The 115,343-nt window shown below is 48.4% G+C and carries 93 protein-coding genes and 2 pseudogenes (1 of these 95 only partly in view); 58 read left to right on the forward strand and 37 right to left on the reverse strand.

Annotation, left to right across the window (positions count from 1 at the left end):
- The first annotated feature begins 86 nt into the window (after positions 1 to 86).
- The 14 genes from D6M16_RS17015 to D6M16_RS17085 all read left to right on the forward strand — a co-directional run bounded on the left by D6M16_RS17015 (position 87) and on the right by D6M16_RS17085 (position 13,582).
- The gene (locus tag D6M16_RS17015; protein ID WP_162941088.1) at positions 87 to 482 is read left to right on the forward strand and encodes a rhodanese-like domain-containing protein; all 396 of its coding nucleotides are present in this window, start codon (positions 87 to 89) and stop codon (positions 480 to 482) included.
- Positions 483 to 502: 20 nt separating this feature from the next.
- Positions 503 to 1,150, forward strand: coding sequence for a ferric reductase-like transmembrane domain-containing protein (locus tag D6M16_RS17020; protein ID WP_162941089.1), 648 nt, complete (start codon positions 503 to 505; stop codon positions 1,148 to 1,150).
- The gene (locus D6M16_RS22325; RefSeq protein ID WP_162941090.1) at positions 1,147 to 2,001 is read left to right on the forward strand and encodes a TolB family protein; all 855 of its coding nucleotides are present in this window, start codon (positions 1,147 to 1,149) and stop codon (positions 1,999 to 2,001) included. The genes D6M16_RS17020 and D6M16_RS22325 overlap by 4 nt, the downstream gene beginning before the upstream one ends.
- A complete protein-coding gene (locus D6M16_RS17035) occupies positions 1,998 to 3,080 on the forward strand; it encodes a flagellar hook assembly protein FlgD (protein ID WP_120513000.1) in 1,083 nt (360 codons plus the stop codon). The genes D6M16_RS22325 and D6M16_RS17035 overlap by 4 nt, the downstream gene beginning before the upstream one ends.
- 230 nt (positions 3,081 to 3,310) lie before the next feature.
- On the forward strand, positions 3,311 to 5,725 hold the full coding sequence (locus tag D6M16_RS17040) for a FlgD immunoglobulin-like domain containing protein (protein ID WP_162941091.1): 2,415 nt from the start codon (positions 3,311 to 3,313) through the stop codon (positions 5,723 to 5,725).
- Between the two features lie 37 nt (positions 5,726 to 5,762).
- The gene (locus tag D6M16_RS17045) at positions 5,763 to 6,176 is read left to right on the forward strand and encodes a hypothetical protein (protein WP_046221415.1); all 414 of its coding nucleotides are present in this window, start codon (positions 5,763 to 5,765) and stop codon (positions 6,174 to 6,176) included.
- Positions 6,173 to 9,679 carry an RHS repeat-associated core domain-containing protein gene (locus tag D6M16_RS17050; protein ID WP_120513002.1) on the forward strand — a complete coding sequence of 1,169 codons (3,507 nt, stop codon included), beginning with the start codon at positions 6,173 to 6,175 and terminating at the stop codon, positions 9,677 to 9,679. Before D6M16_RS17045 ends, D6M16_RS17050 begins: the two co-directional genes overlap by 4 nt.
- Positions 9,657 to 10,301 (forward strand): hypothetical protein, encoded by a 645-nt coding sequence (locus D6M16_RS17055; RefSeq protein ID WP_120513003.1) that lies wholly within the window; start codon positions 9,657 to 9,659, stop codon positions 10,299 to 10,301. Before D6M16_RS17050 ends, D6M16_RS17055 begins: the two co-directional genes overlap by 23 nt.
- 83 nt (positions 10,302 to 10,384) lie before the next feature.
- Positions 10,385 to 11,116: an RHS repeat-associated core domain-containing protein gene (locus D6M16_RS22620; protein WP_120513004.1), complete on the forward strand. Its 732-nt coding sequence runs from the start codon at positions 10,385 to 10,387 to the stop codon at positions 11,114 to 11,116.
- Between the two features lie 40 nt (positions 11,117 to 11,156).
- Entirely contained in the window at positions 11,157 to 11,447 is a 291-nt protein-coding gene (locus tag D6M16_RS17065; protein ID WP_205576924.1) for a hypothetical protein, read from the forward strand.
- A gap of 5 nt (positions 11,448 to 11,452) precedes the next feature.
- The gene (locus tag D6M16_RS17070; protein WP_120513005.1) at positions 11,453 to 11,743 is read left to right on the forward strand and encodes a hypothetical protein; all 291 of its coding nucleotides are present in this window, start codon (positions 11,453 to 11,455) and stop codon (positions 11,741 to 11,743) included.
- A gap of 129 nt (positions 11,744 to 11,872) precedes the next feature.
- Positions 11,873 to 12,178 (forward strand): hypothetical protein, encoded by a 306-nt coding sequence (locus tag D6M16_RS17075; RefSeq protein WP_162941092.1) that lies wholly within the window; start codon positions 11,873 to 11,875, stop codon positions 12,176 to 12,178.
- A gap of 69 nt (positions 12,179 to 12,247) precedes the next feature.
- A complete protein-coding gene (locus D6M16_RS17080) occupies positions 12,248 to 12,526 on the forward strand; it encodes a hypothetical protein (RefSeq protein WP_120513007.1) in 279 nt (92 codons plus the stop codon).
- Positions 12,527 to 12,577: 51 nt separating this feature from the next.
- Entirely contained in the window at positions 12,578 to 13,582 is a 1,005-nt protein-coding gene (locus tag D6M16_RS17085) for an RHS repeat domain-containing protein (protein ID WP_120513008.1), read from the forward strand.
- A gap of 62 nt (positions 13,583 to 13,644) precedes the next feature.
- On the opposite strand, the gene D6M16_RS17090 is transcribed toward D6M16_RS17085, so the two are convergent.
- Both D6M16_RS17090 and malK read right to left on the reverse strand, forming a co-directional pair.
- Positions 13,645 to 13,830 carry a hypothetical protein gene (locus tag D6M16_RS17090; protein ID WP_046221409.1) on the reverse strand — a complete coding sequence of 62 codons (186 nt, stop codon included), beginning with the start codon at positions 13,828 to 13,830 and terminating at the stop codon, positions 13,645 to 13,647.
- Positions 13,831 to 14,092: 262 nt separating this feature from the next.
- Entirely contained in the window at positions 14,093 to 15,202 is a 1,110-nt protein-coding gene (gene malK, locus D6M16_RS17095; RefSeq protein ID WP_120513009.1) for a maltose/maltodextrin ABC transporter ATP-binding protein MalK, read from the reverse strand.
- A gap of 601 nt (positions 15,203 to 15,803) precedes the next feature.
- Here malK and malE point away from each other — a divergent pair.
- The 9 genes and pseudogenes from malE (at position 15,804) to D6M16_RS17140 (ending at position 37,580) form a co-directional block, all read left to right on the forward strand.
- On the forward strand, positions 15,804 to 16,985 hold the full coding sequence (malE, locus tag D6M16_RS17100; protein ID WP_120513010.1) for a maltose/maltodextrin ABC transporter substrate-binding protein MalE: 1,182 nt from the start codon (positions 15,804 to 15,806) through the stop codon (positions 16,983 to 16,985).
- Positions 16,986 to 17,133: 148 nt separating this feature from the next.
- Positions 17,134 to 18,633: pseudogene (gene malF / locus D6M16_RS17105) on the forward strand (maltose ABC transporter permease MalF); the annotation flags it as partial.
- A gap of 11 nt (positions 18,634 to 18,644) precedes the next feature.
- The gene (gene malG, locus D6M16_RS17110; protein ID WP_120513012.1) at positions 18,645 to 19,535 is read left to right on the forward strand and encodes a maltose ABC transporter permease MalG; all 891 of its coding nucleotides are present in this window, start codon (positions 18,645 to 18,647) and stop codon (positions 19,533 to 19,535) included.
- Between the two features lie 457 nt (positions 19,536 to 19,992).
- Entirely contained in the window at positions 19,993 to 31,242 is an 11,250-nt protein-coding gene (locus D6M16_RS17115; protein WP_120513013.1) for a T1SS-143 repeat domain-containing protein, read from the forward strand.
- A gap of 2 nt (positions 31,243 to 31,244) precedes the next feature.
- On the forward strand, positions 31,245 to 33,398 hold the full coding sequence (locus D6M16_RS17120; protein ID WP_120513014.1) for a type I secretion system permease/ATPase: 2,154 nt from the start codon (positions 31,245 to 31,247) through the stop codon (positions 33,396 to 33,398).
- Positions 33,391 to 34,710: an HlyD family type I secretion periplasmic adaptor subunit gene (locus tag D6M16_RS17125; RefSeq protein ID WP_120513015.1), complete on the forward strand. Its 1,320-nt coding sequence runs from the start codon at positions 33,391 to 33,393 to the stop codon at positions 34,708 to 34,710. Before D6M16_RS17120 ends, D6M16_RS17125 begins: the two co-directional genes overlap by 8 nt.
- 23 nt (positions 34,711 to 34,733) lie before the next feature.
- On the forward strand, positions 34,734 to 36,068 hold the full coding sequence (locus tag D6M16_RS17130; protein WP_120513016.1) for a TolC family outer membrane protein: 1,335 nt from the start codon (positions 34,734 to 34,736) through the stop codon (positions 36,066 to 36,068).
- Positions 36,065 to 36,655: an OmpA family protein gene (locus D6M16_RS17135; protein ID WP_120513017.1), complete on the forward strand. Its 591-nt coding sequence runs from the start codon at positions 36,065 to 36,067 to the stop codon at positions 36,653 to 36,655. Before D6M16_RS17130 ends, D6M16_RS17135 begins: the two co-directional genes overlap by 4 nt.
- Before the next feature lie 16 nt (positions 36,656 to 36,671).
- Positions 36,672 to 37,580 carry a PstS family phosphate ABC transporter substrate-binding protein gene (locus D6M16_RS17140; protein WP_120513018.1) on the forward strand — a complete coding sequence of 303 codons (909 nt, stop codon included), beginning with the start codon at positions 36,672 to 36,674 and terminating at the stop codon, positions 37,578 to 37,580.
- 81 nt (positions 37,581 to 37,661) lie between these two features.
- Here the strand turns inward: D6M16_RS17140 and D6M16_RS17145 are convergent, their stop codons facing one another.
- The 3 genes from D6M16_RS17145 to D6M16_RS17155 form a co-directional block, all read right to left on the reverse strand.
- Positions 37,662 to 38,861: a GGDEF domain-containing protein gene (locus D6M16_RS17145; protein WP_240435646.1), complete on the reverse strand. Its 1,200-nt coding sequence runs from the start codon at positions 38,859 to 38,861 to the stop codon at positions 37,662 to 37,664.
- A gap of 188 nt (positions 38,862 to 39,049) precedes the next feature.
- Complete coding sequence (locus D6M16_RS17150) at positions 39,050 to 39,595, reverse strand: DUF1415 domain-containing protein (protein WP_120513020.1); 546 nt, start codon at positions 39,593 to 39,595, stop codon at positions 39,050 to 39,052.
- Between the two features lie 81 nt (positions 39,596 to 39,676).
- Positions 39,677 to 41,686: an exoribonuclease II gene (locus D6M16_RS17155; protein WP_120513021.1), complete on the reverse strand. Its 2,010-nt coding sequence runs from the start codon at positions 41,684 to 41,686 to the stop codon at positions 39,677 to 39,679.
- A gap of 412 nt (positions 41,687 to 42,098) precedes the next feature.
- Between D6M16_RS17155 and D6M16_RS17160 the strand changes: the two genes are divergently transcribed.
- Both D6M16_RS17160 and D6M16_RS17165 read left to right on the forward strand, forming a co-directional pair.
- Positions 42,099 to 43,835: a sensor domain-containing diguanylate cyclase gene (locus D6M16_RS17160; protein WP_120513022.1), complete on the forward strand. Its 1,737-nt coding sequence runs from the start codon at positions 42,099 to 42,101 to the stop codon at positions 43,833 to 43,835.
- A gap of 166 nt (positions 43,836 to 44,001) precedes the next feature.
- Positions 44,002 to 45,882 (forward strand): DEAD/DEAH box helicase, encoded by a 1,881-nt coding sequence (locus tag D6M16_RS17165; RefSeq protein WP_120513023.1) that lies wholly within the window; start codon positions 44,002 to 44,004, stop codon positions 45,880 to 45,882.
- A 100-nt stretch (positions 45,883 to 45,982) separates the two neighbouring features.
- Here the strand turns inward: D6M16_RS17165 and D6M16_RS17170 are convergent, their stop codons facing one another.
- Positions 45,983 to 46,939 carry a LysR family transcriptional regulator gene (locus D6M16_RS17170; RefSeq protein WP_120513238.1) on the reverse strand — a complete coding sequence of 319 codons (957 nt, stop codon included), beginning with the start codon at positions 46,937 to 46,939 and terminating at the stop codon, positions 45,983 to 45,985.
- Between the two features lie 396 nt (positions 46,940 to 47,335).
- Between D6M16_RS17170 and fabG the strand changes: the two genes are divergently transcribed.
- The 3 genes from fabG to D6M16_RS17185 all read left to right on the forward strand — a co-directional run bounded on the left by fabG (position 47,336) and on the right by D6M16_RS17185 (position 49,623).
- Entirely contained in the window at positions 47,336 to 48,070 is a 735-nt protein-coding gene (gene fabG / locus D6M16_RS17175) for a 3-oxoacyl-ACP reductase FabG (RefSeq protein WP_120513024.1), read from the forward strand.
- 222 nt (positions 48,071 to 48,292) lie between these two features.
- A complete protein-coding gene (locus tag D6M16_RS22330) occupies positions 48,293 to 48,532 on the forward strand; it encodes a hypothetical protein (protein WP_162941093.1) in 240 nt (79 codons plus the stop codon).
- Between the two features lie 155 nt (positions 48,533 to 48,687).
- Positions 48,688 to 49,623 (forward strand): DUF4382 domain-containing protein, encoded by a 936-nt coding sequence (locus D6M16_RS17185; protein ID WP_120513026.1) that lies wholly within the window; start codon positions 48,688 to 48,690, stop codon positions 49,621 to 49,623.
- A 40-nt stretch (positions 49,624 to 49,663) separates the two neighbouring features.
- On the opposite strand, the gene D6M16_RS17190 is transcribed toward D6M16_RS17185, so the two are convergent.
- A complete protein-coding gene (locus D6M16_RS17190; RefSeq protein ID WP_120513027.1) occupies positions 49,664 to 49,996 on the reverse strand; it encodes a DUF3392 domain-containing protein in 333 nt (110 codons plus the stop codon).
- A gap of 202 nt (positions 49,997 to 50,198) precedes the next feature.
- Here D6M16_RS17190 and arfB point away from each other — a divergent pair, with 202 nt between their 5' ends.
- The gene (arfB, locus tag D6M16_RS17195; protein WP_120513028.1) at positions 50,199 to 50,612 is read left to right on the forward strand and encodes an alternative ribosome rescue aminoacyl-tRNA hydrolase ArfB; all 414 of its coding nucleotides are present in this window, start codon (positions 50,199 to 50,201) and stop codon (positions 50,610 to 50,612) included.
- 116 nt (positions 50,613 to 50,728) lie between these two features.
- A complete protein-coding gene (locus D6M16_RS17200; RefSeq protein ID WP_120513029.1) occupies positions 50,729 to 51,613 on the forward strand; it encodes an aspartoacylase in 885 nt (294 codons plus the stop codon).
- On the opposite strand, the gene D6M16_RS17205 is transcribed toward D6M16_RS17200, so the two are convergent.
- The gene (locus D6M16_RS17205) at positions 51,597 to 51,926 is read right to left on the reverse strand and encodes a DOPA 4,5-dioxygenase family protein (protein WP_120513030.1); all 330 of its coding nucleotides are present in this window, start codon (positions 51,924 to 51,926) and stop codon (positions 51,597 to 51,599) included. The genes D6M16_RS17200 and D6M16_RS17205 overlap by 17 nt on opposite strands.
- 226 nt (positions 51,927 to 52,152) lie before the next feature.
- Between D6M16_RS17205 and D6M16_RS17210 the strand changes: the two genes are divergently transcribed.
- Positions 52,153 to 52,695, forward strand: a complete 543-nt coding sequence (locus tag D6M16_RS17210) for a cysteine hydrolase family protein (RefSeq protein ID WP_120513031.1) — start codon at positions 52,153 to 52,155, stop codon at positions 52,693 to 52,695.
- Between the two features lie 61 nt (positions 52,696 to 52,756).
- On the opposite strand, the gene malT is transcribed toward D6M16_RS17210, so the two are convergent.
- On the reverse strand, positions 52,757 to 55,474 hold the full coding sequence (malT, locus tag D6M16_RS17215) for an HTH-type transcriptional regulator MalT (protein ID WP_120513032.1): 2,718 nt from the start codon (positions 55,472 to 55,474) through the stop codon (positions 52,757 to 52,759).
- A 388-nt stretch (positions 55,475 to 55,862) separates the two neighbouring features.
- On the opposite strand from malT, the gene D6M16_RS17220 reads away from it, so the two are divergent.
- From D6M16_RS17220 to glgB, 3 genes and pseudogenes are all read left to right on the forward strand, one after another.
- Positions 55,863 to 58,322 (forward strand): glycogen/starch/alpha-glucan phosphorylase, encoded by a 2,460-nt coding sequence (locus D6M16_RS17220; protein ID WP_120513033.1) that lies wholly within the window; start codon positions 55,863 to 55,865, stop codon positions 58,320 to 58,322.
- 103 nt (positions 58,323 to 58,425) lie between these two features.
- A complete protein-coding gene (gene malQ / locus D6M16_RS17225) occupies positions 58,426 to 60,609 on the forward strand; it encodes a 4-alpha-glucanotransferase (RefSeq protein WP_120513034.1) in 2,184 nt (727 codons plus the stop codon).
- A 51-nt stretch (positions 60,610 to 60,660) separates the two neighbouring features.
- Positions 60,661 to 62,529 (forward strand): annotated as a pseudogene (gene glgB, locus D6M16_RS17230) (1,4-alpha-glucan branching protein GlgB); the annotation flags it as partial.
- A 35-nt stretch (positions 62,530 to 62,564) separates the two neighbouring features.
- On the opposite strand, the gene D6M16_RS17235 reads toward glgB, so the two are convergent.
- Entirely contained in the window at positions 62,565 to 63,083 is a 519-nt protein-coding gene (locus tag D6M16_RS17235) for an RNA methyltransferase (RefSeq protein WP_120513035.1), read from the reverse strand.
- 121 nt (positions 63,084 to 63,204) lie between these two features.
- Between D6M16_RS17235 and D6M16_RS17240 the strand changes: the two genes are divergently transcribed.
- From D6M16_RS17240 to D6M16_RS17280, 8 genes are all read left to right on the forward strand, one after another.
- Complete coding sequence (locus D6M16_RS17240) at positions 63,205 to 63,714, forward strand: hypothetical protein (RefSeq protein ID WP_120513036.1); 510 nt, start codon at positions 63,205 to 63,207, stop codon at positions 63,712 to 63,714.
- A 500-nt stretch (positions 63,715 to 64,214) separates the two neighbouring features.
- Positions 64,215 to 64,769: a hypothetical protein gene (locus tag D6M16_RS17245; RefSeq protein WP_120513037.1), complete on the forward strand. Its 555-nt coding sequence runs from the start codon at positions 64,215 to 64,217 to the stop codon at positions 64,767 to 64,769.
- 169 nt (positions 64,770 to 64,938) lie between these two features.
- Positions 64,939 to 65,799, forward strand: a complete 861-nt coding sequence (locus D6M16_RS17255; RefSeq protein ID WP_120513038.1) for a hypothetical protein — start codon at positions 64,939 to 64,941, stop codon at positions 65,797 to 65,799.
- A 133-nt stretch (positions 65,800 to 65,932) separates the two neighbouring features.
- On the forward strand, positions 65,933 to 66,388 hold the full coding sequence (locus D6M16_RS17260; RefSeq protein WP_120513039.1) for a hypothetical protein: 456 nt from the start codon (positions 65,933 to 65,935) through the stop codon (positions 66,386 to 66,388).
- 209 nt (positions 66,389 to 66,597) lie between these two features.
- Positions 66,598 to 67,077: a GNAT family N-acetyltransferase gene (locus D6M16_RS17265; RefSeq protein ID WP_162941095.1), complete on the forward strand. Its 480-nt coding sequence runs from the start codon at positions 66,598 to 66,600 to the stop codon at positions 67,075 to 67,077.
- 243 nt (positions 67,078 to 67,320) lie between these two features.
- A complete protein-coding gene (locus D6M16_RS17270; RefSeq protein ID WP_046221374.1) occupies positions 67,321 to 67,578 on the forward strand; it encodes a type II toxin-antitoxin system Phd/YefM family antitoxin in 258 nt (85 codons plus the stop codon).
- Positions 67,566 to 67,865: a type II toxin-antitoxin system RelE/ParE family toxin gene (locus D6M16_RS17275; protein WP_120513041.1), complete on the forward strand. Its 300-nt coding sequence runs from the start codon at positions 67,566 to 67,568 to the stop codon at positions 67,863 to 67,865. Before D6M16_RS17270 ends, D6M16_RS17275 begins: the two co-directional genes overlap by 13 nt.
- Before the next feature lie 211 nt (positions 67,866 to 68,076).
- Entirely contained in the window at positions 68,077 to 68,628 is a 552-nt protein-coding gene (locus tag D6M16_RS17280) for an AAA family ATPase (protein ID WP_120513042.1), read from the forward strand.
- 888 nt (positions 68,629 to 69,516) lie between these two features.
- Here D6M16_RS17280 and D6M16_RS17285 read toward each other — a convergent pair.
- Entirely contained in the window at positions 69,517 to 69,885 is a 369-nt protein-coding gene (locus D6M16_RS17285; RefSeq protein ID WP_120513043.1) for a hypothetical protein, read from the reverse strand.
- A 289-nt stretch (positions 69,886 to 70,174) separates the two neighbouring features.
- Here D6M16_RS17285 and D6M16_RS17290 point away from each other — a divergent pair, with 289 nt between their 5' ends.
- On the forward strand, positions 70,175 to 71,395 hold the full coding sequence (locus tag D6M16_RS17290; RefSeq protein ID WP_120513044.1) for an autotransporter outer membrane beta-barrel domain-containing protein: 1,221 nt from the start codon (positions 70,175 to 70,177) through the stop codon (positions 71,393 to 71,395).
- 95 nt (positions 71,396 to 71,490) lie between these two features.
- Here the strand turns inward: D6M16_RS17290 and D6M16_RS17295 are convergent, their stop codons facing one another.
- On the reverse strand, positions 71,491 to 72,390 hold the full coding sequence (locus D6M16_RS17295) for a LysR family transcriptional regulator (RefSeq protein WP_120513045.1): 900 nt from the start codon (positions 72,388 to 72,390) through the stop codon (positions 71,491 to 71,493).
- Between the two features lie 108 nt (positions 72,391 to 72,498).
- Between D6M16_RS17295 and D6M16_RS17300 the strand changes: the two genes are divergently transcribed.
- Both D6M16_RS17300 and D6M16_RS17305 read left to right on the forward strand, forming a co-directional pair.
- Positions 72,499 to 73,356, forward strand: a complete 858-nt coding sequence (locus tag D6M16_RS17300) for a TauD/TfdA dioxygenase family protein (RefSeq protein WP_120513046.1) — start codon at positions 72,499 to 72,501, stop codon at positions 73,354 to 73,356.
- An 88-nt stretch (positions 73,357 to 73,444) separates the two neighbouring features.
- The gene (locus D6M16_RS17305) at positions 73,445 to 74,254 is read left to right on the forward strand and encodes a TSUP family transporter (protein WP_120513047.1); all 810 of its coding nucleotides are present in this window, start codon (positions 73,445 to 73,447) and stop codon (positions 74,252 to 74,254) included.
- A gap of 121 nt (positions 74,255 to 74,375) precedes the next feature.
- Here the strand turns inward: D6M16_RS17305 and dbpA are convergent, their stop codons facing one another.
- Together dbpA and D6M16_RS17315 are read right to left on the reverse strand one after the other, a co-directional pair.
- The gene (dbpA, locus tag D6M16_RS17310; protein WP_120513240.1) at positions 74,376 to 75,752 is read right to left on the reverse strand and encodes an ATP-dependent RNA helicase DbpA; all 1,377 of its coding nucleotides are present in this window, start codon (positions 75,750 to 75,752) and stop codon (positions 74,376 to 74,378) included.
- Positions 75,753 to 76,019: 267 nt separating this feature from the next.
- Positions 76,020 to 77,063, reverse strand: a complete 1,044-nt coding sequence (locus tag D6M16_RS17315) for a hypothetical protein (protein ID WP_120513048.1) — start codon at positions 77,061 to 77,063, stop codon at positions 76,020 to 76,022.
- Between the two features lie 325 nt (positions 77,064 to 77,388).
- Between D6M16_RS17315 and D6M16_RS17320 the strand changes: the two genes are divergently transcribed.
- The gene (locus tag D6M16_RS17320; RefSeq protein ID WP_120513049.1) at positions 77,389 to 77,664 is read left to right on the forward strand and encodes a hypothetical protein; all 276 of its coding nucleotides are present in this window, start codon (positions 77,389 to 77,391) and stop codon (positions 77,662 to 77,664) included.
- A gap of 63 nt (positions 77,665 to 77,727) precedes the next feature.
- Here the strand turns inward: D6M16_RS17320 and D6M16_RS17325 are convergent, their stop codons facing one another.
- The 6 genes from D6M16_RS17325 to D6M16_RS17350 form a co-directional block, all read right to left on the reverse strand.
- On the reverse strand, positions 77,728 to 78,666 hold the full coding sequence (locus tag D6M16_RS17325) for a hydroxymethylglutaryl-CoA lyase (protein ID WP_120513050.1): 939 nt from the start codon (positions 78,664 to 78,666) through the stop codon (positions 77,728 to 77,730).
- 3 nt (positions 78,667 to 78,669) lie between these two features.
- On the reverse strand, positions 78,670 to 80,880 hold the full coding sequence (locus D6M16_RS17330) for an ATP-binding protein (RefSeq protein WP_276131411.1): 2,211 nt from the start codon (positions 80,878 to 80,880) through the stop codon (positions 78,670 to 78,672).
- Complete coding sequence (locus tag D6M16_RS17335) at positions 80,873 to 81,799, reverse strand: enoyl-CoA hydratase-related protein (RefSeq protein ID WP_120513052.1); 927 nt, start codon at positions 81,797 to 81,799, stop codon at positions 80,873 to 80,875. Before D6M16_RS17335 ends, D6M16_RS17330 begins: the two co-directional genes overlap by 8 nt.
- A 25-nt stretch (positions 81,800 to 81,824) precedes the next feature.
- Positions 81,825 to 83,432, reverse strand: coding sequence for a carboxyl transferase domain-containing protein (locus D6M16_RS17340; protein WP_120513053.1), 1,608 nt, complete (start codon positions 83,430 to 83,432; stop codon positions 81,825 to 81,827).
- 51 nt (positions 83,433 to 83,483) lie between these two features.
- Complete coding sequence (locus D6M16_RS17345; RefSeq protein ID WP_120513054.1) at positions 83,484 to 84,653, reverse strand: isovaleryl-CoA dehydrogenase; 1,170 nt, start codon at positions 84,651 to 84,653, stop codon at positions 83,484 to 83,486.
- A gap of 95 nt (positions 84,654 to 84,748) precedes the next feature.
- Entirely contained in the window at positions 84,749 to 85,129 is a 381-nt protein-coding gene (locus D6M16_RS17350) for a MerR family transcriptional regulator (protein ID WP_120513241.1), read from the reverse strand.
- A gap of 212 nt (positions 85,130 to 85,341) precedes the next feature.
- Between D6M16_RS17350 and D6M16_RS17355 the strand changes: the two genes are divergently transcribed.
- From D6M16_RS17355 to D6M16_RS17385, 7 genes are all read left to right on the forward strand, one after another.
- Positions 85,342 to 86,622 (forward strand): thiolase family protein, encoded by a 1,281-nt coding sequence (locus D6M16_RS17355; RefSeq protein ID WP_120513055.1) that lies wholly within the window; start codon positions 85,342 to 85,344, stop codon positions 86,620 to 86,622.
- A 58-nt stretch (positions 86,623 to 86,680) separates the two neighbouring features.
- On the forward strand, positions 86,681 to 88,177 hold the full coding sequence (locus tag D6M16_RS17360) for a CoA-acylating methylmalonate-semialdehyde dehydrogenase (RefSeq protein ID WP_120513056.1): 1,497 nt from the start codon (positions 86,681 to 86,683) through the stop codon (positions 88,175 to 88,177).
- Between the two features lie 24 nt (positions 88,178 to 88,201).
- Entirely contained in the window at positions 88,202 to 89,356 is a 1,155-nt protein-coding gene (locus tag D6M16_RS17365; protein ID WP_120513057.1) for an acyl-CoA dehydrogenase family protein, read from the forward strand.
- A gap of 100 nt (positions 89,357 to 89,456) precedes the next feature.
- Entirely contained in the window at positions 89,457 to 90,251 is a 795-nt protein-coding gene (locus tag D6M16_RS17370) for an enoyl-CoA hydratase (RefSeq protein ID WP_420812263.1), read from the forward strand.
- A 79-nt stretch (positions 90,252 to 90,330) separates the two neighbouring features.
- Positions 90,331 to 91,482, forward strand: coding sequence for an enoyl-CoA hydratase/isomerase family protein (locus D6M16_RS17375; protein WP_120513242.1), 1,152 nt, complete (start codon positions 90,331 to 90,333; stop codon positions 91,480 to 91,482).
- A 54-nt stretch (positions 91,483 to 91,536) separates the two neighbouring features.
- Positions 91,537 to 92,451, forward strand: coding sequence for a 3-hydroxyisobutyrate dehydrogenase (mmsB, locus tag D6M16_RS17380; protein ID WP_120513059.1), 915 nt, complete (start codon positions 91,537 to 91,539; stop codon positions 92,449 to 92,451).
- A gap of 17 nt (positions 92,452 to 92,468) precedes the next feature.
- Positions 92,469 to 93,227 (forward strand): SDR family oxidoreductase, encoded by a 759-nt coding sequence (locus D6M16_RS17385; RefSeq protein ID WP_120513060.1) that lies wholly within the window; start codon positions 92,469 to 92,471, stop codon positions 93,225 to 93,227.
- Between the two features lie 285 nt (positions 93,228 to 93,512).
- Here D6M16_RS17385 and D6M16_RS17395 read toward each other — a convergent pair whose 3' ends face one another.
- The 7 genes from D6M16_RS17395 to D6M16_RS17425 all read right to left on the reverse strand — a co-directional run bounded on the left by D6M16_RS17395 (position 93,513) and on the right by D6M16_RS17425 (position 100,209).
- Positions 93,513 to 94,436, reverse strand: coding sequence for a LysR family transcriptional regulator (locus D6M16_RS17395; RefSeq protein ID WP_120513061.1), 924 nt, complete (start codon positions 94,434 to 94,436; stop codon positions 93,513 to 93,515).
- A gap of 229 nt (positions 94,437 to 94,665) precedes the next feature.
- On the reverse strand, positions 94,666 to 95,259 hold the full coding sequence (locus tag D6M16_RS17400) for a hypothetical protein (protein WP_120513062.1): 594 nt from the start codon (positions 95,257 to 95,259) through the stop codon (positions 94,666 to 94,668).
- Entirely contained in the window at positions 95,256 to 95,840 is a 585-nt protein-coding gene (locus D6M16_RS17405) for a hypothetical protein (protein WP_162941096.1), read from the reverse strand. Before D6M16_RS17405 ends, D6M16_RS17400 begins: the two co-directional genes overlap by 4 nt.
- The gene (locus D6M16_RS17410; RefSeq protein WP_205576926.1) at positions 95,837 to 96,304 is read right to left on the reverse strand and encodes a hypothetical protein; all 468 of its coding nucleotides are present in this window, start codon (positions 96,302 to 96,304) and stop codon (positions 95,837 to 95,839) included. Before D6M16_RS17410 ends, D6M16_RS17405 begins: the two co-directional genes overlap by 4 nt.
- Before the next feature lie 122 nt (positions 96,305 to 96,426).
- Positions 96,427 to 96,894 (reverse strand): hypothetical protein, encoded by a 468-nt coding sequence (locus D6M16_RS17415; RefSeq protein ID WP_205576927.1) that lies wholly within the window; start codon positions 96,892 to 96,894, stop codon positions 96,427 to 96,429.
- A gap of 122 nt (positions 96,895 to 97,016) precedes the next feature.
- The gene (locus D6M16_RS17420) at positions 97,017 to 97,607 is read right to left on the reverse strand and encodes a hypothetical protein (RefSeq protein WP_120513066.1); all 591 of its coding nucleotides are present in this window, start codon (positions 97,605 to 97,607) and stop codon (positions 97,017 to 97,019) included.
- The gene (locus tag D6M16_RS17425) at positions 97,600 to 100,209 is read right to left on the reverse strand and encodes a phospholipase effector Tle1 domain-containing protein (protein WP_120513067.1); all 2,610 of its coding nucleotides are present in this window, start codon (positions 100,207 to 100,209) and stop codon (positions 97,600 to 97,602) included. Before D6M16_RS17425 ends, D6M16_RS17420 begins: the two co-directional genes overlap by 8 nt.
- Before the next feature lie 362 nt (positions 100,210 to 100,571).
- On the opposite strand from D6M16_RS17425, the gene D6M16_RS17430 reads away from it, so the two are divergent.
- A complete protein-coding gene (locus D6M16_RS17430) occupies positions 100,572 to 101,228 on the forward strand; it encodes a glutathione S-transferase family protein (protein WP_120513068.1) in 657 nt (218 codons plus the stop codon).
- A gap of 155 nt (positions 101,229 to 101,383) precedes the next feature.
- Entirely contained in the window at positions 101,384 to 102,577 is a 1,194-nt protein-coding gene (locus D6M16_RS17435) for a DEAD/DEAH box helicase (protein WP_120513069.1), read from the forward strand.
- A 69-nt stretch (positions 102,578 to 102,646) separates the two neighbouring features.
- Here the strand turns inward: D6M16_RS17435 and D6M16_RS17440 are convergent, their stop codons facing one another.
- Positions 102,647 to 103,516, reverse strand: coding sequence for a lipase secretion chaperone (locus D6M16_RS17440; protein WP_120513070.1), 870 nt, complete (start codon positions 103,514 to 103,516; stop codon positions 102,647 to 102,649).
- A gap of 3 nt (positions 103,517 to 103,519) precedes the next feature.
- Positions 103,520 to 104,428, reverse strand: coding sequence for a lipase family alpha/beta hydrolase (locus D6M16_RS17445; RefSeq protein WP_420812264.1), 909 nt, complete (start codon positions 104,426 to 104,428; stop codon positions 103,520 to 103,522).
- Positions 104,429 to 104,708: 280 nt separating this feature from the next.
- Here D6M16_RS17445 and D6M16_RS17450 point away from each other — a divergent pair, with 280 nt between their 5' ends.
- Positions 104,709 to 106,052, forward strand: a complete 1,344-nt coding sequence (locus tag D6M16_RS17450; RefSeq protein ID WP_120513072.1) for a D-serine ammonia-lyase — start codon at positions 104,709 to 104,711, stop codon at positions 106,050 to 106,052.
- Here the strand turns inward: D6M16_RS17450 and D6M16_RS17455 are convergent.
- From D6M16_RS17455 to D6M16_RS17490, 8 genes are all read right to left on the reverse strand, one after another.
- On the reverse strand, positions 106,049 to 106,630 hold the full coding sequence (locus D6M16_RS17455; protein WP_120513073.1) for a hypothetical protein: 582 nt from the start codon (positions 106,628 to 106,630) through the stop codon (positions 106,049 to 106,051). The two genes, D6M16_RS17450 and D6M16_RS17455, sit on opposite strands and share 4 nt — an antisense overlap.
- Positions 106,631 to 106,660: 30 nt before the next feature.
- Positions 106,661 to 107,230, reverse strand: coding sequence for a hypothetical protein (locus tag D6M16_RS17460; RefSeq protein ID WP_120513074.1), 570 nt, complete (start codon positions 107,228 to 107,230; stop codon positions 106,661 to 106,663).
- A 75-nt stretch (positions 107,231 to 107,305) separates the two neighbouring features.
- Positions 107,306 to 107,932 (reverse strand): hypothetical protein, encoded by a 627-nt coding sequence (locus D6M16_RS17465; RefSeq protein ID WP_120513075.1) that lies wholly within the window; start codon positions 107,930 to 107,932, stop codon positions 107,306 to 107,308.
- Between the two features lie 222 nt (positions 107,933 to 108,154).
- Positions 108,155 to 108,553: a hypothetical protein gene (locus tag D6M16_RS17470; RefSeq protein ID WP_120513076.1), complete on the reverse strand. Its 399-nt coding sequence runs from the start codon at positions 108,551 to 108,553 to the stop codon at positions 108,155 to 108,157.
- Between the two features lie 163 nt (positions 108,554 to 108,716).
- On the reverse strand, positions 108,717 to 109,502 hold the full coding sequence (locus D6M16_RS17475) for a helix-turn-helix domain-containing protein (RefSeq protein ID WP_120513077.1): 786 nt from the start codon (positions 109,500 to 109,502) through the stop codon (positions 108,717 to 108,719).
- Positions 109,503 to 109,931: 429 nt separating this feature from the next.
- Positions 109,932 to 111,143, reverse strand: coding sequence for a type II toxin-antitoxin system HipA family toxin (locus D6M16_RS17480; RefSeq protein WP_120513078.1), 1,212 nt, complete (start codon positions 111,141 to 111,143; stop codon positions 109,932 to 109,934).
- 2 nt (positions 111,144 to 111,145) lie between these two features.
- Positions 111,146 to 111,400 carry a helix-turn-helix domain-containing protein gene (locus D6M16_RS17485; RefSeq protein WP_120513079.1) on the reverse strand — a complete coding sequence of 85 codons (255 nt, stop codon included), beginning with the start codon at positions 111,398 to 111,400 and terminating at the stop codon, positions 111,146 to 111,148.
- 164 nt (positions 111,401 to 111,564) lie between these two features.
- Entirely contained in the window at positions 111,565 to 112,080 is a 516-nt protein-coding gene (locus tag D6M16_RS17490; protein ID WP_120513080.1) for an NUDIX hydrolase, read from the reverse strand.
- A 227-nt stretch (positions 112,081 to 112,307) separates the two neighbouring features.
- On the opposite strand from D6M16_RS17490, the gene galE reads away from it, so the two are divergent.
- Together galE and D6M16_RS17500 are read left to right on the forward strand one after the other, a co-directional pair.
- Complete coding sequence (gene galE / locus D6M16_RS17495; RefSeq protein WP_120513081.1) at positions 112,308 to 113,327, forward strand: UDP-glucose 4-epimerase GalE; 1,020 nt, start codon at positions 112,308 to 112,310, stop codon at positions 113,325 to 113,327.
- Between the two features lie 193 nt (positions 113,328 to 113,520).
- On the forward strand, positions 113,521 to 115,343 hold the 5' portion of the coding sequence (locus D6M16_RS17500; RefSeq protein ID WP_120513082.1) for a PhoX family protein. It continues 52 nt past the right edge of the window; the window shows 1,823 of its 1,875 coding nt (coding positions 1–1,823); the start codon lies at positions 113,521 to 113,523; the stop codon falls past the right edge of the window.

Genomic DNA, 115,343 nt, shown 5'->3' on the forward strand with positions numbered 1-115,343 from the left:
CAGGCCGAACTTTCTTGCTTGTAATCAGCAGAGTTGCATATCTTTTTCTATGTTCTTCAATAATGATTTTGTGCAAAGGATTGGCAATGCGGTTTTTTGTATGTTTATTCGGGCTACTGACTTTTCAGTCGCAGGCAAACTGGTTCAGCGCTGAATATGCGCATGGTGTGACTCAGGAAAAGGTTGAGGTGCTGGCAAAAGCACAACGTGAAGGGGCTGTACTGTTCATTGATACCCGAGAACCGGATGAATATGCAGAATCGCACATTCCAGGCGCCATAAATATTCCACTGCGAGAAATCAATGAGCTTAATGTTTCAGATATGGAAGGTTATGGCTATGTTGTCCCATATTGTTTGAAAGACTTCCGCGGTTTTGAAACAGCAAAAGCACTGCAGAATAAAGGGCTCAAGAATGTTGTTTTAATGGAACCGGCGGGTTTAAACGGCTGGCGTTCCGCCGGACTCCCAACTGAACAATGATCATGAACCAGGGAGCGGTGATGTTGAAAATCAATCGGGTGCAATGTCTATTTATAATGCTGTTTATCGTGTTTCTGCCGCTGATCGTATGGAGCAGAAATACTGGCAATCCGTTTCTGTATTTCACTGATTTCGTCCCTGTTGGTCAGGGATTTTACGTCCTGTCTAAACTGGCGGCTTTGATTTCTCTGCTCCTTTTTGGTGTTCAGGCGCTCATCGGGCTATTTCACGTCAAATTCAGTTTTGCAAACAAGCAAAGGGTGCATCGTTGGGTCGGGGTAAGTGTGCTCCTGATGGTATTGCTCCATGTCAGTGGCTTTATTGCGGCAACTTCACTCAGAAGCGGTCACTTTACAGGCCATTTTTTACTGCCGGATATTGACGATTATTATCACGCGCGAATTACGGTAGGGCTGGTTGCGCTGATTCTGATCCTGTCGGCTGTTTTTGCCAGAATCTGGCTGTCCGGGACATTGCAAAAATGGGGGCACCTGTTTGCGATGCCAGCGTTTTATCTGGCTGCCTGGCACGCTTTGTCAATTGGTACGGAGTCGCGTCATCCCATCATACAGATGGTGTTGATTGTGATGATGATACTGATTGGTATCGGTATTCTCCGAAGATTATTACTCCGTCTGAAACCGATGCGAAGGGTCAGTACAGGATGAAAGTATGGCTCATCCTCCTTGTTACCTTGTGGCTACCGTCGTTGAGCCTGGCACAGGATTTACCCCGCGGAATGTCGTTTATTGGTCTGACAGCGGAAGGCTGGCGGGCATTTACTGTGGGTGAAAGTGGCCAGCCTGAGCTGGTCAACGATTTGATTGAGCCCAGAGAATTCACCTGGTCGCCATCAGCGGATCGTATGGTGTTCATTTATGCCGACGGCACCATTGCTGAAAGGCAAAATGCTGCCACACAAATCATAGTGTTAAATGACGCTCGGGATGCTTTTACGCAAATTCGACTCAGCAGGAAAGGACAGGAACTCATTGCCATCCGATTGTTTGAACGAAAAAGTGAGTATACAGCACTGTCGGTTTGGCAACCGCAGCGCCAGCATTTTTCAGATATTCATCAACAGCTTGGTAAAATATTTGACCCAAGCGCAAATGACGATAAATACATGTTCAGTGTTGTCACATGCATGCTGGACTGCGGTGGGATTGTTCAGGAAGCTTGGGTAAAAGATCGGGCGACTCGCGATGCAAAGCAACTGACGCTGCACAATGGAATATTAAGGTATCCGATCTGGGATACGCATCAGCAACGGACTGTGTATAGCTTACGAACGAAAAAGCATTTTCAGCTGTGGCAAACCAACAAATCCGGAGAATCAACACAGCTGACCCGAACGGATGCCACAGATCTCTGGCCATCATTGTCACACACTGGCGAGCTTTTTTTCGTACGCCGGACAGGTGGTCGCGGCCAGTTAATGCAAATGAGTGACGAGGGTGAAAAACAGATTCAGTTGGATCATATTCGCGATATCAGGGATTTGGAGATTACACAGTGAAAATAGTGGAAAGTCGTTATGCTTGGTTAGTGTTGGTCATGATGACAGTGTTTCCATGGTTTGCTCAGGCTGATTCGCATCCTTTTGTAATAGAATCCTTTACTTCTCATACGTTTGATATTGCTCGCGATCAGCAATTTCCGATCATGATTCGTGTGGCTGAGGCAACTGAGCTTCAGGTTGATATTGTCTCGCCTGATGGTGATTTGGTGAAGACTTTATATCCGATGCAATCTACAGCTGCAGGTGTACTCAAGTTGTCCTGGAACGGGACGGACATGCGGAATCAGCCAGTGCCAAACGAAGCCTGGTTTCCTGTGATTCGTTACCGGCAAAACGGAACATTAATTTCTGTTTCCCCTCAAGACAGTTCTGGTGGGGAAGTGATTGAGCATGTGCCACTCACCATAGAGTCGCCTCACCGCTTGAAAATTAACCTGGATAGACCAGCCCGGGTTTTGATGCGTGCTGGCATTCAATCAGGGGCAATGTTACGCACCATTGTTAATTGGCAACCCAAAGCGGCGGGGGCCCATGTGATTCAGTGGAATGGTCGCGATACTTCAGATGTGTTTCCGTTTACCGGTCTGGAAAATTTCGCTGTGATGGCAACGGCGTATCAGCTCCCTGATAAAAGTATTATCACATGGCGGAATGAAGCAAAAAGCTACACACATTGGCGTCAGTCTTTGGGATACCCTGAACAATCTGCGGATCAGCGAGCCAGTATTCAGGAAACGCGAAACGGGCAATTACTTTCTAAGGTCTTTTTCAAACCCAAATACCTGCCTTTGGATCCACGTGTACAATTGAGGTTAAAACAACACCCGGAGAGCCAACTGGCCACCGTCGAAGTCGATATTCCTCAACAGGATCGCGGCCTGGTTGAAGAGAGTTTATATGAAGTCGGCTTTTTCATTGACGGTGAGTTCGTTTCGGAAGAAGAACAGGGCTATGTACCTTTTACCTGGCAATTTAAGCCCTCTAATTATTCGAAGGGCGTTCATTATCTGACCGTTAACATTACCGGATTCGACGGACAGGTGGGTGTTTCGTCCGTTAAATTTGTGAATGAATAATTGTTTCTCAGGGCTATTTGTTGGTGCGTTTCTTGATATTTCACTGACCCTAATACCGCGCACAAACAAAATAAGCGCCTCTTAAAGAAACTGATGGTGTTGTCATTTTCATAGCAAATTGCTGCTTCTCACCTTTCTGATAATCCACATTAAAAAGTAAACGAACAGCGGCTCTCGTTGTCTAGGCTTTTTCTATTCATTTATTCTCAGGTTTATTCAAAGGAAGCATGATGAAAGCTTTTCATTATGTCGTCTTGGCATTTGTATTGATGACAAGTTGTCAGGCGGTAGCCGTTGAATTATTTGATGCACCGCCATGGCAGGAAACCCAGATTTATCGGGGGAAAGATCTTGTCGTGTATGAAGATCATTTATATCTGGCGAAATTCTGGAACCGGGGTGAACAACCGGACGTTTCTCCTCATGTCTGGACGCCGATTTACATTAACAGTTTGCCGCCTGCCTGGTCCCGTCATGAGGTTTACCGCCATGGCGATGCGGTGTTTTTCAATGGGAAGCTTTATCTTGCAGCCTGGTGGACGATTTGGTTGGAGCCGGGCAGTTTATCGCCTTGGGGACCATGGGTGTATCTCGGTGAAGCCGATCTGAGCGGACCGGATATTTCCCTCATCAGTCCGGAAGTCAATGAGCCGCTGACGAGTGAATATCAGCCAGTGATTGTACAGGTGACAGATGCACATCTGTCTCAGGAGCCTGCAGACTATACAGTTACATCAACAAAGAATACTGAATTTGCGTTGGAATGGCTGGAAGATAATTTAATCATCAAGCCGCTTTCTCCCTGGGCAGATGGTGAATTTACCCTGGTTGTGAAAGCGGAAGATACCTGGGGTAATCAGTCAGAAGCACAGTTTTCTTTGCTCGCTGAAATTTCGGTGCCGATTCAATCGGAAATTATCGCAGTGCCAGCTTCCGGTGAAGCGCCGCTGAAAGTCTTGTTCAGTCCGAATATTACGACGGATAAAGCGATTAATTACTATCGCTGGGATTTTGATGGTGACGGGGTATTCGATCGCCAGGATACCGTTGGCAGAAGCCAGAGTTATACCTTCAATATGCCCGGTACTTATCAGACGGCATTGGAAATTACCGACTCCATTGGTCGAAAAGATACGGGGTATATTGACATTGAAGTGGAGAATGCAGCGCCTGTTGTCAGTGCATCAGTGAGTCAAACTAATGGTCATGTGCCCCTGACTGTGCAATTTACGGCAAGTGCAACAGACAATGAGGGGATCGCGAGCGTTGCGTGGGACTTTAACGGTGATGGGCAGGTGGATACGACCAGTGATACTGCCGGAACCGTGAGCTTTACTTTTGAGCAAGTCGGCAATTTTCAGGCGTCCGTGTCTGTGACCGACACGCTGGGCAAACAAACCCGGGTTGCGTTACCGAATATTGAAATTCGCGCTGTGGATCCGGACTCACCGACGGCCCGTGTTTCACTAGATAACCCGGCAGAGGATGCTCCGCTGACGGTGACTTTGACACCGGCGGTCACTCACAGGGATTCTGTGTCTGTTCAGGATTTGCTCTGGGATTTCGATGGCGATGGGCTCACCGATGAAATCACTTCTACCCTGGATCCGGTTCAGTGGGTTTACAAAAGTGCCGGCACCTTTTTCCCCACGCTGACGGTGCAGTTCAGTGACGGCAGCAGTGCCAAAGATGTTCAGCAGGTCACGGTACAGGAAAGTCTGAGCCTGAGCATTATTGGCAACAGTATCGATCCGACAGCCGGGCAGGCCGCACGGGTGAAAACCGTGATCAGTGCCAATCTGTCGCTGACCATACAAATTGAAGATCGCCTGGGTCAGATCGTCCGTACGCTTGTTCCCTGGCAGGAGAGGGAGGCAGGCGCTTATGAAGATATCTGGAATGGACTGGATGCTCAGGGACAGCCACTGCCACAGGGCGATTATTATGCCGTGCTGAACTATCGCAAAGACGGCAGGGTTGTGCGTTTTGATTTACGTCCTTCTACTAGTGGCGCGGCCTATAACCCCAGTCGCAGCCGGATCCCCAGCACTTTTGAGCCCTATAACAACAAACCTTTGGTGATTGAGTTTACGCTGAACAAGCCTTCTGAGGTGACGGCGTTTATGGGGTTATTCAATACGAATACCCGCTTGGTGACCTTTAAAAACCGTGAACCGCTGGGGAAAGGTAAACACAGAATCGTGTGGAGTGGTTTGGGCGATGATGGCAAACCGGTTGTGACGACCGCTTCGAACAAGTTCCTGTTTGGGATTTGGGGATATTCGATGGGGGATAATACCATCTTTTTGTCCTCCGGCCCGGTGCTGAACAGCTTTAAGGCACAGCCTTCTATCGTGGTACCGAATACCCATACCGAAACCAGCGACGGCAACAGTCATCTGTCTTTCTCACTGAATAAACCTGCCGATATTGAACTTCGCGTCAGCGATATCGATACCGGTGCACTGGTTCGGCGGCAATTATTCAGCAATGTGGCTGCAGGGAATCAGCAACTTATCTGGGACGTGAAAGCCGACGATGGTAATGGAGTTGCTCCCGGGAAATATCGCCTCGGCATCCGTGCCATCGACCCGCAAGGCTATGTCAGCCCGTACCTCTATACCGTCCTGCGGGTGTATTACTAATGATCGTTCGTCTTATCAAATTACAGGTAAGCAGACTATGAAATTTCTTATTGCCGTATTGTTCGCATGGGTGACAGCGCCCGTTATGGCCGCATGCAATCTGAGTATTGAGCAGTATGTTTCCATTGAGATTGAGTCACGTCAGCATACGGTGGATGGAATGGCGCAACGCCTGATCTTGCTACAGCAACAGGCCAATGTGGATTTGATGTATGAAGCCGACTCGGAGATTGCGCAGAAAGTGAATGCAGCCTTCGCACGTTATGATTGTTCACCGGCAGAACATGCGCGTTTTGGCGTTGTGCATGAAGGGGATATTACCGTTTACCTGCTGTCTCATCCGGAAAAACAGGCAAAGCTGGAGCAGATAAAGACACGATTCAATCAATACACGCAATCTATTCGCGCTATCCAGCCTGAAACGGTTCCCGCAGAGGAGAATGCATCATGAAGATCAGACTCGCAGCGGTGACGGCATTTTTCAGTGCGCTGTTATTCAGTTCGCCTTTACTGGCCTATCACTACCCGTGGGATCAGGGGCACGATACCACGCTGAACAATAATCCGAAAAATGAGCCTGGGCCCGGTGAATCGGAAAGTGAAGAGAGTAGTTGTGAACAGGGCTCCCCGGTTTATTTAAAAACCGGCCACTTCGTTTGGCATGACGTGGATTTGGTCGTGGGCCATGCGACGCCTTTGTCGATTCGCCGGGTCTTTAACTCGAATGACCCGAAAGATGGTCCCTTCGGGAAAGGCTGGACGTTCAATTGCGAAATTTCTCTGTTTAAAGTCACCGATACGCAGGAGACCGCTGATGGCGGCGTCGAAACCCTCACGAAATTTGTGTATCGCGTTGGCAACGGTCGCCGGATGACCTTCCTGCCGGATGGACAAGGCGGCTATCAGTCGCCGGATCGCGTGAAAGCAACCCTGATTGATGGTGAAACACCAACCCTGGCCTTTGAACAAGGCCACTCGGTGACTTTTTCTTCGTCAGGACTGGTGCTGCGAAAAACCGACCGCAACAACAATCAGGTGCAGTATGAATATGATGAGAATCAGCGCCTGATTGAACTGAGTAATGGCTTTTCTCAGTCGTTAACACTGGCTTATAACGCGAGTGGTCGTGTGCAAGCCGTGACCGACCAGGCCGGGCGCCAGTGGCTTTACGATTACAACGCGGACGGTGAACTGGTTGCTGTCACTGATCCTACGGGTGAGACCCGTACCTATCTGTATGGTCGGTATCAGCCCAGTGGTGATGCTTTTGTTTACAGTCAACTGAAAGAAATCCGCGATGAAGCCGGCATTGTAGTGACCTCGGTCACTTACAACGGCGTCCGCGTGAAATCTTACACCGAGGGCAGCAATACCTTCGGTTACGACTACAGCGCCGACTGGGTGACCAAAACAGACAGTACCGGCGCGAACTGGCGTTTTAAACTCAGTGCAGGTGGTCAGCGCATCGAAGATATTGATCCACTGGGTTACAAAACCGTGTATACGCGGGATGAAAAAGGCTATGCGACTTCTGTGACCGATCCCATGGGTTACAGCCAGACGGTAAGCCGGGATGATGCCGATCGGGTGACGCAGCAGCACCACGGTTATCTCATCACGCAGTACCAGTATCCGGAAGAAAGCCGGTATCCGAATGCCATGGTTTATCTGCCTGCCAATGGCAGTGTTGAAACCTCAGACAGTGGCGCATCCCGAACCATCTCGCTGACTTATGATGCCAGCCACAATCTGACCTCAGTCACCACGCCGAAAGGGGATACGACGCATCGCAGTTATCATGCAAATGGTTTGCTTGCCAGCAGCACAGACCCGGAAGGCAATGTCACTTCCTTCACATACAACAATCAGGGGCAGCTAGTTGCTGTCGTGAATGCACTGGGGCAAACCCAAACCCTGAGTTATGACGGCAATGGCTACTTAACGCAAGTGACGGATGCCGCCGGGCAAAGCTGGCGTTATCAGTACGATGCGCTGGGCCGTAAAGTCAGCGAGCGGGACCCGGCGGGCCTTGAAACCCGCTATACATACGACGAGGCCGGAAAGCTGACCGCTGTGATTGCACCCAACGGTGCAACGGAAACCTATAGTTACGACAGCTATGGTCGGCTGAGTGTGCTGACCCGATATGACGGCAGCAAAGAAAGCTATACCTACCGGACGGATAACCTGCTTGCCAGCAGTACCGATCCGATGGGGATCGTGACCCGTTATGAATATGACGATGGTAAGCGGCTGGTCACGCTGTCGGTTGGCTCGGAAGTGGTTGAATACGCTTACAATGCGCGTGGTCAGCTGACCAAAATCAGCAATGCCAACGATACCCTGACTCGCGCCTATGACCAATGGGCAAGGCTGACGTCGGAAACCAGTCAGGGGTTGACCCATCAGTACAGCTACACCCCATTTGGTGAGATTGCACAATGGGATAACGCAGGAACACCTGTCAGTTACGCCTATGATGCGAATGGTCAGATCCAGAACATGACCACCCCGCAGGGGAGCTATTCATTCAACTGGAATGCCAACGGGATTCTTACCCGGCAGCAAACACCCGACGGGCTGGTGTTAACCAATCAGTACGATGCATTAAACCGTTTAACCTCACGGCGGTACAACCAGGGCGCGTTCAGTAAAGACTGGCAGTATGCGTACAGCCTGTCGGGGCTGCTGGAAAGCATCACTCAGGATGGCGAGAATCAGACCTTTGCATACGATGCCAGCCAGCGCTTAGTTCAGGCGAACACAGTCAATGGTGAATATCAGTATCAATACGATGATTTAGGCAACCGGTTAGACTTCGGTGGTGTTTACAGCCCGGACGGCAAGTTGTTGGAAGACAACCAGTTCAGCTACGAATATGACCAGCGCGGTAATCTGAGTAAGAAAACCCGTAAAGACGGCAGCACCATCGAAACCTTCACCTATAACGACGCAGAACGTTTGGTCGGTTACCAGCGCGAGCGGGTGACCCGCGCAGATGCCGGAAATGGTGAAACCACACTGCAATCCAGCATCGAAGTTACAGCTGCCTATGCCTATGATCCTCTGGGACGCCGGATCAGCAAAACCGTTAATGGTGAACAAACGCAGTTCTACTGGCTGGGGAACACTTTACTCCGTGAATCTGGTCCTCAGGGTCAGAAAGATTATACCTACGGCGCCACAGGTTATGCCCCCGTCACTGTCGATGCAGATGGACAGGTTGCAGATGTGCTGAGTGATCACCTGTCCGCCCCGGTCGGGCTGATTCAGGCACAAAACCTGATCTGGCAACAGGCGAGGAGTCCGTTTGGGGTTACTTTGGAATCAATACCACAACCTATATTGTTGAATATCGGGTTACCTGGGCAGTACAACGATTCTGAGTCAGGGCTAAGTTATAATTTATTTAGGGACTATGACACTAGAACTGGACGATATGTTCAGTATGATCCAATAGGGCTTACTGGTGGGGTAAATCCATTTATTTATGTGGTTGGGAACCCACTAAATTATGTTGATCCTTTAGGTCATTCTGCAGTTGCTGTTGTTGGTGGCTGGATTGGCACAGATACAGCGATACCAGATCCAACAGATGCAGCTTGGCCCAAATGGGTAGGGTACGGTATAGCCATAGGAGGAGCTGCCTTAATTGATTGGATTGTTTATAATAATGAGGAGGGGAGTACCGGTGACTCCAATGTTTGTCCTATTCCTGATTTTGACTTTGATGATCCAACAAAGCCTCCTATAGGTGAAGACGGTGAGGAATGGGTTTGGAAGGGAAAAGAACCTCAAGGTGGTCCATATGGAGGTTATAAGAACCCAAATGGTCCAGAGAGTTTACATCCTGATCTTGATCATGGTGAGCCTGTTGGTCCGCATTGGGATTTAAATGATAGGAAAGGTCCAGGGTGGAGGATTTATCCAGATGGAACAGTTAAACCAAAATAATAACATTAACATTGATATTATTAATGTTGATATTGAAATAGTCAGAAAATATATTAGTAGCTACTTAAATGATAGTAATGAGTTTTATAAGAGCTTGATTGAAAAAATAATTAATAATATTTATCCATGCTACGTAATTGTACCTAAGAATTTTAATGCTATTTCTGAGATAAATCTCAGTTCGGGTGGTGTGTTTAATGTGAATTCAAAGGATCATCAAAATGACTCTGGAATAGTGAAAGTTGTTGATTCAAGTGATTGGCTGTCATTATTTATTTATGATTTAATAAAAAGGAATGATTTGTGTTGTGTTTTTGATGATGTAATGGCGAGTGAAAATGAAATAAATGACTTTAAATCTCGGGGTTTTTTATATAATGGCGATGCCTATCATTATATAAGTAAACAGATGGTTGATTCAGATAAAGATTTACTTGAATTGATTTACGCAACCAAGCTAAGTTGGCACTTTGTATGTGTTTTATTCGAATGTTTTAATTCAAATGGCAATGTAGATGATATGAATAATTTTTTTTCTAATGTGTTGAAAAAATTGAATTTTATTATTCTTGGGATATTTGATGGTGAGAGTTATTTAGTTATTGATTTAAAAAACAAATAACCTAGATAAGACCGATATTGGCGAAACACTCTAATTAAACAATAGCATTGAAACCTTCACCTACAATGACGCAGAACGTTTAGTTGGTTACCAACGAAGATGCCGGAAATGGTGAAACCACACTGCAATCCAGCATCGAAGTGACCGCTGCCTATACCTATGATCCACTGGGACACCGGATCAGCAAAACCGTCAATGGTGAGCAAACGCAGTTTTATTGGTTGGGGAGCACTTTACTTCGTGAAAGTGGCCCTCAGGGTCAGAAAGACTATACCTACGGCGCCACAGGTTACGCTCCAGTCACGATTGATGCAGACGGACAGGTTGCAGATGTACTCAGTGATCACCTGTCCGCCCCGGTCGGGCTGATTCAGGCACAAAACCTGATCTGGCAACAGGCGAGGAGCCCGTTTGGGAAAACAGGTGGCACTGCTCAGCCACTCACCTTCAACATTGGTTTTCCAGGGCAATACCGGGATGCGGAGTCCGGCCTGAACTACAATTTCTACCGGGATTACGATCCGAATACTGGGCGGTACATTCAGCGGGATCCGATTGGGTTGGGTGGGGGATACAACCTGTACAGCTATGCCGGTGCAGACCCGCTGAACTATACAGATTCGACAGGGTTAATTATTGACACTGTCGCTGACTTCGGGTTTATTGGCTATGGTTTATATCGAATTTTAACCGACAATGTTCTTGGTGATTGTGGGAATTTAAGCAGTAACTTAACAGCGCTGAGTTTTGATGTCGCGGGATTAGTGATACCCGGCGTAACGGGATTGGGGGGCTGCGAGCCGGGTTGCGAATAAAGCCGTTGCAGGTAAAATCACTGGGTATACAAAACACGGATTGAACCAGGCTATTGGAAGAAATGGTGGTAAAGGTGTCAAAGCTGAATACATATTAGATGCAGTTCGGAATCCAAAAAAAGTTGTAGAACAGGCTAACGGTTTGGTTAAGTATCAAGGCAGTAAAGCTACCGTTATATTGAATGGTGAAGGAAAAGTAGTTACGACTTATGGGAAATCTCGAGGGCCTCAAATTTGGCAACAAGGAACGACCCGTTCTTCAGGAAGTGGATCTGCACAGGCCAAGGCTAATGACTTAGGTTTTAGTTATAATCCTAAATCAATAAGGTAGTTACAATGCAATTTAAAATTAACTTGTCAGATATCAAACTTCTAATTGAGGAAGTTGAAGATTCAGCCTTGGTCAAAAGACTTATTGAATATGAAAAAGATGGGCAGTATTTCGAAAAAGGTAAGTATCCCTCAGGTCAATATTTGATTGATCTGTCTGAAGATGAGGTTGAGGTTGTGATTAGCTCCCTTTCTGATTATCTAATGATTTATGGAGTGAGTAATGATGGAGAGCCTAATGCATTAGGCCTTCAAGTCGAGACTTTAATTGATGTATTTAATGATGGTCAAAGTTAAATGTAATTATGGTCTTGATTTGGTAGTTGTTTAAGAGTTTGGTTTTTATCTGATCTACTAACTGTGGATACTTATTCTTATGTTGGGGGAATCCACTGAGTTATATCGACCCATTGGGATTAGCAAGAGTTGGGTTCAAGCCATTTAGTGGTGATGAACCTTATTACAGTAACAACCGTATTCCCGATGGAAGCAGCAATTATCATCGCGCACATGAACAGCTTTGGTTTGACGGTAATCCAAATGAAAATGTTGGATTTTTTGCTGACGATATTCGTTCAGACGATGGCTATAACAGAAATGATTATGACTTTTTTTGGGCCTGTCTATGACGATAATTTAATGCATCAAGCATTGGACAATATTCGCGGGGATGGGATAACAACACATATTGTGTTGTGTGCAGAAATTGTCAGGATTTTGCATACGCACTGAGGCAAGATATGACCGACTAGCAAATCCTCTAACTTGTCGTATGACAAGACGTGGTAAGAGGTGCAACTAATGGCTATAAAGCTGAGGGTTTATATTTGTCTGTTGATTCTGATTTTCCCGGTTGCAACATATCTTCTGGGAATAGTGAACGCATCAAATGGATTAGTGTGGTTAGCCCTTGATACCGGTTATTACTATCCTGTTTATGTGATTACACCATCTTTATTTAAAAAGTTAGAAATGGGGCTGCTTGTACCTATGTTGGGAGGGCGATTACTTGCTTTTTTGTTGTATTTACTCTCGCTCTTATTATTTTTCAAAATGAAGGATAAGCTCTTTCCTAACTGATAAATGATGCTGGCTGCTGGTGAAGGTTGGCAATGAAAATCCAGTCAGGGGTTGACCCATCAGTACAGCTACACCCCATTTGGTGAGATTGCACAATGGGATAACGCAGGAACACCCGTCAGTTACGCCTATGATGCGAATGGTCAGAGCCAGAACATGACCACGCCGCAGGGGAGCTATTCATTCAACTGGAATGCCAACGGGATTCTCACCCGCCAGCAAACACCCGACGGGCTGGTGTTAACCAATCAGTACGATGCATTAAACCGTTTAACCTCAAGGCGTTACAATCAGGGCGCTTTCAGTAAAGACTGGCAGTATGCGTACAGTCTGGCGGGGCTGCTGGAAAGCATCACTCAGGATGGCGAGAATCAGACCTTTGCATACGATGCCAGCCAGCGCTTAGTGCAGGCGAACACAGTCACTGGTGAATATCAGTATCAATACGATGATTTAGGCAACCGGTTAGACTTCGGTGGTGTTTACAGCCCGGACGGCAAGTTGCTGGAAGACAACCAGTTCAGCTACGAATATGACCTGCGCGGTAACCTGAGCAAGAAAACCCGTAAAGACGGCAGCACCATCGAAAGCTTCACCTATAACGACGCAGAACGTTTAGTCGCTTACCAGCGCGAGCGGGTGACCCGCGCAGATGCCGGAAATGGTGAAACCACACTGCAATCCAGCATCGAAGTGACCGCTGCCTATACTTATGATCCTCTGGGACGCCGGATCAGCAAAACCGTTAATGGTGAACAAACGCAGTTTGACTGGCTGGGGAACACTTTACTCCGTGAATCTGGTCCTCAGGGTCAGAAAGATTATACCTACGGCGCCACAGGTTATGCCCCCGTCACTGTCGATGCAGATGGACAGGTTGCAGATGTGCTGAGTGATCACCTGTCCGCCCCGGTCGGGCTGATTCAGGCACAAAACCTGATCTGGCAACAGGCGAGGAGCTCGTTTGGCGTCGCAAGTGGCACTGCTCAGCGAGTCACTTTCAATATGACATCTTTCTCGCCCATTCAGGCCCGCCAATTCCAGATAATCTGGTGAATTCTGGTTATGATTCGCCCGGCCATCATCTGGCCGGGCTGAAGAAATATGACTGAGGGTAATCACTCCCCGTCATCGGGATAGAATCTGCCTTCCGGGGTGTAAGGTTCTTTGTCATCCACAATACTGTGCTGGCCACGAATTTCTTTCAGTTGGTTTTCCAGCATTCTTACTTGCTGATAATCACCCTCCTGATAAGCGGCTGTGAGGCGTAGTTCAATGTCTTCAATGCGTTCTCGGATACTCATTGTGACCTCCGGCTCAATCGCTGTAACACAGTGCCAGTCAGTGTCGTCCTGACACGTTCCACTAACAAGCATACTGTAAAATCGGCCACCTGTTTATTCCTATCTTGTACTGAACTTACTGTTGATTAGATGTATGAGGAATAAAAAACCGGGAAGCCTGATGGGCTTCCCGGTGATGAGCGGTGAAAACAGCTTGGATTCAGTTTTATAGCGTATGTTTACGGACAGAGTCGCGATGAACAGATGTTCTCACTGACAAAGATTACACGCCAAATTCCTGGAAGAGTCTGCGGCATGCCTTGCCGTCGCGATGGAACAGGTGACAGCGATGTGCAGGAATACCGACCTTGAGCACCTGACCTGCTTCAACATCCAGTATGTCTGGCTGGCGGTAAACGAAATCGGCATCAACCCCTTTAAGGTTCAGATACACCTGCGTTTCGTTGCCCAGCTTTTCTACCACCTGAATATCACCTTCTACTGTGGCATCTCCTTCATCACCTGAAAGCAGGTGTTCGGGACGGATACCCAGTGACATACGATCCCCGCGGGTGACTGTGGTGCCATCAACCGGAATCCAGAACGTGGTGCCGTTAGCAAGCTGAACCATCACACGTTCATTTTCAACCTGCTCGACAAAGACGCTGATGAAATTCATTTTAGGTGAACCAATGAAGCCGGCGACAAACCGGTTCTCAGGGTAATGGTATAACTCAAGAGGCTTACCAACCTGAGAGACGAAACCGCCGTCAAGCACGACAATCTTATCTGCCATCGTCATGGCTTCTACCTGATCATGGGTCACATAGATCATGGTGCAGCCAAGTTGTTTATGCAGTTTGGCTATTTCAATCCGCATTTGTACACGGAGCGAAGCGTCGAGATTGGACAAAGGTTCATCCAGCAGGAAGACATTCGGTTGCGCGACCAGTGTACGGCCAATAGCGACACGCTGGCGCTGACCGCCTGACAAAGATTTAGGCTTGCGGTCTAAAAGGTGGCCTAACTGAAGAATGTCGGCGGCATTTTCAACCCGCTTACGGATTTCAGCTTTATCGGCTTTAGCCAGTTTCATTCCAAACGACATGTTGTCGAACAGGTTCAGGTGCGGATAAAGCGCATAAGACTGAAAGACCATACCCACACCGCGCTGGGCAGGTGGGATATCATTCATACGCTGTTCACCTATGTATAAATCACCTGAGGTAATGTCTTCCAGGCCAGCAATACAGCGCAACAGAGTGGATTTACCGCAGCCTGATGGCCCGACAAAAACCACAAATTCTCCTTCAGCGATATCCAGATTGACGTTTTTTGAAATCAGGTTATCGCCATAAGCTTTACTAACATTGCGTAAAGTGACACTCGCCATCTGGCTTCCCTCTATGTTTATCTCTGGCCCGCACCATAGTAGATGCCATTATGCGTGCCAGTAAAGTCGGTGTAGAAAAAACAGGGTAGCGCCCAAAGTACAGCGGCATTGGAGTGGCTGCTACCCGTAAACTGCGAAAATGACTTCCCCAACATTTTCGCAGGTGTGACGATGCCAAGTGGTGGACATCTATGTTGCTTCATGCAGCAACAGTCAACAATAAAAAGACAGTTTACCGTTGAACACGCTCAAGCCTTGTTGAGGTTGATGCTATTGTGCGGAAAACGGCTTAGTACAACATCCTCCCTGAGCTATTCTTCTCAGGGGGATGAGTGGGGGAGGAGTATTCAGATCACATTTTCTCAGGCGTCATGCTGCCTGTTGAAATCATTGCAAGTAGTATGTGCTCTCTGTCACGAATGGTTGCTGTTTTTTGAACTTGGTCACCCCCGTAAATGATAAGGATCACGATTTCCGCTTTGCATTATGGGGGGCGTAGCGCCTGGGATGATGCTGCATAGGAATGACTGATAGATGATAGAGGCTGGAAAATGTGTTGCCGATTGAAAACGCAACGATAACCATCTGGAAGGATATAACAATGAAGAAAGTCCTCAGTACTGTCGCACTCTGTACCCTTGCCGCACTCAGTTCTGTTTCAGCGCATGCTGCCATTGAAGAAGGTCAGCTCACTATTTGGATTAATGGTGATAAAGGCTATACCGGCCTGGCCGAAGTGGGTAAAAAGTTTGAAGCTGACACGGGCATCAAAGTCACGGTTGAGCATCCTGATAAACTGGAGGAGAAATTCCCTCAGTTGGCATCAACCGGTGACGGTCCGGATATCGTACTTTGGGCACATGATCGATTTGGTGGCTACGCTCAGGCAGGCCTGCTGACAGAAGTGAAACCTTCTGATGCGTACCGTAGCAAGTTTGCCGATTTTACCTGGGATGCCGTGTCGTATAACGGTAAATACGTAGGTTATCCGGTTGCGGTAGAAGCATTATCACTGATTTATAACAAAGATTTACTGCCTGAACCGCCGAAGAACTGGGAAGATGTGGCTGCATTGGATGCTGAGCTGAAAAAGCAAGGTAAACGCGCCATTATGTGGAACCTGCAAGAACCTTTCTTTACCTGGCCTCTGCTTGCAGCCGACGGCGGCTATGCCTTTAAATTCACCGCTTCCGGCTACGACGCGAAAGATGTTGGCGTAAACAATGAGGGTGCAAAGCGCTCGATGCGCTTTGTGAAGAGCCTGGTTGATAAAGGTGTGATTGCACCAGACGTCGATTATGCCATTGCTGAGGCCGGTTTTAACAAAGGCGATGTGGCAATGACAATCAATGGCCCCTGGTCTTGGGCAAACATTGATAAAGCGGGCATTAATTACGGCGTTGCTATGCTGCCTAAGCTGAATGGCAACCCGTCCAAGCCATTTGTTGGCGTACTGACTGCAGGCATCAGTTCTGCTTCGCCAAACAAAGATCTGGCTGTTGAGTTTCTTGAAAACTACCTGCTGACCAACGACGGCCTGCGCACAGTCAACAATGACACGCCGCTGGGTGCGGTTGCGCTTAACTCGTTCCAGGAAGAGCTGAGCTCGGATGCCCGTATTTCCGCGACCATGGGGAATGCGATGAACGGTGAAGTCATGCCGAATATCCCTCAGATGTCTTCTTTCTGGTATGCAGAGAAAGCAGCGATTAACAATGTCGTCAATGGACGCCAGTCTGTGGAAGACGCATTAAATACTGTTGCTGATCGAATGACCAAGTAAACTTACCTATCGGAGCAAGCACCTGCTTGCTCCTTCCTCAGACGTACTGCGAGGAACGCTGATGCAGTCTCATCCTGTTGCCGAACTGGCTCTTGACGCTACCGATATGACAATGAACTCAAAAAACAAACCTACCCTGCAAACCTGGTTAAAGTGGGCTGCGCTGGGCGGAGTGAGCGCCATAAACGGTTATGCCACCATACTTATGTATGCACGTGCTGAATATGCGTTTGCATTACTTACCCTTATTCTGACTGCTCTGGGCGTGTATGTGTTTGCCCGCAAGAGCACTTATGCGCATCGCTATATTTATCCGGGTGTCGCCGGGATGATTCTGTTTATCATCTTTCCTCTCGTGTATACCGTTGGCCTTTCATTCACAAACTACAGTGGAAGCAACCAACTCAGCTTTCAGCGTGCTCAGTCAGTGTTAATGGAGCAGTCCTTTCAGACCGGCGAAAGCTATAACTTTTCGCTGTATGGCGAGGAAGGGCGTTACCAGCTAGCACTCAACACTCAGGATGGCTGGTATCTGAGTGACCCCATTGACCTGAAGGCACTGCCTGAATCATTGAGTCTGTCTCTGTCCCAGCAACCGTCGACAAATGCGGCACCACTGAAAACGGTCATTCAGCACCGTCAGCAATTGAGCGACCTGGTTGTCAGCTTGCCAAACGGCGACAACCTGACAATGTCGGGTTTGCGTAAGTTCGCCGCCAGCCAGTCGCTTTTTGCACTGCAGGACGATGGTGAAACGCTGATCAACCAACAGACCAGGCAAGTGTACAAACCCAATTGGGAGACGGGTTATTACCAGGAAGTGAACGAGGCAGGGCAGTTTATCGGTGAGTCAATGTCACCGGGCTTTATCGTCAACAGCGGCTGGGATAACTTCACCCGGATATTTACCGATCCTGGTATTCAGGGACCATTTGTCAGTATTTTTATCTGGACCATAGTGTTCTCGGCCCTGACAGTTGTGTTCACTCTGGCCGTGGGTGTTGTACTGGCGCAAGTGGTGTCCTGGGAGGCATTGAAAGGACGCGGCCTTTATCGTGTGCTGCTCATTTTGCCTTATGCCGTCCCTGCTTTTATTTCGATTCTTATATTCAAGGGACTGTTTAATCAAAGTTTTGGTGAAATTAATCAGGTACTGCAAGGCCTGTTTGGTTTGAGTCCGGCATGGTTCACCGATCCGTTTCTGGCCAAATCCATGATTCTGATTGTGAACACCTGGCTGGGATACCCTTATATGATGATTCTGGCAATGGGTCTGTTGAAAGCCATTCCCGATGATTTATATGAAGCCTCCGCTATGGATGGTGCTGGCCCGTTGGATAACTTCTTCCGAATTACGCTGCCAATGCTGGTGAAACCTATGGTGCCACTCTTGATTGCCAGTTTTGCCTTTAACTTTAATAACTTTGTCTTGATTCAGCTGCTGACAAACGGTGCGCCGGATATGCTTGGTACCAGCGTGCCAGCTGGCCATACTGATCTTCTGGTGAGCTATACCTACCGCATTGCTTTTGAAGGTGCGGGCGGACAGGATTTTGGTTTGGCCGGTGCGATTGCCACATTGATATTCTTGCTGGTAGGTGGTTTGTCATTACTGAATATGAAATTTACAAAACTGGATGCTGAGTAAGGGGAAGACTCATGGCGATGGTACAACCGAAATCTTTAAAATATCGCGTTTGGGCGACGCATATAGCAATGTGGTGCTTCCTGGCGCTGATTATGTTGCCGCTGCTGATGGTGGTGGCTATTTCATTCCGTGAAGGGAATTACGCCTCTGGTGAACTTATCCCAAGTGATCCGTCGCTGGAACACTGGAAACTGGCGTTAGGAATTGCCGTTGAACATGCCGATGGCAGTAAAACGCTGCCACCTTTCCCTGTTCTGACCTGGCTTTGGAATTCTGTGAAAGTTGCTGGACTGACTGCCATTGGAATTGTGGCCTTGTCCACAACTTGCGCTTACGCTTTTGCCAGAATGCGCTTTGCCGGTAAAAGCCATATTCTGCGTGCTATGCTGATATTACAGATGTTTCCGCCAGTATTGGCACTGGTAGCTTTGTATGCATTGTTCGACCGCCTGGGCGCCTATGTCCCTTTCCTTGGCATGAATACCCACGGTGGGGTGGTCTTTGCTTACATGGGAGGTATTGCACTGCACGTTTGGACAATTAAAGGATATTTTGAATCCATCGACAATTCACTGGAAGAAGCTGCAGCCTTAGATGGGGCGAGTCCGTGGCAGGCATTCAGACTGGTTTTACTGCCGTTATCTGTACCTATCCTGTCTGTCGTGTTTATTCTTTCGTTTATTGCCGCTGTAACCGAAGTTCCTGTTGCATCCTTGTTATTGCGTGATGTAAATTCCTACACATTAGCTGTTGGAATGCAGCAATATTTGTATCCGCAAAATTACCTGTGGGGTGACTTCGCAGCCGCTGCTGTGTTGTCCGCATTACCGATTACTCTGGTATTTTTGCTGGCTCAGAAATTTCTTGTCGGTGGTCTGACTGCCGGAGGAGTAAAAGGATAATTATAAACAGGCCTGCTTTCACTTAGGTGCAGGCCACTCCCGAGATGAATACTTAGCTTTGGTTTGGCCGCCGATCTGTTAAGTCACTTCTCTCACATTATTGGCGTTGCTGCATAGCTGGACCTTCTCTCTGTTTGTAAACAGACAGTGGTTTAATTGGTAACCATAGCCCGGTGTTCTCACCGGGCTTTTTATTATTTGCACGGCTAATAGCATGATATTCTCTATGGTCTTTTTTAAGGCTTTACCATACCTTTTTCGATGTTTCTGCTCATTATTTCCGCACGAATACCCACCTGAAAAGTATGCCTTTTATTCATTCAGTGAATCCTGGATATTGAACTTTTTTGCTTGCAATAATTTTACTTGTGTTTGTGGCTGAGAATATTAGTCTAATATGCGACTCGTTTTTATGTGAACGTGTTGTTATCAGCTAATCAGGCTTCAGGAGCAGGCAATGGATCCAATATTTTATATTGAGATTGAGGGTGTAATCTGGAAAGTAATGCCAGACGGAAGCTGGCAAAGACTGGCGCCAGATGAGCACATGGATCCAGCAATAACACTGGTAGAAGATACCGGTCAGGTTGAGCAAGCCGTTAAAGCTGGCGAGTCAGCCCCTGGAGCATCTGCGCCTGCGTCTGCAGAGAATGATACACCTGCATCATCCGCACCGGCCTCCTCCGATAATAGCCAGGATCTCTCCAGCGACAGCGCGGGTTTTGTCACCTATATCGCGCCAGACTTACCTGAAGTTTTGCCGGAAGCCGGTTTCGACACTCAGCCTACTTCGTATCGAGCTGAGAGCAATTCCCCGACTGATGGCGTTCTAAACCTGTTAAGTACAGATGCCAGACTGACCGTCCGTATTGATGATGGTGGCGACGGTTACGAAAACCAATTTGAAGTGCCATCGGTCACGATCAGTGGTGATGCCATCGACATTCGGGACGGGTGGACAATTAGCGTCACGGTTACCGATGTAAACGGCAAGACACTGTCGCTTTCAGCAAGGGTCAAGGATGAAAGGTACGAGATTGATAATGTTGATTTGAGCGGCCTTGCCGAAGGCCCGCTGGACGTTTATGCCGTTGCGACGGACGTGCTGGATAACAGCGTCGATGCGTCAGATTCGACCATTAAAGATACGCTGGCTGAAATCAGTGTAGAGATGGACGGTAACGGCGATAATTATCTGAATCTGGCCGAAATCAGCCAGGATCAGACCAAAGTCACGCTACAACTGACACATGTCGAAGATGGTCAGCCCGTCAAAGTCGTCATTTCTGATTCAGCCGGCAACACTTTGGCATATGACGGTATCGTTTCTGGTGGTCAGGTTGTGCTGGAGCACTTGGATCTGTCGTCTCTGGCTGATGGCCAGCTCACTGTTAGTGCTGTCACCAAAGATGTGGCGGGTAACCCGGCCACTGGTACAGACACCATCATCAAAGATACTCAGGCTGCTATTACTGTGGGTGTATTTGGTAATGGTGATGACTACCTCAATCAAGAGGAGTCTCTCTCGAGCTGGGCCGGCGGCACGGTGACAAATGTAGAAAACGGGCAAATTGTTTCTATCACGGTGACAGATTCAGCCGGGACAACGATTCAGGTAGAAACCACTGTGATTAACGGGAAATGGTTTGCCAGTGGTGATATCTCATCCCTGGCGGACGGTGAAGTCACCGTCACGGCAGAAACCACAGATATTGCAGGCAACCCGGCGACCAGTACAGACACCATTATCAAAGATACCCAGGCCGCCGTGACAGTTGATATTGACGGGCAGGGCGATAATTACCTCAATCAGTTTGAAGTGCCTGGCAGTGTGATCACAGGCACGGTCAATGATGTTGAAGACGGCCAGACAGTGTTCGTCACCATCACAGACATCAACGGCAACACAGTCACGGCGCAGACCACAGTATCCGGTGGCGTGTGGCACCTGCCGGATCAAGATCTGCGCGGGCTGGCGGACGGCGAGCTGACGGTTCTGGCAGAAACCACAGATATCGCAGGCAACCCGGCCTCTAATACCGATACCATCATCAAAGATACTCAGGCGGCGATCTCGGTCGGAGTGTTTGGCAATGGCGATAACGTGATCAATCAGGCTGAATCAGTCTCCAGCTGGGCCGGCGGTACGGTGTCCAATGTCGAAGACGGCCAGACCGTGACAGTCTCAGCAACGGATGTGAACGGGCTGACGATTCAGACGCAGACCACTGTGGTGGACGGCAAATGGGTGGTGAACGGCGATGTCTCGTCACTGGCGGACGGTGAGCTGACCATTACCGTCGAGACCGTGGATGTGGCGGGTAACCCGGCATCCAGCACCACAAGCATACTGAAAGATACTCAGGCGGGCATCACGGTTGATATCGACGGTAAAGGCGATAACTACCTTAACAAAGTCGAAGTACCTGTCTCTGATATCACAGGTACAGTCACTGGCGTTGAAGACGGCCAGATCGTGACTGTGACCATCACAGACATTCATGGTGACAGTGTCACTACGCAAGCCACGGTTTCCGCAGGCGCTTGGTCTGTTGACGATCTGGATCTCAGCAGCCTGGCAGACGGCGAACTGACGGTTCTGGCAGAAACCGCGGATATCGCAGGCAACCCGGCCTCAAACACAGATACCATCATCAAAGACACTCAGGCAGCGCTCACAGTCACCATAGACGGTAAAGGCGATGACTTCCTTAATGCCGCTGAAGCCCTGGTCAGTGATATTTCCGGCACGGTCGAAAATGTTGAAGATGGCCAAAGTGTGTCTGTCACTGTCACCGACATGAACGGCAACACAGTTTCCCAAGACGCCACAGTGACAGGTGGCGTCTGGTCAATTGACGATTTGGACCTCAGCGGCCTGGCGGATGGCGAGCTGACGGTTCTGGCGGAAACCACAGACATCGCAGGTAACCCGGCCTCAAATACCGATACGATTGTCAAAGATACTCAGGCGGCCATTTCGGTTGAGATATTAAGTCATGGCGATAATTATCTGAATAAAGAAGAATCTGAATCCAGCTGGGCCGGCGGCGTGGTGACGAATGTCGAAAACGGACAGACAGTCTATGTCACTGTAACGGATTCAGCCGGCACCAGCATTGAGCTGGAAACCACAGTCGTTGACGGCCAGTGGACCATCAATGGCGATATTTCGTCCCTGGCCGAGGGCGAACTGACAGTCAAAGCCGAAACAACAGATATTGCCGGCAACCCGGCCATGTCAGAAGCCTCGGTGATCAAAGATACACTGGCCGCCATTACCGTCGAGATTGACGGCAAGGGCGATGAATACCTGAATAACGTGGAATCGCCGCTCAGCGACATCACAGGTACGGTGGATGATGTCGAAGACGGCCAGACGGTATTCGTAACCATCACAGACATCAACGGCGACACAGTGACGGCGCAGACCACGGTATCCGGCGGCGTGTGGAGCCTGTCGGATCTGGATCTCAGCGGTTTGTCAGATGGTGAACTGACCGTACAGGCGGACACCACAGACATTGCAGGTAACCCGGCCACCAACACAGATACCATCATCAAAGATACCCAGGCGGCAATTACAGTTAATGTCGATAGCGGAGACGATAGTTTCCTCAATCCGTCTGAACTGCCTGTCACTCGTTTGTTCGGCACCGTCACGAATGTCGAAGATGGTCAGACGGTGACCATCCTGGTGACCGACAGTAATAATGTGTCGCACAGCTTCACCGCCACGGTGAACCAGGGCGCCTGGGAAATCACGGAAGATTTGTCAGCACTGGCTGATGGCCCGCTGAGCGTGACCGCAACAACCAGCGATCTGGCCGGCAACCCGGCCAGCGCGACAGATAATACAGTGGTTATTGATACTCAGGTGACGATAGACATAGACACGCTTGATGGACTGGGTATTTACAATTTTAAAGGCGGCAACCTGACTTCCTTACAAGGAACGACAACAGGTGCTGAAGCCGGGCAGACTGTCACAGTGACTGTCTCTGACGGGACCAACAGTGTGCTGCTAACCGGCCAGGTCGCTTCTGATGGCCGCTGGCTGATTGAAAATATTGATATCAGCGCACTGAATGCGCAGGCAACCTGGACCATGGATGCCAGCGTGACCGATTTGGCCGGCAACCAGGCCACGGATGACATGCCGACATTGGTGTTGCCTGACAGCGTCTTGCTGGAAGAATCTGAATTGGGGGCCAAGGGTGATGGCACCTCTGAGGCTGTGTCAGAGATTCACATTCAATTTGCTGAATTCAGTATTCATGCGGATCAACCTTATCTCAATGCGCTGACTTCAAACGGTTTGTCAGTAAGCACTGAACTGTCTGCAGACGGACAAAGCCTGAACCTGATTCGCAGCGATGGCAAACTGGTACTGAGTGCTGTGATTAACGGAGCAGGGGATGGGATAACCGTCACCCTGCATGCGCCGGTCGATCAAGGTATCGGTACCGACACCACCCAGACGGCCATCATGATTGAAGGTACACAGCTGGATGCGGACGGCACTACAGAAACTGTTCTTGCGCCCGTTGTTACCTATATTCTGGACTCAGAACCCGTTGCGACGGATGACGCTTTTGATGTTGTCGAAGCCTCGCTGAGTTCAGGCAATATCCTTGATAATGACTATGACCTGGACAAAGGGCTGGTTGTGCGTTTTATCCGTCATGATTTTGATGGTGATAACGTCATGGAGGATGCAGCAATTCCTGTCGGTGGCAGTGCGGTATTTACGACTGCACAGGGTATTCTGACTATATTCAGTGACGGCCGCTGGACACTGGAAGCCGATCGTAATCTGGATAACAGTCAGGATCAGACTGTCCGGTTTTCTTATCTGGCCGGTGACAGCGATATCGATTATGACATTGCAGAGGTTGTCATTCATGTTCATGACGGCGCTGTGGGAGAGATTATCGATGATGCCGCGACAACCGCCGAAGGCAAAGTGTCAGAGGGTGCCCAGTCTTTTGATGGCAGCATTCAGTTTATTGCCGGTTCGGATGATCCTGCGGCAGCGACGTTTGCTTTCGACCCGGCGACGTTAGCATCATTAAATGCGCTTCAATTGACGACAGGTGCGGATAACGAGCTTATTAAGTTTACGCTCAGCAGTGATGGCCGGGTGATCACCGGCACCACGGCTGAGGGCGAGATCGTAGTAAGTCTCGCGATGTCGGGCATAGTGACAGGCAGTGATATTGAAGGCAATGTCCAGCTGACGCTGTCACGGCCGATTAATCACACGTCGTCAAACGACGCCATCATTCTGCCGGTGACCATTCTCGGTGAAGACTCGGACGGGACGACGATTCCTGCCGGAGAATTTGTCTGGACAATAAAAGACGGCGCTGACCCTCAGCTCAGCTCTGTGTCAGGTATCAACCTGAATGAAGATGATCTGGTGTCCGGCGATGTGGTCGGCCAGGGCAGCTTCAATCTCGCTGTCGGCAGCGATGCCATTCAGAGCCTTGCATTTCATCTTGCTGATCAGCCGGATTTAAGCAGCGGTGGTGAGACGATTACCTACACGCTGTCAGCCGATGGCAGTCTGTTGACAGCCTGGGCCGGCGGTGAAGAAGTCTTTACGGTTCAGCTGGGGAACTATCAGCCGGAAGCTGACTCCAGTGTGACTTATGACTTCACGCTGAAAAAAGCCATCGATCAGCTCGATGGCGATACCTCGTTGCCCCTGGTGGTGACTGTGATTGATGATGACGGTGACAGTTCAACATTAACGCTCCCTGTTAATCTTAATGACAGCCAGTCCGGTGGCATTACGTCCGGGGCCCTGTCGGTCACTGAATTACCTAAGGTTGAAGCGGCACTTGATGCGGATGCAACTATCTCGCTGACTGTCACTGCTAACAAAGATCCGATTGTCAGCATAGGTCTTCAACTGAGCAATGGGGACCCGGTACTGGACAGTAACGGTCAGCCCGTCACGCATGACCATGAAGCGCTGATCTGGCGAGATAATGGCGATGGCAGTTACGATGCTGTTCTGTCAAACGGACAAAGTGTATTTACAGTCACTCTGCCTGAATCGATTTCCGTGGCGGCAGGCACAGTGACCAGTGTCGACCTTAATTTCACACTGCACCAGCCTGTTGATCACGGTGATTCTGGCCTGGCTGATACCCAACTCGATCTGAATCTACCTGTGGTCGTCACAGACAGTGATGGTACGGAGCAGCAAGCGGATACGACAGTGACTGTCTTTGACGGCAAAGATCCGGTTTTGTCGGTGACAGGCTCCATTTCTGTGGATGAAGATGGCTTGCTGGCTGATGGCACTGAAGAGGGTATTGCTTCAGCAAATCCTGTGATATCAGTTGCTAAAGGCAGTGATGATATTGCTGAAATTGTCCTGAATGTGGATGCTTTCAATGCTCTGGGCTATCAGAGTGGCGGCGAGGCTGTGTTGCTGAGTGATAAAGATGCTAATGGCTGGTACATCGCGAAAACGCAGACATCAGGTGACGAGGTATTCAGGCTCAAACTCAACAATGACGGTACAACAGAGTTTGTTTTAGTCTCCGCGCTGGATCACCCGTCAGGTAACGGTGAAAACAACCTGGCGCTGGAGTTTGACGTCCATGCTGTTGATATTGATGGTGACACGTCCGACAGCGTGACACTGACCGTGAATGTGCACGATTCTGTGCCTGAAGGGACCGACAGCACCCTGGAACTGGTTGAGGGCGAAAGCTTCTCGACCAATCTGCTGACCGATGTTCGTATGGGCGCCGATGGTGGAGAGTTGAACCGCTTTACCTATAACGGCGTGGAATATAATTTCGCAAACGAAGGTGTGGATTATTTTGATGTCAATCTAATCAATACCGAAAACAATGAAATCTATGGCTCTTTCCGATTGCACAAGGATGGTCGGCTGGATCTGACCACAGAAGATGCTGTGCAGACGGATCCTACCGTCATTGATGATCTGACCTATGTGGTTCGTGATCATGATGGCGATGAAGCAATCAATACTGCGAACCTGACTCTGGGTGATAACGCCGGCAGTATCCGGACATTGAATGCTGAAACCGAGGAAGATAACCAGACCGGATCGCTTCATATCGTCGTCACCCCTGGTGACAATGACCAGGGGGAAATTGTGTCCTCGATTCAAATCAGTGAAGCATCCCTTCAGGGCGGCACCTTGTACCTGAATGGGCTGGCACTGACGGCGGAAAATGGCGTGATTGTACTTAAAGGAGATCAGTTAGCCCAAATCGGTGACGGAAGAGCGGTCGAGCCCGCCGGAGATCTCACCTATTTACCGCCTTTCAATCAGTCTGATACCACGACTCAGATATCATTGGATATATCTGCAATCATCAGCACGCATAACGACTCAAAAGTTATTGATGCAACGTTAGATGTCTCCGTTTTGCCTGTCGCGGATGCCCCGGAATGGGCGGAGTCCACCTTCGTTTATGATCTGGTGGAAGATGATCCCAATGCGCCCACGCTGGACATCACAGCCAATCTGGTGGATCAGGACGGCTCTGAGAGTTTGAGCTACAAACTGAGTGGTATTCCTGACGGCATTACCCTGATGCTCAACGGCAGTGCGGTTCAGGAAGGGAAAGCCTACACGCAGACACAGTTGTCACAGATGACTATTCGTACCGACGCCAACCTGGCCGGTGTTTTCACCTTCACCGTGATTGCCATTGCGACTGAGAGCGGCAATGTGTTTGCTGACAGCAGTGATAAGACGGCTCAAATCACTCACGAAGTAACAGTCAATGTCAGTCCTGATGCCGATATCCCGCAGCTCTCTGTTCAGGATTACAAAGGGCTTGAAGATCAAGCCATTAATCTGAATAACATTATTACAGGTCAGCTGGCAGATAAAGACGGCTCAGAAACGCTCTCTTACCGACTTGAAGTGCAGGATGGCTGGTTGATTGAAGGCGGTAGTGCGCAGGAAGTGTCGCCGGGCGTTTATGTTGTGTCGGCAGATGAAGTGGCGGCAGGCCAGATCAGGTTGATTCCAAAACAAGATATCAGCTCAGTGACGGAATCGTTGTCAGTAAAAGTGACGGCATTGGCTACTGAGTCCTCAGCGGATGGACTGGGGCCAATTAATCAGACGGCAGAGAGCAATACTCAAACCATCAATATTGAACTCAAAGGCGTGGTCGATGCCCCGGATGCCACAGATGGCGGGCAGGGACACTGGCAGTTTGACTCTGACACACAGGTGATCTCGGGCACCCAGTCGTTTGCTGAAGATAGCCTGATCCCTCTCGATTTTATTATCAGTACATCGGACGATGATCAATCGGAAGTGCTGAATCTGCTGCTAACCAATCTGCCGGATGGTTTCATCCTGGTTGACAGTGAAGGCGATCCTGTTGTGTTGCCTGTTGCCAATGTCGACCCTGACACCGGCATCCAGTACCAGATAACCAGCGAGCAGCTACAAAACACATACCTTAAGGCACCGCAGGATTTCAGCGGCGATATTCATCTGGATATTCTGGTGGTTTCAACTGAACCGGATGGCGACTCAGGGACATTTAATCTGGGTGTGGATATGACTGTTTCTCCTGTGGTTGATGAACAGGACGGCACAATATTTACTGCCGATGGTATCGAAGACAGAGCGGCCAGTTTTACTGTCTTACCTGTTCCCAGTCAGGATACGGATGGCAGTGAAACATTGACGGGGTACAGGATTGACTCTCTCCCTGATGATCTGACGCTCTATTTTGATGGTGTTGCTATTCAGGTGCCGGAAGCCGGACTGGATATCAGTACGCTTGACCCGGATGCGACTCTGGCCGATCTGATCCAAAGTGGCCGGATTACCGTTCGAGCTTCGGAAGATTTGAGCGGTACTTTCACGCTGCCGGTGTCTTATCAGGTGACGGACACCTCACCGGATCATGCTTCAGACACAGACGTCAAATGGATTCAGGCACAGGTGGATGTTCAGTTTCATGGCCGGGTTGAGCTGGATACCCGTCTGGAATCAACGACTGAAGTGCTGAAAAGCACAGATGGTGGGCCGATCGATTTGTCGGATTCAGTCTGGTTTGTCGATGCGGATCTGGATGGATCAGAATATCTGGATTACATCCTGATCAAGATGCCTGCCGGTTATAATTTTATCGTTGAGCATCCCAACGGGGCGACTCAGGATGCTGACGGAAACTGGGTCATTCCCGCCACGGGACTGACCAGTGACTCCTTCAAGGAGCAGGCTGCGATGCTGTTACAGCAGGCCACGATATCCAGTGCTTCAGATACCGGCGTGGTCGAAATCATTGTCAGTGCCCGCGTTGTTGACGATGAAGATGCGCGATTTATTGATACGCCTCTGAATATACAAATCACCGGTCATTCTGGTGGCGGAACCTGTGATCCTGTCGGGACGCCGGGTGACATTCAGGATAGTAGCGAGCCTGTCCATACCAAAGAAGGTGAGCCTATTGACCTGTCCGGGTTGCTAAACCCGGATGTAGCCAGCGATCCCGATAATGCGCTTTCCTTCTTTATTGATGCTTCAACATTTCCCGAAGGTGTGACTATTCAGGGGCAAGGCGTGATTACGGAATACGATAAGCATGGCAATGTGATTGGCTACGCCATTCCGCCAGAAGGCTTATCAACACTGCAGGTAGTGGGTCTGGATGAGGACTGGGCAGGTAATCTGGTATTGAATGTCGGCGTGATTGAAACCTCGGGCTGTAACGGTGACAGCGTTACGACTAATCAGCAGATCAACATTGTGGTTGAGCCGGTCGTGGATGAGATTACGCTCACGTCTGATGTCACCAGCATGCAGGAAGATGTTGCCGCGGATATTAATCTGGCGCTTGTGTTGGGTGACAGTATTGAGAGCGGCCAGAGTATAGAGGGAGAAGGGATACCCAGCGAAGGGAAGGAAACGGTGAATTCACTGACCCTGACTCTGCCTGCTGACTGTGAACTGGTTGCTGATGATCCGGCTTTGTTAACCTATCAGGGGAATGGGGTGTGGGTTGTCAGTGATCCCGCGCGTCTGGACGAAATCACCTTAGTGCCGCCCGCTCATTTTAGTGGTGATATCACGATCACTGCGACAGCTAACATCACGGATCAAGCGACCGCTGTGGCCGTCACCGATACGGAAGATAAATCTGCCACAATCACGATTAACGTCGCCCCCGTTACCGATCTGGCTCAATTAACGGCAGATGACGTTACCGGTGATGAAGACAGCTATATTGCGCTGTCAAACCTCAGTGCTTCTCTCGTTGATACGGATGGTTCTGAAACCTTGTCTTTGTCCATTAAAGGTGTACCGGATGGCGCGGTACTGGTGTTCAAGCAGGGCGATGAATATGTCCTTTTGCCGAACAATGGCTACGACGGTGGCACGTTCAACGGTACACCAACCATGGCCTGGCAGGTACAACCGGATCAGCTGGGGAATATCTATATCTTACCGCCTCAGGATTTCAGCGGTGATCTGCCAGTGACACTGGAGGCGATGACTCAAGAGAACGGCACCACGGATGTGAAATTTACCACGGAAGATTTTACAGTTGGGGTGAATCCGGTGGGTGACAGTGCCCAGTTCTTTGGCGTGCCTGATTCGATGTCAGGCAGTGAAGGGGAACCTATCACTGTCCCCGTTAACATCAGCAGTGCTGAAACCAGCAGTGATGAGTTTATTTCGCTGACCGTGACGGTGAATGCGGATTCTGATCCCAGCGCTCTGATTGGGCTTGATCGCATCAAAGTCGGCGATCTGTTTGCCCGTTTCACCTTAAATGCTGATGGCAGTATGCAAGCCACTTTAATTGTGCCGGCCAGCCAGATAGACAGTTTTGATCTCTATGCAGGTGATGCATTTGGTGATTTGAACATTACTCTGACGGCCTCAACGCTTGATAGCAATCAGGTATTGGGCGCTCACGTGGCAGATCACGGGCCTGAGACGACACAAGACATGGTGATAACAATCACACCAGTAGTGGATACACCGGTGTTAACCGTCGGGTACTCCAGCATTATTGCGGAAGCTGATGGCCAGATACCGCTTGGTTTGTCTTTGGCGCTGATTAATCCTGCAGCGAATGAAGAAGGAACACTGACAATTTCCGGATTACCGGATGGTTTGACGTTATCGGCAGGCGACAGGCAAGGCAGTGACTGGATTATCGATCAGAACGATGTCGCTGGATTGAGTATTACCGGTGGTTATAGTGGCAACAGTGATTTTGAGCTGTTGATAACCCCTTCCGCAACACTTGGCGGCGATGTCGCAACCGGCATGCCGCAAAGTATCCAGGTGAGTCTGACGGAACCCGGCGATAACAGCTTTACCGCGACCAGCGAGGCAGATCGTTTTGTCATGGACGGAGGAACCGCCGGATCACCTTCTACCGATACCATTATCAACTTTGATTATTCTGCTGACAGTGATGCCATTGATTTAAGTGGCATATTAGCTGGACTGAATATCACAGACGGTGCGGCGGCAGATGCGGTGATTGATGTCGCGCAAAGCGCATCGGGTATCGAAATCCAGGTAAAACCGAATGAAAGTCAGGCTGAACAAATCATAGTGTTGGACAACGTCTCCCGGGATGATCTGTATGGTGGCAATGCCTCTGGGGTTTCTGAAGCTGAATTGCTGCAGAAAATGATTGATGACCAAAACTTAATCGTAAATAGCTGAGCATGAAAATATCTGACAAACCGCTTAACGATGAGTGGCTGGAAACGGTGATCTGGTTCTGTCGCCATTACGGGCTTCGTTGCCATCCTCTGAAAGTGACAGCGGGGCTGCCTTTAGAGCAAGGTTTGCTGACGGAGAAACTCTTCATCCGGGCGGCCGCGCAGGTGCAACTGGAAAGCGGTGCAATAGATAAACGCCATTTGGGTCAGGCGACCCTGCCCGCAGTGGCTACTTCGTTAGCAGGTCAGCCATTGATCCTGGTTGCGAAAGAACAGGATCAATACAGGGTGCATTTCCCCGGGCAAAGCACGAAAGAGCAGAGTTGGTCCGAGACCCAGGTTCTGCAAACGATTCAGCCGGAAGTCTGGCAAGTGTCAGCCGCGCCTCAAAGTGACAGCCGGGTAGAAGATGTCAAGCCAGCGAAGCAGCAGCATTGGTTTCGCGCTGTACTCAGGGAAGTGCGCCCCTGGTATAGGGATATGTTTGTGGCATCAATTGTCATCAATTTACTTGCTCTGGTCATGCCGCTGTTCACTATGAATGTCTATGACAGAGTGGTTCCCAATCAGGCGTTTAACACACTCTGGGTATTATCTGTTGGTGTGCTGGTGGTGATTGTATTCGACTGGTTATTACGCAGTGCGCGGAGCTCAGTGACGGATATGGCCAGCCGGTATCTGGATAACAAATTGTCGGCACAGTTGTTTCAGCGGGTCATGGGCATGCAATTGGAACACAGGCCACAGTCGGTGGGGGCGTTTGCACGCCAGTTGCAGGAATTTGACAGTGTCAAAGATTTCTTTACATCGATCACGCTGGTCGCGTTGATTGATCTGCCCTTTACGGCATTGTTTCTGTTGCTCATTGGCTGGTTAGGCGGGGCAATGATGTTTGTGCCTGTCACTGTCATGCTAGCTTTGTTGTTATTAAGTGCCGTAATGAAAAACAAAATTGCCGACACTTTTACGGAATCCGGCCGCTATTCAACCCAGCGTCAGGCACAGTTGTTTGACAATCTGAGCTCGCTGACGGAAATAAAGCAGAATAATGCTGAAGGCCTGGTGCAAAAACGCTGGGAGCAGACGGTGGTTGCGTTGTCTGAGTGGCAGACACAGTCGAGATATTATTCGAATCTGGTTTCGCACTCCATCATGAGCAGCCAACAATTGGTTACCGTTTTTTTGATTGCACTGGGTGTGTATCAAATTGCAGAAGGTAACCTGAGTATGGGCGGGTTAATTGCGATTGTTATGCTGAGCGGCCGGGCGGCCGGATCGGTCAATCAGTTATCTATGCTGCTTTTGCGATATCAGCAGACCCGCTCAGCCATTGAGGGACTGAACCAGATCATGGATTTACCGCAGGAAGAAACGCCACATCAGGTGATAGACCGCGGTGAATTTAAAGGCAGTTTTGCCTTTGAGAACGTGAGTTTCCGTTATCCGGGTTCAGAGCTTGATGTACTGGAAGCGCTGACTGTCAGTATCAAAGCCGGTGAACGTATTGGCATCATAGGTAATGCTGGGTCTGGTAAATCCACACTGATGGCGCTGATCGCCAGGCAATTGCAACCAACACACGGGCAAATTTATTACGAGCAGCTGGATGCCAATTTGTGGCCACCCAGTGTAGTGCGTAATGCGGTTGGCTGGGTAGGGCAAACCCCTGGGTTTATCTTCGGTACCGTCTACGAAAACATTACGTTTGGTAATGACGTCATCGATGAAGCCCGACTGGCAAATGCTATCGAGTTATCCGGACTAAACGCCTACATGCCGCGTTTGATGAATGGTCTGGAAACCCAGGTAGGGGAAAATGGACGACAACTTTCTGGTGGTCAAAAGCAAGCGGTCGCCATCGCCAGGGCATTTTATCGTAATCCTTCTTTGCTGTTGATGGATGAGCCCACCACAGGGCTGGACAAACAGGCCACCGCACAACTGTTTCGCACGATCCAGAATTTGCCCAGAAATATCTCAGTCGTTATCTGCTCCCATCAGTCGTCATTTTTGTCTCTCTGCGATCGTATTTTGGTGCTGGATAAAGGCAGGCTGGTGGCCGATGGTAAGCCGCAGGACATTTTGTCCCGTCATGAAGGCAGGCAAAACAGCCGGATTCGTTCAGTCAGCATAGTGAAAGGTGGCCAGCATGAGTAGTCAGATCATGTGGTCCAATAATCGCCAGGCGTACCGGTCAAGAAAACTGATCTGGTTATGTGTGGCGCTGTGTGCGGCAACCCTTATCTGGGCCAGCTGGGCCAGGCTGGATGAAGTAGTGGTGGGGGAAGGTAAAGTTGTCCCCACGCTATCGGTACAGAAGATTCAAAGCCTGGAAGGCGGGATTATCAGGCAGGTATTAGTGAGTCAGGGCGACCGGGTAAACAAAGGTCAGCCGTTGATGATACTGGACGATACCCGCTTTCGTGCCGCCTTTCAGGAAGCCGGTCAGCAGGTGCAGAGCTTGCTGGCGCAGGAGAAACGGCTGAAGGCTGAGCTGAATAGTGTGAAGGTAAATCCAAAGGCAGACGATTGGCGTCAGCAGGTCGTCATTGATAAGCAGCCATTGGACATTAACCCAGGCTTACCCGCTGAGCTGAATGCGCAAGCAAATTATACAGAACGCTTAGAGCAACTTTCCTCTGAACTGGAACAGGCACAGTTTCGTATTGATCAGCAGGATCAGGCATATCGAGATACTCAGAACACCATACAGACGCTCAAGCGCAGTCTGGAAATTGTTGAAAAAGAGATCTCAATGCTCAGAGACGTCGTGGCAAGCGGTGCAGTGGCTGAAGTCGAACTGCTTAAACTGAGACGTGATTATGTGAAACTGGTCGGGGATATGGCCAGTGCTAACACTCTGGCACAAAAACAGAAAGCAACCTATTCCGAAGCGATTGTAGATTTTCGGGGTATTGCGTTTGATTTTCGTTCCAAGGCACAAGGGCAGCTGAATGAGGTCGCGGCCAAACTGGCTCAGTTGAATGAAAGTCAGCAGGCGCTGGCCGATCAGCTGAAAAGGACACAAATTTTATCCCCGGTGGACGGTACGGTAAAAGACGTACTTATCCGCTCAATTGGCGGTGTTGTTCGTCCGGGCGAACCCATCATGGAATTGGTGCCTTATAACAGCAGCTTGATTGTTGAGACCAAAATTTCGCCTCAGGATATCGCCTTTGTTCATGTGGGGCTTGAAGCGACAGTAAAATTCTCTGCGTATGACTTTGTTATCTATGGCGGCAAGAAAGGAAAAGTGATTTATGTCAGTGCAGATGCATTGCAAACGGAAGAAGGTGATGCTTATTACCGGGCGCATATTCAGCTTGATGCGAATGATGATGCTCAACCATTCACCATCATTCCTGGTATGCAGACTGCCGTGGATATACTGACAGGACAAAAAACTGTTTTGAGTTACTGGCTCAAACCTTTGTTAAGAGCGAAAGAAGTTGCTCTGCGTGAACCCTAATAACAATAAGGACAGGATAGGTAATGCGATCCAAACTACTTTTGATGACTTGTATGCTTGGTTTGACTCCGATGGGAATATCCTCAGCTTATGCGCTTTCTCTTGAAGAGTCGGTCGCTGCGGCTATCGATTACAGCCCGGAAGTTCTGGGACAATATGCCAGGTTTCAGTCTGTTGTAAGAGATCAGGACGAAGCGCAAGGCTTTTATTTGCCCCAGGTTAACCTTTACGCAGCGGCTGGTTACGAAGAAACCCGCTACAGCAGTGGGAATAAAATTGCTCCAGATGACAGGGGGCTGACACGTACTGAATTGGGTGTGAAAGTGTCACAGCTGATTTTCGATGGCATGAAAACATCCGCCAATATTGATCGGCTCGGCTACGAGGCCGAGTCTGAACGATTAACTCTGATAGCCGACGCCGAGAATGTTGCTCTGGATGTTGTGCGTGTGTATCTCGAGTATCTGAAATCGCAGCAAATCCTGGAGTTAAGCAAACGCAATGTCGTCGATCATGAAACTATCTATAACAATATTCTTGATCGGAAAAAGAAAGGGCTGAGCAGCAACTCAGACTTAGCCCAAATAGCGGCCCGTGTGGCAACGGCAAAATCCACGCTGATTTCTGCCCAGAATAATCTGTACGATCAGGAAGCGCAGTTTATGCGATTGGTCGGGCTGCCAACCAAAGAACTGGTAACACCTGTATTTGATTACAGCCTGCTGCCACCCGATCTGGATATAGCGATTAATCAAGCCGTAGAAAACCATCCGGAAATACAAGCAGCCATTCTTGATATCAAAGCGGCCCGCGAAGAAATCAGGCGTGAAAAAGGTGGCTACTATCCTGAGCTTAAACTGGAGGCTTATGGTAATAAAAATGAAAATATCGGGGGCGTAGAAGGGCCTGAGGAAGATGCTCGCCTTATGCTCACTTTGGATTATGACCTGTTCAACGGGGGAAGTACCAATGCCCGCATTGAATCGGCAGCATGGCGGGCTGAGCAAGCCAGATCAATCCGGTTAAGAGCTGAACGCCAGGTGCGGGAAGGCACAACGCTGGCATGGAATGCCTACAACATGCTGGAGACTCAAAAGCAATTGTTGCGTCAGAACGTTGATGCAGCCAAAGCAGCCGAAGAGGGTTATGTTCAGCAGTTCAACGTTGGGCGGCGCAGCCTGCTTGATGTTCTTGATGCCAAAGTGGAAGTCTTTCTTGCCAGAAAGAACTATGTGAATGCGTCATACGATCACACCCTGGCCGCTTACCGAATGTTCAATGCGATGGGAATTCTGACTTATGCACTACGTGTGGAGCATCCTGAAGAATGGCAGACAGAGAAGGAGAAACAAGGATGAGACATAGTCAGATTGGATTGATCACCCTCTCTTTATTATTGCTGTCTGGCTGTGCTGATATGCCGGATACGACAACAACACGTCATCAGATTGATGACCTGCGTGATACCGATCAGGATGGCGTGATCAATCAAAGGGATATCTGTTTAGACACTCTGCGGGGTGCTCAGGTTGACGAACATGGCTGCGCGTCCTGGCAGGTGTTTGAAAAATTAGATGTTTTATCCGTGTATTTCAACTTTGATGATGACCATATTCGGTTGGATCAGTCGGACTCATTTGATGAGCTGTTGACTATCATGAATGACAATCACGAAGCCAAAGTCATTTTAGTGGGGGACACCAGTCCGGAAGGCACCGAAGAATACAATGATGCGTTGGCCAAAAGGCGCACAGGTGTTATCAAAGATGCACTGGTGCTGAATGGTATTGCCCCTGAACGTATTTCCGAGCAGCGCTATACGCAGATAACCTCGCTGACTCAGTTCTTAAAAGTACGTAAACGCCGCACCATTGCGGTTATTACCAAACCGGAAATGGCAGTCAAGCCGGCTTGGACAATTTTCAGTTCCGAGCAAACTCAGTGACAGGATAAATCACACCATGCGATTGATGATGACACACACCCTGATTGCCACGGGGATTATGCTGGCCAGCAGTTCAGTGTTTGCTGCTGTGGCCGTTGAAAAAGAGCTGAATGTTATGGTCAGTGAGTTGGCCAGTGCGCAAGACAAGTCTGTCCAATTGATTGAAAAAGGCGATATTCAGGCAGCCATGATCGCCAATGAAGCCAGCCTGGGAATCAGTTCCCGCAAATGGCTGGATAGTGAAATGGCCTTGTTTGAGAATAAATTCGGTTATCGACCGGTACAGATATTCTTTACTTATGATGCGGTTTCAATTCTCGTCAATAAAGATAACCCCGTAAGAGCCATGACGATGGGGCAACTGAAACAAATTTTTGGCTGTCAGGATTCACCTCAGAAACTGGACTGGCGCCAGTTGCCGGATCATCAGAATGAGGATTTTTCAACGGCCGTGCCCTATGCCGTGTCAGGTGAGCTGGATACACACTTAAATTTCTCTAAGCTGGTGGATTGCGGCAGTGAGCAGTATCTGGCGACACAATTTCTCAGTAGTCACGATGAAATGAACGATAAGATCCGCCGTGATATCAATGCAATCGGCTACTCCGTTTTGCCTGATGTGCCCGATGACCTGAAGCGTATTGCCATTTTGGATGACAGAGGTAAAGCCTTCACAATAGATCCGGAAACCGTGCTGTCGGGCCGATATCCATTGGCTAATGTCTATTTTCTGTCACTTAATATTCCACCCAAACAGAAAGGGCTGACAAGTGAGCAACAACAACTGGTTGACCTGACGTTTAACCAGGATAACCAGTCAATAATTGAAAAGCATGGTTTCCTGCCGCTGCCAGAAGAAGCGGTGCATAGAAATCAGGTCAAGTTAAAGCAGGTATTGCCTATGGTTGTCGGCGGATATAAGTAGCTATTGAACAGAAGCAGCGTAACAGCCTTAGCAAAATGAGAAGGCTGTTACGCTTGCAAACAGAGAGTGGAGACAGGTGTTTTACACCACCTGATTTCGGCCGTTTTGCTTAGCTTTATACAGTGCTTTGTCAGCCACTTTTAACACGTTAGCGGTTCTGGAGTCTTCCAGGCTGTCTGCAACACCAATACTGACGGTAATTTGTACCACTTCGGATTGTTTGCTCTTACCGCGTTTTCGTTTGCCGTCTTCATCATCAGAAGGCCGTTTCTCAAAATCTCTGATGTGCATAGGGTAACTTGCTATGGCTTCACGTAATTCTTCAAGAGCATCAAGACACTGATTTTTGGTTTTCCCCTTAATTAAGATGGTGAACTCTTCACCACCATAACGGTAAACATCCGCTTTAATGTTGATATTAAGGAGTAGCTGGGCAACCAAACGCAGTACATCATCACCCGTCTTATGGCCGAATTTATCATTGAATTTTTTGAAGTGATCGACATCCAGCATGGCCAGTGTGTATGTGCGGCCAAGGTGCTTTAACTCAGTTTCCATTGCCCGGCGTCCGGGTATGCCCGTCAGCGGGTCAATGAAAGCCAATTCATGCGAACAGGAAATCAGATTCAGCAAAAGCAGGCTGGAAGCGGCTGTAAAGGCAACACTGGAAATATAGGGCTGCTGGAACTGAAATAGCGTTAACCCGGTAAACAGCAGGCAGATGAAGGTGGCCTGATCATAGCCTTGATTTCTTTTCAGAATAATAGAGGCACTGGCACAAGCCAGGGCAACAATCAGTATTATCAAGAGCAAAGGTAACGGAGAATAGTCACCGAGGGTATAAAAATACATCTGCCAGGTGGTGTTATATCGTTCAGGATTTACATGGTTGATCAGTAACCAGCCCCAGCAAAGCTGCAGGCCCAGAATGCTGAGATAGATCAAACCAAAGCGCGAGAAAAGCCGCCTTTCAGGAATGAAATGAAGTTGGAACAGGTTAAGCGGCAGAAGTACTGCCAGTAAAATATACGTCAGTCCGGTTTGCGATTGAGACAGTGGCGCCTGAAGGTTTTGCTGAATCAGATAGTAGGCAAGCAGCATCAGCATCGCGCTGATCCCAGTCTTACTTTGATTGAATGGCTGACACAGCATCATTACCAAACTCAACAGTATGTAGGGAAGCAGTAGCAAAACATCAACGTGCTGCGACATGATAGCAACGATGTCGCTATGAGACGCAAAAGTGCCTGCCACAAGGGCCAAAGGCAAAGCGAAACGCATTTTGGCGTTTCTAAATACTGAAAATGAGAGTGTATGCATTACAATATTCCCTATCAAGGAGATATCATAGCTAACTTAATGCTTAATCCCAACACATTTGAATGCTTGCACTCGATAAGTTTGGTCAATGAGTTTTTTTGATTCATGGGTCAGATATATGAAATTAATAAGCCCTGCATGGTTGTCATTTAGGGTTTGCTAAATAAAAACGGGAAAAGACGACGAATATCTTCCTCAGATAATCCATTCATTTTTTCAATATTGCGCTCAGGTATTCCTTCAGGATCAGGATAGTGAGCCAGCACTTTTTCCATACTATCTTCACGAATCAGATGAAATATGGGGTATGGAGCACGGTTTGTCAGGTTTTCTGCGTCATCTGGTTTAGTCCCGTAAAAACAATAATCAGGGTGAAAACTGGCTACCTGGTAAATGCCATCCCGGTCGCACTGCCTGATTAGGGCATCCACCATATCAAGAAACTGATTGTACTCGTCAAAATCCTGTAAAACGTTAGGGCATACAACAAGGCTTGTATCAAGATCACACACTGGTGTCTCATCTAAACGTATTAATTCCTGATAGATATTTTCCATCAGTGTTTCAAGAGAATCCGTCTCATAAATGGCAATGCGAATTTGTCCCTTTCTGCGTGGTTTTGCGGCAAACGGGCACAGATTTAAACCAATGACGACATTATCAAGCCATTGCTCAACGTTGTGAAGATACGACATGGAATACCAGAGTGTATGAACGACTAATCAGATTGGAGGGTGAAACCAGGTTGGAGTATTCCAACCTGGTTTTTGGGGTTATCACGCTTTTTCGGTTTCAGCCTGATTTTCTGCGGGTTCCTGAGTGTTAATCTCAGGGAATTGCTTCACAGGTTTGGCGACCAATTGACGTGTTGTTTCACGTACTTCTGTCAGGATAATGTCGAAGTGATCGCCCAGCTGGAACTCGCGCACTTTATCGATATTAATGATACCCAGATCACCGTTGCATTCGATGCGTTGCTTGTTGTCCAGGATCAGTGGCGCAGGAATAAAGGCTGAAGCCCCGTTTTCAAGCAAGCGAACACGCATGCCGGCGCGGTTGATGTCGAACACTTCTGCGGTGAAGACAGAACCTTCCTGAACGGCGTCTTTTAGCAGGCGAACATATAGCCAGTCAGCCACATCACGCTCTGCCATGCGGTGGTTACGGCGGTGCGTGGCAATTTCCTCACCAATATTATCATCTGGCGTTTGTGTTGGCGCATTGCCGGAAATGACCGCTTTCAGCATCCGGTGGTTGATCATATCGCCATATTTACGAATCGGAGATGTCCATGTTGCGTAGACATCCAGGCCCATTGCGAAATGCGGAGCAGGCGTATTACCCACTTCACTGTAGGCCTGGAATTTGCGCAGTCGGTTATCCAGATAAGTGGTATCCAGTGTGTTCAGCCAACGGCGCAGGGCGCTAAATCCTTCCAGGGTTAACAACTGCTCTTTTTCGAATGGTGCTTCTGCATTGGTCAGGAAGTCCATGGCGGTATCGAGTTTTTCAGGATTGAAGCCAGCATGGGTGTTATACACACCTTTGCCGAATTTTTCCTGAAGCACACGACCGGCACAGATATTCGCGGTAATCATGGCTTCTTCAATCATTCGGTTTGCAGTGCGACGAGGATCGGTATGTATAGCGATCACATCGTTGTCTTCACTCAATTCGAAGCGGTAGTCCGGACGATCCGGGAAGACCACGGCGTTATTGCTGCGCCATTCGCTGCGGGCGTTGGCAAAAGCCTGCAGAGCTCGTACCTGCTCATCAATAACGGCTGAAGGTGACCAGTTTGCTGAGCTGCCATTTTCCAGATAGTCGGAGACATCATCGTAGCTTAAACGGCCCTGCGAACGAATCCATGCCGCAAAGAAAGTAATGTCATCGCCAATCACACCGTCTTTATCAACCGTCACACGGCAACACAGGGCAGGGCGTTTCTCATTCTCCATCAGAGAACAAAGTTCATCACTCAATTCACGTGGCAACATCGGGATGTTGCGGCCTGGCAGGTAAATGGTGAAGCCGCGTTCGCGAGCTTCCTTATCCATTTCATTGCCAACTTCGATGTAAGACGTCGGATCGGCAATGGCTATGGTGATTTCGAAGCTGCCATCCTCTTTCGCTACGGTATAAATGGCATCGTCCATGTCTTTGGTTGATTCGCCATCAATAGTAATGAAAGGTATTTCAGTCAGGTCTTCACGTGTCAGGCCTTCTTCAAGCATGTTCCAGCTCGCTTGCGGAGCAGGCTCTGCATTAGGAAGATCATGGCGTGCCAGCGTGACCCACCAAGGGGCAATTTTATCTTCGCTATCAGTAATTTTTTCGTTGATTTCACAGAAGAAAGTCTTGTTATCGCCAACAAGCGGGTGGCGAGTCAGATGAGCAACAACCCAGTCACCTTCTTTCAGGGTTTCAGGGTTTAATCCCTTGACTGTGCGTGCTTTGATAGCGTCTTTCAGCTGTGGATGATCCGGAACAACATTCAGGCGGTCTTTGATCAGTTTGACGCGGCCAATAAAGCGGGTCATGAACTGTTCAACCAATTCTTGCGGCTCAGCAACTTCACGCTCTTTTTCTGTACGAATAACCGCAACAACACGATCGCCGTGCATTACCTTTTTCATATAGTTAGGTGGAATGAAGATACTTTCTTTTCCATCGACTTCCAGAAAACCAAAACCGCGGTCTGTGGCTTTGATTTGGCCTTCCTTCTTAGGAAGCGACTCTTGAATTTGTTTTTTCAGTTGTGCTAAAAGCGGATTATCTTGAAACATTATGCCTGGTCCCGGATTATGAACCGTCACACTATACGTATTAACAGGCTCAAAACCAAGGGTAATCCTACTTTTCCGGCTTTCACTGTTAAGAAGGGCTGCGTGTGTTGTTGAGAAAACTATGCATCCTGCAGGCACTTAGGTCTTGAAGGTGTGGATGATCATTTGTCTGATAAATGACATAACGACTTAATATACAATGATATATGTATCAGTAGGCACTGGGGCTTTTCTGGCGGCATAACGAACATTAATTGTTCATATTAATGATTGGTCACAAATGTTGCAGAAAGTTATCCTTCAATATTTCGAAGTGTGCACCTGAGGTCGTTATTATTTTCAATCTGGAGTATTTTGTACTCTGTTCTACCCACGATGAAGTGACAAGACAGATAATCGCGTAAGGAAAAGCATGCCGTTTAAACTCAACGATGAGTTGGATAAACTCGTTGATACGCTTGCCCGTCAGGCAAACATGGAGCGTTGGTGCCATCGTTTGCTTTCAACGCTGCATCATATGCTGGATTTAACCTATCTGACTTTACTTGTTGAGCATGAAGGCCAGTCGAAAGTGCTGGCGAGCTGGATGGGGAATGAAGAGTTTAAGTACTACCTGCACCCTTTATCGTTATCGAATTACAATGGCGTACCGTCAGAGTTACTTTTAGAATCAAAACAATCCCGCAGGGCCGTTTCTGCACAATCTGCAACACCGTTTAAAGCCATCTGGAAAGATCAGCCAGGTGATTGGCGCCGGGTGATTTTTCCGATCATTATGCACGAAAAAGCCGTTGCCTATTTATACGCAGAAACGCCGACCCCAGAACGCCTGGATGACAACCTTAAAGCCTTCGAGCGAGTGTTGTTATTGATAGCGTCTGATATCAGTGTACATATGCTGCGGGAAGAAGCACTGACCCATAATATCAGTCGGCGCAGTGTTGAAGCTGAACTGGAAGTGCGCAACTACTCGCTCAGAGAATATTTATCTTTATTAAAGCAGTTACATGAAGTCACGCTGGCACTTGCGGAATCTAACGATCTGGATTGTTTGTACAGAACCGCGATAGAAATGGGCCGGCAAAAGCTGGGTATCGATCGGTTAGCTATCTTTCTGACAGATATGCAGCAGTACACCATGCAGGGGACGTATGGCACTGATCCTCAGGGCAACGTTGTGTCCCGCCGCACTTTTGTTAACGATATTCCCGATCATCCGCTGGTCCATGAAGCACTCAGCCGCAAAGACGTGGTCGTTGTTAAGGAAAATGCGCCTCTTTATTACGGTACGCAGCAGGTTGGTACAGGCTGGAATGCCATGATCTCAATGTGGAACAGTGATAACTGTATTGGCTGGATTGCAGCAGATAACCTAATTAGCCAGCGAAGCCTGACTGATCACCAGAAAGAAATCATGAAATTATTTGGTGCGGCGCTGGGCCAGCAAATCGTGATTAAGCAAAGTCATGAAGCCTTGACCAAGCTGAATGCTGAACTTGAACAGCGTGTGCATTTACGCACCCAGGAATTGCAGCAAACAAACAAGGCATTAGAAGATGCTAACCGGCGGCTGGAAGCCTGGTCCATGCAAGATGGCCTGACCGGCGTGGCAAACAGGCGCTTTTTTGATCTGACGTTGAAGCGATACTGGCAAGTGGCCACACGCAGAAAGTTACCGCTAAGCATTATTATTCTGGATGTGGATCATTTTAAATCTTTTAATGACACCTATGGGCATCAGAGAGGCGATGTGTGTCTTAAACAGGTCGCAGTGACATTAGACAATATAGTGAACCGCTATGAGAAAGCGGTATTCAGTCGCTATGGCGGCGAAGAGTTTGTCTGTCTTGTGCCGGAAATGGATGCTGAGTCGCTCAGGCTGCTGGCTGAGGAAATGCTTGATGCCGTCAATCAGTTAAAGATCCCGCATTCTGGTACACGTCAAGGGGTTATCAGTATCAGTATGGGTCTGTATTCCAGAGTGCCAACGGAAGACATTCAGGAAGAGGTGCTCTTAGCAGGAGCAGATCAGGGGTTATATCTCGCGAAACAAGGTGGCAGGAATCAATATTTTCAATGGGATGAGAACCAGTATGCCCAGAAAACTTGTCAGGGTGTACATATCGCAAGCTGTTTGAATAATAAATAATTGCTTAAGTTATAATTTGTGACAGCAATCAATTTTTTCTGGTAATTTCGACTTGAATAGCGCACAATGCGCGCCTTAGTCGAGGCCCATGCTTGTGGATACAGTTGCTGAACCGTGTTAAAGGCAAAGGGGCCCCGTTTACGTTCGATTACCTATTGGGATCCCAATGCAAGAATCTGTTACAGAATTTCGCCAGTTAGAACTGGCCGACACTCTTTTATCCGCACTTGATGCGATGGGCTTCGTGGCACCTACTCCAATTCAGGCTGCTTCCATTCCACTTCTTTTAACCGGTACCGATGCGCTGGGTCAGGCTCAGACGGGTACAGGTAAAACGGCTGCATTCTCTCTGCCACTGCTGAACAAAATTAACCTGAAGCAACACAAGCCTCAGGCCATTGTTATGGCACCTACTCGTGAGCTGGCTATTCAGGTTGCTGCTGAAATTAAGAACCTGGGTAAAAATATCCAGGGTCTGAAAGTATTAGAAATTTACGGCGGTGCGTCAATCGTCGATCAAATGCGTGTGCTTAAGACTGGTGCCCACATTGTTGTTGGTACCCCTGGTCGTGTGAAAGACCTGATCAGCCGTGATCGTCTGCACCTAGATGAAGTACATACTTTCATTCTGGATGAAGCAGATGAAATGCTGAAAATGGGTTTTGTTGACGACGTAACCTGGATTCTGGAGCAAGCGCCAGAATCAGCACAACGCGTACTTTTCTCTGCAACAATGCCACCTATGGTGAAGGAAATCGTTGACCGATTCCTGCGCGATCCTGCACGCATTGATGTTGCGGGTGAAAACCGTACCGTAGCGAAAGTAGAACAGCAATTCTGGGTCGTAAAAGGCGTAGAAAAAGACGAAGCTATGATTCGTATGCTGGAAACTGAAGAAACCGATGCCTCAATTGTCTTCGTGCGTACCCGTCAGGATACTGAGCGTCTGGCAGATTGGTTGTCTTCACGTGGCTTTAAAGCAGCAGCACTTCACGGTGATATTCCTCAGTCTCTGCGTGAGCGTACTGTTGATCACATCAAACGTGGCGTTATCGATATTCTGGTAGCGACTGATGTTGTTGCACGTGGCCTTGATGTACCACGCATTACACACGTATTTAACTACGATATCCCGTTCGATGTTGAATCTTATATCCACCGTATTGGCCGTACTGGCCGTGCCGGACGTAAAGGTAAAGCGATTCTTCTGGTTCGTACTAACCAGATCCGTATGCTGCGCACCATTGAACGTGTAACGAAATCCCGCATGGAAGAGATTCAGCTTCCTCTGCGTGATGACGTGGCTCTGGCGCGTTTGGATCGTCTGGGTAAAGAGCTGGAAGAGCAGAAAGAAAGCGCCAGCCTGGAAGCATTCGTAGAGCTGGTTGAGAAACTGCAAGGTTCAGTAGATGTTGATGCGACTACCCTGGCAGCTATTCTGCTGAAACGTCAGCAAGGCAACCGTCCTTTGTTCTACAAAGGTCCGGACCCTATGATTGCTGCGATCGAACGCGAGAAGCAGCGTCGTGACCGTCGTGGTGACCGCCCGGAACGTGGCGAGCGCAGTGAACGCGGCGAGCGACGTGAGCGCCGTCAATCCAACAATGCCGATTGGGATACTTACCAGTTGCAAGTTGGCCGTGAACAAGGTGTTCAGGTTAAAGATATCGTTGGTGCCATCGCGAACGAGCTGGGTCTGAGCAAAGACTATATCGGTGCTATCAAACTGGCTCCTGAGCATACTTATGTTCAGTTACCTAAGAAGATGACTCCGGATATCATCGCCCAACTGAAGAAACTGCGTATTCGTCAGAATGACGTGAAGGCTGTGGTTGTTGAAGACAATGTTCTTCGTGAGCACCGTCGTGGCGGCCGTGATGGCGCACCACGTGATGGTGCACCGCGCGGTGGACGTGATGGGAACCGTGGCCGTCGTGAAGGCGAGCGCCGTTTTGATCGCAACCGTGGTGGCGACCATCGTGGCAGCTTCCGTGGCGAGCGTAGCCACGCTCCGCGTCAGGAACGCAGCAAGGCAAGCGCTGAGTAATTCCTGGCTGAAATGTCATGAAATAAAAACCGGGGGAAACCCCGGTTTTTTTATGCCTGAAATCCACTGGAAACAATACGACAAAAGAGATATGACAGATTTATACTGTTACTCGTATTTTTATGGGGTCGGGCAATCCCAGGGCCTTTTTATTTATTCTGTCCATTTCCTCAACGCGTTCAATTAAATAATCTTTAAAATTGACACAACGTACAGGCATATACTTACGGGGTTTAAAGTAAAGGTTAAGTTCAAATTGACTGCTGACATAATTTTTGAGAACAGCTTGAAGCCGGCTGTTATTTAATTCTTCACTGACAAGACTGTAAGGCAGATATGCGATACCCCCTCCGGCAAGCGCAATATTCTTCAGTATTTCACTGTCGTCAGCTTCAACAGTTTGGGCTATTTCTACTGAGTTGTACTCACCATTTTGCTCGAATATCCATTTATTGCCTCCAACCAGTGTCGTAGCGTAAAGGCAAAAATGCTGCTTTAACTGTTCGGGAAGGCGTGGCTCACCGTATTGCGCGATATATTTGGGTGAACAGCAGGCGATAAGTGGTTCACGGATGAGCGATCGCTTTACCAGCAAACTGTCTTTATCTTGAAAACCTCTGTATGTTGCGTTTGCACGTATCGCGAAGTCAACTTCATGAACATGATCGACTTCAAACGCCGTTTCAAGAACAACAAAATTGATAGACGGATGGAGCTGGACATATTCACCAATAATCTGGCTGAGGTAATGTTTAGCAAACAGAGGCGTGCTGGCTATACGTATCTGGCCTTTATCTTCATTACTCAGGTTCTGAACTTCATTAAAAACATCATTGATCTCACTGTTTATCAGGTTAAACCTGTCATACAAACGCTGTCCTGCCTGGGTCGGTGATATCTTTCGTGTCGTTCTTTTCAGCAGGCTGACACCCATGCTTTCTTCCAGCTCATTGAGCCAGCGACTGCCGGCAGACGCAGAAATCCCGTATTGCTTTGCAGCTTCACTTAACGAGCCATGTCGCACTACGTGTAGAAAAAAAACTACTTTATCAAGCATGCCTGCATCTGATCCTTGAGCACTTCCCTGATACATTTATAGCAAACGCCGTCTTCATTACCAGTGAAGAGTTCATGACGGGGGCGTGATAACAACTAATACACTGTTTTATATGAAATAGTACAGGTGACTTATTGGAAAAATGCGACATGTGTAATTAAATATCATATTGGTAACAAACTATCTTGATAGGCTTGATGATTACCGCTCCGTTATTCAGCAGGTAATTGGATTAATAGATTAAATAGAGTGGTCGCAAAGGTGAATTGCAGCATTGAGGGTAATCTTTTGATTTGTTTGCTCTAAAATCAACATGATGGAAGTGAGCGGTGAAACAGTGTGCCCGCACTGGATTCGATTTTCGCTTCAGTTTTTTGAACTCAGAGGGAATTAAGTATGCTGAACAATAAAGTTTGCATCGTTACGGGAGGCGCACAAGGTATAGGCCGTTGTATTGTCGAGACCTTTGCCAACCAGCAGGCTGAAATTGTCTATGCCTGTGATATGAATGCAGCAGCAATGGCTGAACTGGAGAAAACGTACAAAAATGTAAAAGCCATTGAGCTGAATGTCTGCGATCGGGAGTCGGTAAGTCGCTTTGTTGACAACATTGTAAAAGATTATGGCCGTGTAGATGTGCTGGTAAATAATGCGGGGATCACCCGAGATAATCTGATTGAGAAAATGACGGAAGACGAGTGGGATATGGTGTTGGATGTAAACCTGAAAGGGGTATTCAACATGACGCAAGCAGTTGCTCCGGTCATGATGGAGTCAGGCGCAGGGTCAATCATTACTATGTCATCTGTTGTGGGCACAGACGGTAACATTGGACAAAGTAATTATGCTGCCACGAAAGGCGGCGTGATTGCGATGACCAAGGGTTGGGCGAAGGAATTTTCACGAAAAGGCGCTCAGGTGCGAGCAAACTGTATTGCCCCTGGCTTTGTGGAAACGCCGTTGACCGTTAACCTGCCTGAAAAAATTCTGGAGTATATGAAGTCGAAAACGCCATTGAAGCGTATGGGTAAGCCAGAAGATATTGCGAACGGTGCGTTGTTTTTAGCCAGTGATAATTCCGCGTTTATCACGGGACAGACACTGAAAATTGATGGTGGCCTTGTTATTTAGTCCCTGGGTTTCAGGGTTGCTCTGTCCACAAAAGCCTTGAGAAATCGAGGCTTTTTTGTTTTTAAGTCTTTCAAGTGAGATCTCAGTTCAAGTATATATTTATAGTCATTTGCCCTGATGTCTATCGCTATCTTAGTGAGTGTAAATGTATAGAAATCACCTTTAAATATTGTGAATAACACCGTATTATTTTGCCAATTGGCATATTTTTGAGGTGAGTGAGTGCTTTTTGGTTATATTGCACCAAGTTTGCTGCTTATCGTAGTAGGGTGCCTGTTCACTCTTGCGATGGCATTGCATAAGCAATGGCTTTGGCTGACTCGTATCTCGCTGATTGGCTTGCTGCTGGCAGCAGCCATGGTCGTTAAGTATCAGTATCAGGATCTGCAATCAATCGGTTCGTGTCTGCATCGCCTCGAAAACCCTCGCTCAGTTCAGCATGGTTGCATGCGGGTGGACTGATCCCGTCGCTATAAAGCCGCGTATTTGCCTAACATATTATGCCTTTGGGGTATTTTTTGTTCTCCTTTGTCATCTTGTTGTTAACTTTCGTTGCAGATAATGCTTTGACTGCAATAACTCGTTAAGCTTGACCAAAAAGCGAGTGGAGCAGTCAAATGAAAAAATTAATGATAGCCGGTGCGGTAAGTATGGTATTGGCTGGTTGTGGGTCAGATTCCGATGATAAGTCGACGGGAAAGGTTTCTCTGGCTATGTCTGATGCCCCGGTTGACGGCTTAAAGCAGGTCTGTGTGGCATTTGACAATATTACTGTGCATCACTCAGGCGGCAGTGAAGCGTCTTGGGGAACAACGTCGTTTGCTGCAGATCAAAGTTCTGCAGCTTGTGTGCCAGAAGGTCTTGCTATTCCTGAAGATGCAAACGGGAATCCAGAGTTCATGGTGATCGACCTGCTGGATTATCAGGGCACTGATGCGCTTCAGGTGCTGAGTGATGAAGTATTACTTGCCGGTCAATACACACAGATGCGCCTTTCTGTGCTGGAAAACGGTTCGTATTCTGACGGCACACCCTATTCACATGTTGTGACTGACACAGATGCAGTGGAAGGTATCCGTGTTCCAAGCGGCGAGCTGAAACTTGATGGCTTTACTGTCGAGGCAGATTCAACTCAGGCTTATACCATTGAATTTGATTTGCGCAAAAGTATGGTACTGAATGCCAACGGCTACCAGCTCAAACCCCGTGGCGTACGTGTTGTTGATAACACAGCCGTCGCAGTTATTGACGGTACGGTTGGCGCATCCTTGTGTAGCAGCGACTTGTCTAATGCATTTGTCTATGTGTATTCAATAGCAAATGGCGGCCAGTTCGGTGATTTAGGTTCTGAAAATGAACCTTTGGCATCAGCATCGGTTGATCCTGTCACGGGCCAGTATGTGATTGGCTATCTGCCGTTAGACACTTATGACCTGAACCTGGTCTGTAATGGTAATGAAGATGATCCGGAGCAAGCCGGTGATACACTGATTGTTGATACCACACTACTGGACCAAGTGCTTGGCACCGATGGTCTGACAGTGAACTTCTAATCAGCGCATAGTGTAAAAAAACCGCCATTCGGCGGTTTTTTTACACCTGGTTATTTCTTTGCGCCCAACTGCCAAGAAAAATGAAAGTCCCCAGTATTACCGTAAACAGCCACACATTACTCATTCCATTCAGTTGTTTGGCTAACCAGGGTGTGGCGGCTATTATCATGAAGCCATAGCCGAATGCATTGACAAAAATGAAGGCACAGGTGCGCAGGATAAAGTTCGTTCCCGACAGATAGCGCCGCAGGATCATATTGATATCTGAGCCAAATACCACAAGCAGGCATGCAATCATGGCCGTTGCGATGTCACTGATCCAAGGACGTAAAAACTGCCCGGATTCTGCTAAGTACCCCAGTAAAATATTCATAACCGACTGTTGTAAAACATAATGATTCTTGATGACGACAGGATACGCTCACTCAAGGATACGATGAATCCCCCCGAAGGCGAGATGCAGAGTAGATCACAGATTGAAGGTGTTATCACTCTGGGTAATTTGGCTTTTCGCTGGTATTTCAGGCTTCAGGCTCAGATAATACCAGTAGGGAAGTTCAAACGATTAAGTGGTTATGTTGCATATATCGAACACAGTACAGATAGCAGACTGGGAAATAGAAATTACCGCCGTTCGCGCTCAGGGAGCGGGAGGGCAGAATGTCAATAAAGTCTCCAGTGCCATACACTTACGTTTTGATATTAAGCGCTCCAGTTTGCCTGATTTTTATAAAGAAAAACTGTTGCAGCTCTCTGATCAGCGAATAACTAAAGATGGTGTCATTATCATCAAAGCTCAGCAGTTCAGGACTCAGGAGCAAAATAAAGAAGATGCTCTGCAAAGATTGCAGGCTTTGATCCAGTCAGCAGCAAAGCAAGAGAAAAAGCGTCAACCCACAAAGCCGACCAAATCCTCTCAGCGGCGCCGGGTAGATAAGAAAACCCAGCGCGGACAGATCAAATCGATGAGAGGAAAGGTGACGCATTAAACGATTGAATAGTCTCGCTCTGAATCTGCCTGTTTATTCGTTTGTTTGCCACTGAGAAGGCTGGCATACTGAGTTTCTCTTCGAGTTTTCTGATAATCCAAGTGGTGATGATAAGGATGAAAAGCATTAATTCTGTAGCAGTTGTGGGCGGCACTCATGGTAATGAATTCAGCGGTATTTATCTGCTGCGCAAATGGCAGCAAGATGCCAGGCGTATTACCCGCGAGAGCTTCACTACACAGACTCTGTTTGCTAATCCCAAAGCGCATGAAGAGAATAAACGCTACCTTGACAGCGATCTGAACCGTCAGTTTGCGGTGGAAGATCTGGCTAACCCTGAGCTGGCGAACTATGAGCAAAGCAGGGCGAAGGTCATGAATGCGGTGTTGGGGCCAAAAGGGGATGCCAAAACAGATTTCATCATTGATTTACATAATACAACCAGCAATATGGGGCCTACGTTAATAGTGCTGCAATCGGATGACTTCAATATCCGAATGGGCGCGTATGTTAAAGCGCAGATGCCAGAGGCTGTGGTGGTATTTGAAGATCAAATTCCACTGGCTGATCATAAGTTCGTCTGCTCTATTGCCCAACAGGGAGTGATTGTTGAGATTGGCCCTCAGCCGCAATCTGTCATTCGCCAGGATGTGCTGGATTGGATGGAGACAATGACTGGTCATATCCTGGATTATGTCGATCTGTATAACAAATGCCAGTTGCCGGAATTACCGCCAACCTATGAAGCATTCCGTTACACCGAAACCTTAAAACTGCCGGAAAACGCGCAAGGAGAGCGAATCGGCATGGTGCATAAAAATGTACAGGATAACGATTTCAAGCCTCTGCATGGCGGCGATCCTATCTTTACCCTGTTTGACGGCAGTGAGATTTGCTGGGATGGCGATTACGAAGCTTACCCGCATTTCATCAATGAAGCAGCGTACTACGACAATAATCTGGCTATGTCTCTGGCGGAAAAGATCACCGTCGAGCTGTAAAAATAGCTGTATGTACAGGTAATTGTTTGCCCAGCCAGCGAGCATGTATTGTGTGATCATTCAGCTCATTTTCTGATACCGGGTGGATCAGTACAGACAAACCTTCTCTGTGCTGATCCAGCCAATCAATAAATCCCGTCTGATTATCGGCAAAATGCATTTCAAACATTGGTTTGTCGTGTGGGCCTACCAAGCGTGGCACCAGCGGGTATATTGCCAGAATATCGGCTTGTCTTTCTGCAATAATGCGCTGGCGTACCTGTTCCGCTAAATCCAATTGTGGTAAGTCAAAATATACGTGAGCGTGAAACATAGTACCCCTTCCTCTCTGTAAATACCTTTCCAATGGCTTCATCTTACTTTGACTATGGCGCAGTACCAGAGTGTCAAAATGAATAGATCGTTCGAAAAAGTTGAACTAGCCTGACATTCATAGTGATACCAGGATTGTTAAATTGTGGGTTTAACTGCATATTGTGCATTTACTGACTGACTACCATTGTCACTTTTTCTGCCACTCAATGATGTAAGGACACACGATGAAAACAGCCGTTCTGATTATCGACGTACAGCGTATTTGTTTTGAACCTCAACCTCAGCCATTTGAAGCAGATGCCGTGGTTGCCAGGATTAATCAGATCACCACATGGGCCAGAAAGAACGCCTTGCCTGTCATTTTTGTTCAGCATGAAGAGCCAGACACAGAGATAGCCTATCAGACCGAAGGCTGGCAGTTACATACTGATCTGATCACCGCTGAAGGCGATATCTTTGTCCGCAAAACGACGCCGGACTCCTTTCATGACACTGTGCTGAAAACCACCCTGGATCGTCTTGAGATCGAACAGCTTGCCATTTGCGGCTATGCGACGGATTTTTGTGTGGATACCACAACGCGGCGAGCGGCAGTCATGGGTTATGAGATTGAATTAGTGTCTGATGCACATACCACCCATGACAAACCGTATGCAACCGGTGAATTGATCCGGCAGCATCATACCTTTGTGTTATCGGCAGCCGAGAGTTTTCCGGTCAAGATTAAGGCGGTCACTACTGCTGAGTTGATCGAAAGCAGAGTATGAGTTTAAAGAGCGGGGATGAGTGAAGGGGGAGGAGAGCCTCCCCCTGTTCGGTACCGGATCATCAAGATGCCTGGTAACCCATCAGGCTAAGCAGTTCCTGAGCAGTTTCAATGGCTTCGCTACGGTTGGCGATATTGAGTTTCTGATACAAATTACGAATGTGGGTTTTTATCGTCGTGGCAGCGACATCCAGTTCAGAAGCAATCTGCTCGTTGCTGTAACCGGTATAAATTAATCCCAGCACTTGCCATTCCCTTTGTGTCAGCGGACTGGTTCTTATCAGTTCGGGCAAGTCAGGTAAATTGAGCAACTTTTCGACAAAGGCTTCATCAAAATGAACCAGCCGATGGCGTTCTTTACTGTTCATTTCACGCAGCAACTGACGCGCTCTGTGTTGCGACAACTCGTTTAATAATTTTTCATCAATCAGTTCTTGCAGTAAGTCCTGAATTTCTTCCGCAACAATCAGGAAGTTACCGACCATGCCTGTGCTATTGGTCAGCCGCAGTGCCTCAGCAAGATGGGTTAACGCAGCTTTGCGGTCTCCTGCTTTTTTTCTGATCACAGCCTGGAGGATCAGGTTACGGTTTCTGTCGGTGACCAGTTGATGCTTATCGCAACTGTCCAGCAGCATGCTGAGAATATTCTGAGCCTGGTCAATCTGACCCAGTATCAGGTGCGCCATAGCCAGATTGCGCCATTGCTGCTGCTGGAAATGGTTGCAGGCCCCTTCCGGCTGCTCTGCTTGCGACAACCAGTGGCGGACACTCTCCAGCTCATTGGTGCGCTGCCAGTAAAGCAGATTAGCGACATCGGTATTTGCACGCCAGTCTATGTGGAACTCAGCCGTTTCCATCAGATCATTGCAGCGTTGAAGATAACGGGCAGCTTTGTCCTGTTCACCCCGGGTGATAGCAATCCGGGCCAGCATAGAATAAGCCTGCAGGGATTTAGTGTCATCATAGGGGGCCAGTACATCCAGGCTTTTCAATGCGGCTTCTTCTGCTTCATCCAGCCGGTTCCAGCACCAGAGTATCTGCGATTTCAGGCGCAGCAGAAATTCATGCATGGGAACTTGCTGTAATTGCTGCTCACGGACTAGTTTGAATCCTTGTTCCAACAGCTCAAAGGCGGGTTGTACAGAGCCTTGCGCCAGCAGTATTTCACTTTGCTGCAATAAGGCCCAGAGTGCCTGATGATACACATGGTATTGACGCGCCATCTTTTCAGTCTGCTGCATCATAGGAAGCGCACGGCTCAGATTGCCAAGACAGTGATGGACTTCGCCTACCACAGAGGTGGCGACGATGCGGCTGCGATAGGTGTTAGCCGGCAATTGTCCCAGTGCCTGCTCAGAAAGCAGTAAGGCTTCCTCCGGTTTGCCTTGATTAATCGCCACCTGCGCACGTAGCGCATTGAATTCGCCCTGAAGTGCATCATTAAAACTGATGTTATTACTTAGCATTTCTGCTTCAGACTCAGCAATCAGATCGCCCACTTCGTTATACCTGTGCTGGCTTTGAACCAGCCAGAGTCTGAGCAGGATCAGGCGCGGGCTGCTAAAGAGTAAGCTGCGATCTAACGTCGCGATGCATTCTTCCAGCAGTTTGAGTTCACCGTGATGAAACATACTCCAGCCATGATCGCTGAGAATAGAGACCATCAGCGGCTGATTGTTGCTTTTTCGCACGTGGTAAAGCGCTTGATGCGGGCTGCTTTGATTGAGCCAGGCTTTCGCCGCTTTGTTATGCAAATCCTTCCGCTGTTCAGGGATGTGCGAGTGGCGTTTGTGGCGCAGAAATTCGGCAAATAAGTGATGGAATCTGTACCAGTTATCAGCCCCTTCCAGCGGGGTGATAAAGAGTCCGTAGCGGTTCAGGTACTCCAGTTTAACCAATGCATCGCTGCGTCCGGTTAAATCAATCACCAGTTCGGCGTTAAACATATCCAATACAGAGCATTGCAGCAGGAAGGCTCGGGTGTCTTCATCGAGCAGGTCGAAAACCTCTTCGGCCAGATAGTCCCAAAGGTGGCTGCGGTTAAAGTTGGCCAGAGACAGCGCTGACTCAATCAGATGATTCGGTTTTTGCTGCGCATGAAGAGCAATCAGCTGCAAGGCAGACGGCCAGCCTTCCACCTGAGCACGAAGGCTGCTAAGTGCACTGGTTTCGATCTCATTGGCAACACGTTTACTGAAAAACCGTGCGGTTTCTTCTTCATCAAAGGCTAACCATTCATGGTCCACTTCAATTAACAAGTCCCTGACCCTCAGGTTTGCTGTTCCCAATGGCGGCAGACTGCGGCTCGTAACGACCAGAGTCAGTTCATCCGGCATGTTTTTCAGGAAGAAGCGCATACCGTCGTGAATGTCTTCGTTGTTGATGACATGATAGTCATCCAGCACCAGATAGGTCTGGTGCGGATAATCTTGCAGTTCGGCAAACAATTCACTGAACAGGGTACTGAGGCAGGCGAACTGACGGCGCTCAGCCATCGCCCTGGTTTTCAGACAGGCATCCTTTGTCGCCTTATTGAGCGCCTGTAACAGGTAATTCGCGAAGCGGAAGGTGTCATTATCACTGTCATCAAGGTTAATCCAACCTGTATGCGGATGCTCATTCAGCCATTGGGAAGCCATGGTGGTTTTGCCATAGCCCGCCGGAGAACGGAAAAGTACCAGGCGGTACGAGGGCGCCTGGTGCAACAGGTCCAGTAACCTGGGACGCATAATCGCATTGTGTAACCGTCCGGGACGGGTAAGCTTTGAAGGTATCCACATAATTCTGATTAATCTTTATTGTCATGAATGATTGTGCAGGCGCATTCATCATTACCCGAGTTACTCACTAAATCATCAGTTGTTGTGCCTCTCAACCCCGGAAATAAGGGGTGGGTCACACTTTGGCAACAAGCGCAGTTATTTTTATCACTTCCCTGTACAAGCGCATTGCCAACGATATTTGTGATAAACATCAGAACTGCAGTAGGGGAACAACAAAAAAGTCAGCGGCTTGTCACACAATTCTCGCGAACTGATCACTACGCCCTCATGCTCCTCCCTCTACCTGCCCGGCATGGGATGATGTTTTTCCAGTACCGCGCAGGCAGCATTAGCCTCAACAGTTTTTCATTTTCTACAATTACAACCCGACAGCGAGAAACGAATGATGCAAACGCAAACCAAGATGCCTTCCTTTGATAAGGCGGCTTTTCAGGCTTCGGTTGAGCAACATCTTCTGGTTACTTATGCCCAGACACCTGCAACAGCGACGTCACGTCACTGGTATCTGGCCATGAGCCGTGCACTGGCAGAGATAAGCACAGGCAACCTTATTGATACCGAGCAGCAGTTATCTGCCCAATCCTGCCGCAGTGTGAATTATCTCTCACTGGAGTTTTTGATTGGTCGCCTGACCGGTAATAATCTGATCAGCCTGGGCTTGTATGACCAGGTTTCCGGTGCCATGGCTGCGCTTGGTCAGAACCTGACAGATTTACTGGAAGAAGAACGCGATCCTGCACTTGGCAATGGCGGACTGGGCCGGTTGGCGGCATGTTTTATGGACTCACTGGCCGCGCAGGAATTTCCGGCTGTGGGTTATGGTTTGCACTATGAGTACGGGTTGTTCAGGCAATCTTTTGATCATGGCCGCCAGATGGAAGCCCCGGATGCGTGGCGTGGTCAGGAAGGGTATCCCTGGGAAGTCTTGCGTCCTGAGCTGAACCAGCAGGTTGGTTTGTATGGCCATGTGGAGGTTTATACCGATGAAGCTGGCGCAGAACGTCGCCGCTGGGTACCTGGTATGCACGTAGATGGCATCGCCTGGGATCTGCCGATTATCGGGTATCAGAATAACAGCGTTTATCCTTTGCGCTTGTGGGAATGCCGTGCCCCGGCACCGTTTGATCTGGCGCTGTTTAACGACGGTGACTATATCGGAGCGCAACATGCGGCGATTCAAGCCGGCAATGTCACCAAAGTGCTGTACCCGAATGACAACCATGAGCAGGGTAAAACCTTGCGCCTGATGCAGCAGTATTTCCACTGCGCCTGCTCGGTGGCCGATATTCTGCGTCGTCATCTGGCGGCAGGTCATGCGATTGAAGATCTGGCCAAACTGGAAACGATTCAGCTTAACGATACCCATCCGACTATCGCGATTCCTGAGTTAATGCGCATTCTGCTCGATGAGCACTTCATGAGCTGGGACGATGCCTGGTCTGTCTGTAACTCAGTTTTTGCCTATACCAACCACACTTTGTTGCCGGAAGCGCTGGAAACCTGGAGCGAATCACTGATCGCTAATCTGTTACCGCGTCACTTAGAGATTATCTTTGAGATCAACCACAGGTTTATGGATCTGGTCGAGGCGAAATGGCCGGGCAATGATGAGGTGAAACGCAAGCTGTCTGTGATTCAGGAAGGCAACGAGCGTATGGTGCGCATGGCTAACCTGTGTGTGATTGGCGGCTATGCCGTGAATGGTGTGGCTGCACTGCACTCGGAGCTGGTCAAGCGTGACCTTTTCCCTGAGTTCGATGCACTGTATCCGGGTAAACTTCAGAATGTCACGAACGGTGTTACCCCGCGGCGCTGGCTGAAGTTCTGTAATCCGGCGCTGAGCTCACTGATCGATGAAAAAATTGGCACAGACTGGCCTGCTAAACTGGAACAGTTATCGTCACTGGCTGACTTTGCAGATGACGCTGATTTCCAGCAACGTTTCATGGCCGTGAAGAAGGCCAACAAACAGCGCCTGGCCGATTGGGTGGCCGACAACATGGGTATTGAGCTTAGTACTGACGCCATCTTCGATGTACAGATCAAACGACTTCATGAATATAAGCGCCAGCACCTGAACCTGATACATATTTTGTCGCTCTATCACCGCCTGCTCAATGATCCAAAATTTGATATGCAGCCGCGCGTATTCATCTTTGCAGCCAAAGCGGCGCCGGGTTATGCGCTGGCGAAAGACATCATTTTTGCCATCAATAAAGTGGCAGACAAAGTGAACAATGATCCTCGTCTTGGTGGCAAACTGAAAGTGGTCTTCATTCCTGATTACCGTGTCAGCCTGGCGGAGATCATCATCCCGGCAGCGGATGTGTCTGAACAAATTTCGACGGCCGGTAAGGAAGCCTCTGGTACCGGAAATATGAAACTGGCCCTGAACGGTGCGCTGACTGTCGGCACCATGGACGGCGCCAATGTTGAGATCCGGGAAGAAGTCGGTGATGACAATATCTTTATCTTCGGCTTGCTGGTGGATGAGGTGATGGAACTGGTTCAGAAAGGTTATCAGCCATACCGTTACTACGAGTCAGACAGCTTGCTGAAAGCCTCACTGGATCTGTTACTGGGCGATACCTTTACACCGGGTGAGCCTGACGCATTAGCGGGCATTCGACACAATCTGCTGGAAGGTGGTGATCCGTATCTGGTGCTGGCCGATTTCGCAGACTACGTAACGGCTCAGGAACGTATTGACCATGCCTACCGGGATAAAGCCGGTTGGGCGCGAAAAGCGATACTCAATACCGCGCTGGTCGGTAAGTTCAGCTCAGACCGCAGTATTCGCGACTATGTTGAGAACATTTGGCAACTAAAAGCGGTCAAACGCTGATATTTTTGCCGGGGCTGGTTAGTCCCGGCGTTATTGTAAGTAGTGACATAGGCTGAACTTGTGGGAGAGACAGTCAGCCTTCACCGTGTCACGGAGAAGAAGAATGAGAACAGAAAAGGTTGTGAAAGAGATTGCCAGACAGGCCGGGCTGGCTGACAGCTATATAAGCGCCTGGGGCGAAGAAACATCAGTGAGTACTGAAACACTGATCCGGTTACTGAGCGCACTGGGTTACGACACCAGCAGTGATCAGGCGCTGGAATCCTCAGCGGCCAGATTACAGCCGAGAGAAGTGCTTGCCCCGGTAAAAGTGGTACGCCGCGGCGAACCTGTGCATATTGAACTGACTTTGGGGCGCAGTGCCCGTATCAGCGATTTCAGCTGGCGGCTCGAAACGGAGCAGGGCGACGTCATGGAAGGCTGGTTGCAGTCGCAGTTGGTGGCTGATGAGCGTGAGCAGGGCGAGGGGATGACGTTTGCGCTGCCTGAGCTGGCGCTGGGTTATCACAAGCTTGAAATTTTCCGTAAACGCCGTCAGTCACCGTATGAGATGACACTGATAGTCACACCAACGGCCTGTTACAAGCAGCCGGCGCTGGAAAAGGGCAAAAAACTCTGGGGAGCCAGTGTCCAGCTGTATTCAGTACGGACCGGTCATAACTGGGGGATCGGTGATTTTGGCGATCTCAAGCACCTGGTCTCTGATATTGCATCCCGTGGCGGCGATTTTGTCGGCCTGAACCCGATCCATTCTTTGTTTCCGGCCAATCCGGAAGGCGCAAGCCCGTACAGCCCGTCTTCCCGCCGATGGCTCAACATTATCTACATTGATGTGTGCTCGGTACCGGAATTTGCACAATGTGATGATGCGTTGCAATTAGTGGGCAGTGAAGCTTTCCAGCAGCGCCTGGCAGCGGCCCGTGACAGCAACTGGGTGAACTACAGCGAAGTGGCATGTCTGAAAATGATTGTGTTGCCCATGCTGTTTCACACCTTTCAGCAACGTCATCTGTCATCACTGACCGCCCGTGGCCGACAGTTCCTTGATTTCGTTGAAACTGGCGGTGAGAGCCTGTTGCACCAGGCCGCGTTTGATGCACTGCATGCCGAGCTGAAAGCTCAGGACGATCAAATCTGGGGCTGGCCGGTTTTCCCTGAGCAGTATCGTCACTTCGATAACGCCGCGGTAAAGCAGTTCATCGCCGCACATCCAGAGCAGGTTCAGCTGTATATGTACCTCCAGTGGCTGGCAGATACCCAGCTGGCTGAAGCTCAGCAACTTGCCGAAGAGAAAGGCATGGTCATGGGACTTTACCGGGATCTGGCCGTTGGAGTGTGCGATTCCGGCGCAGAAACCTGGGCCGATCATGATGCCCTATGTCAGGGTGTCAGTGTCGGCGCACCGCCGGATATTCTGGGCCCGCTGGGGCAGAACTGGGGATTGCCGCCGTTTAACCCGCAGGCTTTGCGCAAAACGGCCTATCAGCCGTTCATTGCACTGCTGCGTGCCAATATGCGCCATTGCGGAGCCTTGCGTATCGATCATGTATTGGGTCTGCTTCGCTTGTGGTGGATCCCAAAAGGTGAGTCTGCCAAACAAGGCGCCTATATGTACTATCCGGTCGATGATCTGATGGCCATTCTCGCGCTGGAAAGTCATCGTCATCAGTGTACCGTCATTGGTGAAGACCTGGGCACAGTGCCGGATGAAATCGTCGATAAACTGGCGAGCGCCGGGATTCACTCTTATAAGGTTTTTTTCTTCGAAACCGCTGAAGACGGTGGCTATTATTCGCCGTCGCACTATACCGCTCAGTCTATGTCAGCCTTGTGTACGCACGATATGCCGACATTAAGAGGCTTCTGGCATTGCGACGATCTCAAGCTCGGCCGTGAGCTGGGTTTATACCCGGATGAACAGCAGCTTCAGGGATTGTTCGACAGCCGTGCCGAAAGCAAACAGCGTATTCTGGACAGCGTCAACTGGCATGGCTTCCTGCCGCAAAATGTCGGCCGTGACGCGCAGTATGTTCCGATGGATCGCAATCTGGCCGAAGCATTGCAGTTGCATCTTGCGGCCGGTTCCAGTGCATTGCTGAGCCTGCAACTGGAAGACTGGCTGGAAATGGATAAGCCGGTCAATATTCCGGGCACAGTGGATGAATATCCGAACTGGCGACGCAAGCTGGCGGTGAATCTTGAAGATCTGTTCAACCGTCAGGACATAGTGGATCTGACGAAACGGCTGACGGATGTACGCCGCCAGGCGGCTGAGAAGCAGGAGTAAAGCGTGAGCGCCGGACGTGTAAACACCCAAGACTGGTTGCCGGATCTGGCTGAACTGGCTCACCCTTCGAGCCAGTATCACCATATGGGCGCACAGCGGTTAACCGTTGAAACCGGCGGCTCACTGATCGCCGGTGTGCGTTTTCTGGTGTATGCGCCGAATGCCTCGGCAGTGAGCGTGGTGGGGGATTTCAACCACTGGGACAGCCGTGCCCATCCGTTATCCGCGCTGGAGCAAGGCTACTGGGGCTGTTTTGTCGAGGGTCTGTCCACCGGTGAGCGCTATAAATTTGCACTGCGTGATCACACGGGTAACAGCCTGCCTCATAAGGCCGATCCCTGGGGCTATCAGGCCGAGCAGTATCCGTCGTTTGCGTCAAAAGTGTATGACCACAGCCATTATCGCTGGCAGGATGAACACTGGCAGCAGCGTCAGGTGACAGCTAAACACGAACAGCCGCTTTCTATTTACGAGCTGCATCTTGGTTCGTGGCGGCGGCAGGCATCCGGTGAAAGCCTGAGCTACCGGCAGTTGGCGGCAGAGTTGATCCCCTATCTGACGGGCATGGGGTACACCCATGTTGAACTGATGCCGGTGGCTGAACATCCTTTTTATGGTTCCTGGGGCTATCAGCCTGTGGGATTGTTTGCCCCGACAAGCCGCTATGGCTCGCCCGATGATTTCAAATTTTTCATCGACCAATGCCATCAGGCCGGATTAGGCGTGATTCTGGACTGGGTGCCGGCGCATTTCCCGGCCGACGATCACGGCCTGGCCTTTTTTGACGGTACAGCCCTGTTTCACGATCCGGATCCGCGTCGCGGCTGGCATCAGGACTGGCAAAGCTATATCTACGATTACGGTCGTGAGCACGTGCGCCGTTTTCTGGTCGCCAATGCCCTTTACTGGTTTGAGCATTTCCATATCGACGGCCTGCGGGTCGATGCCGTGGCATCCATGCTGTATCTGGATTATTCACGCCAGCCAGGAGAGTGGATACCCAATGCCGAAGGCGGCAATATCAATCATGATGCAGCCAGTTTATTGCGCTGGATGAATGAAGAAGTGTACCGCCTGTATCCCAATGCCATGACGATTGCGGAAGAGTCGACAAGTTTTCCCGGCGTCTCACGGCCAACCTATGAGGGCGGACTGGGGTTTGGGTTCAAATGGAATATGGGCTGGATGCACGACAGCCTGAGCTATATCCGCCAGGATCCGATTCACAGACAGTACCATCACGATACGCTGACGTTTCCCTTGGTATACGCTTTTAGCGAGAACTACGTGCTCTCGCTGTCACATGACGAAGTCGTGTATGGCAAAGGCTCGCTGCTCAATAAAATGCCGGGCGATGAATGGCAGCAAACGGCCAATCTTCGCGCCTATATGGCGTATATGTACGGCCAGCCGGGAAAAAAACTGAACTTTATGGGAGCAGAAATCGCCCAGAGTGCGGAGTGGAATCACGATGGCGTGCTGGAATGGCATTACCTGCAGTATGACCGCCATATCGGGGTGCAGCGCTTAGTGCGGGCGTTAAATACCTTGTATCAATCGACCCCGGCGTTGTATGAACTGGACTGTGATGCATCCGGCTTTGCCTGGTGCGTGCAGAATGATGCCTCACGCAGTGTGATCGCGCATGAGCGTTTCGCCCGCAATGGTGACAAGGTGCTGGTGGTCAGTAATTTCACGCCTGTGCCCCGGCAAAGTTACCCTATTCCGGTGCCGCAATCAGGTCAGTACCGGTTAATGCTCAACAGTGATGATAGTCAGTACTGGGGGAGTGGAATGCCGGTAGAACAAACGGTAAATACCGTCTGGGATGAGGAATCTGGCACTGAAGTGATGGTGATTGACCTGCCGCCGCTGTCGACCTTGTTCTGGCAATTTATGCCCGGTCAGGCGGTGCGATGAAACAGAAAGGGCCATTTGATGGCCCTTTTTTTACGTCAAACGCAGCCTTTGACGACCAGCTTGTTTTTGTTGTCCCGGTTCGAGACGATTTGCTGATGGTCATCAATAGCACCCAGTGTTTTGGCTAACCTGTCATACAAGACCACATTGACGGTCGCTGCCAGATTCATGCAGCCATTGGTGGGTACATACACAACATGATCGGCTTTATCGACAACCTCTTGTGGCAGTGAACTGTCCTCCGGGCCAAACACATACACAGCGTTTTCAGGATGGGTAAAACGGGGCAATGCCGTCGCGCCCACCACCAATTCGACACACACGATTTCTACGTCACTGGCTAACCCGGCGGTGAGATCGTTCATCTCAACCAATTCAATGCGCTCATGGCTGTTGTGGGTATCGGTGTGAAATTTTGCCGCGCGGTTATAGCGGTTACCGTTATAGCGCACCTGTGTCGCGTCATAGCAGCCTGCGGCACGCATTACTGCGCCAACATTCGTCGGGCTTTTGGGGTTGTACAGTCCAATAATGACCGTTGACTGTGTTGTCATTGTGTTTGATCTACTTATGTATTGCTTTAAGGCTAGAGTGCGGAACTCGCGAGTGGGGGGATTATGGCTCTAATGCAGCAGAAGTGCTATTGCGGGGTAACATTTTTTGGGATTCGTGAGTATGTCGCGCTTGAGTCTGGTGGTTCTCTTGGCATGGTGCAAATGCGCGCCAGACACTCTTTGTGGGGACAAAGAGTGCCCAGAAAGCCTTTTTTGTTCTTTGGTGTTGGCCGGGGCGGTTGTAGGCGCTCCCGGCGCAGACAACCTAAAAATTCGTCCTGAATTTTTCCCTGGGGGAGTGGGTTTCTGTTGGTTTTTTGTGGTGTTGTGGCTGTGGATTTTGGTACGGCTGTGGTATGTCGCGCTTGAGTCTGGTGGTTCTTTTAGCATGGTGCAATGCGCGCCAGACACTCTTTGTGGGGACAAAGAGTGCCCAGAAAGCCCTTTTTGTTCTCTGGTGTTGGCCGGGGCGGTTGTAGGCGCTCCCGGCGCCGACAACCTAAAAATTCGTCCTGAATTTTTCCCCTGGGGGAGTGGGTTTCAGTTGGTTTTTTGGGTGTTGTGGCTGTCGATTTTGGTACGGCTGAGGTATGTCGCGCTTGAGTCTGGTGGTTCTTTTGGCATGGTGTGATGCGCGCCAGACACTCTTTGTGGGGACAAAGAGTGCCCAGAAAGCCCTTTTTGTTCTTTGGTGTTGGCCGGGGCGGTTGTAGGCGCTCCCGGCGCCGACAACCTAAAAATTCGTCCTGAATTTTTCCCTGGGGGAGAGGCAAGCCTCGAACTTCTCATTTCTGCTTTTATAACACACGCCAAAATCTATTTAAAATAGTTGCAATTCAATACCTTACTGTCATTCCCGCGCAGGCGGGAATCCATGCGGCAAGTGCAATTCTATGGCTTCTCTGTACTGGGTAAGTGACTGATGTCGCTTTTCTCACAAGCGTATGCGTCGCTGATTTTTGGGGTAAGTCATGAAATATAAAAAAACAAATAATATCAATTGGGTAGTATCAGGCGATTGAGTAAGATATACGACATGATGTCGTGTATCTTACTGATATATTTACCTGGTTAAGTGCGGTTGGTTTAATATAAACAGATACTTAAGTGGCTTTTGATTGAAAGAGTTATATGACAGAGTTATACGACATGGTGTCGTTGAATAAAATGTTAGCTGTTACAGGAGAATATCAGTTGGATTGGCTAGATAAATATCAAGATTATGATTCCCCTGATAAAAGAGAGGCATTCTTTCGAGGTCATGTTGTTGATCTTCATAATGATGGTATGTTGTTCTCTGGAGGATTAGATCCATTTATCTTGCAAGAAATTGAAGGTAGTTTTGTTCAAGGAAATTTTGTTGCCTGTATCTTATTATCTCAACTTGTAGTTGAACATTGTTTAGCAAACTGTTTTGTCTTAACTGAGTATGAATATGTATGCACAAAAGGTTTCGCTCAGTTAATCATCAAAGCTCGTGAAACTGAATTAATTGATGAATCTATGCAATCAAAACTTACAGAGCTTCGATTAATGCGAAATCCTTATGTCCATCCTCGTTTTGGTGATGGCAAAGGTACCATCATTCGCCGAGTTATAGACAATGGGTTCAATTACAACGAGCTACCTGTCCATGATGGTATTGAAGCGATAAAAATATTGGGTGATTTTATCAACAACAGCTAACAAACGCTTCAAGAGGGACAGCCAACGCATGGCATTTTTATCATGCGTTGGTTTTTAGTGGTTACGGTGTTATGCGGAAAGTTAGTAGTAGCGTTGTCTGCCCCTTAAGCGGGCGTTATGTTGTTTTATTCGTTTAGAGCAAGTGTCAAATTCATAAATGAGAGGTTTTATGGTTCGGGTTTATAACGCAGATAGGGCCGGTACAAAAAACCATAGTTTTATCATGAAGCATTTAGGTGTCTCTCCTGTTGCAGCTGCAGAGAGAATTGAGGGGATGTTTGCTCATCAAAGTATGTGTTCTCTGAACTCTGATTGTTCTGTAAATACGTATGACTTAATGGGACGTGTAATCAGCCGTCAACCTCTTTTAGCGCATCTGCATGAATTTTGTAACTATGCAAAAACTTTCGAGATTTCTGAATATTCATTAAAAATTAATAGCCCATTAAGGCTGGTTGATTTGTGGGAGGACGATCCTATAGGTAGTGCAGGTCCAAACGTAGTTGATGCGAATGAGTTGACTCCGTCGTTGCAAAAACAAGTCAAGGAGCTATTCACACCATTTTCAGACGTTATTTATCCGCACCATATTTCTAGAGCATTCTCTCTGAAAGATATCAAAGGAATAAAGCGTAATTTTTCTAGTAACAAGTTATTTGCAAGTGAGCTAAAAAAAAGAAAAGAACGTTCAAAAGCTATTGGTGAAGATTTTAATCAATCTCAGTATCAAGAGATTATTTGGCTCGATTTCACTTTCAAATTAAAAAATTGGGCATTAAGAAATGGCTTTGACTCGTTTGTTTATGCAAATCATAAAGAGGGTAATGGCGAGGATACATATGTTACGTTGCTACCTAACCAAGCTAGATACTCCGGAACATCACTTGAGTTCAATGAAGAAAAGTATCTAGCTGAAATGCCAAAAGAAATAAGTGAAATGATACGTAACATGGGAAATAAGCCCCTACATATTGCTAATCATGTTCTTTGGGCACAGAAAGACCCTATGTGCTTTTGGCAGTGTCGCTAACAAACAACATAACAAACGACTATGGCGTCAATCGTTAAAATCATGCTGATTTTTCATTTCATCGTTGGGTTTCGTGTTTATGGTGGTATGGTTAGGTTTCGAAGTATCGTTGCTCACACCTTAATGAGGCTACATGGACTCCCCCGGTTGTCAACAACAGCTTCAGGTAATGCAAGGTTTGGGACTGCCGCTCTACATTCGGTATGTTATTGGTTTTCACATCATGAACCTAGTGAAATTATGCGGTTGGGGTTCCTCTTTCGTTAGCTGTCAAGATTCAAATAAGGATATGAGTTTGATTAGAAACATAATAGATTTCTACAATGAAAGAAAACGTACTTACTTTGAAGATTTGAATGACTGGGCTCTAGCATTCGGTAGGGTGATTAGCTTTTTGGTCGCAGGCTATTTCGGACTTGTGTTGAGTGGCATTGTTCCGAATTTCGTAAAAATTATTAATCAAAGTTCAATTACTAAAGAGGCAATCGTTATTGGTTTGTTGTTGGTTTTTTATGGTTTAATCTTTTGGTTCTTCGGTTGCATTGCAGCCAGATGCCATTCGTTAATATATGAACGCTGGTTTCGATGATCTGCTAACAAATAATGATAAGTGTCGCGTAGCTGACACGTTATCCGGGTGTTGGGCAAGCCCGAAGTGGCATTATTAAGGACGTAACTTTGTTGATCGCCGGAGGGCGGCGATGCGGGCTGTTTTTATCAGGCACAGTAAGCACCTAAGCTATCATATGAATAATATTTTTATTGGTACATCTGGTTCATTAAAATATAGGAATATTTGTGATATTAAAGCAAGTGAGTAAGGAGAACTGTCTTGATCTTCTCTCCATTTTTATTGAGCTTGAAAATTACTATTTCGGGGATAAAGCAGCGTCCGAGAGCGAATTGGTTAACTACTTATGTCAGCAAGTGTTTTCAGAGCACTCTGGTGTGAAAGTGGTTGCGGCCTTTGATAACGATAAAGTTGTTGGTTTCGCGACCTATGCGATGATGTTTCCCGCGCCAAAACTCTCTGGCCAGATGTACATGAAAGATCTGTTTGTATCTGCTTCAGCACGCGGTAAGGGTGTTGGCTTGACGTTGATGAGACACCTGGCTTCAATTGCGGTGAGCCATGATTGTCAGCGACTGGATTGGACGGCAGAGCGTACGAATCCGGCAGCAGGAAAATTCTATGTCTCTATCGGAGCCAGATTGGTCCAGGAGAAAGAGTATTACCGTTTTGAAGGCAACGCGTTGAGCGACTTTGCAGAGTCCTGATTACAACGGCTTCGAACGACCGTGAAAATGTGACGCTTTCCAGACATGATCATTTAAATAACATAAAAATCATGATTTTAAATAGATTGTGGGATGACGGATTCCTCAAAATTCTGAATCAGAATTATCTGATTATGGCTGAGACTGCAGAGGGAGTTCGTACCATTCATTCGTCTGTATCGAACTTGCTATACTCCAAGTGATAGAATAGTATCACTTTTGCCTTTTCATGGAGTGGCTTGAATGAAAGTTGAACTGGTTACATCACTGAAGCGCCAAGCGACGAAGATCCTTGCTGATCTTCATGAAACAAAAGAGCCTGTGCTGATTACTGAGCACGGTAAGCCGTCAGCTTACCTCGTTGATGTTGATGATTATGAATTTATGCAAAATCGTTTAGCAATCCTTGAAGGGATCGCTCGAGGAGAGCGCGCATTAGCGGACGGTAAGACTGTGAGTCATGATGGAGCGAAGGACAGAATGTCAAAATGGCTGAAATAGTCTGGACGGAACCAGCGTTATCTGATCTTAACGAGATTGCTGAATATATAGCCCTTGAAAATACTGTCGCTGCCAAAGAACTGGTTCAAACCATTTTTGCAAAAGTTGAACGCCTGGAAAACTTCCCGGTATCAGGACGTGTACCGCCTGAACTGGATTATTTAAATTACCGTGAAATCGTGATTAATCCCTGCCGCATTTTTTGCAAGTATGAGGCTGAAAAAGTGTATATCTTGTTTGTCATGCGAGTAGAAAGAGACTTACGCCGCTTCTTATTAAGAAAGTAATATTGGGTGTGAAACTGGGAAGTATCTTTAAGGGTTTAGGACGGATGATTGTCTGTGAATCAACATCTGGCATCGCTGATTCTCGCCGTGGATACTGGAGTAATCTTAGGCTAAATCGGGGCCATCGGTGAGCCTGGAATCAGACATATTCAAGCCAGAAACTCGTGAGAAGGCAGTCCATGTCATTCGTTAGCCGTTTTGGGAGGTTTTTTTGAATAATAGGGTCGTTTTTACGGGTGGCCCTGGCTCAGGGAAAACCTCAGTGATTAAGTTTTTAGAGCAATTGGGGTACTCAAGCGCTACAGAAGTTGGCCGTAAGGTCATTCAAACACAGATTGAGCGGAATGGGGTCGCTTTACCCTGGAAAGATAAAGTGGCATTTCGTGATGCAATGGTTCTTGAAGAACTGAACAACTACAAAGTACACGGTGATTCAGTTTTGACCTTCTTTGATCGGAGTATCATCGATTCATATGGTTATAGTCAGCTTGAACAAATAGCCGTTTCAGAGCTCTTGTTAAGAAGTTGTCGCGAACTGACTTATCACAAAAATGTGTTTATTTTCCCACCTTGGGAAACAATCTATAAAAATGATATCGAGCGTAAACAAGATTTTAATGAAGCGGTTGCGACCTATCATGAAATGGTGAACGCATACAAAAAGTTCGGTTATGAACTGATTGAAGTTCCAAAGCTTTCAGTTCGAGAAAGAGCTGAATTTATCCTTGAGGTTTGTTCTCATAGCGTTCAGAAGCCAATTTAAGTTTGGTGTTCATCTTTGTGTCATTTTGGCACACAAACGATCAAAATTTCATGCTTCAATTAATTAAATTGAATCTGAGAGATTCGGCACAAGATATTTAAATAGTGTCTACCTAACAACGAGTTCGAAATACAATTTTTTGAAAAACGAGGGGAAAATTCAGGACGAATTTTCAGGTTGTCGGCGCCGGGAGCGCCTACAACCATCCCGGACAACCCCAAAGAACCCAAAGGCATTTCTGGTTACGCTTTGTGCCAGCAAAGAGTAACTGGCGCGCGTCACACAATGCTGAGAGATACACCAAACTCAAGCGCGACATACTTTCCGTCTTACCTGAAATCGCTTGTTTATCGTCTGCGCCACATTGATGTGATTCACTTCTCCCAGGGGAAAATTCAGGGCGAATTTTCAGGTTGTCGGCGCCTGGAGCGCCTACAACCGTCCCGGCCAACATCAAAGAATAAAAAGGCATTTCTGGTTACGCTTTGTGCCAGCAAAGAGTAACTGGCGCGCGTCGTACGCAGTTGAGAGAAGCACCAAACTTAAGCGCGACATACTTTCCGTCTTACCTGAAATCGCTTGTTTATCGTCTGCGCCACATTGATGTGATTCACTTCCCCAAGGGGAAAATTCAGGACGAATTTTCAGGTTGTCGGCGCCGGGAGCGCCTACAACCGTCCCGGCCAACATCAAAGAATAAAAAGGCATTTCTGGTTACGCTTTGTGCCAGCAAAGAGTAACTGGCGCGCATGCTACGCAGTTGAGAGAAGCACTGAACTCAAGCGCGACAAACCAACAACACTACTGAAATTACACTCATTGTTGTGCTCACTTATTATCGTCATGGGACTGACAGACAAAGCGTTTTTATCTAAGCGAAAATGATCCTCAACCCGCCGGCACTGGCGGCGCTTTCAAATCCAACGTTTCTAACGGGTTAGGGCAATACTGCCGGGTCTTCTCCATCACCTGTTTTTGCAGAGTTTTATCTGCATCTATATCTGGATACTGTTTTCTGAGATCTTCCATACACCTCTGTGTGGCTTCCATCATTTTGGTGAGCTCATCTTTGGAATTCATCAGGCTGGAAAGGTCATTACCTTTATCGGTTTTCACCGCCTGTAACGCTTTCTCAAGTTCTGCATAGGGCTGCGCGAGGCAGCCGCAGACATCTTTTGCAGCCTGTTCCAGATCATCGGCCTGCACAGGAAGGGCTGTCAGGGAGGCGATAAACAAGGGGGCTATCAGGAATTTCATTTCTACCACCTGGCATGTCCATAAAAAAAGAAAAAAAGTTTAGCGCTGTCTGTCAGCAGCAGTGTCAGAAAAGTAAATAGCCTGACTTCAACGAGTTGCTCAAGGATGTTGTACCAATTACATACTGAGGCGTAATACTTCGAATCGCAAAAAAATCGTAGTGTTATTTTTGCGACACTGCTCAAAATTTCACCTCCCTATACTCAAGAGGAAAGCATTTGAGACGATGTATTAGATACGTCTAATAAAGGCGTACGGATAACATGAAGCGTGTAGTTTAGGGGGCTGTATGAATAGCGCACATCGGTGTCGCGGTGTCGGGTTGTCTGTCGTTGTTATGGCAGTCACCTTACCATCATTTACATGGGCAGACAGCGGTAAATTCAGTTTGGTCAGTTCGGTATCTGATGAGGTGATTGATTCTTTATCGTCAATGGCCAACGATGTCAGGGTGGATAAACCCAGTAAGAAAGAATCCCTTCATCCAGCCGTCAGTCTTAATGCTTCATCTTATGCGCTATACCCCGGTGATGTCAGCACACGAACAAGCAGTGTCCGGGAAGACAGCCGTCTTCGCTCATTCAGCTCTTCATACTTTGGCAGTGATTACACCAATGCATCGTATTTCGAAAATTCGCAGAGTGGTTTGGGCACTTATATGCGTGTCGATCGCTCGCAAACGCAGTTTCATTTCAAATCGTCCCCGGTTGATCGCACCGTACCTGCAAATAACAGTTATTCAGTCACCATGGGTGGGGATTATCTTCTGAATAATAATTATCTGTTTGGTCTAGCACTGGGCATGCCGTCATACCGAACATCGGGTGCTGATAATGAAAGCAGCAGTGGCGTCGAAGGCTTGGTCGCATCTGGCTATTTCAGTTACTTCGAAAACGAATGGTTTCTCGATTTTTCCGCCAGTTATGCTCTGATAGACAAAGACATGAAACGTCAGGTCAACATGTATACTGATCCTGTGGTCAGTAGCATGGATGATGCCGATTCCGACGTGTGGGTGTTTACTCTGGGCGGTGGCTATGTGATTGATTACCCCTACGCAACCATTGCGCTGGAAAGTTCGGTGCAGTACACCTTGTCAGATCAGGACCGATACAACGAAAGGCTGTCGAAAGGCAATTCAAATTATGTGATTTCACAGGTTGATGATGTCAGTAGTCTGGAAGGCACCACCTTTATTACTGGCGCATCAATTTCAAAACCCTTTAGAACCAGCTTAGGGCTTTTTCAGCCCTATGTGAAAAGCTACCTGCATTATGACTATCAGTTCGACTCAGAACGCATTATCAGTCAGTTCAGATCCGGCTATAACAGCAGTAACCTGCCTGTGATCACTCAGTCTGACGATCAATTTTACGGTCGGTTTCACGCTGGTGTGTCTGGCGCCTTTAATGACAAATGGATCGGCTATGCTGAAGCGAGTACGCTGGTCGGGCTAAATGACATGAATCCTACTTTATACAGCATGGGTGTGATCATCCCGTTTAAATAAAGGTTGGGCGACAGGGCGGTTGCAGACCGGATAACTCCCAGGGCATTTACCTTAATGCAGCACATTTTTTTCATAGCATTCATAGCGGATTTGCCTTACCAACGCTGGGGCAGATGTGTGCTCAGGTAATCAAGAAACAGACTGAGTTTACGGGATCGCTTACTTTTCTCAGTCGAGACCAATGCCACAATATTGGCATTGGGCAGCAGACAGTCAGTCAGTACCGGGATTAAAAGACCGGCATCAATTTCCTTCCTGACATCCCATTCGGAGCGCTGAATAATACCATAACCATCCAAAGCCCATTGTTTGGCGACCTGGCCGACATTACAAGACAACTTAGGCTCGATGCGGATACTGAGCGTTTGATTCGACGAAAGGTTGAATTTCCACATGGTGACATCTTCATCATTCTCTTTCAGGGCAATACACGAATGGTGATGAAGATCTTCTGGTGTTTTCAGCGGCGGTGCGGAAGCAAGGTAGCCGGGTGAGGCGAGAAGATAGCGTTTGTTTTCAGCCAGGTGAATACATCGCAGCGATGAATCTTTTAACCGGCCGATATAGATCATGACATCCGGTTTAATAGGGTGCGACCAGCTGGGTTTGTCGGTAAGCGTCAAATCAATAATCAGGTTGGGGTACTGATTCTGAAACCTGGCAATCAGTGGCGCAATATGGGTTGTGCCAAATCCCAGCGGAGCAAGAACGTTCAGTTTGCCTTCAATCATAGACTGATTCGACAGGAGATCATTTTGAAGTGCTTCGAGTGCCAGCAGTATCTCTCTGCCTTCTCGTGCAAGCTTTTTTCCTTCCTGCGTCAGCTTGGTGGTTCTGAGATTTCTGTCTACCAGGGTGACGGACATTTTCCGTTCTAATGCCTGCAGACGCTGGGTGACACTGGGGGGCGTCACATTGAGTTTTCTGGCGGCAGCCGCCAGAGAAGGGCTGTCTGCAATGACACTGAAAAATTCAATATCCTGAGAATTTATCATTAAGCTAAATCTTAATATGGCAATAAATAATGATTAATTTAACTTAATATGCAACCTTGTTACAACTATGTCCGCTCCTTCTAACTGATTAAGAGTGGAATAATTACAATGACTCGTCTTGACGTAACAGTTGCTTCATTGGCTAGTGAAGCGAAGCCCCTGGCTCCAAGCTTTGGCCTGGAGTTTACCAATAAACAACTCGCTACTTTACTCTCTGAGCAGTTCGACGAACTGTACTCGACATTGATTCGGCACAAGTTACTCATTTTCCGCAAGCAGGACACATCGCCTCAGCAACTGATGCAGATTGCGAAACGGCTCGGTGACGTGCAGCGCTACCCGTTTTCCAGCGGCATTGAAGGCTTCCCGGAAATTGTCGAAATCCGAAAAGAACCTGAGCAGAAAAATGTGTTCAGTGGTGTGTGGCATGTCGATTCCACATATTTGGATTGTCCTCCTGATTTCACTTTACTGGCGGCGAAACAGACGCCGGAAGTCGGGGGAGATACCGTCTTTTCAGATGCTCAGAAAGCGTTTGCCGCTTTGTCGGAAGGGATGCAGAAATTCCTGTTGTCTGAAAAAGCGGAATTCATTTCAAATAAAATTCAGGAAGCCGGTAACAAAGCGCCGCATCTGGTGAATTTTACAGATATCGCAATGGCTAACACCTACTTTAGTGCCTCACATTTTGCTGCCAAGCGACATGAAGAATCAGGGATCCCTGGGATCTACGTGAACGCTGAGCACACCAGCCGTTTTACATCGATGTCAGCGGAAGAGAGTGCACCTATTCTAGATTATCTCTTTAGCCATATTACCCGCGATGAGTTCACGGCCAGAGTACGGTGGGAAAACGATACGATTGTATTGTGGGATAACCGTGGCCTTCAGCATCATGCCGTGAACGATTATTACGGCCAGTTACGCGTGATGCACCGTATCATTGTCCGTTCGGCAATGCGTTAAACAACATACATGTGCAGCGCCCGACCATCGGTTGCAGCGCTGTACATGTTGTTGATGAATGAAGTAGTTGAAAAAGAAAGGAAAAAATATGTTGGAATCCCTAGCCTTTGTTCCCTCAGACAGCGTATTAATCATGCTGTTCTGTGCGGCATTTATTGCCGGTATTGTCGATGCTATTGCAGGTGGAGGCGGTTTAATTACGGTTCCGAGCCTCTTGCTGGCAGGTGTGCCACCGCTGACGGCGCTTGGTACCAACCGCTTGCAGGCTGTTATTGGTGAACTGACGTCTTTTGTGACCTATTTGTGGCACAGAGAAGTGAACCTCACCGGCCTGCTTCTTGGCATGATAGCAACGGCAATAGGCGCAACGGCGGGTTCTTTTGCTGTCAGTTTGTTCCCGGCTGATATTCTTAGAGCGCTGCTGCCCATATTGATGGTTGCTATTACTGTGTATTCCATTTTGTCTAAACGCTTAAAGAATGTCGTTGCGCAGCAGGCGAAGGTGTCCTCCCGAACTTTTATGCTGTCTATGGGGCTGATCATTGGTTTCTATAATGGTTTCTTCGGGCCGGGCACAGGGGCGATCTGGATGATTGCATTTGCCATTTTACTGGGATACACGATCAAGCAGGCCAGTATTGCCACTAAACCGTTAAACCTGATGGGTAACCTGGTGTCGCTGATTTTCTTTATCTCTATCAGCAGTGTGAATTATCAGATCGGACTGGTAATGGGCGTTGCCCAGGTGCTGGGGTCTGTGCTGGGCAGTAAAGTGGTGATTCGTAATGGCGACAGGGTCGTGCGCCCGATCTTTATTACTGTCACTTTATTGATGACGGTTAAACTGATTTACGAAACAGGGACAGGGCCTGTGCTTGCTTTCGTTACCGGGCACTGATCGCCTAACGGAAATAGATCCTGAAAAAACGGACCGTCACAGTGAGTGACGGTCCGTTTTTCATGCTTTAGGGCCTGATGACTGAGTCAGCAGTTAACGGTCAGCCGATTAGCGTCAAGAATCAGCGTAAAGCTCTGGCCCGGTAAGAGCGGCTTTTGATTTTATCGCTGGTGATTTTAGCGAGCGCTTTTTTCATGACTTTTCTGTCAACGGCCACATAAGCGCGAAAATCGGTAATATGGATCTTTCCGACTTGTGTACCTTCAATCCCGTTATTGCCGGTCAGTGCGCCCAGAATGTCGCCAGGGCGCAGTTTTTGCTTCTTGCCGCCATCAATCTGGATAGTGACCATGGCAGGCGCCGTCGGCGTATTATTCAGTAAAGTGGCTGGTGGCAATGGATCGCTGGTGATCTCACGTTCAAAATGATCAGCCAGCAAAGCCATCTTGTAGCCATCTTTTTCGCCATAGAAGGTGTACGCGTTACCCTGACTGCCAGCACGGCCTGTTCGGCCGATACGGTGAATATACACCTCGGTATCGTGGGCCATATGGTAGTTAAAGACAGCATCCAGGGCATCAATATCCAGTCCGCGGGCGGCAACGTCTGTGGCAACCAGAATACAGGCACTCTTATTGGCAAATTGCAGCAGCGTCTGATCTCTGTCCCTTTGTTCCAGATCGCCGTGCAGCGCTAACACGCTGAAACCCGCATCGGCCAGATCATCTGCGACTTGCTGTGTTTCGCGCTTGGTATTACAGAATACCACGGCGCTTTCCGGTTGCTTGTCCAGCAGCAGCAGACGCAGTGCCTGCATACGCTCTTTGTTGTCTTCCAAACGGAAAAAAGACTGTGCAATCGTGCTTTTTTCATGGGTAGAGGCGACTTTCACTATCACAGGTTTGTGCAGGATCTGCTCTGCGACAGACTGGATCTGTTTTGGAAAGGTTGCACTGAACAGCAGGGTCTGCCGTTGTTGCGGAGCTTGTTCAATGATGGCATCCAGTGCGGGCTGGAAACCCATTTCCAGCATGCGATCAGCTTCATCAAGCACCAGCATATTCAGATTGCTCAGGCTTAGGCGTCCACGCTCTAAGTGATCGAGCACGCGACCAGGCGTACCGACGATAATATGGGCACCATGCTCCAGAGAGCCGATTTGACGGCCCATAGGCACACCACCACACAATGTCAGCACCTTGATGTTGTGAATACCACGAGCCAGAGTACGGATGTCCTGCGCGACCTGATCGGCCAGTTCGCGGGTAGGGCACAGCACCAGTGACTGGACTCGAAAACGTTTTACATCCAGTTTGTTCAGCAGGCCTAATCCAAAAGCGGCGGTCTTACCTGAACCGGTTTTACCCTGGCCGATAACATCGCTACCGCTCAGTATTGAAGGCAGGCTTTGTGCCTGAATCGGGGTCATAGCTGTAAAACCTATGGTGGCGAGGTTTTCCAACAGTTCAGGCTTTAATGACAGTGCAGAAAAAAGCAACGGGTTATCGTTCGACGGTGTCGAAGCAATGTCGGCATGGCTCAAGGTATGTGTCCTGTGATAAGTGGTTAATATGACTAACCACGAAGAAATAGAGGGTTAGCACGATCTGCCATTAAAGCTAGCTGTGTTCATGATAAACGTCGAACCGGGCTTATCGGCATAATGGGCGCTATTGTACCAACCCAGACTGTGCTTCGCCTTAACTATTCGTTCTGGTACGGATTTGTTACACACTGGCTTTGTGTGGTTTACCCTGCCGTAACATCAGGGGCGGGGAATGCTGCGGTAAAGCTGATTAAACTGGCGGTTCTTGGTGAAATACAGTTCTATTTCGGCCAGAAGGCCAGGATTGGCTTTGTAGTCGAATTCTTCTTGAAAATTGACTGTGGGTGTTAACTTCATATACAGCCAGTTTTTGTGCAGCCGACGCTGCCAACTGAAAGCCAGCCAGGCGTTTTCAACCGCGAGTTCGGGGCGACTGTTCGCACTCACGCCAATGGTATAAGTGAAAAGATTACGGCTGCTGACTCTGTCATAAATTTCAGCAATGTTTACGAATTGCCAGTTATTGTCATCATCGAGAAACTGTGCGCTTGTGCCTGCTCTGAGAATGGTCAGCTCTGTGGGATCGACAGCGTAAAAGAAGTCAGCAGATGTGACACTGCCGGGGCCTCTGCTGTGGAAATAAAAAAATTCCTGTTGCAATAAGGCTGTCCAGCCTTCGCCGAGTTTATCCACACGCCGGAAATGTGCCCGGGTAAAAGGATCCAGTGGCAGACGTAATTTCAGGCCGACATCAAAATCGGCATACCACTCGCCAACCTGACGGCTTTCAAGCCGAACGCCGCCAATAGCGCCGCGATTACCTGTTCGGGTTGTTTCCACCAGTCCGCGTTCTTTGTCTTCCAGGCTTTCGAAATCTTCAGGATCAGTTTCAAAGATTAGTTTCCAGTCTTTTTCGGTGTGAGGAAGATCCATCCGCAGCGATATGCTCGAATCAAATTCAAAGTATTCCCTGTGTGAGTAGTTGGGTTGAATGCGAATGCGAAGGTAGCTTTCATTGACCATAGGTTCTTCATCATCTTCCAGACTGAGAAAGTGGTCGATATTGGAGCTCATATCGATAATGGTTTCTGACAGCGATGTTTGAGTTTCTTCCAGCCAGCCTGAAAAAATGATGTCTTCCGGACCGTCTTCGATAAGCAACCGGGGATCGGCCTCCGGTGGGTCATTTGCCAGGCATACCACGGGCAATGCAAGCCAGATGACTGGTGCAAACAGGGTGCTGAAAAGTAGCCGACATCTCATTTAAGCCCTCGAAACCGAATGCTAACAAATTGAAACTCAAGCCATTTGAGTATAGCCATCAGGTACAGGGCGAAGCCATTTAATATTAAGAATTAAAAATTCGAAGATCATCTAAGTTTTGTAAGTAACAAATGAAATTAGCATATAGGCGGATAGTCATGACTGGAGGAAAACGCTTTTGCAGCGGTGAGTTATCGCAAATAGGAATGATTTGCGACAATTTTGCCCTTCAAACGGCAACTTTATTGTCACAGAACTGGGCTACACTGATCAGGATTAGAAAATCTGTACAAGTCTGTATAGGTTATTGGTGGTGAGGTGTAAGATGGATATGTCAGATTTTGATGGAATCAAACGTGATATCTCACTAAAAGTAGAACATATTTTCGAAGTCTACGAAAAAGAACATTATTGTATGCCGACGATGGAAGAATTTCGGACCATGTTCAATGAGCATATTGATCAGTATGTCGGGCCTGAGGATTCGCTGAAAGGTGCCGGATTGAACATGTCATCGGATACTAAGCAACGACGTGAGCAAAAGGTATGGCGAGTGGTGAATGAGCTGGAAGCTGAACAGCGATATTTACGTTCTGACTGACTTGCCTTCACCGGAGTAAAAAGCATGGCCAGCCATTGGGTTGGTCATGCTTTTTAATATTTATCAGTAATTTATATCAGCCTTGCCCGCTAACAGTGCCAATGCGGTATTGGAAGCAGGAGATTTACCCAACTGCCTGCAAATGAATTCGCCTGCCTGAGACAGCTTCATGAGATCAACCCCTGTCGATATACCAGATTGTTCACAAAGGTAAACCACATCTTCAGTGGCCACATTACCGCTTGCTCCCGGCGCATAAGGGCAACCGCCAAGCCCGGCAACACTGGCATCCACAGTACTGATCCCCATTAAAAGCGCCTGATAAATATTCGCCAGAGCCTGTCCCCAGGTGTTATGACAATGCACTGCCAGTGCATCGGCAGGGATATGGGAGAGGCAGGCGTCCAGCATACGCGCAAAACGAAGTGGCGTGGCTTTGCCGATGGTATCGCCCAGTGAGACTTCATAACAGCCCATCTGGTAGAGCAGCCTGGCGACACTGGCAACTTGCTCTGGCGTTGTCTGCCCGTCGTAAGGACAATCGGTGACGCAGGAAAGATAACCGCGAACACGGAGATTGCGTTGTTTGGCTTTCAGTAACACAGGCTCGAACCGAACCAGGCTTTGGGCAATGCTGCAATTAATGTTTTTCTGGCTGAAGCCTTCGGATGCTGAGGCGAAAATGGCAATTTCGTCGGCTCCGGCAGCAATGGCGAGATCAACACCTTTGGTATTGGGGGTCAGGGCTGAATACACAATGCCCGGCATTCGGTGAATGCGCTGGAATACCTCTGCAGAGTCGGCCATCTGCGGCACCCATTTCGGCGAGACGAACGCGCCGGATTCAATGTGCGTCAACCCGGTTGCTGACAGCATATCAATGAGCTGAATTTTGTCGCTGAGACTGACATTGGCTTCATTCTGAAGACCGTCTCTCGGGCCGACCTCGACGATTTTCACCCGACTCGGCAGATCGCTGGTGGCAGGAATAAAGGCTGTCATTCGTTACACACTCTGCTTTGAATCGGCGGAATCTGTGGCCGGGCTGAGCTGAACCAGCTCCTGACCATGCTGTACCTGATCACCTGCACCCGCTAATACGGATAACACCTGCCCCTGATGGGGAGCACGGACTGTGTATTCCATCTTCATGGCTTCAATTACAACTAGGCCCTGATCTTTTTCTACCCTGTCTCCCTGCTGACACAGTATTTCAACCACTATGCCATTTAACGGCGCCGTCGGGCTGTCTTTAACGGCAGACTCATGCGGACCAAAGCTTGGGCGAAGCTGATAAACGTACTGTTCTTGTTCAGTAAAGGCCAATACACTCTGTGCAGCATGATCGAACACCAGACGTATATGTTCGTGTTTCCCTTCGACCTCAAGCGTGATGTCCGTGACATGCTGATCCGTTTTTGTCGCCAGCAAGCGCAGTGACAGCGGGGATAACACAAGTGCTTTATTACCGGCATGCCGCGATGGGTCGGCTGAATATCGGGTAAGCAATAACTGATTGCGATCGTCTTTATCTGCGGTGAAACGGAAGGTGTTTGCCGTCAATTCAGCATCATACAGAGTGATCAGGTGTTGTGCAGCCTGGTTAAGCCGCCAGCCGGACGTCTGATCCGTTTCGTTTTGCAGCAGGCACAGACTGGCAGCGCTGAGCACCAGATTACGGGATAACTGATAGTCAGCGCCGTCCGGTGTTTGTACCCCGATAACGCTGGGAGCCGCTGGCTGCAGGGAATCTTGATAACGTTCGATGAAATGTGTGGTCAGTTCACCCCGGGTAAAAGACGGGTGCGCCAGAATCCGCTGCAGGTATTGGAGATTGGTGGCAACACCGCCTACCTGGTACTGAGACAAAGCACACTGTAACTGATGGATAGCAGAAGCCCTGTTATCTCCCCATGCAATCACTTTAGCCAGCATTGGGTCGTAATAGGTGGTGACAGTGTCACCTTGTGTGATGCCACTGTCGATCCGTGAGCCGACTGCCTGCGCCTTGCCGGCAGAAAATGCGCCAGAATCCGGTTCGCTGAGAAAGTGAATCAGGCCAGAGGCCGGCAGGAACCCGTGCTGTGTATCTTCAGCATAGAGCCTGGCTTCCACGGCATGCCCCTGATGCCGGATCTCAGATTGAGTAAGTGGTAAGGGCCTGCCTTCAGCAACCCGGAGCTGCCATTGCACTAGATCCTGACCCGTGATCATTTCAGTTACCGGATGCTCAACCTGCAACCGGGTGTTCATTTCCATGAAGAAATAGGAGTCTTGCCGGGCGTCATACAGAAATTCGACAGTACCGGCGCCGACATAGTCGATGGCCTGTGCGGCCTGAACAGCCGCTTCGCCCATTTGCTGGCGAAGTGAGTCGCTGAGGCCAGGGGCTGGTGCTTCTTCAATAATTTTCTGGTGGCGTCGCTGGACAGAGCAATCACGATCCGAGAGATAAACACAGTGGCCGTGCTGATCAGCAAAAATCTGGACTTCGATATGACGGGGTTCGGTCAGGTATTTTTCTAATAATAACCTGTCATCACCAAAAGCGGATTTTGCTTCCCGTTTCGCCGACAGGACAGCCTCGGCGAGATCGCTCTGCTGACGCACGATTTTCATCCCTTTGCCACCACCACCCAGCGCCGGTTTGAGGATGACAGGAAAACCTATGCGCGTCGCCTCGGCAGTTAAATTTTCAAGGCTGTCGTCATCGCCATGGTATCCGGGTAGCAAGGGGACGCCAGCCGATTCCATGATGGTTTTAGCATCTGATTTTGAGCTCATGGCCGCCATGGCATCCGGGCCGGGGCCGACAAAGATAATGCCATGCTGGTGACAGGCTCTGGCAAAAGCCACATTTTCCGAGAGAAAGCCGTAGCCCGGATGAACAGCGTCAGCCTGGCTGACGGATGCGGCTTTGATCAGTTTATCGATGGCCAGATAAGAATCCAGAGCAGGGGATGGTCCGATATACAGTGCCTCGTCCGCCATCCTGACATGTTTGGCATGGCGATCAGCATCAGAATAGACAGCGATAGTGGTTATACCCATTAACTTGGCGGAGTGAATCACCCGACAAGCAATTTCTCCCCGATTGGCAATCAGCAAGCGACGGATAGGTGTCAGTGAATTGCCCATTTCGCGTATCCTTGTGTGTTGAGGGGCAAGAGCAGGATGCTCAGAAACGGGTTGCCGCAAGTCCTCTGGTTTACTCATTGTGGTCTCCTTGCCCAGCCGTATTGTTTTTCACCCAGGATGGACGACGCTTGTCAAAAAAAGCGTTCAGTCCTTCCTGTCCCTGAGGGGAAACCCGGATATCGGCGATCATTTCACTGGTTTGTCGGATAAGGACCGCATCAATTGGCCGCTGTTCGCAAAGTTTACACAGGTTTTTGACCTGACTCATCGCGGCCGGACTGTTCGCCAGTAAGCGGTCTAGAGTAAGTTGCAGCAGGTTTTCCAAGGTTTCAGCGCCGGTAGGGTTATCAGTGTTTGCGCTTCTGTCATCGGCACTATTGCCACTGATCTCATGAAGTATGCCAAGCTGACGCGCCGTGACAGCATTGATGGGTTCAGCAGTCAGCATCAAGCGTCTGGCCTGCCGTTGTCCTATGGTACGGCAGACATAAGGGCCAATGGTTGCCGGGATGAGCCCGAGTTTCACTTCACTGAGGGAAAAGCGCGCATCCTCAGTGCCCAGGGCAATATCGCAGCAGCAGATCAGGCCCAGTGCACCGCCAAAAGCCGATCCCTGCACAACGGCTATGGTCGGATGGGGAAAGGTATCCAGCTCATTCATTAAAAAGGCCAGTGCCTGCGCGTCATTCAGATTTTCATGGCGTCTTTTCCGGGCCATGGCTTTCATCCAGTGCAGATCAGCACCGGCCGAAAAATGTTTGCCTTCCGCTCGTAACACGAGTGCGGATACCTCAGCACGGCTTGCCAATTGCTGCAGATAATGCCGAATTGCCGCAATCAGCTGATCATCAAAGGCGTTCGCTTTATCCGGACGGTTCAGTGTGAGTGTGGCAACTCCCTGACGGCTGATGGTGCAGAGCACAGGGTCACTGGCTGTCGCATGGAGAATTTCTGCGGTATCGCTGTATTGAAATACAGGGGTAATCTTAGAAGTCATGATCCATCCTTACAGTCGTCAGCTGTTACATCCGGAATATGCCAAATTGTGTGCTTTCGACAGGCGCATTGGCTGCCGCTTGCAACGCGATGCCAAGTACGTCGCGGGTTTGCACGGGATCGATGATGCCATCATCCCATAAGCGGGCACTGGCAAAATACGGCGATCCTTCTTTTTCATACCGTGCTTTTATCGGGGCTTTGAAGGCCTCTTCCTCTTCCGCCGACCAGGTTTCGCCATGGCGCTGTTTGTTATCCCGCGTGACCTGAGCCAGAACACCGGCTGCCTGATCACCGCCCATCACAGATATCCGCGCGTTTGGCCACATCCAGATCATGGTGGGATCGTAAGCACGGCCGCACATGCCATAATTACCCGCGCCGTAGGAACCGCCGATGATGACAGTGAATTTCGGAACATTGGCACAGGCAACCGCCATCACCATTTTTGCACCATGTTTGGCGATCCCCTCTGCTTCATATTTCTTCCCGACCATAAACCCAGTGATGTTTTGCAGAAATAACAAAGGGATATTGCGCTGGCTGCACAGCTGGATAAAGTGTGCTCCTTTTTGCGCGGACTCGGAAAACAGAATGCCGTTGTTGGCAACAATACCGATGGGATATCCGTGTAAACGTGCAAAGCCGCAAACCAGGGTGTCGCCGTACAGGGCTTTGAATTCATCAAAATCAGACCCGTCAACCAGACGGGCAATGACTTCACGGACATCAATTTGTTTGCGCAGATCTGTGCCGACAATGCCGTAGAGCTCGCTGGCAGGATACCGAGGAGGCAGCACAGAATCTGCTTGCTCCGCCAGTGACACAGGGCGGTGGCAACTGGTGACAGCCTGTCTGGCTAAAGCCAGTGCGTGATGCTCATCATCGGCGTAATAATCAGCAACGCCGGATGTTTTACAGTGCACATCGGCACCCCCCAGTGCTTCCGCGCTGACATCTTCACCGGTTGCGGCTTTGACTAACGGAGGACCGGCCAGAAAAATGGTACCCTGATTTTTCACCATAATAGCGACATCGGCCATGGCAGGCACATAAGCACCTCCTGCCGTACATAAGCCTAGGACGATGGCAATTTGCGGGATCCCCTTGGCCGACATTCGGGCTTGATTGAAGAAGATGCGTCCGAAGTGCTCTTTATCCGGAAAGACGTCAGCCTGATGGGGAAGGTTAGCACCGCCTGAGTCCACCAGATACAGACAGGGTAAATGACAACGTTCAGCAATTTCCTGTGCCCGTAAATGCTTTTTCACCGTCATCGGGTAATAGGTGCCTCCTTTGACGCTCGGATCGTTGGCGATGATCATCACATCAGTGTCTGACACGCGACCTATACCCGCGACAACGCCCGCACAGGGTATGGCCTCTTCATAGACTTCCCAGGCCGCAAACTGGCCAATTTCAAGAAAAGGGCTGCCTGAATCAAGCAAAATGTCGATACGTTCTCTGACAGGAAGCTTGCCTTTTTTGCGTTGCTTCGACTGCGCGTCCTGACCGCCGCCCTGCAACTGAAGGGCAAGGCGAGTGTGGAGTTCATCCACCAGCTCAGCCATGGCCTGCTGGTTGTGCTGAAACTGTGAGTCATGTGTCTGAATATGACTGTCTAAGATTGCCATGATGCCGTGTCCCTGTTGACTGTGTTCTGTTAATCGCCTTCAAAATCCTGTTTAACGGCTTTGCTCAAATAACTCCCGGCCGATCAGCATGCGGCGAATTTCCGATGTACCTGCACCAATTTCATACAGCTTGGCGTCCCGCAGCAGGCGGCCGGTTGGAAATTCGTTGATATAGCCGTTTCCGCCCAGCAGCTGGATGGCATCCAGCGCCATCTGGGTGGCCAGTTCGGCGCAGTAAAGAATGACGCCTGCGGCATCCTGACGAGTGGTTTCACCGCGATCACAGGCTGCAGCCACTGTGTAAACATAGGCACGGGCGGCGTTCATCCTTGTATACATATCCGCTATTTTGGCTTGTACCAGCTGGAATTCCCCGATGGGCGTTCCGAACTGTTTTCTGTCGTGGATATAGGGCAGACAGACATCCAGACAGGCCCGCATAATACCCAACGGTCCGGCTGCCAGAACCACCCGCTCATAGTCCAGCCCGCTCATCAGTACTTCTACGCCTTTATTCTCCGGTCCTAACAGGTTTTCAGCCGGCACTTCGCAGTCGGTAAACACCAGTTCGCAGGTGTTGGAACCGCGCATACCTAATTTGTCGAGTTTCTGGGCGCGGGAAAAACCGGGGAAGTCTCGTTCGATGATAAAGGCGCTGATACCTTTCGACCCCGCCTGAGGGGTTGTTTTTGCGTACACGACAAAGGTATGGGCATCCGGACCATTGGTGATCCACATCTTGTTGCCGTTCAGAATGTAGAGATCGTCTTTTTTATCTGCCCTGAGCTGCATGCTGACCACATCGGAACCGGCATTGGCTTCACTCATTGCCAGAGCGCCGATCTGTTCACCACTGATGAGACCGGGCAGATATTTTTCTTTTTGAGCCTGGGTGCCATTGCGGAAAATCTGATTCACACACAGGTTGGAATGCGCACCGTAGCTCAGCCCGACAGAGGCAGAAGCCCTGCTGATTTCTTCCATGGCGACCACATGCGCCAGATAGCCCATACCGGCACCGCCAAATTCTTCACTGACAGTCACCCCCAGCAAACCCATCTTACCCAGCGCCGTCCATAAGTGAGACGGAAACTGATTGTCTTTGTCAATTTGTTCTGCAATAGGGGCAATAGCATCGGCGGCAAAGTGGTTTACGTGATCGCGTAACATATCCAGTGTTTCGCCGAGGCCGAAGTTGAGCGGGGTAAACAGGTCTTTCATAGGATCTCCCTTAATCCGGTGACCGGACTGGTCCTGAGAAACGGCTGTATTCTCAACAAGATGTTGTCATACTCAGTTGGCGGATCGCCAACAGGTTATTTTTCTTTCGTTTTACCGTTCAGTGCCAGCTTACATCTGCTTTTTGCTGCATTAAGTTCTTCCATCACGACTTTGATGTCATCTAACTGGCGTTGAAGTTTGAGCTGTTTTTCGTCGATCATTGTGATCATTTGCCGCAATTGACCGTCACTCTGGTTGGTATCGTACAGGTCAAACAATTCACGGATTTCGGCCAGCGAAAACCCTAACCGTTTTCCCCGCAAGATTAATTTCAGCCGTGTTTTATCCCGCCGTTGATAGATACGAATGGCGCCTTCTCTGTCTGGCTGTAGCAGCCCCACATCTTCGTAAAAACGAATGCTGCGGGTGGTGATACCAAACTCTTTGGCAAGTTCACTGATCTTATAGGTGTTCACCACGCTGCTGTCCTCTCGTTGCGGATTAAGCGGGACTGAATAACCGACTGTCACAGAGTGGAGTCAGAACGCTGGCCAGGCCGGCATCATGGCAACAAATCTGTACGCCTATCAACCAAATAGAAGTGACGTTGTTGTTCTTTTGTTTCTTAACGTTTACGTAAATGTTAGTGCTATGCTTACGTAAACGTCAAGAAAAGTGGAGCCGGGTAATGGAAACCACCACCAAGACAGCCGCACCCCAGGACGGCAAGTCTCTGCAGCCTGAAAAGGAAGTCTGGATAGTCTCTGCCAAGCGAACCCCGTTAGGGAGCTTTCAGGGGCAGTTTTCTGCTTTGCCAGCAACGACATTAGGTGCCTATGCGATTAAAGGCACGCTCGAAAGTATTGGCATTTTTGCCGATGAATTAGCGCCAGAACAGCCTGATGGGCTGAAGATTGATGAAGTGCTGATGGGTTGCGTACTGCCGGCCGGCTGTGGTCAGGCACCGGCCCGTCAGGCGGCATTGAATGCCGGTTTACCTATTTCGACCGGCTGCGTGACGGTGAATAAAGTGTGCGGATCCGGAATGAAAACCGTGATGCTGGCTGCGGATATGATCCGTGCAGGCAGTATCCATACTGCGGTGGCCGGTGGTATGGAAAGCATGACCAACGCCCCGTATCTTCTCAGGCAGGCCAGGGGCGGCTTTCGCCTTGGGCACCAGACAACGGAAGACCACATTTTTCTGGATGGATTGCAGGATGCTTACGAAGGTGAGCTGATGGGCGTGTATGCGCAGCAGATTGCGGATGAGCTGCAATTCAGCCGCGAAGACATGGATGACTGGGCCGCGATGTCTGTTGAGCGAGCGCGCCTGGCAATAGAACATGGCTGGTTTGATCAGGAAACCTGTCCCGTCGTAGTGGCTGATCGTCGGGGAGAGCATCTGGTAAAAACGGATGAGCACCCCAATGAAGTGGATCCGGCCAAGATCCCGCAGCTTAAACCGGTTTTTGCCAAAGACGGGACAGTGACAGCCGCCAATTCCAGCTCCATTGCCGATGGTGCAGCCGCGTTGCTGATGATGGACAGTGAAACTGCCCGTCACCATGGTTTATCGCCCATCGCGATCATTCGCGGTCAGACAACCCATGCTCGCCTGCCGTCTGAATTTACCCTGGCACCGGTCAACGCTATCCGTCAGTTACTGGATCACCTGAGCTGGTCAGTCGATGAGGTTGATCTGTGGGAAATTAATGAAGCGTTTGCGGTCGTGACGCAAATTGCGGTGCGAGAACTGCATTTAAATGCTGACAAGGTCAATATTCATGGTGGTGCTTGTGCACTGGGCCATCCGATAGGGGCCAGTGGCGCCCGTATCATCGTCAGCCTGATACATGCCCTTCGTCGCAAACAGCAGGAAGACGGATCCGTCTGTAAAGGCATTGCCTCCTTGTGTATTGGTGGCGGAGAAGCCACTGCGATCGCTATCGAATTACCGGCTCAGTAATATTCGTGTCTGGCGGTGATTACGCCAGCAATGGAAAGACAGGTGAGAGGACGTGAAAATGATTGAGAAAGTACCTCTGTTTATTGAAGGAAAATTTTGCCAGTCGCAGTCAGATGAATGGATTGATGTGACCAACCCCGCGACCAACGAGGTGATCGCTCATCTGCCTTGCGCACTGACATCCGAGATCGATAAAGCCATCGCCAGTGCCAAAGCCACCTTTGATAAATGGAAAAAGGTGCCCGTACCTGAACGGGCCAGGCTGATGCTGAGTTACCAGCAACTGCTCAAAGCACACCATGATGAACTGGCCTGTTTGCTCTCCAGTGAAACCGGCAAAATTCTGGCCGACGCCAAAGGGGATGTCTGGCGCGGAATTGAAGTGGTTGAACAGGCAGCAAACATAGCCAGCCTGATGATGGGTGAAACCACTGAAAACGTCGCCTCTAACATCGACACTTACTCTCTTATCCAGCCACTGGGTGTTTGCAGCGGTATCACGCCGTTCAATTTCCCGGCCATGATCCCGTTGTGGATGTTCCCGCTGGCTATTGCTGCCGGTAACACTTTTATCCTTAAACCTTCCGATCAGGTGCCTCTGACCTCTGTCAGGCTGGCGGAATTGTTCGAACAGGCCGGCGCACCTCCCGGTGTGCTGCAGGTCGTACATGGCCGCAAAGCTCAGGTGGATCATCTGCTGGAACATCCGGATATTCGTACTGTGTCTTTTGTCGGCTCAGTGCCGGTCGCCCGCTATATCTATCAGACCGGCACTCACAACCTGAAACGGGTTCAGGCGTTCGCGGGTGCGAAGAACCATCTGGTTGTCATGCCTGATGCGAACAAAGAACAGGTGATCAATAATCTGGTGGGGGCGTCCGTCGGGGCGGCCGGTCAACGTTGTATGGCAATTTCGGTTGCCGTGTTTGTTGACGGCGCAAAAGCCTGGATACCCGAACTGAAAGAAGCCATGGCAGCCATGAAGCCCGGCGGCTGGGATGAAGAAGATGCCGCATACGGCCCGCTAATTAGCGCGGAAGCCAAAACACGGGTACTGCGACTGATTCAGGAAGGCAAAGCGCAAGGGGCGGTGTGTGAACTGGATGGCAGTGAATGCACGGTGAAAGATTACCCGAACGGTAACTGGGTTGGGCCGACGCTATTCAGTGGCGTCACTCCTGAGATGAGCATTTACCGCGAGGAGATTTTTGGCCCTGTACTGGTATGCGTAGAGGCCGGATCGCTTGAAGAAGCCATTGCGCTCATCAACAACAACCCTTACGGAAACGGCACGTCTATCTTCACCGCAAACGGCGCGGCGGCGCGCAAGTTTCAGCATGAGATTCAGGTCGGTCAGGTGGGTATCAATGTACCGATTCCTGTGCCATTGCCCTTTTTCTCATTCACTGGCTGGCGTGGCAGTTTCTACGGTGACTTACATGCTTATGGCAAGCAGGCCGTCCGTTTTTACACTGAGACCAAAACAGTGACAGCGCGTTGGTTTGATGACGACATCCCGAAAGGGCCCAACCTGACCATAAATATGGATCATTGATGACTACCTGTGCCGGAGTAAGTGATGGATTTTGAACTCAATGAAGATCAGCGTGCCTTTGAAGACGCTGCGCGTCAGTTTGCCAGGGAGCAGTTATTACCTATGGCTGCCAATTGGGACGAAACGTCTACCTTCCCAAAGGATGTGTTACGTCAGGCCGGTGAAATGGGATTTCTCAGCCTGTATACACCACCTGAACAAGGCGGCATGGGGCTGAATCGGCTGGATGCCTCAGTTATTTTTGAGCAATTAGCCATGGGCTGCACCTCGACCACAGCGTTTATGACGATACACAATATGGTGAGCTGGATGGTTGCCACTTTCGCGACAGAGCAGGCCAGATCTGAATGCTGCCCGAAATTAAGTACCGGAGAGTGGCTCGGATCTTACTGTCTGACTGAAGCTAACGCGGGTTCTGATGCGGCATCGCTCACGACCAAAGCGGTGCGTCAAGGGGATCACTATGAGATTTCCGGCGCGAAAGCCTTTATTTCCGGTGCCGGAGAGACGGACTTGCTAATTGTCATGGCCCGAACTGGAGAAGCCGGGCCTGACGGTATTTCGGCGTTCATTGTGCCAGCCGGTGCTGAGGGGATCAGCTATGGCCGGAAGGAGCCTAAGCTGGGATGGCACAGCCAGCCAACACGCGCGGTGACATTCGATAAAGTCCGGATTCCTGCCCATTACCTGTTAGGGGAAGAAGGTCAGGGATTTAAATTCGCCATGAAAGGCCTGGATGGCGGCCGGATTAACATTGCCACCTGTTCTGTGGGTACCGCACAGCAGGCGCTGAATCTGGCTCGCCAGTACATGACAGAGCGCAAACAGTTTGGCAAACCGCTGGCACATTTTCAGGCCCTGCAATTCAAACTGGCTGATATGGCGACAGAGCTGGTGGCGGCGCGTCAGCTGGTGCGATATGCCGCCAGCAAGCTGGATCGCGGCGATCCAGAAGCTACGGCCTATTGCGCCATGGCAAAACGCTTTGCAACCGATGTGGGATTTGCCGTTTGTGATCAGGCACTGCAGCTCTATGGTGGCTATGGCTATATTCAGGAATATCCGATTGAGCGCCATTTTCGCGATGTGCGGGTACACCAGATTCTGGAAGGAACCAATGAAATCATGCGTTTGATCATCGCGCGTCGGTTGCTTAACGAAGATACTGCACTGCTTTGAATTACTGTGCTCAGTCCGCAGGCATAAAATGCACGCAAGCTACCTTAATACAGAGTTTGCAATTACAGCGCACGCAATTAATGAGAAAGAGGGCGGGATGATGAATCCACTGACACAAACAGGCGGCCCGATTGAGGTGACGATTGATGGTCATGTTGCGGTACTGACCATGAATAACCCGCCAGCCAACACCTGGACGGCAGACAGTCTTAATCTGCTGAAATCTCTGGTTGAAGCACTGAATACAGACAAATCCATTTATGCTTTGGTGCTGACGGGAAAAGGTGAGAAATTCTTTTCTGCCGGTGCCGATCTCAAACTCTTCGCCAGCGGCGATAAAGGCGTGGCGGCTGACATGGCGTATTGCTTCGGCGAGGCCTTTGAAACCTTGTCGTCCTATCGGGGAGTCTCGATTGCTGCGATTAACGGTTATGCCATGGGCGGTGGCCTTGAAGTGGCGCTGGCCTGTGACATCCGTATTGCTGAGGCCCATGCGTTGATGGCACTGCCGGAAGCCAGTGTCGGTCTGCTTCCTTGTGCGGGTGGCACGCAGAACCTGGCCTGGCTGGTGGGTGAAGGCTGGGCAAAACGTATGATTTTGTGTGGTGAGCGGGTCGGGGCCTCACAGGCGCTGGACATCCGTCTGGTTGAAGAAGTGGTGGCTTCAGGGCAAGGTCTGGAAACAGCAATGAAACTGGCGGCGGAAGTCGCGAACCAGTCACCTACGGCGGTCACAGCCTGTAAAGCATTGATACAGCAGGCAAGATTTGCGCCATTACATCAGGGTCTGATTCAGGAAAGGGAGCGTTTTGTTCGCCTGTTTGATACTGCCGATCAACAAGAAGGGGTGAATGCGTTTCTGGAGAAACGTGCGCCTGCCTGGAAAAACGAATAAGACAGAAATACTGGATGTCGTGTCCGCCATCATGGTTATGGCTGGCACGCAGCATGAGAAGATCATGAATGGAGAGATCATGACAGGAACAATGAAATTTAACGAGCTGGAATGCGCAGACGGTTCCCGTATTGGTATCGCAGCGCTGGAAAATCCCGCTGCACTGAATGCACTCACACTGCCTATGCTCAAGCAGTTAAGCACTCAATTGGCTGACTGGGAAAATGACAGCAATATCGTGTGTGTTTTACTTCACAGCGAGCACAGTAAAGCCTTTTGTGCCGGTGGGGATGTGCGTGCTATGTACCACGCCATGATTGAAGCTGATGCCCACAAGCAGGCCGGCGAAAGTGGTGCATCGCCTGAAGCTTTTCTGACTGAGTATTTCAGCGTTGAGTATCGCTGTGATTATCAGATCCATCAGTACAAGAAACCGCTCATTGTATGGGGGGAAGGCATTGTGATGGGCGGCGGTATCGGCCTGTATATGGGAGCGAGCCACCGGGTAGTGACTCCAACCAGCATACTGGCAATGCCGGAAGTTACGATTGGCTTGTATCCGGATGTTGGCGGCACCTGGTTTCTGAATCAGTTACCTCCCGGTATCGGACTGTTTCTGGGGCTGACAGGTGCACGAGTGAATGCCAGCGATGCCCTCGATCTGAAAATGGCGGATTATATTTTACTGGCTGAGCATAAACAGGCTGCGCTTTCCGGTTTGCAGGCCATTGACTGGCAGCAGGCTGGGGATTCAGATAAGGCTGTCACATCGTGCCTGAGTCAATTGGCGGAGTCGGCGAAACCATCATGGCCACCCAGCCAGATGATCCCTTATTTCCCTCAGATCCAGGCTGCCAGCGTAGGGCGTGATCTGAATGAAATCTGTCAGCAAATTCAGGCTATTGATGGTTTAGGTACCTGGTTGGAATCCGCAAAATCGACCCTGAAACACGGCAGTCCTGTCACTGCGCATATCTGCTACCGGCAAATGACAGACTACAAAGCCCTTTCTCTGGCTGATTGTTTCCGTCTTGAGCTTGGCTTGTCTGTTCGCTGCGGGATGTTGGGCGAGTTTCAGGAAGGCGTCCGGGCACGATTGATTGATAAGTGCGGAGAACCAAAATGGATTTTCCCCACTGTGTCGTCAGTAGATAGCAGCGTAATTGATGATCTTTTTGCACCTATGTGGAGTGATGATGATCACCCGCTGCGTGACTTAGGCGCAGAGTAATACCTGCACCCTACACATAGACCCGGGCTTACAGAGTCTGAACAGGAGTGTGTTATGGCAGCAATTGCATTTATTGGATTAGGCAACATGGGCAGCCCGATGGCGAGGAATTTACTCAGCGCGGGCTATCACGTCAATGTTTACGATATCAATACAGACGCGGCTCGTAAGCTGGAAAAAGAGGGGGCTAAAGTGGCGTCCTCTTTAAAAGAAGCAGTAACCGGAGCGGATACCGTGATCACCATGCTGCCGGCAGGTCAGCATGTCCATGATGTTTATCTGGGGCCAAAAGGTCAGCCTGAAGCAGGCCTGCTCAATCTGGTTTCGGCCGGCACTTTTCTGATTGACTCTTCCACTATTGATCCTGCAACGGCAAAAGAAGTGGCCAGTCATGCCCAGCAGCATCAGCTGGAGTTTGTTGACGCACCTGTCTCTGGCGGTGTTGCCGGTGCTGAGGCAGGTACGTTGACATTCATTGTTGGTGGAACGGATTCAGCCTTTCATCGTGCAGAAGCCGTTCTGCAGCATGTGGGAAAGAATATCTTCCATGCGGGACCGGCCGGTGCCGGGCAGATGGCAAAAATCTGCAATAACCTGATGCTGGCCGTCCAAATGGCCGGTGCCTGTGAAGCGATTAATCTGGGTATGGAAAACGGACTGGATCCCAAGGTGTTGTCAGACATCATGCTGCAAAGCTCTGGTCGTAACTGGGTACTGGAACTATATAACCCTTGTCCCGGAGTGATGGAAAATGCACCTGCCAGTAAAGGCTATCAGCCTGGGTTTATGAGTAAACTGATGCTCAAAGATTTGGGACTAGGAATGGATGCCGCACTGCAAAGTCAGACGGCTGTGCCGATGGGGGCACTGGCGCGTAATCTGTATGCTTTTCACAATGCGAACGGCAATGAGCAGCGCGATTTTTCCAGCCTGTTTGAGTTTTATCACGGTGAAGCAAAACAACCTTAATGTAAAAGGAGATCAGTATGGATTTACGAAATGCTGTGATTGCAATCACCGGTGCTGGCCAGGGTTTAGGGCAAATGATGGCTGTGACACTGGCGCAGGCAGGTGCGGACTTAGCCTTGATAGATTTGAACCAGGAAGGGCTCGCGCAAACGCGGACCCAATGTCAGATGTTAAGCAGTAAGGCATTGACGTATGAAGCGGATGTGACACAGGAAAACCAGGTCGAGCGGGTATTTGATCAGATCATTGACGATTTTGGTCAGTTGGATGGTTTAGTAAACAATGCCGGTATTCTGCGTGATGGTTTGCTGGTAAAAGTGAAAGATGGCGAATTAACGAAAATGTCGCTTGAACAGTTCAATGCCGTGATGACAGTTAACAGTACAGGGACTTTTCTCTGTGGTCGGGAAGCTGCTGCCCGCATGATCCAGACGGAGCGGCCTGGAGTGATTATTAATATTTCCAGTGTCGCCAGAGCCGGAAACTTTGGTCAGACTAACTATGCCGCTTCCAAAGCCGCCGTAGCCACTATGGCTGTTTGCTGGGCAAAAGAGTTGGGACGTTATGGCATTCGCGCCGCAGCTATCGCGCCGGGCGTTGTCAAAACGCCAATGGCGGAGCAAATGCCGCAGGAAGCGATAGACCGGCTTGAAAAAATGATCCCGCTAAAGCGTGTTGGTCAGGCCAAAGAAATTGCTCATGCGGTGAAATTTATTCTGGAAAATGACTATTTCACCGGCAGGGTACTGGAAGTGGATGGCGGTATGAGAATGTAGTTTACCGTTTACCGTTTACCGTTTACCGTTTGACTAATGCTTCAGGCAATACGGGCCATAATTGGCCCGTAACTTTTGTCGGTAAACTAGGGGCCGTACACGATAGCGTACAATGCGAGTCCGCCACCAATGACCAGCATTAGCAGCGACAGGTAAACAGTAATTTTCGTCAGTATAGACATCCATTTAGGCTGGTTTTCAGGCATCGTCTTATTGTCTTAGGTTTATGTATATGGCAGTTTTCTGTCGCGGGACAATGCCACAAAACAGACGGTCAGGCGAGTGCTATTCACATTTGATTGCAGTTTTCATCATTGTGATCCCACGCGGTTTTTCTATGGGCTGTGAATCACACTGGATCACTGGCGGATTGCGCTGAAACGCATGGCTTATCGATTTAGCCTGCTGGGCAGTCAGCCGGGATTGTGAGCGGGAGGCCAGCGCCAGCACGATATCAATATTAGGCAGTGATGGCAGCCAATCGGCATTAAGCACCTTTAAATCCGGCGCCATACTGCTTCGTGCCATTGCCCCGATGGCAAGTCCGGCTCTAACCATACCGCGTTGTGCTGTCGCACTGCTGCTGCAACTGATCAGATCAAAGCTGATTTCCTGCTTCATCAAGCCATCCAGTGCCGCGGCATGAAATTTACAATCTGCCTGAAAAAGCGCAATGGGCAAAGGACGACGATGAAGTAAATCGATTTGTGAGGTGCCGTACCATACGCCCTGATCGTGCATCAGAAAGTGACCTTCTTCCGAGTCCGGATGGCGTGTCAGCATGGCGGCATGCAATTCACCTTTATCCATCAATTGCCGCAAACGCACACTGGATGCACAGGTGACATGTATCTGTACCGGGCCTAGTTGCTCGCGAATCAGGAAAACAAGGTGCGGCAGCAGGGTTTCAGCATAATCATCCGGACAACCTATCAGCAAAGGTTGGGTGTCAGCGTTTGATTTCAGGCTGGAGACCGCCTCGTCATGAAGGCTTAACAATCGGCGGGCATAACTTGCGAGTTGTTGTCCCTCGTGAGTTAACACCAATTGGCGACCTTCACGTTGAAACAGGCACTTATCTAATTCCTGCTCGAGTTTTTTCATCTGCATACTGATAGCAGACTGTGTTCTGAAGGTCTGTTTTGCTGCCCGGGTAAAACTTCCTGTATCGATAAAAGCGAGAAAGCTGCGCAGCGCATCAATATCCATGAGTGTCCCTGACGAAAGTCCATTTAATAGTCAGGTAAGCATACAGCGAGTGTGGCCAGAATGTCACTAAGCTAAAAACCAGTATAAAAAACACAGGCAGCCATGAAGGCTGCCTGTGTGAGTGACAGGTGAGGGGCCGAGAATACCCGTCTTTTTGACAGGCAACGGCATAGTCAAACAACGTTTAATGGTATTTCTTCTTTCAATTAAAGCCGCTGTCAGCCCGTTTTTATTTGTCGTATGGTGATCCAGGAAACGGAGTGTCGGAGGCTTCGCCAATGCCGTCGAAGAGTACGACAACTTCGGTGGTGTTATCCGGTGAGCGGACTACCCAACCATTGGGGTCGGCGTTCTCTTTGGGAGTGCAGTCCATACGATATGAATAACAATTCATCGAATATAGAACACGTACTCTTTCACTGTCTACGACAACTCTAATCCTTGTATTCAATGTTTTATGGTTTCTGTAGTAATTACGGAGTGTTTCAATTTTTTGCTTTGCCAGATTGCTGTCAATAGGTGTAGAGATGCGATAAAAACCAAATAATTCATCTTCATCAGCATGATATTTGGCCCAATACCCGTCAATGTATTTAGGAATTCCAATGCTGCCGATATCTGCACTAGCTCCCGAATAGCTACTTACGGCACCATGAGCAAAACTGGCTCCTCCACCTTGTGTATCTTTTATGTACATTAATTTGATGCTGTGATAACCGGTTGTACTTCCGGCAGTTCCAATCGAAGCAATAGATGCTGGTTTGTTGGAACAGCCTACAAACAGGCTGCATATCAGGGGTATGATAAAAAGTTTGTTATTCATTTATCGTATGGTGACCCAGGAAACGGAGTGTCGGAGGCTTCGCCAGTGCCGTCGAAGAGCAATACGAGTTGAGTGGCATCATTTGACTGATGAATAACCCAGCCATTAGGGTCAGCATTTTCTTTCGGGCTGCAGTCCATACGATAAGAAAAGCAATTCATTGTGTAATACAGTCTAACGCGTGGTCCATCAACAACTAAATGCATACTAGTGTTAAATGTTTTATGGTTCTTGTAGTAATTACGGAGTGTTTCAATTTTTTGCTTTGCCAGATTGCTGTCAATAGGGACGGATAAGTAATAGAACTTTTCGAATGAATCCCAGCCTTTGGACCAGTAACCTTTAATGTTGCTAGGAATACTTATGTGCCCAATATCTGCGCTAGCCCCCGCGTAACCACTGATTGCTCCATAAGCAAAACTGGCTCCTCCCCCTTGGATATCTGTTACTTGCATCATTTTGATAATATGCGGACCTGATGTGCTGCCAGCGCTTCCAGTCGAAGCAATAGATGCTGGTGTGTTTGAACAGCCTACAAACAGGCAACATGCTAGGGGAATGATAAAAAGTTTGTTATTCATTTATCGTATGGTGACCCAGTAAACGGAGTATCGGAAGTATCGCCAGTGCCGTCGAAGAGTACGACAACTTCGGTGGTGTTATCCGGTGAGCGGACTACCCAACCATTGGGGTCGGCGTTCTCTTTGGGAGTGCAGTCATCCAGCTTTGAAAAGCAATTCATTGTGTATAGCAGGCGAACGCGCGGGCCGTCTACAATTAACTGCATTGCAGTGTTTGCTGTTTTAAAGCTCTTGTAATACTCTCGAAGAGCATTAATTTTCAGCCCAGCAAGCTTGCTATCTATTTGTTTGCTTATATTGTAAAACGCTGTAAATTTCTCTCCTTCTATATTGTATTTAGCCCAAAACCCTGTGATTTCGGCAGGCGTGCCGATAGCACCAATATCTGCACTTTTTCCGCTGTAACTGCTTATCGCACCATAGCCAAAGCCAGCATTTTCACCTGTTATATCTTTTATGTTCATAACCCTAATACTGTGGTAGCCGCTAATGCTTCCAGCGCTTCCAATCGAAGCAATAGATGCTGGTTTGTTGGAACAGCCTACAAATAAGCTGCATATCAGGGGTATGATAAAAGGTTTGTTATTCATTTATCGTATGGTGATCCAGGAAACGGCGTATCGGAGACTTCGCCAATGCCGTCGAAGAGTAATACGAGCTGAGTGGCATCATTTGATTGATGAATAATCCAGTTATTAGGGTCAGCATTTTCTTTCGGGCTGCAGTCCATACGATAAGAAAAGCAATTCATAGTGTAATACAGTCTAATGCGTGGGCCATCAACGATTAACTGCATACTTGCGTTAAATGTTTTATGGTTTTTGTAGTAATTACGGAGTGTTTCAATTTTTTGCTTTGCCAGATTGCTGTCAATGGTTTTATTAATACGATAGAAAGCTGCGAAACCATCTTCATCCGCATTATATTTAGCCCAATAACCGCCTATATAGTTAGGTATACCAATGCTGCTGATATCTGCGCTTTTTCCTGGATAACTACTTACTGCACCATAGCCAAAACCCGCATTTGCACCTGTCATATCTTTTATGTTCATAACCCTAATACTGTGGTATCCGGTGGTGCTGCCTGCTGTGCCAATCGAGGCAATAGGTACTGAGGTATTTGAACAGCCTGTAAACAGGCTGCAAAACATGAGTAGGAGAAAGAGTTTGTAATTCATTTATCGTAAGGCGAGCCAGGAAACGGTGTATCGGAGGCTTCGCCAGTGCCGTCGAAGAGAACGACAACCTCTGTGGTGTTATCCGGTGAGCGGACCACCCAACCGTTAGGATCGGCGTTCTTTCTGGGGGTGCAGTCATCAAATTTTGCATAACAGCTCAATGTATAAATGAGACGAACACGCGGGCCATCAACAGTAAGTACCATAGCTGCCAGATAATCCCCGTGATTCTTGTAATAGTCTCTTAATGTGCTGATTTTCTTTTCTGCCAGTTTACTGTCGATTGAGGCCGTAATATGGTAGTACTTTTCATAGCTATCCCAGCCTTTAGACCAATACCCTTGAATGAAGTTGGGTATACCAATTGATCCAATGTCTGCACTTTTACCTGGGTAACTACTAACTGCACCATAAGCAAAATTTGTCCGGCCGCCATTTGTATCGGTCACAGTCATCCGTTTAATAATATGCGGACCAGTGGTACTTCCTGCATTTCCAATCTCTGCAAAATTTTCAGTAAAAGGGGAGAATGAACATGCAGAGAGAGCTATGCACGAACCCAATAATATGGTTAACCATTTAAGCATTTTCGAATATTTCCCTTACTATTTTATCGTCATCGTTTCGATTAGGTTTATTCACAAGCCACTCATAAACCTCAAAGTAACCAGGGTTAATGAGTGCGTCATGTGGGCGATGGATCCATTTGTGACTGTGTTTTTCTACGTTGGCTTGCCAGTGCTCTTGTGAGATGCTCCCCACCGGAAGAACGGCTAGTTTCTGCCAAAGTTGCTGAATATCGTCGTCTGTGACAAAGTCTTTGGGTTGCTCGTAAGCGGATGCAATCCATTTTATCCCGATGCTTTCCGCCTGTTGTTTCATGCGTTCCTGAGTGAGACCGGATAGTGCGTTGTTGACCGGTTGCAGGCGGTAATAATGCAACATGGCTTTATCTCGTTTGATCGCACCATATTGCCCATACGATTCCTGGCAGTGCTGTATCCAACCTGGCTCTCTCTCAGCTATGAAGAACTCTAGGTATGGAATCAATTTACTGTCTGGGTTATCCGGAACCGTTCTCACTCCGTCACTGGTATGAATTACTTTACCGACCAGTGATTCTGATTTGATCCATTCTCTGTTGTAAGTCGTGAGCATGGGGAATTCATATCGTTCGTCCAGGCCTTTTTTATTGTACTGTTCAATGGCGGAATAGCCACCACCGACATCCGAGTGTGCACCAGGGAAGACTTCCTCATAAAAGTTGTCTGGCAGTGTACCCTTGGTTTTCAGTGTCGTTAATGGAAAGTTCACGCGAAATTCGTGATGTGCGCACAATTGCACAACGCTTTGCGCACAATCAGGCTGTAGTACAAGTTGGAAGTTGCCTTCATCGGCATTGCCGGGCCAGTAAAATGAACCGACCGTGTCGAACAGTCCGACAAATCGGACACTGACTTGCCGTGAGGTATCCAGTTCATAGCCTTGCTCACTGTTAAACCAGTGAGGGTCTTCTGTTCCTAACAGGTTGGGGGTGATACCGAGAGAATCTTTCCCTCGACGTCTGCGTGTGTAATCGGGAAGACCCTTTAAGGCAGCATTGACAAAATGGCGGGCTAAAGCCGCACCACGACTGAAGCCGAAGACATCAAATTCAATATGGGTTATTGCATCATAAGAGCCTTCTGTATCTAACTTCTTAATAATGTTAGCGAGCTGTTTGAGCAAGTTTTGCCATTTGGCGAAGGCGCCTGTTGTATCAAAGACACCCAGTGCTTGGCCAAAGGTTTTTTCATCATCACCATCATCAATCTCACCAGGATCTTGATGGGCACCATCAACAGTACCAACTCCCGATACATAGATAGCATATGATTCTTCCTTTACATCAGGATAAGCCTCGAATAAGCGCCCGATATTCGAGCGGGACTTGTTACCATAGGTCTCTTTATACAAGTCATTGTCTTTGTTCTGTCCGGTGCCGTCGAAGAAGACACCGATTCGCAGGATGCGCTGTTTTACCTGCGTGGTATTAACGACAGGGGTTTGGGCGAGAATTTTACTGTTTTCCTGAATGTGTAGCAGGTCTGGCATCATGTAGCGCTGAGTGTAGGTGCCCCAGACATTGCCAAAAGGATACCCCTTTCCTGTTTCTATGTGGGTGAGCGGAGAGGGGATATCGGGTTGTTTGGATTGCGTGTTACTGTTCTGCTCGATGATTTTCAGCGAATCGCCGATCTGCAGTGTAAGGGGATCATCATTGTACTGCGGGTTCAGCTCCAGTAACTCTCTGGCAGTCAGACCGTATTGTTCCGCAATATCCGACCAACTCTCACGTTGTCGGGTATCTGGCTGCATTTTGACGGTGTGATGTGTTTTCGCTGCGGTATTTTCTGGCGGTGCGGCTTCCTGAGTACTGCGATCAAGCAGTGCCTGCGTTCGGCTGGCGACAATACTCTGCATATCAAGCGCAACGGCATGCTCGTCCAGCCAAGCCGGCGAGATAGTAGCAAATTCGTCGTCAGAGAGCTTTTGTTTACGAAACAGTATGTACTGATCTGAGACAGGCTGCCCTTCGATTTTATAGGGCAGCAGCAGGCTGCTGTAATGATGATCCGACAATAACTCGTCGGTCAGTGTGGTGGCGTCAGAAAGGGTGAATTGAAAGCTCCACCTGTCTTCACCGGTCAGCTTACATTCTTTGACCAATTTGCTGTCGCAAAAATAATAAAAGTAGCCAAGTGTTGGCCAGCCAAGCCATTTTTCTGACTGTACGGCTAACTTTACCGGGACAAATTCTGCGTTGATGTAACCGGTGTTTATTGGCCGAGGTTGAATACTATAAGAAGATGCTAAGCCCGACTGCTGGAAAGCCTCGTGTAAAAGGTGTTTTTCTTCCTGTGCAACACAAGCTGCCGTCAGCAGACAATGGCCGTTTTTCCACGGTGACTTTTTCCAGCTTGTTACTGCGTTTTCTGCGTCGGTACGTTTCAGGGTCCAGCTTCCCACTTGCAGTGTCGACAGTTCTGGCGGTGAGCAGAGTATCAGCAAATTACATTCAAACTGCGCTGTTTCCAGTGCGGTTTCACTTAATGTTTTAATCGGCGGTTTGCTGGAAAATATTTGCTCATCCAGTGGTTTGTAACCCGCTTTTACGAACTGTTTTGGTTTGTTCCGATTTAATGACATTGTGATAGTAATCTGTGATTGTTTTTTGAGATTTTACAATTCTAACCTATTGATGTGAAATAATTATTCTTAGGGTATGTGTCGTATTGGCCTGTCATTTTCACTCTTTTTGCAGGCAATTTATTAATTGCGTAGTGGTTCGCAAATAAAAATTTAATGTTGGTCAGTTGAAAGCGTGTAAAAGAGTCCTGAATTCTCTTTGCATGTAAGGACTGAGCAGGTGTGCCAGCAACATCAGGATAATTGATGAATATCTATTCGCAATCCTGATATGTAATATCAAAATTATGCGTTAGTCAGCGTAGCAGGAAAGACGTAGTGTGTACTGAAACGTAAGGTACTCTCCACTATGAGGACAAGATATGCAATTGATTATCGGCAACAAAAACTATTCAAGCTGGTCTTTTCGTGGCTGGCTGATGCTGGTTCAGAATGGTATAGCTTTTAATGAAAACAAGCTCACGCTGTTTACCGATAATTTTTACCGCACGCTGGAAGTGTACTCGCCGGCTGCGAAAGTACCTGTGTTAATCGATGGTGATGTCACGGTTTGGGATTCGCTGGCAATCTGTGAGTACATAAACGAAGCTTACTGTCAGGGACGTGCCTGGCCACAGGATAATATTGAGCGTGCTAAGGCGCGGGCAATAAGCTGTGAAATGCATTCTGGCTTTACTGCACTGCGTAATGAAATGCCAATGAACTGCCGTGCCCGACGACATGTTGAGTTGTCCCAGGCGGCACAGAATGATATCGCCCGGATTGATCAGATCTGGCGTGAGCAGATGCTGAAATACAGTGACAATGGTGGTTGGCTGTTTGGCGAATGGAGTATCGCGGATTGTATGTTTGCACCTGTCGTACTTCGTTTCAGAACATATGGCATTGAAGTCTCCGAGCTCAGCAAGCTCTATATGGATAAAGTGCTGCAGTCGGCACCGGTGAAAGCTTGGTTAAAAGAGGCTTTGCTGGAAACCGATATTGTGCCGGAAGATGAAGCGGGCACAGACGTTGTGTAAAAGGTTGGATGTTGTCTCGATTTCCCTCTCAATCTTGGGGGAGGGAAATCGGAAGATAATTCTTCTCACTGGTAAGCATACTCCGTGGTAAACTCCCGCGCTTGATGTAGGGGCAGCTCTACTTTTACCGCGTTCAGATCAACCAGGGGCGAGTCATGCCATTTTCTACTCTCGGACTTAGTGCACCACTGAATAAAGCAGTGGCCGAGCTGGGTTACACAAAACCAACAACGATTCAGGCGAAAGCCATTCCTGTGATACTGGAAGGGCAGAATCTTATTGCTGCCGCCCAGACAGGTACAGGTAAAACGGCCAGTTTTGTGTTGCCAATACTGGAAAGACTGAGCCAAGGTCAGACCCAGCGCAAGAAACGTGTCCGTGCCTTAATTCTGGTGCCGACCCGTGAGCTGGCGATGCAGGTGGAAGAAAAAGTCACCCATTATGGTAAGCACCTGGGTTTAACGTCGCTGGCGATGTACGGCGGTGTTGATGAGCAGCAGCAAAAACAGCGTCTGATCGACGGTGTGGATGTGCTGGTGGCAACGCCGGGCCGTTTGATCGATATGTATGGTCAGCGTGCCGTCTATTTCGAAGAAATCGAGATGGTGGTGCTGGATGAAGCGGATCGAATGCTGGATATGGGTTTCATTGAAGCCATCAACAAGATTCTGGATCGTCTGCCCGCAAATACTCAGTTTCTGCTGTTTTCTGCCACTTTGTCGAATAAGGTGCGGGATCTGGCTAAATCGGTCGTCGATAACCCGTATGAAATCAGCATAGCGGCCAATCAGGCATCAAAAGCGAATATTTCACAATGGTTAATAACGGTTGATAAAGACAAAAAATCCGCGCTTTTAAGTCATCTTATTCTGGAAAATCAGTGGGATCAGGCATTGATCTTCATTGAAACTAAGCACGGTGCAGCGAAACTGGCTTCTCAGCTGGAAAAGCGCGGTATTGAAGCCGAAGCATTTCACAGCGGGCGCAGCCAGGCGATACGTGCTCAATTGCTGGCGGATTTTAAAGCAGGCAAGATCAAATACCTGATAGCGACTGGCGTCGGTGCCCGTGGTATCGATATTGAAGAGTTGCCGCGTGTGGTCAATTACGATTTGCCATTCCCGGCAGACGAGTACGTGCACCGTATCGGCCGGACCGGACGCGCAGATGCGGCAGGTGAGGCGATCTCTTTTGTGTCAAAAGATAACTTTAAGAATCTGTGTATGATCGAAAGCCGGCTTGGGCACTTAATTGAGCGTCGGGAAGTTGAAGGTTTTGCACCGAAAAAACCTGTGCCAGTGACTGTGCTCAATTATGTCCCGAAAAACAAACGTCCCCAAAAAGACTGATGCGAGACTGATCTCGTCGTCAATGTTTGTTAGTGTGCTCTGGCATGGCAGCCAGAGCATATCGCCACTTTACTGATTTTGAACCAATGATTGATTATCCCGAATCGATTCCAGAGCCTGGACACGACGGATCTGGCCTGCAGAAAACGAGGTCTGTCTGAGTTCATCCAGTGCCGTTTGCATATCATCCTTCGTCAGTTGGTTATCCGCAAAAATTGCATCCCGCTGCTGAAAATAGTACTCCAGCTTGGTTTGAAAATCTGCACGTGCTTTACGCAAAGTCACCAGCCTGTCTGCGGCTTGAGCCCCCACTAATTCTTGCTGTTTCAGGTATCTTTCCTGTTCGTCTAACGCGTTTGTGGCTTGAAGCTGTGACAACACTGCAGCATTTCTGTAGCTCTGCTGCATCTCAGGTGGCAGGGTAGTTATTTCCTGCTCCCAGGCGTGGTAGTAGTCATCCTGATTGATTATGTGCTCTTTTAATTCAAGCTGCCTTAAGGCGAGTTGCCGCTGTATATTTTCTTCACTAAACAGTCTTTGCTGTTCTTCGGAACTGAAAAATGCAGATTGGATTTGCATCACCTGATCGTTCAATCGCTGCAGGCTTTCAGTATTTAATGGATGCTGGTTGTCGGGGCTAAGATTACTCAGTGCCGCCCGATATTGAATGAATCGCTCAAACAGATCGTTGTCCAACTGATAAGCATCCGGCTGTCCGGCATTGTAATTACTGAAATGTGTTTTTAGTGTTTCAAGATCTGCCTCGCCAAGCCCCGACAGAAAATAATCAAACGTATCGCGAGAGGAGTAGGTATCTACCTTAGTGTCTTGCTGGGAAGGCACTTGTATAGCGGGTGCATCGGAGGTCGTTGGGTAGTAGAAACAGACCGTACTCGCTGCTGCTACTACACCTATGAGTGAAAGTACGGTCTTTTTCATTATTTATAAGCCCTGTAGCTGTAAACGGTTCGCATGCTGGCGGTACAGTGTGGTCGGCGCGGTTTCGAACAAATGCGTAATGCCCAGCAAGCCATTGATTTGATCAAGATGATTCATTTTATAATCATCGCGTATGACTTTGCCCAGGTGTGAACTGCAACGGCCAACCAGACCATCATTAGGTTCGTCAAACGCCAGGCCAAGTACAGTCATTGCCGCATCGGTCGGGTCCAGCGCATTGGTGAAATTGCTTGTCCCGCTCCACGAGAAGTAATACACGCCATTGTCAGCGACATAATCTCCTTCACCGCATCGGGTGGTGGGGATGCCTTCCGGATACTTCTGATTAAATGCCAACGAACCTTCCGTGGTGAGAGCGGCCAGTGAGGCAAGCGGGTCTTGCGGTAATTCGCTGCCGCCGGATAAAAGGTTGATCAAGGTGACCAGTCCCTGTGCCAGTTCAACGGCGATACCTTCCGGCAGTGAGCCTTCCGGTACTGTGCCCCGGACAATATCAGCAATGCGCGAGCCTTTATTCACACCGCCGATACTGGTCACAGAAGCAACCAGCTCAGGTGCCACGGATGCGACATAGCGAGCGGTTGGGCCACCATGGCTGTGTCCTATCAGGTTCACTTTTTCAGCTCCGCTGATGGCCAGAACGTCCTCCACTTGCGCCAATAGCTGCTCACCGCGTAATTCGCTACTGTTTGTGGCAGAGACCTGAGCAACATAGACGGTGGCGCCGTCTTTATTCAGTGCATGTGGGATACCGTAGAAATAATCGATTCCTGCCAGTGAATCAAAACCAAACAGCCCATGAACCAGTACGATGGGGTATTGGGTTTCGGTATAACCTTTTCCTGATACGCTGGCAGTACTGCTCCCTGCCTGACAGGCAAACGTTGCGATACAGCAGATGAAGAAACTGATTAACTGTTTCAAAGTGACTCTCCTTGTTAGACCTCCGATGAGTTTGAATCATAATGGCAAAATTCAGCCTTGCCTCACGAATGTTACTAGTTTGTGATCATTGTTTTGTTTTTGTTGCATATTTGTATCCTTGTGAGGAGCTGATTTCCAATCGTCAGAGTGATAGTTTTGTGAGTGCTTTCCATCTCTTCTCACTCACCTTAGAATCACTTTGCTCAGTAAACTCTTCGTTGTCTTTAGTTACAGAAAGGAACCTGCCATGACTCCCATAGATGTGGAAAAGCTTAAGGCTGATTACCCATTACTTAATCAATTGATCGCTTTGGAAGAAGTGTGCTGGTTTAACCCGGCTGCCACCAGTGTGAGTGAAGCCTTGCCTTACGTCGGTTTAGATGCTCAGGACATTCAGGATGCCAGTGACAGGCTGACAAGGTTTGCGCCTTTTCTGGCAAGGGCATTTCCTGAAACGGCAGAGACAAGCGGCTTGATTGAGTCTGAGTTGGTTGATATCCCTGCAATGAAGCAGTGTATTGAAGCGTACTATAGCACTGAGATTGCTGGCCGTTTGATGCTGAAAAAGGACAGCCACCTGCCTATTTCCGGCTCTATCAAAGCGCGGGGCGGTATTTATGAAGTTCTGACACACGCTGAAAAACTGGCGACTGAAGCCGGATTGTTATCTGTATCCGATGATTACAGTAAATTGTATTCGGATGTTTTCAGGGATTTTTTTCGTCAGTACAGTATTGCGGTGGGCTCGACAGGCAATCTGGGGATGTCGATTGGCATCATGAGCGCCAAGCTGGGTTTTTCTGTGTCGGTTCATATGTCAGCCGATGCCAGAGAGTGGAAAAAGCAAAAACTCAGAGAGCATGGCGTGAATGTGGTGGAGTATGAACAGGATTATGGCGTTGCGGTAGAAAAAGGGCGTAAAGAATCGGAGAAAGATCCACGCTGCTTTTTTATTGATGATGAAAATTCCCGCACATTATTTCTTGGCTATTCAGTTGCCGGAGAGCGTCTGAAAAAGCAGTTTGGAGAGCAGGGGATTATTGTTGATGAAAAACATCCACTGTTTGTTTATCTGCCATGTGGTGTCGGTGGCGGGCCTGGCGGTGTTGCCTTTGGATTAAAAATGGCGTTTGGTGATCACGTCCACTGTATTTTTGCTGAGCCAACCCATTCTCCCTGTATGTTACTGGGGGTGCATACAGGTTTGCACGATGCAATCTCGGTGCAGGATATTGGCCTGGATAATTTGACGGCAGCCGATGGGCTTGCAGTAGGCCGGGCGTCAGGTTTTGTCGGGCGGGCTATGGAGAGAATGCTGGACGGGTATTTTACGCTGTCGGATGAGCACATGTATCGTTTATTGGGGCAGTTAGCGCATAACGAAGGCATTAAACTGGAACCGTCAGCTTTGGCGGGAATGCCTGGCCCTGTGCATGTTATCAGATCTCATGACTATGCCGTTCGAATGCGGTTGGATCGCCAAAAAATGCACAATGCGACTCATCTTATCTGGGCAACGGGCGGTGGCATGGTGCCGCCGGAAGAAATGGCGTCATACCTTGCAAAATCTGGCATTGATAAAGCCTTTTAAATGGATGAAATCAGAAATCGCAGGGGGCTGGACGCAGCCCCCGGTTGGCCACCCGTCATAGTAATGTCGATGTGGGTTTTACCTTGAATATCAAAGTCTGACAGACTCATGTTAATGTTGATCGGGTTAATTAATTTACCTTGCGATGTCCGCAAGTCTGCAGCGATATAAAATTTCTCCGTCAGCAGAAACGACGTGTGAAAGTCATTACTTAATGTGCTATTTGCAATGACGCGACTGTTCTTGAGTAACTGAATGCCTGTATATTTGTTTTCTGTGGTTTTCCTTATACTGATAATATTGTTGTCCTGAGTGATTAGCAGACCATATTCATCGTGACGGGAGAAGTTCTCCAGAGATAGATTTCTGATAATACTGTAATTACCATGGTCATCACAGAGACGGTAACTGTAATTTCTCTCTATTCTGAACGGGTGACGCCATCTGTATTGGCAGTGAGGTATGACTTTCCATGCGATACATTTTTCATTGCCATCAATATGATTTCGCTGAAAGAGGGTGACACTCGGTAAATGAGTGTTCAATGATAAGTTGCGAAAGCAAATATCCGTTTGCATACTTCCTCCTTAATTGAAGGTCTGAATGGTTCAGTTGCCAGTTTTCAATACAGCACTGAACCCCATAATATAACCGAGTTCTTCTTTTTGAAATGATTCGAGGCCGTACCTGAAGTGAACCCGAAGAAAGATATCCATACTACTGCTTTCTAAAGCCATCCATCCATTAACGGTAAAATCATCGTTTTCTTCACTATTGATGTCAGTTTTTATGTTCGGATTATTATCTGGAACGGAATTGTTATCCTCTGAAGCAGGAACGGAATCGGTAGTAGCACTGGTATCAGACTCAGTATTTTGTCCTGAAACTGTAGTTGCATTATCTGCATCAGTGCTGTCGGAGTCTGACTGAGTGTCAGGTGCTGGAATGTCGACTTGGCCTTGTGCAGTTGTCAATGCCTGAATATGACTACTGACACCGGTTGGGTTATTTGTGTAATCAGTAATTGTAATACTCGCTGAAATAAAAGTACCGTTATCACTATATTGAGGGACTCCGGTAATCTGGATACCATTATATGGTGCTTGACTAAAGGGTTTTTCTTTCCAGTCACCAGACTGCCAGGTATGTGAAGCCGGGATTGTTTGAATGTCTGTCATAATAATGTCTCTTTACAGATAATACATTGAATCAGGTGTTACAGTCAGAAACTGTAACACCTGGGCGATTGAACCTTATTTGTTGATATTTTCCAGATGGAACTCAAATGGAGAAGCCGTCGGTCCTGAACCACCACCTGTCATAACAAGATCAGCACTTTGAATACCGAACAGGTTAATTTCAGTGTTAACTTGCTGGATAATTGCGGAATTCATTACTTCGCCTTCAACCACTTGTGATACAACCCCGACGAAAATGCTGGGGTGGAATTGGAAGACCCCTTTCTGGCCCGGTGAAACATTGGTTTTAGCAGCCAGTAACTTTCCGTCACGGTAGATATTGGCATTAATCGAACCGCTGCTTAGGTTATTACGTACTTCTACTTCTTGTTGAGATACGGCAGGTGTACTGGCAAGGCGCAGTACATCACCGGAGGTATCTTTTACCATTTCATAAGCCTGGCCGTCGTAAGCCGTCATCTGTGGTGTGTAGTTACCAAAGGAATCACTTGCGCAGACTTCGAACTTCAAAGGATAAACAAAAGGGTGGTTATCATTACGTCCACAGTTTTGGATTACCCGCCATGCAATGGCTATTTCATCGAAACTCTCGGCGACATTTTTCTGAAAAATAACCACTTCACTGTTGTTGACATCATTAGAACGATTAATAAAGTTTAAATTGATTTGTGACTGTGACATAGTCTTTTCCTCATAGATTAACTGACGTTTGTGTTCGTTGATTAAGGTGCTTGAGTTTTTCAGGCACAAGTTAAAGGTAATGGTGTTTTTGACTGATAACCTTTGTTTAATACCTTATTTTCTTTTTGATATCATGGTTTTTAATGCTTAATGTGATGAACTTTGTTCTTTAAATAAAAAGCCCATGTAATGGGCTTTTTATTTATGGCGGGAGAGGGTGAGCTATGGCGCTGTACCCGTAACCTGATAGCTGTTAGCGCTATCAAAGCTTTGATTAAGTGCTGATTGCACTCTTCTTAATACCCCCTGCTGGTTGGGTTGATCATTAGTCATGGTTTCCTCAGACACATTGACGTGAGCAACTGTGCTATTACCATTTACACCATTGACCTGTACCTGAAGGTTATGAAAACGATAGTTACCTTGCATAAAGGTTCCCTGCATATCTAGACGCATGATTTGGTTCTGGACAATTGTGCCTGCATTATTACGGTATATATCCGCATAGGTCAGTTGTCCAATAACATTGTAAACCGCTTCCTTCTGATTGTTGTTAAACACATTGGGTGAGCCAGGGAATAAATTGTTGATGGCACCTGTTTGTTGTACGTTAATTGCCATGATATAGCTCCTTATGATCTTGTGGTGGAATTTCTATCGTTCTTTGAACATGCAGTTATTTTCTCAGAACAAATTAATGGTATGGCATATTGACATTCTTTCCTTTTATTAAATCACCAAAAACTTTGAGTTAAACATGGTTTATAATAGTTTGAGTAATGCTTTAATCCTGCATAGAGGATTTAAATTGTTTTCTGAACTGACTCGGGCAGTTATGGTAGATACGCTTGAATGCTGTTGAAAAATTATTCGAATCCATGTATCCCACTTTTTCTGCTATTTGTACAATGTTGAGAGATGATGTTTCGAGTAATTCTGCTGCTTTGTGCATTCTTTGTTTTCTCAGCCATTCGAAGACAGTCATACCTAAATGAGCTTTAAATACCTGGTTAAGTTTGTTTCTGTTTGTGCCAAGTATCCGACAGAGTGTCTCTAGTTTGACATCTTCAGATATCGCATCATTGAGGTGTGCGATGCACTTCTCAATCATTATGAGCTGCGAGTCTATGGAATGCCTATTCAGTTCGATGTATCTTTTCTCAGTAAAGTGGTCATTATTCTTATACGTATTTCTTATGTTTTTTTCTGATTGCAGTATGTGTTTTATGCGATAGTTTATCTCTTTGCTAATGAACGGGAAGCTGATGTAATCAGTAATGCCAATGTCAAATAACTGCTTTTTTCGCTCGTATTCATCATTAATGATTGCAATGAACTCTGGTGGTGTTTTTTGTTGCAGGATAAAACGAAATGTTAACGTATTTTTTGTGAAATTTATGAGTTCAAAATCATTGTTTATAGCGTCAATAATGACGAGATTCGGTGTGTCTCTGAATTGTAAATTTGAAATGTGATGTATGCTTTTTTGTAAAAAAAGAGTGTCCCCATTTAATAGCTTCTCCTGCAGTTCTATGGAATAAGTAGGTTTTTCACTCAGTACCCATGCCAATGAAAAGTATTTTTTTTACAGTTTGTTATATTCATATCGATATTCCTTTATTAATTAATTCTTATATTGGCGTACTGTCAGGTAACGCTCTGACGTTGTATGTGTTAGCTATTTTATTGCTGTCACATTGCTAACTGTAGGGAATTATCTCTATGCTGCCTTTGAGATAATCACCAACAGCTTTGTATTATGCACTATGATTCTGCTGACTATAGATGTGAGGCGTTTTATAACTGCTGCGATTGATATTTTCATCTTTGGTGATTGCTTAAGGCAACGGTGATATGGATGTAATCAATGGTCTATAGACCGATTATTTTTCCTGGTATACATGAAAACAGAACATTGATTGAACATTTCGGCTTGAAATGCTCAGGGTAATATCCTGTTTAAATAGGATTAAAGAAATATATTGCTGTTTAAGTCGGGTTATTCGAACTTGCGTTTTTTGTCGTGTCGATACGACTTTGCACTATAACTGGACACCATGGTCTCAGAGACTGACTTATCTATGGAGGCTTTTAACCCTTCCATTAACAGAATTTCATCAGAGCGCTCTATATAGTCTTTGATATCCTGTGCCAGCTTTTCAACGATCTTATCTGCATGCCGAATCCTGAAAGTGCTGGATTCGGCCAGCTTTATCAGATGGTGTTTATCCGGGAAGACTTTGCTGTTTGCCATCTTAAGTGCCATTTTATTGTCAATAGTGTCGTATATCAGGGTATGAGTGATATCAAAAGGCGGTGAAACAAATATGTGTTTCATGTCTTGCGTGTATTGCAAGGCGAAGTTTTTCAGATGTGCATCACCGTTGCCAATCAGGCAGTTAAAGGCAATGTATTTATACATCTTCTCTACCTCAGCCAAACTATTGGTGTACAGGTGGGTTGCTTTGAGCAGAGTCTCGTAGCTGCCGGTGTATTTGGCATCCGGGTTGTTGGGCTTTTTCAACAAGGTGGTGAAATCCTCATATCCCAGTAACTGGCCATCTGGTTTATCAAAACGTTCGACAATAAAGGTTTCCATATTATCGGACAGATAGGTGGCCGGTGGCTCTAATCCACAATGGCGTGCCGCTTCCATACAGACATATTCGTTGACTGTCAGCAACGGAAACTCCGCATCGAAAGATTTAACGATCAGATCTTTTTGTTCGACCGTTCGGTCTGTTTTGGGAATGCTGACCTTAGGCTGTACACCGGCTAGCGCGTTGCGCAGATAATATTTCTCGAGCAGTTGCGGAAACAAAGGTGTGCTGCCCTGGTAAGTCAGAATATCAGTCAGGGATACCGAATCTGCTTCCGGAAGCTGTAATTCACTTCGGTAACTGAGCATACCTATGCTGTGTTCACCCTGCAGGGCGAGCAGGTACATATCATTGACTCGGGCATATCTTGCCAGTTTTTCAGCAATGAACCGGCGATTGAAGCCTTCGGGCAGATTCTGCGCAAAAATAGGGTGTAACGCACCGGAGGAATAGCCATCCAGATTGGGTTTTGTCATGGTGAGAGAGACATGGCGCTGAGTTTGTATCGGTTGATAATGGTGAACAGAACCGTGTGTTAACACACCTAATTCATCTTCATCCAGACACACAGTTATCTTTTCTATTTTGGCGGGCAGGTGATCCAGGGCCATGCTCAATCCTCGTCAAACAGTGTGTCGATATCATCCCAGTCAGGTAATTGATGTTGCTTAGGTGATACCTGCAATTGCAAGTCAACGGCATCCAGGTAGCGCTCGAAAATGTCGAGGGAACCGGTAAAGCGGCCGTTTTCAATTTCTGACAGGGTGGTTTTGTTAATGCCTGTTTTTTCTGCCATGGCTTTCTGTGTCGCGCCTCTGGCTTTCCTCGCAGTGGCTATTGCTTTACCTATGCTTTCTCGGTTTGCCATCTTGAAATCCTATTAGCTATATAGCAAACAGTGTAGTTGATTGTTTATAAGTTATCTATATGGCTAACTTCATATTGCTGGTTTCGTTTGTTAGCTATATGGCTAACAAAAGTGATGAGAAATGTGAAAACTGAAGTTCAGAAATTCGAAATTACTGATCGTCGTCAGAGCAGCCCCATCACCTGCAATTTCAGAAACACTGCCAGTGTTTTGGCATCCTGAATTTCATTGCTGACCACCTTTTCGATGAAAGTTTCAACAGTCATAGTGACGACTTCGAGAATTTCATCTGCATCCAGATCTCCCTGAGCCGGTGAAAGGTTCTTAGCCAGAAAGACATGCTGCACTTCATCACAAAAGCCAGGGACGGGCAGAAGTTCTCCCAGTGCATGCCACTGGCTGGCGGCGAGCTGGGTTTCTTCTGCCAGTTCCCGTTTTGCGCAATACGCGATGTCTTCCCCTTTTTCCAGCGTGCCTGCAGGGAATTCCAGAATCCAGCGTCCGATTGCAGGGCGGTATTGGCGTAACAGAACCAGTTCCCCGTCCGCCGTGACAGGCACAATGACCACAGCGCCCGGATGGCGGACTGTGGTAAAAGTGATGTCGCGTCCATCCGGCAATTGGTGCGTCCCTTGTTCTACGGAAAAGCCTTTCCATTGGCACAGGGTCTGTGATTTCATACTGCCTCTATGTGTTTCATAACTGAATGTGTCAGCCAGTGTAACACTGAACGCCAGCCAGAGTGTTTATCGCTGCGATAAACACTCTGGCGTTGATTATAAAGACATTATCGATTTGTGGGCCATGAAACAAAATGCCACAAGCCATGCGTCAGATGACGGTTGAGGATTCTCTGATATACTCAGCATCTGCAGCATAATGAAGAACTAAAAAACAAGGAGATTGTATGCGCGTTCTGGTCACAGGTGGTATGGGGTATATTGGCAGCCATACCTGCGTACAAATGATAGAAGCGGGAATGACCCCAATCATTGTCGACAACCTGTACAACAGCAAGAAGACCGTGCTGGAGCGAATTGAAAAACTGACCGGTGTCAGACCGGCGTTTTTTGAAGGCGATATTCGTGATCGCGCATTTCTGGATAAAGTATTCCGTGAAAATGATGTTGAATCAGTGATTCACTTTGCGGGTCTGAAAGCCGTGGGAGAGTCGGTTGCAAAGCCACTGGAATATTATGACAACAATGTTCACGGAACGCTTGTGCTGGTTGAAGCAATGCGTGAAGCCGGTGTGAACAGCATTATCTTCAGCTCATCGGCGACAGTGTATGGTGATCCGGCAAGTGTACCTATTCTGGAGTCTTTCCCGACCAGTGCGACTAACCCATACGGGCGCAGTAAACTGATGGTAGAAGAGTGCCTGACGGATATCCAGCATGCTCATCCTGAAATGAGCATCACACTGCTGCGTTATTTCAATCCGGTTGGGGCGCATGAGTCAGGGGAAATGGGTGAAGACCCGCAAGGCATCCCCAATAATCTGATGCCGTTTATTGCTCAGGTCGCTGTGGGCCGTCGGGAATTCCTTTCTGTATTTGGCGATGATTACCCAACAGTGGATGGTACAGGTGTGCGTGATTATATCCATGTGGTCGATCTGGCAGATGGCCATGTCGCTGCACTGACGCACAAAGGCAAAGAAGCTGGCCTGCATATTTACAATCTGGGTACTGGAAATGGTCTGAGTGTCTTACAAATGGTTGAAGCCTTTGCAAAAGCCTCAGAGAAAGCGGTCCCTTATCAGATTGCACCGCGACGCCCCGGTGATATTGCAGAATGCTGGGCTGATCCAGGCAAAGCAAAGAAAGAACTGCACTGGACAGCGTCTCGTACAGTTGAGCAAATGACGCGTGATACCTGGCGCTGGCAGTCTCAGAACCCGCAAGGGTATCCGGACAGTCACTGACAGTATTGAATTGATTGTGAAAACGGCCTATCTCGGGCCGTTTTTTTATACGGGTTAAAAATTGATTAACTCACTGCTTTTCAATGATTTTTCATCGTTAAGACACATAACCGTCATGTGTTTGTAAGATTTGCTGCATATGCTCCGCTCGTTAAATCTATTTGGATATGCGAAGAATAATAAGGAGCATACGATGTGGAAGCGTGATGAGCAGGATTCGCAACTAACAAAAATGATTGAGGCGAGATTATCGCGCCGTCATTTTCTGACTGGAACCGCTGCCGCTGGTGCCGGGGCATTTCTGGCATTAAACCCGGTAGCCAAAGCCGTGGCTGCTTCACCTACATCCTCGCTGTTGAATTTTGAACCTGTGCCCGTTTCTACCGCTGACACAGTAGTGGTACCAAAAGGCTATAAGGCAACCCCGCTGATGTCATGGGGAGATCCTATCTTTCCCGGTGCGCCTGAATTTGACCAAAGCGGAAAACAGGATTCACGTGCACAAGAGCGTCAGTTCGGTGATAACACGGATGGTATGAGCTTTTTTGCTATCAGCGCAGACCGCGGTGTTCTGGCTATCAATAATGAATACACCAACTACGAGTACTTGTTCGATCATAAAGGCAACAACATGACGGCTGATGATGTGCGTAAGGCGCAGGCGGCCGTTGGTGTGACTATTGTGGAAGTCGTACGTAAAAACGGGCAGTGGGCTGTTGATCAGAGCGGTAAACGAAATCGCCGTATTACTGCGAATACGCCTATGATGCTCACAGGGCCGGCTGCGGGTCACGAACTGATGAAGACCAAAGCTGATCCGGCAGGAACCAAGCCATTAGGTACGTTCAATAACTGTGCAAACGGTCAAACGCCCTGGGGCACGTATCTGACCTGTGAAGAAAACTTTGATGATTTCTTCGGCAGTGATGAAAAAGGTGAAGTAAACGCAGATCAGGCCCGTTATGGTATTTCTGCATCAGCCAGCGACTACAAATGGCATCAGCATGATGAACGTTTTGATGTGTTGAAAAACCCGAATGAAGCCAACCGTTTTGGCTGGATCGTCGAGATCGATCCAAATGATCCGCAGTCAACTCCAATGAAGCGCACGGCATTGGGTCGCTTTAAACATGAAAATGCGGCGCTGACACTGAATAAAGACGGCCATGCTGTGGTGTACCTGGGCGATGATGAGCGCGGCGAGCACCTGTACAAGTTCGTTTCTAAGCAACGTTATCAGCAAGGTAATGATGCCGCTAACCGTAAATTGCTGGAAGAAGGCACACTTTATGTCGCTCGGTTCGATATGAATGGCGATCAGCTGAAAGGTCAGGGGCAGTGGATTGAACTGACGTTCGGCAAGCATGGTTTAACACCGGAAAATGGATTTAATGATCAGGCCGAAGTGCTGATTTTTGCCCGTCGCGCTGCCACTCAGGTTGGCGCAACCACTATGGATCGCCCTGAGTGGGTGGCCGTGCATCCCGACAACAAGCATGTATTTTGTACACTGACGAATAATAAGAACCGTGGTAAAGAAGGCCAGCCAGTGGGTGGACCGAATCCCCGGGCAAAAAATCACTACGGCCAGATTGTGCGCTGGATGCCGTTAAATGGTGATCACACCAGTGAAGGCTTTGTTTGGGATTTATATCTGATTGCCGGCAACCCTTCTGTTCATAACGGTGACTTGTACGCTGGCAGCGACAACATCAACACCGGCAATATGTTCAACAGCCCGGATGGTATTGGGTTCGATAGCGCAGGTCGTTTGTGGATTCAGACTGACGGCAACTATTCGAACAAAGGGGATTTTGCCGGGCAGGGCAATAACCAGATGCTGTGTGGCGATCCCATGACAGGCGAAGTGCGCCGGTTTCTGACCGGACCGGTCGCGTGTGAAATTACCGGGCTGACATTCTCACCGGATAACAAAACTATGTTTGTGGGTGTTCAGCACCCGGGCGAAGAAGGTGCACCATCGCATTTCCCTTACGGTGGAAACACCAAACCGCG

The sequence above is a fragment of the Photobacterium salinisoli genome, from assembly GCF_003614885.1.
GTDB classification, from domain to species: Bacteria; Pseudomonadota; Gammaproteobacteria; order Enterobacterales; family Vibrionaceae; genus Photobacterium; species Photobacterium salinisoli.

Coding starts and splice junctions, on each gene's coding strand:
- D6M16_RS17015 (WP_162941088.1), top strand. CDS start 87: ATGCGGTTTTTTGTATGTTTATTCGGGCTACTGACTTTTCAGTCGCAG.
- D6M16_RS17020 (WP_162941089.1), top strand. CDS start 503: ATGTTGAAAATCAATCGGGTGCAATGTCTATTTATAATGCTGTTTATC.
- D6M16_RS22325 (WP_162941090.1), top strand. CDS start 1,147: ATGAAAGTATGGCTCATCCTCCTTGTTACCTTGTGGCTACCGTCGTTG.
- D6M16_RS17040 (WP_162941091.1), top strand. CDS start 3,311: ATGAAAGCTTTTCATTATGTCGTCTTGGCATTTGTATTGATGACAAGT.
- D6M16_RS17045 (WP_046221415.1), top strand. CDS start 5,763: ATGAAATTTCTTATTGCCGTATTGTTCGCATGGGTGACAGCGCCCGTT.
- D6M16_RS17050 (WP_120513002.1), top strand. CDS start 6,173: ATGAAGATCAGACTCGCAGCGGTGACGGCATTTTTCAGTGCGCTGTTA.
- D6M16_RS17055 (WP_120513003.1), top strand. CDS start 9,657: ATGGAACAGTTAAACCAAAATAATAACATTAACATTGATATTATTAAT.
- D6M16_RS17070 (WP_120513005.1), top strand. CDS start 11,453: ATGCAATTTAAAATTAACTTGTCAGATATCAAACTTCTAATTGAGGAA.
- D6M16_RS17080 (WP_120513007.1), top strand. CDS start 12,248: ATGGCTATAAAGCTGAGGGTTTATATTTGTCTGTTGATTCTGATTTTC.
- D6M16_RS17090 (WP_046221409.1), bottom strand. CDS start 13,830: ATGAGTATCCGAGAACGCATTGAAGACATTGAACTACGCCTCACAGCC.
- malK (WP_120513009.1), bottom strand. CDS start 15,202: ATGGCGAGTGTCACTTTACGCAATGTTAGTAAAGCTTATGGCGATAAC.
- malE (WP_120513010.1), top strand. CDS start 15,804: ATGAAGAAAGTCCTCAGTACTGTCGCACTCTGTACCCTTGCCGCACTC.
- malG (WP_120513012.1), top strand. CDS start 18,645: ATGGCGATGGTACAACCGAAATCTTTAAAATATCGCGTTTGGGCGACG.
- D6M16_RS17115 (WP_120513013.1), top strand. CDS start 19,993: ATGGATCCAATATTTTATATTGAGATTGAGGGTGTAATCTGGAAAGTA.
- D6M16_RS17120 (WP_120513014.1), top strand. CDS start 31,245: ATGAAAATATCTGACAAACCGCTTAACGATGAGTGGCTGGAAACGGTG.
- D6M16_RS17125 (WP_120513015.1), top strand. CDS start 33,391: ATGAGTAGTCAGATCATGTGGTCCAATAATCGCCAGGCGTACCGGTCA.
- D6M16_RS17130 (WP_120513016.1), top strand. CDS start 34,734: ATGCGATCCAAACTACTTTTGATGACTTGTATGCTTGGTTTGACTCCG.
- D6M16_RS17135 (WP_120513017.1), top strand. CDS start 36,065: ATGAGACATAGTCAGATTGGATTGATCACCCTCTCTTTATTATTGCTG.
- D6M16_RS17140 (WP_120513018.1), top strand. CDS start 36,672: ATGCGATTGATGATGACACACACCCTGATTGCCACGGGGATTATGCTG.
- D6M16_RS17145 (WP_240435646.1), bottom strand. CDS start 38,861: ATGCGTTTCGCTTTGCCTTTGGCCCTTGTGGCAGGCACTTTTGCGTCT.
- D6M16_RS17150 (WP_120513020.1), bottom strand. CDS start 39,595: ATGTCGTATCTTCACAACGTTGAGCAATGGCTTGATAATGTCGTCATT.
- D6M16_RS17155 (WP_120513021.1), bottom strand. CDS start 41,686: ATGTTTCAAGATAATCCGCTTTTAGCACAACTGAAAAAACAAATTCAA.
- D6M16_RS17160 (WP_120513022.1), top strand. CDS start 42,099: ATGCCGTTTAAACTCAACGATGAGTTGGATAAACTCGTTGATACGCTT.
- D6M16_RS17165 (WP_120513023.1), top strand. CDS start 44,002: ATGCAAGAATCTGTTACAGAATTTCGCCAGTTAGAACTGGCCGACACT.
- D6M16_RS17170 (WP_120513238.1), bottom strand. CDS start 46,939: ATGCTTGATAAAGTAGTTTTTTTTCTACACGTAGTGCGACATGGCTCG.
- fabG (WP_120513024.1), top strand. CDS start 47,336: ATGCTGAACAATAAAGTTTGCATCGTTACGGGAGGCGCACAAGGTATA.
- D6M16_RS17185 (WP_120513026.1), top strand. CDS start 48,688: ATGAAAAAATTAATGATAGCCGGTGCGGTAAGTATGGTATTGGCTGGT.
- D6M16_RS17190 (WP_120513027.1), bottom strand. CDS start 49,996: ATGAATATTTTACTGGGGTACTTAGCAGAATCCGGGCAGTTTTTACGT.
- arfB (WP_120513028.1), top strand. CDS start 50,199: ATGTTGCATATATCGAACACAGTACAGATAGCAGACTGGGAAATAGAA.
- D6M16_RS17200 (WP_120513029.1), top strand. CDS start 50,729: ATGAAAAGCATTAATTCTGTAGCAGTTGTGGGCGGCACTCATGGTAAT.
- D6M16_RS17205 (WP_120513030.1), bottom strand. CDS start 51,926: ATGTTTCACGCTCACGTATATTTTGACTTACCACAATTGGATTTAGCG.
- D6M16_RS17210 (WP_120513031.1), top strand. CDS start 52,153: ATGAAAACAGCCGTTCTGATTATCGACGTACAGCGTATTTGTTTTGAA.
- malT (WP_120513032.1), bottom strand. CDS start 55,474: ATGTGGATACCTTCAAAGCTTACCCGTCCCGGACGGTTACACAATGCG.
- D6M16_RS17220 (WP_120513033.1), top strand. CDS start 55,863: ATGCAAACGCAAACCAAGATGCCTTCCTTTGATAAGGCGGCTTTTCAG.
- malQ (WP_120513034.1), top strand. CDS start 58,426: ATGAGAACAGAAAAGGTTGTGAAAGAGATTGCCAGACAGGCCGGGCTG.
- D6M16_RS17235 (WP_120513035.1), bottom strand. CDS start 63,083: ATGACAACACAGTCAACGGTCATTATTGGACTGTACAACCCCAAAAGC.
- D6M16_RS17240 (WP_120513036.1), top strand. CDS start 63,205: ATGTCGCGCTTGAGTCTGGTGGTTCTCTTGGCATGGTGCAAATGCGCG.
- D6M16_RS17245 (WP_120513037.1), top strand. CDS start 64,215: ATGACAGAGTTATACGACATGGTGTCGTTGAATAAAATGTTAGCTGTT.
- D6M16_RS17255 (WP_120513038.1), top strand. CDS start 64,939: ATGGTTCGGGTTTATAACGCAGATAGGGCCGGTACAAAAAACCATAGT.
- D6M16_RS17260 (WP_120513039.1), top strand. CDS start 65,933: ATGGACTCCCCCGGTTGTCAACAACAGCTTCAGGTAATGCAAGGTTTG.
- D6M16_RS17270 (WP_046221374.1), top strand. CDS start 67,321: ATGAAAGTTGAACTGGTTACATCACTGAAGCGCCAAGCGACGAAGATC.
- D6M16_RS17275 (WP_120513041.1), top strand. CDS start 67,566: ATGGCTGAAATAGTCTGGACGGAACCAGCGTTATCTGATCTTAACGAG.
- D6M16_RS17285 (WP_120513043.1), bottom strand. CDS start 69,885: ATGAAATTCCTGATAGCCCCCTTGTTTATCGCCTCCCTGACAGCCCTT.
- D6M16_RS17290 (WP_120513044.1), top strand. CDS start 70,175: ATGAATAGCGCACATCGGTGTCGCGGTGTCGGGTTGTCTGTCGTTGTT.
- D6M16_RS17295 (WP_120513045.1), bottom strand. CDS start 72,390: ATGATAAATTCTCAGGATATTGAATTTTTCAGTGTCATTGCAGACAGC.
- D6M16_RS17300 (WP_120513046.1), top strand. CDS start 72,499: ATGACTCGTCTTGACGTAACAGTTGCTTCATTGGCTAGTGAAGCGAAG.
- D6M16_RS17305 (WP_120513047.1), top strand. CDS start 73,445: ATGTTGGAATCCCTAGCCTTTGTTCCCTCAGACAGCGTATTAATCATG.
- D6M16_RS17315 (WP_120513048.1), bottom strand. CDS start 77,063: ATGAGATGTCGGCTACTTTTCAGCACCCTGTTTGCACCAGTCATCTGG.
- D6M16_RS17320 (WP_120513049.1), top strand. CDS start 77,389: ATGGATATGTCAGATTTTGATGGAATCAAACGTGATATCTCACTAAAA.
- D6M16_RS17325 (WP_120513050.1), bottom strand. CDS start 78,666: ATGACAGCCTTTATTCCTGCCACCAGCGATCTGCCGAGTCGGGTGAAA.
- D6M16_RS17330 (WP_276131411.1), bottom strand. CDS start 80,880: ATGAGTAAACCAGAGGACTTGCGGCAACCCGTTTCTGAGCATCCTGCT.
- D6M16_RS17335 (WP_120513052.1), bottom strand. CDS start 81,799: ATGACTTCTAAGATTACCCCTGTATTTCAATACAGCGATACCGCAGAA.
- D6M16_RS17340 (WP_120513053.1), bottom strand. CDS start 83,432: ATGGCAATCTTAGACAGTCATATTCAGACACATGACTCACAGTTTCAG.
- D6M16_RS17345 (WP_120513054.1), bottom strand. CDS start 84,653: ATGAAAGACCTGTTTACCCCGCTCAACTTCGGCCTCGGCGAAACACTG.
- D6M16_RS17355 (WP_120513055.1), top strand. CDS start 85,342: ATGGAAACCACCACCAAGACAGCCGCACCCCAGGACGGCAAGTCTCTG.
- D6M16_RS17360 (WP_120513056.1), top strand. CDS start 86,681: ATGATTGAGAAAGTACCTCTGTTTATTGAAGGAAAATTTTGCCAGTCG.
- D6M16_RS17365 (WP_120513057.1), top strand. CDS start 88,202: ATGGATTTTGAACTCAATGAAGATCAGCGTGCCTTTGAAGACGCTGCG.
- D6M16_RS17370 (WP_420812263.1), top strand. CDS start 89,457: ATGAATCCACTGACACAAACAGGCGGCCCGATTGAGGTGACGATTGAT.
- D6M16_RS17375 (WP_120513242.1), top strand. CDS start 90,331: ATGACAGGAACAATGAAATTTAACGAGCTGGAATGCGCAGACGGTTCC.
- mmsB (WP_120513059.1), top strand. CDS start 91,537: ATGGCAGCAATTGCATTTATTGGATTAGGCAACATGGGCAGCCCGATG.
- D6M16_RS17385 (WP_120513060.1), top strand. CDS start 92,469: ATGGATTTACGAAATGCTGTGATTGCAATCACCGGTGCTGGCCAGGGT.
- D6M16_RS17395 (WP_120513061.1), bottom strand. CDS start 94,436: ATGGATATTGATGCGCTGCGCAGCTTTCTCGCTTTTATCGATACAGGA.
- D6M16_RS17400 (WP_120513062.1), bottom strand. CDS start 95,259: ATGAATAACAAACTTTTTATCATACCCCTGATATGCAGCCTGTTTGTA.
- D6M16_RS17405 (WP_162941096.1), bottom strand. CDS start 95,840: ATGAATAACAAACTTTTTATCATTCCCCTAGCATGTTGCCTGTTTGTA.
- D6M16_RS17410 (WP_205576926.1), bottom strand. CDS start 96,304: ATGAACATAAAAGATATAACAGGTGAAAATGCTGGCTTTGGCTATGGT.
- D6M16_RS17415 (WP_205576927.1), bottom strand. CDS start 96,894: ATGAACATAAAAGATATGACAGGTGCAAATGCGGGTTTTGGCTATGGT.
- D6M16_RS17420 (WP_120513066.1), bottom strand. CDS start 97,607: ATGCTTAAATGGTTAACCATATTATTGGGTTCGTGCATAGCTCTCTCT.
- D6M16_RS17425 (WP_120513067.1), bottom strand. CDS start 100,209: ATGTCATTAAATCGGAACAAACCAAAACAGTTCGTAAAAGCGGGTTAC.
- D6M16_RS17430 (WP_120513068.1), top strand. CDS start 100,572: ATGCAATTGATTATCGGCAACAAAAACTATTCAAGCTGGTCTTTTCGT.
- D6M16_RS17435 (WP_120513069.1), top strand. CDS start 101,384: ATGCCATTTTCTACTCTCGGACTTAGTGCACCACTGAATAAAGCAGTG.
- D6M16_RS17440 (WP_120513070.1), bottom strand. CDS start 103,516: ATGAAAAAGACCGTACTTTCACTCATAGGTGTAGTAGCAGCAGCGAGT.
- D6M16_RS17450 (WP_120513072.1), top strand. CDS start 104,709: ATGACTCCCATAGATGTGGAAAAGCTTAAGGCTGATTACCCATTACTT.
- D6M16_RS17455 (WP_120513073.1), bottom strand. CDS start 106,630: ATGCAAACGGATATTTGCTTTCGCAACTTATCATTGAACACTCATTTA.
- D6M16_RS17460 (WP_120513074.1), bottom strand. CDS start 107,230: ATGACAGACATTCAAACAATCCCGGCTTCACATACCTGGCAGTCTGGT.
- D6M16_RS17465 (WP_120513075.1), bottom strand. CDS start 107,932: ATGTCACAGTCACAAATCAATTTAAACTTTATTAATCGTTCTAATGAT.
- D6M16_RS17470 (WP_120513076.1), bottom strand. CDS start 108,553: ATGGCAATTAACGTACAACAAACAGGTGCCATCAACAATTTATTCCCT.
- D6M16_RS17480 (WP_120513078.1), bottom strand. CDS start 111,143: ATGGCCCTGGATCACCTGCCCGCCAAAATAGAAAAGATAACTGTGTGT.
- D6M16_RS17485 (WP_120513079.1), bottom strand. CDS start 111,400: ATGGCAAACCGAGAAAGCATAGGTAAAGCAATAGCCACTGCGAGGAAA.
- D6M16_RS17490 (WP_120513080.1), bottom strand. CDS start 112,080: ATGAAATCACAGACCCTGTGCCAATGGAAAGGCTTTTCCGTAGAACAA.
- galE (WP_120513081.1), top strand. CDS start 112,308: ATGCGCGTTCTGGTCACAGGTGGTATGGGGTATATTGGCAGCCATACC.